Raw genomic sequence first — 114,529 nt, forward strand, 5'->3', positions numbered from 1 at the left:
ACCTCGGCCCCGGAAATCGAGGCCTGCTCCTTGTACAGGACCCCGATGGCGCCGGCGGTCAGCAGGAACTTCACCACGACGTCGTCGCGGTCCTGCTGGCTCGCCTTATCCATGCCCGGCGCGAAGTGCAGCGCGTAGTACAGCACCGCCGGGATGATGCCGGCTGCGCCGTTCGTCGGGGCGGTGACCACCCGGCCGCCGGAGGCGTTCTCCTCATTGACGGCCAGGGCGATCAGGTTCACCCACTCCTGCCAGTACTTCGGGTCCCGGTAGTCGGGATCATGGTCCCGGCTTTCCTTCAGGAGCCGCTCGTGCCAGTCCGGCGCACGACGGCGGACCTTCAGCCCGCCGGGCAGCAACCCCTCCCGCTTCAGGCTGGTTTCCACGCAGCCCTCCATCACCGAATAGATGTGCAGCAGGCCCTCACGGATCTCCTCGTCGGTCCGGCTGTCTTCCTCATTGATCCGCATGACATCACTGATGCCCAACGACGTGTTCTGGCAGTGCTTGAGCAGCTCGGCAGCGGTGCGGAACGGATACGGCAGCTCCTTCTTGGACTCCTCAAGCTCCTGCTGGGCCGCGTCCTCCTCGCCTTCGCGGACGATGAAGCCGCCGCCCACCGAGAAGAACGTCGCGCTATGCAGAACTTCGCCGCCGCCGTCCGACACGGTGAAGGTCATGCCGTTGGTGTGCCGCGGCAGGACGGTCAGCGGGCGCAGGACCATGTCCTTCACCCCGTAGGGCAGCGGAACACCGTTCCCATCGCCAGCACCGGCCAGCTGCAGCGTCCCGGTTTCGGCGATGGCCGCGAGCCGTTCCTCCACCTCGTCCGGCAGGATCAGCTCCGGGTGGAAGCCCTCCAGGCCGAGCAGGATCGCCGTCATCGTGCCGTGGCCATGCCCGGTCGCCGCCAGCGAACCGTACAGATCCACCCGCAACGACGCCACCCGGTCCAGAACGCCGGACGCCTGAAGTTCCTCGGCGAACACCGCGGCAGCCCGCATCGGGCCCACAGTATGCGAACTGGACGGCCCTATTCCGATGGAAAAGAGGTCAAAGACTCCAACAGCCATTGTCGGTTCCTAACTAGGTAAGTGGGGTCGGTTGGGAGGTTGCTGGTTGGGTGGTGCCTGACCGGATTCCTCCGCGTGCTCGGTCGGGCGGTGGCCCCTGTTGGGAGGCGGATGACCGAATTCCTCCGCGTGCTGCTCCTTCGTCGCTTTGACGCACGCTTCCGGAATTCACTCACCCGCCATTGGCCCGTCACCACAGTGCACATTCACAGGCGGACGGGTTTGGGGAGGAGGTGAGCAGAGGGCCCCTTTGGGGCCGGCATCCGGAAGCGTGCGTCTAAGGGAGCGTCACGTCCGCTCAGCGGGCGTCTTCGCGACCGAGCACGCGGAGGATGTCGGCCCCAACGGGCCAAAGGTGACCGTCAGCTAAATGCCGCCACGCCTGGGTAGAGCGGGTGGGCTTCGGCGAGGGCCTCGACCCGGGAGCGCAGTGCGGAAAGCTCCGCATCGGCGTCGGCAATCAAAGCCTCGGCGATGATGTCCGCAACTTCCGCGAAGGCGGCCTCACCGAATCCGCGGGTGGCCAGCGCCGGGGTGCCGATCCGCAGCCCCGAGGTGACCATCGGCGGGCGCGGGTCGAACGGTACGGCGTTGCGGTTGACGGTGATGTCGATTTCCGCGAGGCGGTCCTCGGCCTGCTGCCCGTTGAGCTCACAGTTGCGCAGGTCCACCAGGACCAGGTGCACGTCGGTGCCGCCGGAGATCACGTTAATGCCCTTGGCGGTGACGTCCGGCTGGACCAGGCGCTCGGCCAGGATCCGGGCGCCGGCCAGCACACGCTCCTGGCGTTCCTTGAACTCCGGGGAGGCGGCGATCTTGAATGCCACGGCCTTGCCCGCGATGACGTGCTCCAGCGGCCCGCCCTGCTGGCCCGGGAACACCGCAGAATTGATCTTCTTGGCGATGTCGGCGTCGTTGGACAGGATGATCCCGCCGCGCGGACCCGCGAGGGTCTTGTGCGTGGTGGACGTGGTGACGTGGGCGTGCGGCACCGGCGAGGGGTGCAGGCCCGCGGCGACGAGTCCGGCGAAGTGGGCCATGTCCACCATCAGGTAGGCACCCACGGAGTCGGCGATCCGGCGGAACTCGGCAAAGTCCAGCTGCCGGGCGTAGGCGGACCAGCCGGCAACGATCAGCTGCGGCTTGTGCTCCTGGGCCAGGCGCTCCACCTCGGCCATGTCGATCCGGTGGTCCTCTTCACGGACCTGGTACGGGATCACGTTGTACAGCCGGCCGGAGAAGTTGATCCGCATGCCGTGGGTCAGGTGACCGCCGTGCGCCAGGTTCAGGCCCATGATGGTGTCGCCCGGCTTGATCAGCGCGTGCATGACCGAGGCGTTGGCCTGCGCGCCGGAGTGCGGCTGCACGTTGGCGTATTCGGCACCGAACAGTGCCTTCACGCGGTCAATCGCGAGCTGCTCCACTACGTCAACGTGCTCGCAGCCGCCGTAGTAGCGCTTGCCCGGGTAGCCCTCGGCGTACTTGTTGGTCAGCACCGAGCCCTGGGCCTGCATCACGGCAACCGCGGTGTGGTTCTCCGACGCGATCATCTCCAGGCCGCTGCGCTGGCGGGTAAGTTCGTCGTCGATCTTCGCCGCGATCTCCGGATCCAGCACGGACAGGTCCGCGTCCAGGGATGGTGAAACGACCTGCTCAAACGCCGCCGTTGCGGCACCTGCCCCGCTCACAGTTCGCCGCCGTTGGCTGCCGCGTACTCTTCAGCAGACATCAGCGGGCCTTCTTCGGTCACGGCCACCTTGAACAGCCAGCCGGCACCGTACGGATCGCTGTTGATCAGCGCAGGATCAGAAACGACGTCGTCATTGATCTCCACAACCTCGCCGGTCACCGGCGCGTACAGGTCCGAAACGGACTTGGTGGACTCCACCTCGCCGCAGGTCTCCCCCGCCGTAACAGTCGAGCCGACCTCGGGCAGGTCCACGTACACAATGTCGCCCAGGGCATCGGCGGCCACGGCGGAGATACCAATCCCCACCGGCCCCGCCCCATCAGCAGCAACCCATTCGTGCTCTGCAGAGTACTTCAGTTCAGCAACTACCTTGCTCATTCCAATTCCTTACTTCTCATTTGTCTGCAAAATCTGTGTAGACGGTGCCATCAAGCTCAACCCCCAATGATCGAGCTTGCAGAGACCACCGCTTTCGACAAGCTCAACCAGCGGCAGGCAGCCAATCCCCCAGCACCCTTGGCTTTCGAAGGCGCTTCCTAAGATGCCTGGACAGGGAGGTGACCCGACCTTGAGGGGCCGGCTGGCCGCGGTTTTCGAAAGTGTGCGTCAAAGCGATGGAGGAGCAACACGCGTGAAAACCGGGGCCTGCCGGTCCCGGAGTCGGGAACCGCTGACAGTCCGGGGGCTACTTAGTGCGCTTGTAGAAAGGCAGTGCGACGACTTCGAACGGCTCCGCCTTGCCGCGGAGGTCGATGTCCAGGGCCGTGCCGGGCTCGGTGAACTCGACGTCGACGTAAGCCATCGCCACCGGGTAACCCAGCGTCGGGCTCGGCTGGCCGGAGGTCACTTCGCCTACCACCTTGCCGTCCTTGAGGACCGGGTAGTGGCCGCGGCCTGCCCGGCGTCCCAGGCCCTTGAGGCCCACCAGCTTGCGGCCGGTGGTGGAGCCGGTGCCGGCGGCCTTGAGCTCGCTCAGGGCCGCCTTGCCGATGAAGTCGGATTCCTTGGCGAGCGAGACAACCGGGCCCAGGCCTGCGGCGTAGGGGTTGCCTTCGAGGGAGAGCTCGTTGCCGTAGAGCGGCATGCCGGCTTCCAGGCGGAGCGAGTCGCGGCAGGCCAGGCCTGCGGGGATCAGCCCGTGCCCGGCACCGGTTTCCAGCAATGCCTCCCACAGGCCGGCCGCGTCCTCGTTCGGCACGTAGATCTCGAAGCCGTCCTCGCCGGTGTAGCCGGTGCGCGCCAGCAGCAGTTCCTGACCGTTAATTTCAACCTCGACCGCCGCGTAGTACTTGAGCTCTGACACCAGCGAGTGCTGCTCGGCCGGGACCAGCGTCAGCAGAATGGCCTCGGCGTTCGGCCCTTGGACGGCGATCAGGGAGGTGACGGCAGAAACGTTCTCCACCGTGACGTCGAAGCCTCCCTCTTTGCCGGAACGGGCCCGTTCGGCCAGTTCTGCGGCAACCACCACGGCGTTGCCGGCGTTCGGGACCACCAGGTACTTCTCCTCGCCCCGGCGGTAGGAGATCAGGTCATCGATGATGCCGCCGTCTTCCTGGCAGATCAGCGAGTACTTGGCCTTGCCGACGGCGACCGCCGAAAGCTTGCCGGCCAGGGCGTAGTCCAGGAACGCGGCGGCGTCCGGGCCGGTGACCCAGACTTCGCCCATGTGGGAGAGGTCGAACAGGCCGGCGGCGGTGCGCACGGCGTGGTGTTCGGCCAGCTCGGAGGAGTACTTCAGGGGCATCTGCCAGCCGCCGAAGTCGGTGAAGGATGCGCCGGCCTTCTTGTGCTCTTCGTAAAGGGCTGTGTAGTTCTCAGTCATCAGGAATCCTCAGTTTTCGAATTCGGAAAGCGGCGGGCAGGAGCAGACCAGGTTGCGGTCACCCGCGGCGCCGTCGATGCGGCCCACGGGCGGGAAGTACTTGTCCTGCCGGAGCGTGTGCACGGGGAACGCAGCCTGCTCGCGCGGGTACTTGCGGGCCCAGTCGGAGGAGACGACGGCGGCAGCCGTGTGCGGCGCGTTGCGCAGCGGGGAGTCCCCCAGGGTGAAGTCCCCGGCGGCGACCTGCTCGATCTCGGCGTGGATGGTGATCATCGCGTCGATGAAACGGTCGATCTCCGCAAGGTCCTCCGACTCCGTGGGCTCCACCATCAGCGTGCCGGCCACCGGGAACGCCAGCGTCGGTGCGTGGAAGCCGAAGTCGATGAGGCGCTTGGCCACGTCCTCGGCCGTGACCCCGGTTCTGGCCGTCAGCTCACGCAGGTCCAGGATGCACTCGTGCGCCACGAGTCCGCCTTCGCCGGTGTACAGGACCGGGAAGAACTCGTTCAGCCGGGAGGCAATGTAGTTCGCCGCCAGCAGCGCCGACTTCGTGGCCTCGGTCAGGCCGCTGCCGCCCATGAGCTTCACGTAGGCCCACGAAATGGGCAGGACGCCGGCGGAACCGTAGCGCGAAGCGGAGATCGCGACGCCGTGCCCGGCCTCGTGCGCGGCCTTGTTGGCATCGCCCGGCATGAACGGCGCCAGGTGTGCCTTCGCTGCGACCGGACCCACGCCCGGACCGCCGCCGCCGTGCGGGATGCAGAAGGTCTTGTGCAGGTTCAGGTGGGACACGTCGCCGCCGAACTTGCCCGGCTGGGCCAGTCCGACGAGGGCGTTCAGGTTGGCGCCGTCCACGTAGACCTGGCCGCCGGCGGCATGAATGGCGTCGCAGACTTCCCGGACGTCGGCGTCGTACACGCCGTGCGTGGACGGGTAGGTGATCATGATCGCGGAGAGTGCGTCCTTGTTCGCCTCGATCTTGGCGTCAAGGTCGGCGTGGTCGATCGTGCCGTCGGCGGCGGTGGCTACCACCACCACCTTCATGCCGGCCAGGACAGCCGATGCGGCGTTGGTGCCGTGCGCCGAGGCCGGGATCAGGCAGACGTTGCGCTGGGCGTCGCCGCGGGAGAGGTGGTAGCCGCGGATGGCCAGCAAACCGGCCAGTTCGCCCTGCGAGCCGGCGTTCGGCTGGATGGACACCTGGTCGTAGCCGGTGATTTCCGCAAGGTCAGCTTCCAGGCCCCCGATCAGTTCACGCCAGCCCTCGGTCTGGGACTCCGGCGCGAACGGGTGGATCGAGGCGAACTCCGGCCAGGAGATGGCCTCCATCTCGGCGGTGGCGTTCAGCTTCATGGTGCAGGAGCCCAGCGGGATCATGGTGCGGTCCAGGGCGAGGTCGCGGTCCGAGAGCTTGCGGATGTAGCGCAGCAGCTGGGTCTCGGAACGGTGCGTGTTGAACACCGGGTGCTGCAGGAATTCGGACGTACGCAGCACAGCCTCGGGCAGCTCGAAGCCCTTGGCGTCGATCACCGGACCGGCGCCAAAGGCGACGACCACCGCGGAGAGGACCTCCGCCGTCGTGGTTTCATCGACTGACACGCCAACCGTGTCCGCATCGATGAAGCGCAGGTTGATGCCGCGGGCTTCGGCAGCCGTGATGACCTTCCGGGCCTTGCCGGGCACGCGGACCGTAAGGGTGTCGAAGAAGGACTCGCTCACCAGTTCGCGGCCGGCGACCTTGAGCGTGGCGGCGAGGGCCCGTGCATTGTTGTGGACGGTCTCGGCGATGGCCTTCAGGCCCTCAGGTCCGTGATAGACCGCGTACATCGAGGAGACGATGGCCAGCAGGGCCTGCGCGGTGCAGATGTTGGACGTCGCCTTTTCGCGGCGGATGTGCTGCTCGCGGGTCTGGAGGGCCAGCCGGTAGGCAGGGACGCCGGCGTTGTCCTTGGAGACGCCGACGATCCGGCCCGGCAGCGTGCGTTCCATGCCGTCACGCACCGCCATGTAGGCGGCGTGCGGGCCGCCGAAAAACAGCGGCACGCCCAGGCGCTGCGTGGAGCCGACGGCGACGTCAGCGCCCTGCTCGCCCGGAGGAGTGATCAGGGTCAGTGCCAGAAGGTCCGCGGCCACGGTCACCAGCGCGCCCCGGTCTTTGGCCTCTGCGATCACAGCGGACTGGTCCCAGACCCGGCCGGAAACACCCGGCTGCTGGAGGACCACGCCGTTAATGTCGCCGCCGGGAAGTCCGTGGGACAGGTCGGCAACCTCCACCTCGAAGCCGAGTGCTTCGGCGCGGCCCAGCACGATGGCGATGGTCTGCGGGAGGCAGTCGGCGTCCATGACGGTCTTGCCGTCGCGGGCGGTCTTATTCTTGTTGGCCCGGCGCATCAGCAGCACGGCTTCGGCGACGGCGGTAGCTTCGTCGAGGAGGGAGGCGTTGGCGACCGGCAGAGCCGTCAGGTCCTGGACCATGGTCTGGAAGTTCAACAGCGCCTCGAGCCGGCCCTGGGAGATCTCCGGCTGGTAGGGCGTGTAAGCCGTGTACCAGGCGGGGGCTTCGAGGATGTTGCGGCGGATCACCGGAGGGGTCACGGTGTCGTAGTAGCCCTGGCCGATCATCTGCACGGCCGTCTTGTTCTTGGAAGCCAGCTTGCGCAGCTCGGCCAGCACCTCAACTTCGCTGAGGGCGCTGGCAAGGCTGAGCGGTGTCTCCTGGCGAATGGAAGCGGGAACTGCGTTATCAACGAGGCCGTCTACGGTGTCGTAGCCGACGGCCTTGAGCATGGTGTCGATGTCTGTTTGGCGCCGCGCACCGATGTGGCGGTCTGCGAACGTGGACGGGGACGAATGAACCGTCATTGAGGAACTCCATAATTCAGGTGGCACAAAGTGCCACGATGATTCGGGTTCCTCCCCGCTCTGTATTGGACCTGAGAGTTTCCGCGTTGCCTGCTCTTTAGCAGGCGCCACTTGCACCGTCGGTGAGCCCGGTTTCCCGGACTGCTTTCCAGAGTTGCCTTGCCGCGGCGGTACGTGGGCCTGAGAGATTCCTGGGGAGGATTTGCTCCTACGGCGCCTGCTGAACGTACCGGCAGGACTCTCCCGCCGCAGATCATAAGCTGTGCCACTGGTGGGTGACACGGCTCACAGACTATCTGCTGCCCGGGCCGGATGCAAAATTTGCGGCACTCGAGGGCGTTATCGTTCGGCAATAAAAACCACGACGGCGGCCTCCCTACCGCTCACTCCGGCTCGCCGACCTGCGCGCTTTCGAAAAGGCTATTGTCACGCGGGCAGGTACTTAGTAGTCTGCGGCCAACCGGACTTCCGGCCACATCAGGCGGCACCCTGAACGGCGCCGCCGTCAGGGGCTAGGCCCCGTACATTTTAGGCGCCCGGCCACCGCGCTGGCGCGGAACACGGGACGCCACGCTTCCATCCAAGGGAGAACCTGATGTTAGGCACCACAGGCCGCATCGCCGCCGTCGTTCTTGCCGCCGCCCTCGTGGCCACAGCCGCGCCCGCGCAAGCTGCCCCCTCCTCGCTCGTGAGCGCGGGTCCGGGAATCCTCGTCGCCGATGGCGCCGCGGTGGATGTTCCCGTCACCTTCGTCTGCGACACCGACCCCGCCCTGATCACTGCAATTCCCGTGGTCCAACTCACCCAAAGAGTCAGCGACGGGCGGATCGCAGGCGGCGGCGGAAACGATCAGCTCGCCTGCACCAAGAAGGCCCAAACAGTCAAGATTCGAGTGATTCCAAACCTGATGGCTTTCAACGAAGGCGCTGCCGCAGCTTCGGTGTTACTACAAACGTGCAGCGCGCAATTCCAGTGCACCCACGTCATTATCCACACCGAGATCATGCTCACCAGCCCAGCCCAAACCGGGCTGCCGCCCCAACGGTGATGCCCGGCTAGGACAGCGTTTGAAGCTGATCCGTTCGTCGACTGGAAGGAAAGGATGGGCGAGAAGGGCGTTTCCGATAGGTTTAGCCGTCGTCGTGCGCGAGGTTGCTGGAGAGTCCGCGGTGGGCGTCCGCCTGATCTTGGAGCACCCTGCCTCGCTCTCGAATACGCCTCCGTGCCAGGTCCAGCAGGTGTGCCCGTTCGGCCTCGTCCAGCTGAAGTGCAGAGGCCACGGCCTCGAGCACCGAGTCTGAAACGCGGGCGGATGCTGCCGCGTTCCAGCCGGGTGTAGTAGTCCGTGCTCACCCCGGCGAGCTGTGCCACTTCCTCACGGCGCAGACCCGGCACTCGGCGCAGCTCCCCGTAGCTGGGGATCCCGGCCTGCTCCGGACTGATCTTCGCCCGACGCGAGATCAGGAACTCACGCTACGCAGCCCGGACTTCTCCCGCACCAAACACGTGATGTACAACCGCGGCTGAGGCTGCTGGACGGACGCTGATGACCCGGACGACGGCGGTACGTCCCGCCGTCGTCCGCTGGCGTTTAATGCCGCTCCCCTGCAGTTCGACTTACTCGCCGAGGAACCGCAGCAAGAAGGGAACGGTGGCGTGCATCGTCCGGAAATCCCCGCCGCTGGCGGCCTGCTCGCCGAGGTAGTCGCCGTGGCCGCCGGGGACGATCAGCAGGCGGGCGCCCGGAATGGTGGCGGCCATCCGCGCGGCGTACTCGGCGGTGACAACGTCGCGGTCGCCGCTCACCACCAGCGCGGGTGCCGTGATGGTGCCCAGTTCTTCCTCCGACCATCCGGGGAAGTCCAGGATGCGCTTGCGGTCCAGTTCGAAGAGCCGCTCCAGGTGGCCGGGTTCCGGGTTGAGGAGGCGGTCGGCGTCCTTGTAGGTTTCCGGCATGTCATCCAGGGTGGCCCTTGCCATGCCGTCCCAGAATTCGTCCGGCACGGCATCGCGGCTGACAAAGGTGGAAGCCACGATCAGGCGCCTGACCGCGGCCGGCCGCCCGAGCGCAAGCGCGATGGCGGTGTGGCCGCCGGCGCTGAAACCCAGCACATCCACGGCTTCCACTCCGAGCCGGTCCAAGACAGCGAGGATGTCGCCGGCCGAGTTCTCGGCAGTGAGGGGCCTGCTGGTGGGCTGGGTGCGGCCGTGGCCCTCCTCCTCAACCGCAATCACCTGGCACTGTCCGGCCAGCAGCGGGATGAGTTCGCTGAAGTTGGTGCCGATGGTGGAGCCGCCGCCCGGGATCAGGAGCAGCGGCGGCTGGCCAGGCACCGCCCTTCCGTGGACCTCGTAGTACACGCGAAGGCCCTTGTTGTCGGCGTAGCCGTGGGTGAAAGTCACACGGCATCCTAACCCCGGGGGCTTCCGGCGAACAGGGGGCACAGACGCGTGGAAAGCGGACGACGGCGGGACATCCCGCCGTCGACCGTTTGCGTTGGGTGCCGCTCCCCCGCAAGGCCGGCCAGCCGCCGTCGGACAGTTCCGGATCAATCAAATTTGCTTGATGGTTTATCGGGATGGACCCATAATTCTCGTGTGAGCCGGACCGCAGTGAGAGCTAGATATGCCCAACGACCCCACTGACATGGTCAGCGTCCGGTACATGGTGAACGACGTCGATGCAGCGATCGACTTCTACACGAAGTACCTCGGGTTCACGCTCAGGATGAGCGCCGCACCGGCCTTCGCCGACGTCGCGCGCGGCCAGCTGCGGCTCCTGCTGAGCGGGCCAACCAGCTCGGCAGGCCGGCCCATGCCGGATGGCACAGTGCCGGCGCCGGGAGGATGGAACCGTATCCACCTGATCGTGAGCGATATCGCGGCGGAGGTGGACCGGCTCCGTGCCGCCGGCCTCACGTTCCGAAACGACATCGTCAAGGGCCCGGGCGGTCAGCAGATCCTGCTGGAAGATCCGTCGGGCAACGTGGTGGAGCTGTTCCAGCCGGCGGGTGGATAGGCACGCCCCTGTCGGGCAGGGACAGCATGGAGGCTGGCGTGGAGCACTCCGGTTCAGGGCGGCGCTTTGTGGTCGGAGCACTGGCTTGCACGGCGGCCGTCATCAGCGGTTGCAGCTCTTCGGAACCCCAAGTCGCTGACACCGGCTCCTCGGCCCGGACTGGCGAAACGGGAACCATCCCGCCCCAGGTTGGCGCCACGGGAACATGGGAGCTGCTTAACTCCGCTGAGGTCACTCCGGATTCCATCACCCTCCGGTTGGCGGTGATGCGACTGGGATGTGCGGGCGGGGTGACAGGGACCGTCCTAGATCCGCAAGTGCAGTTTGAGCAGGAGCGGATCGTGATCCGGACCGACGTCGAACGGCTGCCCCCGGGTGCGTATAACTGCCAAGGGAACAACAGCGTGCCGGTGGCGGTCGATTTGCACGGGGCAGTCGGTAAGCGCGAGCTCGTCGATGCAGCATGTCTGGAAGGGCGCGCCGTCACCACGGCCAGGTGTACGAACAATGGGGTGCGCTGGCGCCCGTGATCTGAGCCGCATCCGCCTGCTCTGCCCATTCCTGCTTCCGTTGCCACCACATCGCATCCTCCTGCATCACATTGCGGCGAAGCATCCGCGAGCCGGTGACAACGTCCGGACGAAGGAGGAGAATTCAGGGCAGAGGAGACCCCCATGCTGCTGAAGCTAAAGCTGCACGCGACGGCCATTGCCGCAACAGTGTTGACCCTTGCCGTAGGGCACCTCACGGGACGCCCAGCCGAGCCCCCGCAGATTCCGGCGCTGCATGCGGAACTCGCCGTGGCCGCGGCCCCAGACGGCCTGCAGGCCGCAGCCCTTCGGGGATGGGGCCGGGTGGTGGCAGGTGACGAGTTCTCCTACACCGGGGCGCCCAACCCCCGGAAATGGAAGGTCTACGACGGCCCCGGTCATGCGGGCCAAGGAATCCGGAGCCCGAAGGCGTGGAAAGTGGCCAATGGGGTGGCAACGGTTAGCGGGAACGCTTCCGGCACCACGGGCCAGATGTCGGCAAAATTCGCCCGGCAAAAATACGGCAAATGGGAAGTGCGGATGAGAACCAGCGTGCGGGACCCGAAATACCACCCCGTCGTGATCCTGTGGCCAAACAGAACCTCCCCGAACTGCGCCGAGGTCAACTTCGCGGAATCGCTCGGGGACACCACCCTGATCAAGTTCAACCTGCACTACGCCTGCCCCGGACGAGGCCCCTACCAGACCCAGGCGGCACGCAAAATCGACACCACCCAATGGCACAACTACGCCGTGAAGTGGAACGCGGCCGGGATCACCGGATACATCGATGGCGCCGTGTGGTTTACGGATACCAACCCGGCACACGTACCGAAGGTCGGGATGCACCAGACCCTCCAACTCGACTGGTTCCCCACCGCCGGTCAACCCACCAAACCAAGTTGGATGCAGGTCGCCTGGGTCCGCGTATACCGGTGACCGGGGCTCCGCCCGGTGGGCCAGCGGGAGGGCCGCGGGACCGAAAAGAGCCCCCGACTACGCACGCAATCTCAGCAGGCATATTCGGCGCCAAGCGTCCTAGATGTCCGCAAGTGTCAGTGCGCTGTCTCTTCGTCTTTGAGATGGTCGCAGCGCAATCGCCGTATCTCGCGCGGCAGGTCCGCCTGGTCGATTGAGCGGCCCGTGCCGTAAACGCGAAACCCTGCTGCCAGAAGGGCAATCGCGATGCCCCGGCCGACGCCTCGGCTCGCGCCGGTCACGAGCGCAACCTTTCCTGCCGGCGCTTCTTTGCGTTCACGATCGTTGGTCATGCTCAGCGGCCCCCGCTTGCCTACGATTCCGCGACCCATGATACGCCGGAGCCGTCGCCAGGGTCCGGCAGCGAACGCAAACTCACTTCGTTCAAATTGCGGCGTTTCCGCGGCGCGGTTGATGCAGCCTCCGCGGACATGCGTGGCCCATTGGGTCCCGGCCGTTTAACCACCAGTCCGTTGAGAAATGGGGCCCGCACGGTGGGAGCATTAATGCATGGACATCATCGCCTTCCTCGAAGCCCGGATCGCCGAAGACGAAGCCATCGCGCTGGCCGCATCACCGGCGCCCTGGGAATGGTTCGGTGAACCAGGGACCGACACCGCAGCCCTCTACGCCGCCAACGAACGAACCGTCCTCGACGCCCGCGCCGACCACGCACCGGGCTACCTCGAATGCAAGTCCGAAGACCGGGTGTACATCGCGCGGTTCAACCCTGGCCGCATTCTCGCTGAATGCGCCGCCAAACGGCAGATGCTGGCCAATGTCCCGCTCGTCACCGACATCAACAGCGAAGTGGGCGGCACCAGCGAATACGTCCTCATGTGTATGGCAGCGCCCTACAGAGACCACCGTGACTACCAAGAAGGCTGGGCCATCGAACTCTGAGACGGCTCCGGCAGCCCGTCATGACGTACCTATTAAGACCCGCCCTCCACGGCAACAACCAGTCTGTCCAAGGATTCGGGCTGGCCGGCGATTTCCACGATGCCCTTTTCTGTCACCAGCGACATGGCTTGGATTCCTAAGCCCCCGATGTATTTCCGTTCCTTGCCGGTGATCCAGCGGCGCCCGGGAAGCATGTCCAGGACCTTGATTTTCTCGGGACGCCCCGAAGGTTCCAACGTGTCGTAGACAGCTGGCTGGAAATCTATCCATCCCGCGCGAGGCGTAGCGATGCCCATGTTCCAGATTCCACTGAGGGAGCCCGGGAGCGCATCGGGGTAGCGCACGTAGGCGTGGATCTGGCCATTCTCCTGGAGGCGGGCCTGGGTCCGGCCCGATCGTGACCGTTCGGATGCCAGCATGATTCCGGACGCAACAGTCCAGAATGTTGCCCCGAAAAGTGAGTCCAAGATTGGGTCCCCCAGAACGAGATGCCCTGCCAACAGCACTACCCACTCGATCACCAGTGCAAGTGCCAGTGCCAACTTGTGATGACGACGGACCCATTGCCTCATGCCCGCAATAGTAATTGGGCTCGGCATGGCGCGCTGCGGACGTGGCCAAGAACATGCTCCTGCCCGCGTTCCTCACGCCCCTATCCAGAGCCGCGGTGCCATGCAAGCATGGGGCTCACCGCAAACGCACAGTGAGGGGCCTCCGTGAAATCCAACGAACTGCTGCTGGACTCCTTCGGCCGGATCCGTGAGATCGTGGCCGCCACTCTGGACGGGGCCGACGACGAGTCCCTGCTCCGCCGTCCGGCTGGCACCGGAAACTCAATTGCTTGGTTGATCTGGCACCTAAGCCGGGTTGAGGACGCGCAGGTGTCTTCCGCCGCCGGCCTGAAGCAGGTCTGGACCTCGCAGGAGTTCGTGAGCCGCTTCGGCCTGCCGCTGCCCGAGCGAGACACCGGCTACGGCCATTCGACCGGCCAGGTCGACGCGGTGCAGGCCCCGCCGGAGCTGCTGCTCGAATACTACGAAGCCGTCCACGGGCAGACCGTCGAGTTCGTGGAAACTCTCGACGACGCCGATTTGGACCGCATCGTCGACAAACGCTGGGATCCGCCTGTCACCCTCGGCGTGCGGCTGGTCAGCACGATCGCCGACTGCCTGCAACATGCGGGGCAGGCCGCGTACGCCAAGGGCCTGCGCACATAAGCACGGGCGCTACGGGCGGACCAGCACCTTCAGGGCTTCGCGGGAATCCATGGCGCGGTAGCCGTCGGGCACCTCGTCCAGGCTGATGGCGCGGTCGAAGACCTTGCCGGGGTTCACGGTGCCGTCCAGGACGCCGGGCAGCAGCGTCTCGATGTAGGCACGGACGGGAGCGGGGCCGCCGGTGAGGGTGATGTTCGGGCCGAACATGCTGCCGAAGCCGATCGGAGCGTCCTCGTACTGCGGCACACCGACGCGGCTGATGACGCCGCCGGGGCGGATCACGCCGAGTGCCTGGTCATAGGCCGGCCGGTGCCCGACGCACTCGAGCACCGTGTGGGTGCCGTCGCCGCCGCTGAGTTCTCGTACCTTTTCGATGCCGGCCTCGCCGCGCTCGGCGATGACGTCGGTGGCACCGTATTCGATGCCCAGATCGGTGCGGGCCTTGTGCCGGCCCATCAGAATGATCTGCTCGGCACCCAATTGCTTGGCCGACAGCACGGCCATCAAGCCCACAGCACCGTCACCGATGACCGTCACAGTGGTCCGCTCGTTGACGCCGGCCTTGACCGCCGCGTGGTAGCCGGTGCCGTACACGTCGGAGAGTGTCAGCAGCGACGGCAGCAGCTCCGAATACTCACGCAGCGGCGCCTTGACCAGGGTGCCGTCAGCGAAAGGAACGCGGACGGCTTCGGCTTGGGCGCCGCCGATCCCGTTGGCGGCCCAGAACCCGCCGTGCCGGCAGGACGTCTGCAGGCCCTCGCGGCAGAAGTCGCAGGTCCCGTCAGACCAGGCGAACGGGGCGATGACGAAGTCGCTCTTCTTCAGGGCCGACACTTCCTTGCCCGTCTCCTCGACGACACCGATGAACTCGTGCCCCATCGGGCTGCCCTGCCGGGAAGCAGGCATGCCATGATACGGGTGCAGATCGGACCCGCAGATGCACGAGTTGACGATCCGCACGAGCGCATCGGTCGGATACTGGATGTCCGGGTCGGGCACGTTCTCCACGCGCACGTCGCCGGCGCCATACATGATGGTTGCTCGCATTTTTCGTTTCGTTTCACTTCCCGGAATCGGAGCTTGGTACGGGTGTCGGAGATACTCACCCGGTGACCTCGTCGACCTCGCGGATCGGGGTTCACATCTATACCAGGAGACTGTCCCCGGATGGGAGGGGCTGTTGTTACAGGTACTCCCAGTGCCTCCCGCCCATCTTTGAAGGCTTCTAGGGCGGATCCCGAAGAACAGGAGACCATCATGAGCGACGTCATTGTTGTCATCGGAGCCGGCTCGATCGGTCAGGCAATCGCCCGGCGCGTCAGCGCGGGCAAGCAGGCTGTGTTGGCGGACCTGAACCAGGGCAACGCCGACGCCGCCGCCGAAGTGTTGGGCAACGCCGGATTCGAGGTCAGCACAATGACCGTCGACGTGTCCTCGCGCCCGTCCGTTCAGACCCTCGTCGAGGCGGCCACGGCATTGGGCGAGGTTACGGGTGTCATCCACGCCGCAGGCGTCTCGCCCAGCCAAGCGTCGCCGTCGACCATCCTGGCCGTGGACCTCTACGGAACCGCCGTGCTGCTCGAGGAATTCGGGAACATCATCGCCCGCGGCGGCGCCGGCGTCGTCATCGCCTCGCAGTCAGGGCACCGCCTCGGCGCTCTCACCCCCGAGGAAAATACCGCTCTCGCGACGACGCCGGCAGACGATCTGCTGGCGCTCCCGATGCTTCAGCCCGGCCAGGTCAAGGACTCCCTTCACGCCTACCAGCTCGCCAAGCGCGGCAACTCGCTCCGTGTGATGGCCGAGGCCGTGCGATGGGGCAAACGCGGCGCGCGGATCAACACGATCAGCCCCGGCATCATCTTCACCCCGCTCGCGAGGGATGAGTTCAGCGGCCCGCGCGGCGAGGGATACCGGCGCATGATCGAGCTGTCCCCGGCAGGACGGGGCGGCACTCCGGACGAGGTTGGCACCGTGGGCGCGCTCCTCATGGGCCAGGACGGCGCGTTCATCACCGGCAGCGACTTCCTCATGGACGGAGGCGTCACGGCGTCCTACTTCTACGGCGAGCTCGCCCCGCAGTGATCAAGTAGTCACGCGGGGCGGACAAACAGAACGGACGACGGCGGGACGTCCCGCCGTCGTCTGACCGGGGCCCGCACTGGGTACGATGCATCCATGACTGGTGACGCAAGCGGACCCATCGATGGCGCCCGATACGGGCACACGAATCTGATCGCGCGGGACTGGCGCCGCCTCGCCGACTGGTACGTGAGTCTCTTCGGATGCACGCCGGTTCCGCCGGAGCGCGACTACTCGGGGCCCGACCTCGAGCGGGGAACCGCCGTGCCGAACGCCGCCCTCCAGGGCGTCCATCTGCGGCTGCCCGGGCATGGCGATGACGGCCCGACGCTCGAGATTTACACGTTCGCCTCGACGGACGGAGCGTCGGAAGTGGGCATTGACCGGCCAGGCTTCCGCCACATAGCGTTCGCCGTCGCGGACGTCCACGCCGCTCGACGCCGCATCCTCGATGAGGGCGGGAGCTCGGTCGGCGAGGTGGTCACCCTCACGACCGCCGACGGGCGCCGGGTCACCTGGTGCTACGTCACCGACCCCGAGGGCAACGCCGTTGAGCTGCAGAGCTGGGCGCCACCGGCTTGAGCGGGGAAGTTCTCTCCTGCCGGACGGACACATCTGGTACGTCCGCCACTCTTGCTGGCACACTAAGCCGATGACCGAACCTCCACATCAGTCCAGGCGGCCCGGCATCCGCGCCGCGATGTTCGTTGACTTCGACAACGTCTACACGGGCCTGATGGCACTGGACCCTGCCGCGGCCAGGAGATTCGCCGAGGATCCCAAGCATTGGACGGAAGCGTTGGCTGATGGCGGAGCGGGTGGGGAATCCCGTCGCTTCCTGATCCGCAACTGCTATCTCAATCCGGTGATCTACTCCAAGTACAGGCCGTACTGGACCCGGGCGGGCTTCCGCGTGATCGACTGCCCCTCCCTCACGCAGCGGGGCAAGAGCAGCACCGACATCAATCTGGTGCTGGACGCGGTGGACGCCCTGTCCGGCGCGGCACACGTCGAGGAGTTCTTCATTGCGTCGGCGGACGCGGACTTCACGTCCTTGGTCCAGCGGTTCCGGGCAGCTGACCGCATGACAACCGTCATCGCTGCCGGCGCCGTGGCCTTCGCGTACCGGGAAATGGCCGACAGCGTGGTGGAGTCCCACGACTTCGTGGCCATCCTCAACGGGACTTCGGCCGGAGTCCCCCGCATGGTGGCCTCCGCCGCGCCCGGCGCCCCGCTCCGCACCGCACCAGGTGTCCCGGGGCCCGCGACGACGGCGGCCGACGAGGTCCGGGCTTTGGTGCAGGCCGCGCCGGGCCCGGTCACCGGGGCAGTTGCGGCGCACAGGGCCCTGACCGCAGACCCGTCGCTCAAGACCGATTGGGGCGGCTTCGGCAAGTTCGGGGCCTGGATCGCCCAGCTCGGCCAGGGCGTGCAGTACTCATCCACGCCGTCGCCTGGCTGGGTGTGGGACGCCAAGCGGTTTTCGCCGGACCTCTCCTCGCTGGCATCCGAGGACCGGCCGGCGATCGAGGAGCAGGTCACCCGGGTCACTGACGTGCCGGCGCTGTCTTCCGAACAGTTCCGGCAGGTTTTCCTGTCGCTGGAGTCGAAGCTACGCGAGCACTCGGGCAACCGCGGCGACCTGTCACGGTCCGTCCGGGACGACTGCGTTGCGGCCGGGCAGCCGGTGTCCCGCTCGGCGGTCAACTTCGTGATCCAGGGCGTGGCCTACGCAGGCGGGTCCCTCACGGACAACATGGCGGCCAGGGAGCTCGCTGCCGCGTGGACTCGAAATGTTGAGGAGCTGTGCCGGCTTGCCCTCATGGAGTTCGACGACGCGGAAAAGCTCGCGCTCCGGCGCTGGGCCGGCGGCGGGCTGCTGGAGAGCTAGCTGTGCCCGGTAACGGACGCAGCGGACGACGGCGGGACGTCCCGTGGAAAGGCCGAAGCCGGCCGCACGGTTGCTGACGCATTTAATTGGCATGAGGCCATGGCCGGTCCGTAGGCATAAGCTAAATCCAGAAGGTCCCAACAACGCCGGGGAGCTCATCATGGACAATGAAACCGCCAGTGTCATCGGCCATGATGTCACCACCATCACCTGCGTGTGCGGTAATACCGTCAGCCAAGACGGGTTGATTCAGTCCAACTCGGAAGGCATTCCGGTTTACAACGGAGGAGACACTTCTGTCCCCGCAGGGCTGGCTAAATGGCCTGAGGATGAGGACCTCCACACCCTGTGCCCATCCTGCGGCCGCGTCTACCGTGACGCCGTCATCGAAGAGACCGGGACGGCGCCCGTTGCCTTCCGGGTCGATGTCAGCGCCAGCCGAATGGCAGAGGCCATCCGAGTCCATTGGGAGCTCAACACCTAGGTCCGACGATGACCGGCTCCGGCATCCGATGACTGGGTCCCGCATCCGATAACCGGGTCCCGCGTCACAGCGTTGCGGCTTCCTCCTGCGCCAGCCTGATCATCCGAAGTTCGTCCTCCACCGCGCGGGACGGCCAATAGTCCCTCGACAGCTCACTTGCCCGGGTTAAATCTGCTGCCGGGAAGAGCTTGCCGAGCAGTCCGGCCGCCTGAAGCAGCGCGATCAGCGCCGTGGTCCTGGTATCGGGCGCCTTGACACCAAGCTTCGCGCGATCAGGCGTGCTGGCATCGGACGGCGGGGCAGCAAGCTCCGCGGGATCAGGCGTGCTGGCATCGGACGGCGGGGCAGCAAGCTCCGCGGGATCAGGCGTGCTGGCATCGGACGCCCCGGCATCAAGCGCCACGGCATCAAACGCTCCGACATCAGCCCACGTCGCATCCGACGCCCCGCCATCAGGCGCCTTGGCATCAGACGCCGCGGCGGACGCCCCGGCATCAGCCGTCCTCGCCTGAGATGCCCCGGACGGCACACTGCTGAGTGCGGCCTGGATCTTTTCCAGGAGTGCCGCCTCCGGAGCGTGGTCCTTCTCCGGGTACCGCACGGCCCGGAACCGCCCGAGGTGCCTTTCGCCGACATGTTCCACGATGCCCAGTGAGGCCATCCCCTCGTAGACACGCTGCACTTCGCCGCGGCCCTCCAGCATGGAGACCCACCGCCGGGGAGTATGGGGCCGGGATTTGCCCCGAATGAGCTCCAGCTCGTGCTGGAAGTCCGTCTGCGGGGCGTTGCCGGTGGTCCTGACGTGCTTCCCCTGCAGCCCGATTGCGCCGAGCAGGCCCAGCTCGGCCAATATCGCGCCTGCCACAGTGGTCCTGAGCGCGAACACCGGCACTTCAGGTTTGCCGGTGGTGTCGTTTGTGGCCAAAAGGAGGAATGCCTGGGGAAGGCTCAAATCCGCGACCTTGGGTATCTCAGCGTTCATACGAACATCGTGGCGCAGGTGCGCCAGCACCACAATGAGGATTTACAAGCGCAGATGTTGCCGTCGCCATTGCCCTGCCGCTGGTCAACAGCTACTGCAATTTTTCGGGCACAATGGGCGTCCGACGGCGGGACTTCCCGCCGTCGTCCGTCTCCGTTTGGTGCCGCTCCGGCGTCCACCGCCTAGCGTTTCACCGGCGCCGGGACCCAGACCTCTTCCGGCGTGGTGAAGCCGGGCAGGACCACGGCAAGCCGATCCTACGCCGCGGTGAACAGCGCCCACTCATGCCAGGGATCCACCGGTAATGGCGGCCCGGTCTCTCCCGGTCCAGCGGCACGTGCAAGGACGTCCGGCCAATCGGACGGTCCCCATTCCGGGCCTTCATCCGCGTGACCGGTGTGGTCCGGCAAGTGTGGTGGTTCCCAGTCCTGTTGTTCGCTGGGATAGGAGCGTCCCGCGGGCGAGATCCAACGGGGTGGCTGGTCCCGGGTGGCGTCAACCGGCCTCCACGCTGTGGTGTGTTTGAGCCGGTGGTGCTTCCGGCATGGCTGCCCCAGGTTGGTGACGCCGGTGCCGCCTCCCTCGGACCAAGCCAACAGATGGTCCGCTTCGTTGTCCAAGGAATGGTTGTTGCAGCCGGGAAAAGGGCACCGGCCATCCCGAAGGCGCAACCATTGACGCATCGTCTTCGGAACCCGGTAGCTGGTGCGTCCGATCTCCAGCGGCGCTCCGCTGCGGGGATCTGTCAGCACGCGCAGGAACGATCCCGCGCCATCCGCGACAAGTCGGCGGGCCATGCTCGGCGGAACGGGACCATACCCGTCCAGCGTGGCCGCTTCCGTCACTTCGCCCAGGAGCGACAACACCGGAACGGTCAGCAACACCTGTGCCTTGGGAGACGGGGTTCCTGCCGCCTCCCCCACCAGCAGCCAGCCGGTGGCCACGTCCACACGGAGCTGGGTCAGGGTCCGGGATTCGGCCGGCCCCTGCAGGGCACGCGCCGCTTCCGTGGCACGGGACCACACAGCCGCCGCCACATCCGCAGTCACGTAGGCCGAGAGCCAGGCCATGCCGTCCCGGTCGGGGACAAATTCCAGCCGGCGGTCCTTCACACCCTTGCGGTGGCGCGCTTCGATGCTTACAGGATGGTGCCGCTCACGCCAGCTGCGCGCTTTGGCACGGAGCCTGCCTGGCACCAACTCCCCCGCCGCGCAGCCACGCGCAGCAAAGGGGGCTTCGGGGTCCAGGAAATGAGCCTCCAAGGCAGCAGCCGCTGCGGGGTCAAGGCCGGCTGTTTCATCGCACATCACCCGCGCGTGCTGCCACGAAATGCTCCCGGACCGCAGCGCAGCGAGAGTCAGGGGCAACCGGGTGGTCAGGGCGGCTGACTCCGCCAACAACGCCGCTGCCGATCTTTCGCTCACCGTCAGGACACAGGCCACCTCCGATGTCACCGCCATTTCCTGGGCGGTGCGCTCCTGCGGGGAAACGGCCGGGGCCGCAATGGCTGCGGCAGCGTTGGCGTATCCGGCCGCGAAGTGCACTTTCAGCGCGGCTATTCCGGCTTCCACCCGGGCCACCGCAGCCATACCGTCCAGGCACCCGTCCGCTTGGTCCTGAAGCGGGTCAGAACCAACCGGGGCCAGGGTCCCGTCCGCGCGACCGGCACCTTCAGCCAACGCAGCAAGGGAGGCGTTTATGGCCTCCAATGTCTCCGCGACTGCTCTGCTTTCCATACCCACAGCATTGCAGCAGGCACTGACAATTTACGCCCGTCACCAGGGATTCAAAGTCAGCCTTCCAGAATCTGCCTGATCCCGAACTCTCCCACAGCGAACATCCGCGGATTATCGTCGGAGTTGCTCAGCATCGCAGTGGACAGGATGAGAGCCCAGCCCCGGGCCCTCATCCAGGTTTCCCTATCCACCGCGGAGCCAAAGGCGACCATGAAGCGGTGGCGGGCGCCGGCGTCGAACATCAGCCACGCCACCGCAAGATCAACAGCCGGGTCCCCCGCCCCGACGTCGCCGAAATCGATGACGCCCGCCAGCGAGCCGTCGTCCGCCAGCAGGATATTGGCCGGGTGAAGATCCCCGTGGAGCATCATGGCCGGGCCATCCCAGACTTTAGCGGCACAGGCCTGCGCCCACACTGCTTTCAGCGCTGCTGCCTGCGGGTAGCGTTCGCTGTCCCCGAGCCGTTCTAGCACCCCAGAGGCACGGTCCGTCAGGGGAACGCCGCGGAAAGGATTCACCGGGACGCCGGTTTTGGCGGGAACGTGGAGGGACAGGAGGAAATCGGCCAGGCCCTCAGCGGACGGCACTCGGTCTGCCGGGCGGACGTCGGCCGCAGCGGTTCCGGGGATCCACCGCACTATGCTCCACGGCCAGGGAAAGTCCGACGTCGGCCGGCCGGCATGGACGGGGACAGGAACCGGAACCGGCGAGCGGCGGGCTATGTCAGGAAGGTAGCGCTGCTCATGCAGTATGAGCGAAACGGCCTCCGCCCTGCGCGGCAGCCTGATGGCGAGGTCGTCGCCGATCCGGAAGGTCGAGTTGTCCCAGCCATTCGCGACCCGCGCTAGAGGACGATCACCGAGGTCAGGCCGCTGGTCCCGGACGAGGCACTGGACAATGGCGTCACTCACTTCCACCGTTGCCGGTGGCATTCCCGCCATTCAGAGGTCCGCCTTCCTTGTCCCCGCTATGCAATCCGGTCTCTTCTCCTTGTCCGAATATAGTTCAAGATCCCGGGAGCAGATGGGGGCGCGGAACGCGGTCAGCGTGGAGAACCGGACGACGGCGAGACTTCCCGCCGTCGTCCGCTTAAGGTCGTCGGCCTAAGTAAAGCTGGCTGCTCGAGGCGCTTCAACGATGGCCAGTTGGCCGGTTTCGGGGACACCAGGAAATTGCACCTGCGGGGCCTCAGCGGCGGGCGCCGGCGACTCCTGTGTGGAGCGCATGCGGAGAAGTGAGACCGCGGAAATGATGAACCAGGCGATGTTCGTGACCACTGACGGCCATGCTTCGTGGAATGCACCATTGATAATGAAGGCACAAGCACCCAGGAGATTCGCGGTCTGGAAGCCCTTGCCAGCCTTCAGCCACCCCATGGACACAGCGAGGTACGCACTGAGAATCGCAACCGCGCCTGCCCAGCCGGAAATTTCAAACAGCAGTTCCATGATGTCCTTTCAGGGGTGACGCCCGGATGCCATCCGCTGGGCGGAGTGAACAGATGTCGGGCTACAGTTACGTTTTTCAGAAGAGGCTATTGCCGAATGGATCAGGGCATTGCTGGACCAGCGCTTGCTCAGCCGTCCGTACGAGGGCTTCAATTCATTTGGGCCGCAAAGCTGAATTTCCGCTGCCGGTTTTGGCTTTCAAGAGCAATTATGAGGACGACATGACTGTAGATCAATTGCATTCTTCTGAAGATGTGGTTTAGAACTACTTAACATGGATATTGATCCGCGCCGTCTGCGAGTTCTCCTTGCCGTTGCCCGCACAGGCGGGGTGCTCGCTGCGGCTGACGAACTGGGGATTACGCCCTCAGCCGTGTCCCAGCAGCTCAACAAGTTAGAGGACGAGACGGGGCATGCGCTGGTGGTGCGCACACCCAAAGGCTCGGTATTGACACCCGCCGGCCTGGCCGTTGCAGAGGCCGGCGAAGAGATCGAACGCGCACTCAGCGTTGCCCGCGCCCGGATAGAGGGCGGGGCCAAGGTCGCAGGGGTGGTGCGGGTGGGCGGATTCACCAGCTTTGTCCGCACGGTGGTGATCCCGCGCCTGCCCGAGTGGCGCATCCGCTACCCGCATTTGCAGATCCGGATGGTTGAAGACGACTTTCCCGCCTTGTTACGTCTGCTCCGGCAGCGCTCGCTCGACGCCGTTGTGGTCGAGCTCGATTCGATGACTGCCGGCCAACGTTCACTTTCCGCCGGGATGATCGAGGAGCCCCTGCTGGACGAGCCCTGGAAACTGGTGGTTCCCGCGGGCGCCCTGCTCTCTACAGAGAACATCGACCTTGGGAATCTGCCGCTTCCCTGGCTCGGCGTCGAATCCTCGGCCGCCAACGCTTCGGTGCTCGGCCGGATCCGTCAGTCCACGGGCGCGCAAATGGAGACGGTGCATCAGTACCAGGAAACGCTGACCGCGCTGGCACTCGTCGCGGCAGGCGAAGGTGTCGCCATCGTACCCACTTTGGCATTGAGCGGCGTCAGCCATGACGGGGTGGACGTCCTGGACGTCCCTGGATTGGGCACGCGACGCATCGTCCTGCGACGGTTCGACCGGCGGCGGTCAGCCAGCATGCCCGTGGACACAGTCGCGCGCCTTCTACGTGAATCGGCGGCGGCGTTCGACACGCGGTCTGCATCCTGACGGGCCTCGTCCTGGTCTCCAATTTGTCCTGAGGTTCTCTAGACAAATAGGTAAGGTCCAGCTATTTTCGGCAACCTGATCCGGGCATAGGGTGATAGCACCATAGCTCCGCGAACAATTGAAGGAGACTCTCATGTTGCTTTGGATAGCCATCATCATCGCCGTTCTCTGGCTTCTCGGCTTGCTCGGCAACATCGGCGGGGGATTGATTCACCTGCTTTTGGTGATCGCCGTGGTCGTCCTGATCTTCCACTTCGTCCGCGGCAGGTCCTCCCGCGTATAAGACGGAACTTTTGTTCTGCCGCGCGGTGACCCGCTCGGCATCATGGCTCGTGCGGATCGAGAAGGCAATCTCGCCGAAAAGGCGCGTTCGGGCGTGAGCGAACGACGGCGGGAGGATCCCGCCGTCGTCCGCTTCTGTTTGGTGCCTACTGGCTGAAGGGGACCTTCTCCCAGCTCAGGACGTCTGCTTCCTTGGTGCTGTTGCCGGCAACCGTGAACCTGACGTAGTTGGTGGCGTTGGCCGATCCGTCCACGGTGATGCGCTGCAGGTCATCGGCGGCGGGCTGGCGGTAGATCTCCAGCCATGGTGATCCGTCTGCCAGCGGCTGGTTCTCGGCAAAAACGTGGCTGTCGCCGTTGATGAGATAGACCGGGCGGTCGAAGCGGTTGGTCTCTTCAACGATGGCCGCAACGATCTCCCGGAACCCGGAGACCGTTTCCGGGTTGGCAGTGGCCGCGGCGAGCAGGGACGGATCGAACATGTCGGCCTGCGTCATCAGCACCACGGCGCGGTCGTTGCGGCGATCGGCGTCAGTGAACGTGGCGCGGACCTGGTCCAGGACGGCATCCGTCCGGTGCTCAACTTCGGCCAGCTGTGCGGGTGTGGGTGTGGTTTCGCCCAGGCCGCTCCACGGCAGCAGCGAGTTGTTGCTGCCCTGGATGTTCACCACGGAGAAGGCCACGCGGTTCTGGTTGAAGCGGACATTTTCCGGAAGCCCGAGGTTCTCTTGGGTCTTGACCGGCATGGTGGCGCCCAGAGTCTTGCCGGGCTCGTCGAAGAAGACCTCACGCAGCTTGTCCAGCCGTTCCAGCGGGTTGTACGCGCCGTTGTTGGTGCGGTGGCAGTCCACCCACTCGTTGTCGCCCGGGGTGAAGACCAGCGGGAGCTCGAAGGTGTCGAACTGTGAGCGGATGTTGGCAAAGTACTCGTCCGAGCAGACCGAAGAGCCGTTCTTGATGTCGCCCACGTGGGTGACAAACTTCAGCGCGCTGTCGGCGTTGATGTCCTGGATGCGGGACGGGAACTTGGCGATTTCGGCGTCGCCATAGGGGATGTCGCCGATGACGCCAAAGGTGAACGCTTCATTGTAGGAGGCGCTGCCGGAGGTGTCGTTGGCCGCGTTGGCGGGCGGGGCCGTAAGGAGGCCGAGCGCCAGGACGGTTGCCGCCGTGGTTGTTTTCAGGGTCTTGGAAGGCATGGAGGTGTTCCTGTTTCTGCCGAGTAGGACTGAGGGTGCTGCCTGAAAAGACTTCCTGCTGAGGAAGAACGGGCACGCCCCCTTCGGTTTCGGCACGGTGAACGGGAGGCGTCGTTTGGACGGTACGGCCTGAAGGGACGTCGTCGCAGAGCCTTGCAGAGGGTCACCGATTAAGAGAATGGCTTCGTGTTGTTCGGGATGCGACCTCGGAAAGTGCATTCGTTAGGGGTTAGGCAATAGTCTGGCCAGATGGTGACCAATGCCGTGAAATCCGGCGAACAGATGGACAGGCAGTCGCGCATTCTCGAGGCCGCGCTGGATCTGCTGTCCCGCCACGGGATTTCGGGTGTGAGCATGCGGGCCGTGGCCCGCGAAGCCGGCGTGGCGCTCGGCCTGGTGAACTACTACTACGACGACAAGACGAGCCTGATACGGGCAGCCCTGCGCCGGGTCGACGAGCACGATCTCCTGCTGGTGGCGCCCGACCCGTCGTCAGACCCGGAAGAACAGCTGCGCCAGTCCCTGCGGCGAGTGGCAGCCGCCGACCTGCTGACCACCCGCTACCTTTCCCTGCGCCTGCACCTATGGGCCCTCGCCCAGGCGGACGAGGGCTATGCACAGATCAACGCCGAAGCCTTCGACCGCTATCTCGACGGCCTCGCTGCACTGGTTTCCAACGCCCAGCCCGGCCTTACCTGGGAGGCATGCAGGGGGCGGGCGGCTGACATTGTCGTCATCCAAAACGGCATGTGGCTGACGGCGCTTCTCGGCATTGATGAGGCCGCCATCCGGCGAAGCATCGCCCGCACCGAGCAAATCGCCTTCGCCCCGCCTCAAGACCACAACCTCTAGGGCTACAGGCCGCAGGAGTCCTAAACCACCGGCACCGGACAGGTAAGCACCCCTAAGTAGCATTGAACAACTGTTCAAGAAAAGTATTGAACACTCGTTCAATGTGCATTACTGTCCCTCATATGACTTACGCCACACCAGCCCATGACGTCATTCGAACCGCCGCAACCGAGACAGCATCCACCCTGTTCATCAACGGTGCCTGGGAGCCAGCCGCCTCCGGCGCTGTCCGCGAAATCCGCAACCCCGCCGACGGCGAGTTGGTGGCCACAGTGTCCGAGGCCGGCCGGGAGGACGCCGAACGCGCCATCGCCGCAGCCCGTGCAGCCTTCGACTCCGGCGCCTGGTCCTCCGTCCCGGCACCCGAGCGCGGCACCTTCCTGCTCAGGGTGGCCGCCGGACTGCGCGAACGCCGGGAAAAGTTCGCCCGCGCCGAGTCACTGGACACAGGCAAGCGCATGGTCGAAAGCCGCATCGACATGGACGACATTGCCGCCTGCTTCGAGTACTTCGGCAGGCTCGCCGGGCAGCAGGCGGGCCGCATCGTCGACGCCGGGAACCTCGCCGTCGTCAGCAAAATCGTCTACGAACCCGTGGGCGTCTGCGGCCTGATCACCCCATGGAACTACCCCTTGCTCCAGGCGGCATGGAAGATCGCTCCCGCACTGGCCGCCGGCTGCACCTTCGTCCTCAAGCCTTCCGAGCTGACCCCGTCCACAGCCATCCTGGCCATGCAGCTGCTGCAGGATCTCGGCCTGCCGGACGGCGTCGCCAACCTCGTGACCGGACCCGGCGCGGAGGCGGGCGCACCGCTCTCGGAACACCCCGCCGTCGACCTCGTCTCCTTCACGGGCGGGCTGGAGACCGGCAAACGCATCGCGGCGGCCGCCGCCGGCACCGTGAAGAAGGTGGCCCTGGAGCTTGGCGGGAAGAACCCCAACGTGGTGTTCGCGGACGCGGACTTTGACGCCGCCGTCGACAATGCCCTGAACGGCGCGTTCGTCCACTCCGGGCAGGTCTGCTCCGCCGGGGCGCGGCTGGTGGTGGAGGAATCGATCGCCGAACGCTTCGTGGACGAGCTGGTCCGCCGTGCCCGGGACATCCGGCTGGGCGGCCCCTTCGATGACGCGGCAGAAGCCGGGCCGCTGATTTCCGCGGCCCACCGCGACAAAGTCCACGCCTACGTCCAGCGCGGCATCCAGGAGGGTGCGCGGCTGCGGACCGGCGGCACGGCGCCGCAAGGAGAAAAGTACGACGGCGGTTTCTACTACCAGCCCACCGTCCTGGACCGCGTCCAGAGGGGAATGTCCGTGGTCATCGACGAGGCGTTCGGCCCGGTGGTGACGGTGGAAACGTTCCGCACCGAGGACGAAGCGGTAGCGACTGCCAACGACACCATCTACGGCCTGGCCGGCGCGGTCTGGACCCAGGATGCCGGCAAGGCGCAGCGCGTGGCATCCCGGCTGCGGCACGGCACGGTCTGGATCAACGACTACCACCCCTACCTCCCCCAGGCCGAGTGGGGCGGCTTCGGCCAGTCCGGCGTCGGCCGCGAGCTCGGCCCCACGGGCCTGGCCGAATACCAGGAAGCCAAGCACATCTACCAGAACACCAGCCCGCAGGTCACCGGCTGGTTTGCTGACCACGGCAAGGAGAACTAGATGCACGTCGACAACATCGAGAACCTCGGCGAGCGCGGGTTCGACTACGTCGTGATCGGCGGCGGATCCGCGGGCGCTGCAGTGGCCGCCCGGCTGAGCGAGGATCCGGACGTGTCCGTGGCGCTGGTGGAAGCCGGACCGGACGACCGGAACCTTCCGGAGATCCTTCAGCTGGACCGCTGGATGGAGCTGCTGGAATCCGGCTACGACTGGGACTACCCGGTGGAACCCCAGGAAAACGGCAACTCCTTCATGCGCCACGCCCGTGCCAAGGTGATGGGCGGCTGTTCCAGCCACAACTCCTGTATCGCGTTCTGGGCACCCCGCGAGGACCTGGACGAGTGGGAGTCCAAGTACGGTGCCGCCGGCTGGAACGCTGATACCGCCTGGCCGCTCTACCAGCGGCTGGAAACCAACGAGGACGCCGGGCCGGACGCGCCCCACCACGGGGACTCAGGACCCGTGCACCTGATGAATGTGCCTCCGGTGGATCCCGCCGGCGTCGCGCTCCTGGACGCGTGCGAACAGGCCGGGATCCCCCGCGCAAAGTTCAACACCGGGTCCACCGTGGTCAACGGCGCCAACTTCTTCCAGATCAACCGCCGGGCGGACGGCACCCGTTCCTCCAGCTCGGTCTCCTACATCCACCCGATCGTCGACCGCGACAACTTCACGCTGCTCACAGGCCTCCGCGCCCGCCAGCTGGTGTTCGACGCGGACAAGCGCTGCACCGGCGTGGACGTGGTGGACTCCGCGTTCGGCCGGACCCACCGGCTCTCCGCGCACCGCGAGGTCATCCTGTCCACCGGTGCCATCGACTCCCCCAAGCTACTCATGCTCTCCGGCATCGGCCCGGCAGCACACCTGGCTCAGCACGGCATCGAGGTGCTGGTGGACTCCCCCGGCGTGGGCGAAAACCTGCAGGACCATCCCGAAGGCGTGGTCCAGTTCGAGGCCAGGCAGCCCATGGTGCAAACGTCCACCCAGTGGTGGGAGATCGGCATCTTCACCCCCACCGAGGACGGCCTGGACCGCCCGGACCTGATGATGCACTACGGTTCCGTCCCGTTCGACATGAACACCCTGCGGCACGGCTACCCCACCACCGAGAACGGCTTCAGCCTCACCCCGAACGTCACGCACGCCCGCTCCCGCGGCACCGTCAGGCTGCGCAGCCGCGATTTCCGCGACAAGCCCATGGTGGATCCGCGCTATTTCACGGATCCCGAAGGCCACGACATGCGGGTCATGGTGGCCGGCATCCGCAAGGCCCGGGAAATCGCCGCCCAGCCCGCCATGGCCGAATGGACCGGCCGCGAGCTGTCGCCCGGTGTAGAGGCGCAGACGGACGAGGAGCTGCGGGAGTACATCCGCAAGACCCACAACACCGTGTACCACCCGGTAGGCACGGTCCGGATGGGGCCGGCCGACGACGGGATGTCACCGCTGGATCCCGAGCTGCGGGTCAAGGGCGTCACCGGCCTGCGCGTGGCGGATGCCTCCGTGATGCCTGAACACGTCACCGTCAACCCCAACATCACCGTCATGATGATCGGCGAGCGCTGCGCCGATCTCATCCGCGCCGGCCACACCGGCGGCGCTATAACGAAAGAGGTTGAGCTCAGCCCGTCCTTCGCCTGAGAGGCAAGTTCCGGAGGCTATTGATTTCACCCGCGTCCAATGGCGGCCGCGGGGTGCATCGTCGTACTTTTCTGACATAGGAGTTCACATTTTGGAACCCAGCAAGAGTATTGATTCAAGCGGCATGGACGAATTTGGCTACACCCAGACCCTGGACCGAAGCATCGGCAAGTTTGCCAGCTTCGCCGCAGGCGTCAGTTACATCTCCATCCTCACCGGTGTTTTTCAGCTGTTCTACTTCGGTTTTTCCATGGCCGGCCCGGCATACGCCTGGTCCTGGCCCATCGTCTTCGTCGGCCAGCTGATGGTGGCGCTCTGTTTCGCCGAGTTGGCCGGGCGCTACCCCGTGGCAGGATCTGTCTATAACTGGGCCAAACGGCTCTCGTCGGGAACTTCATCATGGCTGGCCGGCTGGCTGCTGATGCTCTCCTCCATCGTGGCGCTGGGCTCCGTGGCATTGGCCCTGCAGCTCACCCTGCCCCAGCTCTGGTCCGGCTTCCAGTTCGTCGGTGACGGCACCGGCCCGTACGACTTCGCCATGAACGGCGTGGTGCTGGCCACCATCATGATCACCATCTCCACCCTCATCAATGCCTTCGGTGTGAAGCTGATGACCAGGATCAACAGCATCGGCGTCTTCGTGGAGCTGACCGCTGCCGTGCTTCTGATCCTCGCACTGGGCTGGCATGTAGTGCGGGGGCCCGAAGTCTTCTTCGACACTGCCGGCTTCGGCGAAGGGCACGACCTTGGCTTCTTCGGCGTCTTCCTCATCGGCGCCATGGCGTCCGGCTACGTCATGTACGGCTTCGACACCGCCAGCTCGCTCGGGGAGGAAACAAAGGACCCCAAGCGCACCGCGCCCAAGGCCATCCTGCGCGCCGTCACGGCCTCGTTCGTGCTGGGCGGCCTGATCCTGCTGTTCGGCATCCTGGCCGCACCGGACCTGGCCGATCCCAAGGTGGCCGCTGCCGACGGAGGCCTCCAGTACATCGTTCTCTCCGTCCTGGGCGGACCTTTCGGCAAGGCCTTCCTGGCGTGCATCGTGGTGGCCGTGGTGGTCTGCACCCTGGCCGTCCACGCCGCCGCCATCCGGATGATGTTCGCCATGGCCCGGGACAACAACCTGCCGTTCAGCCGGCAACTCAGCAAAGTGGATCCGGTCCGCAGGACCCCGACTGTTGCGGCGATCGTGATCGGCATCCTGGCCATCATGCCTTTGCTCATCAACGTCATGCAGCCGGCGATTTTCACGATCATGTCCAGCATCAGCATCGTCCTGATCTACCTCTCCTACCTCCTGGTTACCGTTCCCCTGCTGCGCAACCGGTTCCTGAAGAAATGGCCACTCGCTGCAGACGGCACCGAGCCCGGATTCAGCCTTGGCAAATGGGGTCTGCCGGTGAACATTCTGGCGGTCCTCTGGGGCGGGGGCATGACGGTGAACCTGGTCTGGCCCCGCCCGGAGATCTACAACTCGGTGCCGCCGTTCGAGTGGTACCTGCAGTGGGGCGGCGTGATCTTCGTGGCCGCCGTGATCGTTGGCGGGACGATGCTCTACCGCCTGAAGATCCGCCACCAGACCGGAGTGCTGGCGGAGCACGCAGCGGCAGTCGCAGCACATCCGTCGTCGGGCGCCGCGCAGTACGAAGCCCCGGCGGATGCGCTGGCAGTCAAGGTGGCCGCGTCGGAAGCTTAGTAACGCCCCCGGAAGGGTCGACGACGGCGCCCGCCTGAGCGCCGTCGTCGGCCCTTTTGGGTTGGCGGCGGACAGCCTTCTACCTGGCCCACTCGGCGTCGCCGTAGGGGCGGCCGCGGAAGTGCGCGCGGAGGTACTCCCCCACAACGGCGGCCCCCAGATCCCCGACGTCGGGCGCCACCACCCGGCCGTTGACCCGGCGGGCCATCCGCTGGATGAACCGCTCCAAACCGGGGTGATCGCCGAGTCTGAAGAACGTGACCTGAGTGCCGGCACGCCCCAGCCGGTCCAGTTCGGCCACGGTAATCCGGATGGTTTCCGGGTCCGGCGGGTAGTCGAACCACGTCTCGCCGTCTGGCAGCAGGTGCGCGGTTGGTTCGCCGTCGGTCACCACCAGGAGGACGGGCTGCATCGAGGGGTGTTTGCGGAAGAAGCGGCCGGCCAGCAGTAACCCGTGATGCAGATTGGTTCCCTTGTCCCTGAAGGCCGGCAAGGCGGTGAGCTCGCCGATGTCCATGGTCTGCGCGTAGCGGCCAAACGTGATCAGCTGCAGCCGGTCGCCGCGGAAGCGCGTTGTAATGAGGTGGTGCAGGGCGAGCGCCGTGCGTTTCATGGGCACCCAGCGTCCCTGGGCGGCCATCGAGAAGGACACGTCCACGAGCAGGACCACGGCGGCCTGCGTGCGCGCCTCCGTTTCCGCTACCTCGATATCGTCCGGGGCGAGGCGCAGACCGGTGCCCGGGTCGCCGCCGTCGGCAATGGTCCGGCGGATCGCGTTGGTGATGGTTCGCGTGACGTCCCACGGCTCGGCGTCACCGAACTCCCACGGCCGGCTGGAGCCGGTCTGCTCCCCGGCCGCCCCGGCAACGCGCGTGTCCCTGCGCCCTTGCCGGCTGGAGAGTTGCTTAGCGGTGTCCCGCAGCAGCGCCCGCCCAAGCCGCCGCATGGCCTGCGGTGACAAGCTGAGATCCCCGTCCGCCCCGCGGCGGAGGTACCCGCCGTCGTGCATTGCCCGCTCTATCTCCGCAAGGGTGCGTGCAGTCACGGCGGCATCCTGTCCGAGCTGGCGTGCCAGCGCGTCGAGGTCCAGGTCGTCCAGGCTGGAGCCGTTGTAGGACTGGGAGAGCTGCTCGGACAGCTCATCCAGCTCGGCGAGGTCCTGCAGCACGCCGGTGCCGTCGCCCAGACCGAGCCCTTCCTCACCCTCGAAGCGTTCGGAGCCGGTCCAGTCCTCCCCGGGGCGCAGGGCACGCAAGTTGTCGTCGAGTTGGCCGAGCTGGGCCATGAGTTCGGGCGAGCCGAACGCCTGTGCGGACAGGCTCATCAGCTCCTCCCGCTGCTCCCGGGACATGGACTGCAGCATCCGCTGGGCTGCTGCAGCGCGCTGGGCGAGGGCGTCGATCAGCTCCTCGACCGACTGCGGATTTTCGGGGAAGAACTGGCCGTGCTTGGCCATAAAGTTCTGGAATTCCGCCTCGGTGTCCTCGCCGCGCCGGTGCTTGTCGAGGAGCCCGTTGAGGTCCTGCAGCATCTCATTGACGGCCGCGCGGTCCTCATCGGTGGCGTTCTCCAGCGCCTGCTTCATGCCGGCGAACCGCTGGTCCAGGACCTCCCGGCCCAGCAGGTCTTTGATCCGCTCATAGGCTTCACGGGCTGTCGATGACTGCCAGTCATAGGAGGCCAGTTCGTTGACCGCCGCCGGGGTGGACCGGGGCAGGTTCTGCAGCTGCATCTCCCGGAGGGCGCGGTCGGTGTTGTCCATCATGGCGTCGCGGGCCAGCTGTTTGCGCTCCTCCAGGACCGCAGTGTCCAGCAGTTTCCGGACTTCGTTGAGGGTGCCGTCCAGCTTGTGCCGGCCCAGGAGGTCCTTGCGCCGCTGCTGGACACGGCCGGCGAGGTCGTCGAGACCCTGCCGGCTGTGGCCGCCGCGCCGCAGGAACTCCTGCAGGGCGTGCCGGGGAGAGTAGCCGGCCATGACGTCCTCTGCCACGGCGTCGAGTGCCTCCGCCAGGTCCACCGGCGGGGCGAGCGGATCCGGCCCTCCCCTGTACCGGCTGTACCTGGACCGGTTGTGAACGCTCATGCCCCCTCCTGTCCTGCGCCGTGGAACTGCTTAGCCGTAGCTTTAGCCGTAAATCGTCGCCTCGTCATCGGACTCCTTAGTGATCCGCCGCGCGAGGTAGAGGCCTTCCAATGCCAGTTCGACGGCGGCGGCTCGCTGCCCGTCGCTCGTCGCACCCAGGCGCTCACTGATTTCGTCGTAGAGGCCGGAGCCGTTAAGGGACGGTAGGTTCTGCAGGAACTCCCGCGCGGTGACCAGTTCCCCCGTGGTCACCGTGGTGTGGCCGTCGAGTGCGGCTACCAGTGCCCCCATGTCGATGCCGTGGAAGTGCGCCCGCACGGCTTCCGCGGTGGCCATGCGCAGGAGATGGTCGAGGATCTCTTGTTCACGCCCTTCCTCACCGGACTCGAACTCAATCTTGCCGCCAAGGACTTCCACCGCGGCTTCCAGGTCGATGATCCGGGCCACGGCCTCGTCCTCGCCGCGCACACTGGCACGGCGCAGGGCTGCCGCGGCCACGGTTTCCGCACCGGCAATGGCGAACCGCGCGGAAACCCCAGAGGTCTGGTTGATCGCCGGGGACTGCCGCAGCGCCCGGGTGTACCGGGCCAGGATCTCGAGGATGAAGGGCGGGACGCCGGCCACCAGCTGCCCCTCCTGTTGGATGACGGCCACCTCGTCGTCGAGCTCTATCGGGTAGTGCGTGCGGATCTCGGCGCCGAAGCGGTCCCGCAGCGGCGTGATGATCCGGCCGCGGTTCGTGTAGTCCTCCGGGTTGGCGGACGCGACGACGAGGACGTCGAGCGGCAGCCGCAGCACGTAGCCGCGGATCTGGATGTCGCGTTCCTCCATCACGTTGAGCATCGAAACCTGGATGCGCTCGGCGAGGTCCGGCAGCTCGTTGATGGCGATGATTCCGCGGTTGGAGCGCGGGACCAGGCCGTAGTGGATGGTTTCCGGGTCGCCGAGCCGGCGGCCCTCGGCCACCCGCATCGGGTCGATGTCGCCGATCAGGTCGGCGACGGAGGTGTCCGGCGTCGCGAGCTTTTCCACGTACCGTTCGGAGCGGTGGCGCCATGCCACCCGCAGCCGGTCCCCCTCGGTGAGGACGTGGGCACGGGATTGCTCCGTGATGGGTTCGTACGGGTGTTCGTTGAGTTCCGAGTCCTCGATCACCGGCGACCACTCGTCCAGCAGACCGGCCAAGGTGCGCAGCAGCCGGGTCTTGCCCTGCCCCCGTTCGCCGAGCAGGACGACGTCGTGGCCGGCGAGCAGTGCCCGCTCGAGCTGGGGCAGGACGGTCCGGCTGAAGCCGTACATTCCGGGCCAGGGATCGCGGCCGGCGGCGAGCGCGGCGAGCAGGTTGTCGCGGATTTCGCGGCGCAGGTCCTTGTGCACGTGGCCGGAGGCACGCAGTTCACCAACAGTGAAGATATCGGGGCGATCACTCACTCCTCTACGGTAGACCTCCACAGGGCGGGGAATCGAGGGATTTCCGAGATTGCTGCCCACTGGCGGCTGTGCGCCTTACCGCTATCCGGCACCCCCTTCCCTCGCAAGCTCGGGCGGGGCCCCTGCCGCTACGCTTAGATCCTGATGACTGCAGCAGCGCCGCCGGAATCGCCGGCACCACCCTCCGGACCGCCGTCAGGTGCGCCGGGCACCCTGATCCTTTTGGTGCGCCATGGGAAAACGCCGACCACCGGCAAAGTGTTGCCGGGTCGGGCAACCGGGCTGCATCTGTCCGACGGCGGCCACGCCCAGGCCGAACGGGTCGCGGAGCGCCTCGCGGATCTGCCGGTCGACGCGATCTATTCCTCGCCGCTGGAGCGCGCCTGCGAGACGGCGGAGCCGACGGCGGCCCGAACAGGACGGGACGTGAAGCACGATGACGGCCTGCTCGAATGCGATTTCGGCGACTGGACCGGGGCTGCCCTGGCGGACGTTGCCGCCTTGCCGGAGTGGCAGACCGTCCAGCACAGCCCCTCGACCTTCCGTTTCCCGAATGGCGAGAGCTTCACGGAAATGCAGGCGCGGATTGTCGGAACGCTCGAGGCGCTGTGCAGAGCCCACGGCGGCGGCGTCGTGGTGTGTTTCACTCATGCCGATCCCATCAAGGCCGCCGTCGCCCACGCCCTGGGCCAGCCGCTGGACCTCTTCCAGCGGATCGTCATCAGCCCGGGCTCGGTGTCGGCCATCTCGTTTGTGCAAGGTCAGGCGCCGGCCGTGCTCATGGTGAATTCGACGTCGGAACCCCTGAGCGGGCTGAGGGCGTGACGTGGGCCAGACGGTGAATCGGGGCAGACGGTGTCCGGCCGGGAGCTGACGCTGCTCACCGAGGGCAGCGTCGAACTGATCGGGCGCATCCCGCGCAGCAGCAACGAGACGTTCCTGGTCCAGGTGTCCCACGCGGACAGCTCAGCGTACGCGGTCTACAAGCCCGAGGCCGGGGAAGCGCCGCTGTCCGATTTCGAACCCGGCCTCTACCGGCGGGAACGCGCAGCCTACCTGCTGAGCGAGTCGCTGGGGTGGGGTCTGGTGCCGCCGACGGTGATCCGCGAGGAGGCGCCGCTGGGGGTCGGTTCGCTGCAGTGGTTCATCGAGTGCGACTTCCAGGAGCATTACTTCACCTTGTTCACCGATGCACCGGAGACTCATCGAGAGCTGGCGCGCATCGCCCTGTTCGACTACGTCAGCAACAACACCGACCGTAAGAGCGGGCACGTGCTGCGCGGCGATGACGGCCGGGTGTGGGGCATCGACCACGGGCTGTGTTTCTCGGCCAGCTTCAAACTGCGCACAGTGATCTGGGATTTCGCCGGTGACCGCATCCCGGATGCCCTGCTCGAGGATATCGCCCCGCTCGCGGAGGCGGTGCCTCCCGACGTCGTTGATCTCCTCGACGTTGAAGAGGTCAACGCCCTGCGACGCCGGGTGAAACGCCTGCTGCACGATGGGGTGCTGCCAGTTGACCGCACCGGCATGCGCTACCCGTGGCCGCTCGTTTAGGTCTTGCTAACCGTCCAGGCGCACACCGCGGAGTAGCACGAGCGTCCCGCCCACCACTACTGCCGACGCCAGGAAAACTCCTTGTGCGCCAAGCCCGGCCGCCACCACGCCGATGGCGCTGGGCAACACCACCTGGCCTACCCTGTTGCCGGCCAGCCGCAGGGCCAGCGCCCTGCCTCGCTGCCCCGCCGGAGCCTGTGCTGAAAGCCAGGACATGGTGAGGGGCTGGCCGATGCCCAGCCCCAAACCCAGTACAGCCATGACCACAAACAGCAGCCATACCGGCATGGGAAGTGCGGCCGCGCAAAGTGCTGCTGTGGACAACGCAAGGCTGAACACCAACAACCGCATGCGCCCCAGCTTCCGGGACATCTGCCCTAGGCCGAGCCGGGAAACCATGGAGAATACCGCGCGGGTGGTGAGCATCAGGCCCACCGTTGCAGCCGTGAGCCCGCGCTCGGCGCCGAGCGCGGGGAGGTAGACCATCGTCAGGTCCACCACGGCCAGGACGGTGGCACTGGTGGCCAAAGCCCGTGCGACGCCGGGTGTCTTCAGCAGCGAAACAACACCGCCTTTGCCGCCATCACTGTCCCCAACAACTGCTTTCCTTTTGCTGCCACTGACTTTGGCCGAGACTCCGAAAGTGGTCACGAAAAGCACCAGGCTCATGCAGGCGGAGAGCAGGAAGATCGCCTGGGTGTCGGGGCGGACCGAGGCGCCTCCCACCAAGGAAATCGCCAACGGTCCCAGGGCCTGCCCCAGCGATGCCGCGAATGTCAGGTAGCCGAAGGCAGAGTCCATCCTGGATGAGGCAGCGTTATTGGCCACCACCGCCTGCTGCCCCACCACGCAGGCCAGTTGGCCGGCACCGAGGAGAGCGGTTCCGATGACTAGGGTCACGATCGACGATCCCCACAGAAACAGGAAGGCAGAGCATGCAAGAACGACGGCGGATCCGATCCCCATCAGCCGGCGCTCACCCAGCCGGTCGACAAGCCCGCCCGTGGGGACGGCGAGCAACAAAGGGAAGACGGCGTAGCTGGCGGCGAGGAGGCCCAGTGCGAAACCGGGAACGTCGAGCTCGAGCGCCCGGTAGGTTGCGGCCGGACGGACCAAGAAGGTCACGGCCTGGATCAGGGCGGAATGCGTGAGGAGGGCTGCGGCCGAGCGGCGTCCGAGTTCACCAATCATGTGATGACGAGGCTGGTGCCCGTGATGGCCCGCAGCGCCGCGTCCCGGGCTCCGATGACGTGGTCGAAGGCCAGCTTCGCGGCTTCTTCAGGGTTTCCGGCCGCCACCGCATCCACCAGGATCCGGTGCTGGGCCAGGGCCTGGTCCCGCCGTTCCTGCGTGCTGTTGGTGAAGTGCCGGTAGCGCTCCATCTGGCTGGAGATCTGGTCATGGAACCGCCCGGCCCACGAATTCCCCGCAATCTCGGCGATTTTTGTATGCAGTGACATGCCTAGTTTCATGGCATCATCGGCAAATTTCACCATCGCGGCGTTGCGCTCAAGAATGCCCTTGAGCGCTTCAATGTCGGCCGCAGTCGCCTTCAGGCACGCCTGCCGCGCCATGAGCGATTCCATCGCCGCGCGCACCTCGTACAGCTCGGAAATTACCGCCTCGTCCAGGACCGGTACCAGCACGCCCCCGGTGGGTTGCTGTTCCAGCAGGCTCTCCGAAATGAGCCGCCTGATGGCCTCCCGCAGCGGCGTGCGGCTTACCCGCAGCGCCTCAGCCATTGCCGGCTCGTAGACGCGCGCCCCTGGCTTTAGTTCAAGGCTAAGGATCTGCCGTTTCAGTTCCGTGTAGACAACGTGTGCCCCGGTGTTACGGGACGGTGAATCTGACATGTGGTGACCTCCACCCATCATCATACTTGTATACATCTATACAAGTATGATGGCCCCAACGGCAGGGACTTCACGTAGTGGAGACTTCGCGATGCGGAGACCTGGCGTCACACAACGCGACGGCATCCGGATCCGGAGAAGCAACGTCCTACCCTTGACTGGTGACTTTGACTAAGATCCGCACCGCCGCCGCGAGCTCCCTCGCCGCCGCAGGTCTCCTGTTTACCCTCGCTGCCTGTTCCACGCCGGCAGCCACCCAGCCGACTAGCTCTGCACCGGCGTCCCCGGCAACGGCTTCATCCAGCGCCGCCTCCGGGCCCTGCGCCGGTGTGAAGGTCATCGTCGATTCGGGCGCCCTGAAGCAGGCTGCCGCTGATACGTCCGTTTGCGTGCCTGTGGACGCGCCGACCCTCGCATCCAAGGTGCTCGACGAGGCAAAGGTGAAAACCGAGGGCACCGCCGAATATCCCAAGGAACTGGTGTGCCGTGTGAATGGTGTGCCGGCCGCAAACCTGGACATCGCCCACAAGGGCGGCACTTACCGGGAAGAATGCAAGAAGATGCCCGCTGCCTTCGCCTACTGGTCCCTCTGGGTTAAGCCGGCTTCCGGGGCCTGGGCATACGCGCAGGAAGGCCTCGCTACCCTGAAGGTCAGCCCGGGAGAGAGCCTCGAGCTGCTTTACACGGTCGACGGCGCACCGGCCGCACCCGCGGCATGACCTTTCGACCCGCGCCGCTACGCGCAGCGGCGGCTCTCGCCGTCGTCTTCATCGCGGCGCGGGTCATCTACCGCATCCTTTTCAACGGGGCGGGCATTGGTGGGCCGGTTCTGCTCAACATACCGGCGGTGCCGCTGCCTGCCCCGTACGCCCACGTAGTCCTCCTCGGTCCAGTCACGGCGCCTGGCCTGTGGGCGGCCGTCCTGTCCGCCCTGCCGATTGCCGGGATGATCCTCGGTCTCGGCCTGCTGAACGCCTGGGTGGACGTGGCCCGCGGCTTCGTGCACCTGGCCCGCGGCGGCCCCCTGCAGGGCTTGGCCCGGACGCTTGTGGTGGCCTGGGCCGCGCTCCCGGCGCTTTCCGACGCCGTGGCCTCCGTCCGCCTGGCTTTTCGGTTGCGCGGCGAACGCTTCGGACCCCGCGCCCTTGTTCCCGTGCTCGAGCGCACCCTTGAGCACGCGGGCCGTGTTGCCGCGGCCCTGGAGCTGCGCGGCTTCGGGAGCCGGGCAGCCCATCAACCCAACCGCGGTACCGAGGCACCGCTTCTCGTCCGGGACGCACACTTCCGCATCGGCGACTCGCCCGTACGCGTCGCGGAGTTCTCGCCGTCGAGCGGGTCAATTACCGTCATTACCGGAGCGACGGGGTCCGGCAAGTCCACCATCCTGCGAGGTATCGCGGGCCTCCTCTCACACGTTGACGGTGGAGAAATTTCCGGCACGGTGCAAGTCGCCGGAACCGACCGTGCCGCCACGCCGCCGCGCGATACCGCCCGCCTCGTCGGCGTCGTCCTGCAGAATCCCCGCGCCGCATTCGCCTCTACCCGGGTCCGGGACGAGATCGCCCTGGCACTGGAGCTCCGCGGCATGGCATCCGGGGCCGCCAAGGCCCGGGTGCTGGCGGTCGCAGAGCATATCGGAGTGTCGGCACTGCTGAACCGGGATGTCAGCACCCTCTCGGCGGGTGAGGCAACGCTCGTCGCCATCGCGGCTGCGGTGGTGGAGCATCCGGCCCTGCTCCTGGTTGATGAGCCACTGGCAGACCTTGACACCGCAGCACGGGGACACGTCATCGCCGTGCTTGACGCACTCGCGCGCGACGGTGTCTGCGTCATCGTGGCGGAACACCGGGCGCAGCCGCTCGTACCGGTTGCCGACTCATGGTGGACCATCGACGACGGCGCCCTGGTGCCGGGTCCCGCGCCGTCCGCTTCCCCGACGGTTGCGCACCCAACGCCGGCACCGCCAGCGGAGCATGCGCCCGTCCTGACAGCGACGAATCTCGCGGTGCACCGCAAAGGCACGCCGCTGGTGCGCGACGCATCCCTGACCCTGCACCGCGGTGAAGTGGTGGCCCTCGTGGGGCCGAACGGGGCCGGGAAGTCGTCCCTCCTGGTGGCGCTCGCGCTCGGTGAAGGCACGGTTGGTGGAGGCACGGGCGGTATAAGAACGGTCGACGGCGGCACGTTCGACGGCGGCCGCGTCGCCCTCGTGCCGGACGCCTCGGACGACCTCTTCACCAGGGATACCGTCGCTGCAGAGCTCCGCGCCGCGGAGCGTCGCCAGGCCCGCGCTGCGCGCCAGGCTGGCGCCGGGCGTCACACAAACCGGCTTCACCCAGACCGGCCGCGCCCGGGTAGTGACCAGGTTCCCCCGATGACTGCGGCGTCACGCTTGGCCCGTTTGCGGGGAGACGTCCGGATTCCCATCGGACATGAGCATCCCCGGGACCTCTCTGCGGGAGAGCGCAGGATCCTGGCCATCGCGCTGCAGACCATGGACGATCCCCAGGTCCTTCTGATCGACGAGCCCACCCGCGGGCTCGATCCCGATGCGCGCACGGCAGTCGCGGCGGCGCTGCGGGCCGCAGCGGACGGCGGCGCGGCGGTCCTGATCGCCACGCACGACCTCGACTTTGCCCACGGCCTCGGCGCCCGCATCCTCCCGATGCGTGACGGCGTCGCGCCCTCTTCCTCGCCGGCCGACGCGCCGGAACCGCCCCTCCCGTTTCCCCGGCCAGCGGGTGCCGGACCGAGGCCACGGGTCATCGAACAAACAGATTCCCAGAGCGCGGAAAGAAAGCGCCGCATCCGGATGCCGCGGGGCGTCGAGTTCGCAGTTCTTGCGGCCGCAAACCTCCTGGCCCTCGCAGCGTTCTGCTGGCCGCTGCTCGCCGCGGCCTTCCCGGAGGATGCCGCCGCGGCTCTGCCCTACGCAGCGCTGGCCATTGCGCCGCTCGCCGCCGTCGCCGTCGTCGTGTCCATGGACGGTTCGGTCCGCTCCGCGCACACGGTGGCGTTGCTCGGCGTCCTGGCCGCCGTAGGCTCGGCGATACGGGTGGCGAGCACCGGCGTCGGAGGCGTGGAGGCAGTCTTTATCCTGCTGATCCTGGCCGGCCGGGCCTTCGGTGCCCGGTTTGGCATGCTCCTCGGCGCCGCCACCATCGCGCTCTCAAGCGCCTTGTGGGGTGGAATCGGGCCGTGGACGCCGTTCCAGATCTTCGCCTGTGCGTGGGTGGGCGCGGGGGCCGGCCTGCTCCCCCGGCGTGTGCGGGGCAAAGCCGAGCTGTGGATGCTGTGCGGCTACGGCGTCCTGGCGTCTTACGTGTTCGGCCTGCTGACCAACCTGTGGTTCTGGCCCTTCGCGGTGGGCGCCGGCACCGGAATCTCCTACGTGCCCGGCGCGCCGCTTGGCACCAACCTCAGCAGCTTCCTGCTCTACTCGCTCGTGACCTCAACGGCGGGCTGGGACACCCTGCGTGGCATCACCACGATCGTCGGAATCGCTGTGGTGGGGCGGGCCATTCTCGCCGCACTCCGGCGGGTGAAGCCGGTCTCCAGCGTGGACAGGCAAGCTGCGCAGGCTCAATCCGCTCAGGCCAGGGACCGGCTTCAACTCACACCTTGAAGTACTTCGCCTCCGGGTGGTGGAACACGAACGCGTCGGTGGACTGTTCGGGGTGCAGCATCAGCTCATCGCTCAGGACCACGCCCATCCGCTCCGGATGCAGCAGTTCCACCACCTTGCGGCGGTCCTCCATGTCCGGGCACGCGGGGTATCCGAGCGAGAACCGCGCACCGCGGTAGTCGAGCTTGAACAGGCCTGCCTTGTCCTTGGGCTCTTCGGCTGCGAAACCCAGCTCCGAGCGGATGCGTGCATGCCAGAACTCCGCGAGCGCCTCGGTGAGCTGCATGACCAAACCGTTGAGCTCGTAGTAGTCGCGGTAGTGGTCGCCGGCGAAGAGCTTGGCAGTCACCTCATCGACATTGCCGCCGGCGGTTACCAGCTGCACGGGGAGCACGTCGATCTGCCCCGATTCGCGCGAGCGCACAAAGTCGGCGAGGCACAGGTGCCGGTCGCGGCGCTGGCGCGGGAAGTCGAAACGCAGCCGCTCGGTGCCGAGCGGACCGCCTGATCCCCCATCCGGGGCGAGCAGGCCCGCGGTGCCGAGGACGCCGTCGCGATCCTCCCCGTGGTGCAGCACCACCACCTGTTCCCCCTCGGAGACCACCGGGAAGTAGCCGTACGCGACGGACGCATCGAGCATTCCCTCGCCGAGGATGCGGTCCATCCAGTACCGCAGGCGCGGCCGGCCTTCGCGTTCCACGAGTTCCTCATAGGAGGCGCCGTCATCGCCGCGGCCGGGCTTGAGCCCCCACTGCCCCATGAAGGTGGCGCGTTCATCGAGGAAAGCCGCGAAGTCGTGGAGCGCCACGCCGCGCACGATGCGCGTGCCCCAGAACGGCGGCGAAGGCACGCGATTGTCGGACGCGACGTCGGAACGGCCGGGCATTGCCTCCGGCTCGGTCACCTTGAATTTCGGGCCTCCTTTATGAATCCGCTTCTTCAGCGCGGGCAGGCCCACCTCTGCGGGGTCGGCGCCGCGGGCCACCTGCACCAGCGGCTCCATGAGCGACAGGCCCTCGAAGGCGTCCTTCGCGTAGCGGACCTCGCCGCCGAACTGCCCCGCCAGGTCCTGCTCCACGTAGGCGCGAGTCAGGGCCGCGCCGCCGAGGATGATCGGCCACCGCTTCGCGTAGCCACGTGACTGCAGCTCGGCAAGGTTCTCCTTCATCACCACCGTGGACTTCACGAGCAGGCCGGACATGCCGATCACGTCGGCGTTGTGCTCCTCGGCTGCGGCGATGATGTCGGCGATCGGCTGCTTGATGCCGAGGTTGATCACCTTGTAGCCGTTGTTGGTGAGGATGATGTCCACCAGGTTCTTGCCGATGTCGTGCACATCGCCGCGCACGGTCGCGATCACCATGGTGCCCTTGCCCGAGGCATCCGACTTCTCCATGTGCGGTTCGAGCAGAGCGACCGCGGTCTTCATCACCTCGGCGGACTGCAGCACGAAGGGCAACTGCATCTCGCCGGCGCCGAAGCGTTCGCCCACAACCTTCATGCCCTCGAGGAGGTAGTCGTTGATGATGCCGAGCGGGGTCATGCCCTCGCTGCGAGCCAGGTCCAGGTCCTCTTCGAGGCCCTTTCCTTCGCCGTCGATAATGCGCCGCTCCAGGCGCGCGCCGGTGGGCAGCGCCGCAAGTTCCGCGGCGCGCTGGTCCTTCAGCGCTGCGGTGTCGACGCCGGCGAACATGTCCAGCATGGTGTTCAGGGGGTCGTAGGTAATGTTGCCGTCGGCGTCGTATTCGCGGCGGTCCCAGACGAGGTCCAAAGCCACCTTGCGCTGTTCTTCCGGCAATGAAGCGAGCGGCACGATCTTGGCGGCGTCGATGATGCCGCTGGTCAGGCCCGCCTGTACGGCCTCGTGCAGGAACACCGAGTTGAGGGCGATGCGCGCTGCGGGGTTCAGGCCAAAGGAGACGTTGGAGACGCCAAGGGTGGTCTGGATGCCGGGGTACTTCGTGGTGATCTGGCGGATGGCCTCAATGGTTTCGATGCCGTCCCGGCGGGTTTCTTCCTGGCCGGTGGCGATGGGGAAGGTCAGGCAGTCGACGATGATGTCCTCGACGCGCATCCCCCATTCGCCCACGAGGGCGTCGACGAGGCGGGAGGCGATGGCCACCTTGCCCTCGGTGGTGCGTGCCTGGCCGTGTTCGTCGATGGTCAGGGCGATCACGGCGGTGCCGTGTTCCTTCACGAGCGGCATGATGCGCGCGAAGCGGCTGTCCGGGCCGTCGCCGTCCTCGTAGTTGACGGAGTTGACCACCGGGCGTCCGCCGATGTGTTCGAGCCCGGCCTGCAGGACGGGCGGTTCGGTGGAGTCGATGACGAGCGGGAGTGTGGAGGCCGAGGCGAAACGCGAGACGACCTCCTTGATGTCGGCCACGCCGTCGCGCCCCACGTAGTCAATGCAGACATCGAGCAGGTGCGCGCCGCCGCGGACCTGCTCGCGGGCGATGTCGACACAATCGTCCCAGCGCTCTTCCAGCATCGCCTGGCGGAACGCCTTCGAACCGTTCGCATTGGTGCGCTCGCCAATGGCGAGGTACGCGGATTCCTGGTCGAAATTGACGTGATGGTAGAGGGAAGCGATGCCGGGTTCACGCTCGGTGGGAAGGCGTTCGCCGTCGGCGCCCCTCCCACCGCTGGTGACGGCGACGCTGGCGCGGAAGGGCGCAAGACGCTCGACGACGGCGGCCATGTGTTCCGGCGTCGTACCGCAACATCCGCCGACGAGACCCAGGCCGAATTCGCGCACGAACTGCTCGTGCGCGGTGGCGAGTTCGGTGGGTGAGAGCGGGTAGTGTGCGCCGTTGGGACCAAGGACGGGCAGGCCGGCGTTGGGCATGCAGGCGATGGCCACGGTGGACTGCTTGGAGAGGTGGCGCAGGTGCTCGCTCATCTCATCCGGCCCGGTGGCACAGTTCAGGCCGATGGCGTCGACGCCGAGCGGCTCGAGGGCGGTGAGCGCCGCGCCGATCTCGGAGCCCATCAGCATGGTTCCGGTGGTTTCGACGGTCACCTCGACGAAGATCGGGAGCCGGACTCCGCGGGCCACGATGGCCTGCTTGCAGCCGTTGACCGCCGCTTTGGTCTGCAGGAGGTCCTGGCTGGTTTCGATGAGGAAGGCGTCCGCTCCCCCGTCGATGAGGCCCTCGGCCTGCAGGGCGAAGGTCTGCTTGAGGTAGTCGTAGGTGGTGTGGCCGAGGCTGGGGAGCTTGGTGCCCGGCCCCATCGAGCCCAGGACCCACCGCATCCGCCCGTCTGTTTTTTCTGCCGCTTCGGCGCGGCCCCTGGCGATCTCCGCACCCTTCCGGGCGAGCTCTTCGATGCGGTCGTCGATGCCGTAGTCGGAGAGGTTGGACCAGTTCGCCCCGAAGGTGTTGGTTTCGACCGCATCGATGCCCACGGCGAAGTACGCGTCATGAATGTCCGCGAGGACATCCGGCCGCGTGGCGTTGAGGATCTCGTTGCAGCCTTCCAGCCCCAGGAAGTCGGCCTCGAGCGACAGCTCCCGCCCCTGCAGCATGGTGCCCATCGCCCCATCGGCAATGACGACCCGGTGGTTCACCGCATCCAGCAGCTCCTGTGAACGGAACGGGCGGGGGACGGACTCAATATCAAGCGCAAAACGAGGCATCTCAACAGATTACGGCCGGGGCCTGACACATTGCGCTGTGTGTCCGTGTACTACGACGGCGGGTGGTGGGTTACCTAGGAGGGTCGTCCGGCTTGCGAGCCCATGGCCCCGCCGCCCTTTTCGCGGCTATTATTACGACACCTCATCTACCTTTTAGATCTGGTGGGAAAAATGAGTATTTCTCGGATTGTCGCCGGAACTTTCCTCATGACTTTACTGCTCACCGGGTGCTCCGGCCCGCAGCCCCAAGCAACGCCCACAGTCTCCGTTGCACCCGCATCGGCGCCTCGCGCAGCAGCTGCCCCGGCCCCTGCCAGCACCGAGAACGGCCGCGGACAGCTGGTCACGAAGATCGGCGAAGCGGTCACACTGTATACCAACGGATATGACGCCCCTTCTACCCTGACCTTCGAGGTGACGTCCATCGAACCAGTCGAATGTGATGCACCCCATGCAACTCCGCCAAACGGCACTTTCATCGCGGTTTCACTTGAAATCGCTACTTCCCCAACGTTTTCAGGACCGCCGCAAGCGAAGGGCCAGCTAGGGAAGATCAGTTTCCGCCCGTACTACTGGAAGGGCTATGCCTCCGACGGCACCCCGATGGACACCGTGGAGTCCTCCGTCCAGAACGACTGCCTTGCCGACTCAGCGCCTTTGCCCGATTACTTCGGCAAAGATGAAGAGTGGAACGGCCAGGTCATCCTTGATGTGACCACACCGACCGGTGAAGTCGCCTTCGATCCGTACGGCGGCGGAGGCTGGGTCTGGGAGTACCCATCGGATTGAGGTGGGAGCCGGGGCTATGGCTGGGGTTCGTAGCCTATTAGCCAGTGGAGGCCGTGGCGGTCTATGACTTGCCCGTCGCTTGCGCCCCATGGTTTGGGGGCCAGCGGGTCCACTATTGTGCCGCCGTCGGAGAGTTTGTCGAACCACTCGTGAAGTACTGCGGGGTCCGCTGTACCCAGCAACGAGAGCATGATGCCTTCAAATCGGAGGCTTCTTTCACCCTCTGCCGCATCTGAGCCGGACAGGGCCACAACTCCATGGAGAACCCCGTGCGCAATGGCGTCGGCAGGGCCGTCGTTGCGGCCAAAGTCCTCGTACGAATGCAGGGACAGCTCGCCGCCAAAGACTTCGGCATAGAAGGTGAGAGCCTCACGTGCCGTCCCGGGAAAACTGACATATATCTGCGGCTCCGTCATGGGCCGATACTACAAGCCCGATCACTCAGCCCCCGCCTGACACGTCGCTAAGCCGCTGTTGCGTACCCCCGCTCGTCGGCGCGAGCAGCGTCAGATGTATGGTTCTCTCGCCCCGTAAGGGCCTGGACCGAAGCACCGATAAGGGATCTTATGTAAAGCTGAACAGTGATTATTACATCCGATGCACGATCACTCCTCCTGCGCCCATTGTCACCCTGTATCGCGTCACTTGAAGCAGGAAAACCCCGTGACCTGCGTAATCGCCGAGCGAATGGTCGGCCTGGGCTACTCTTAAAATCCACCATGCGGCCCTCAAAAGTCTTAAAATCCACCATGCGGCCCTCAAAAGCTGGAGTGCATCGAGCTGGAATGGCCCTTTGATCCGCGGCTTTGCGCACATTCTGCATTAATTGCATGATTCTTGCATCCAATGCAAGGCAGGGCGGCATGCAGGCGCTCTAGGAGGTTGCCTGATCTCAGCCACGAGTAAACTGCATCCGGGGCATGACGTGTGGCGCGACGTTCTCAAGGCGTACCTGGGGCGGCGGTCCAGCACCCGCACACAGATCTAGTTTCGACGTGAAGTGCCCTAAATGCGACTATTCCGCCCCCGTTCTCTTCTCGAGGGTGGGGGCGGAATTTCGCGTTAACCCAAAGCGTGGGAGGCGGGGGCACATCGCAGGGCCCCAGCGACGCGCAGACTTCAAGTCCTGTCCCGCACCTCGAAATCGCCGGTGACCGGCCCTACGCCGGGAACCGGTTGGCAGAAACCTGCAGCGACCGCCGCCTCCGGAGTCAGGTTAGAGAATACGAAGCTGAACGCGTCCGGCGGAGCGTCCTTGCCCTTTCCATTGTCGATAATCCGCACGACGAGAACCTGACCAATGGAAGCGGGTGTACCTTCAGTCACCATGCCGACCACGGTGCCAAGGTCACCTTCCGCATTGACGCAGAACGGATCGGCCTTATATGTCGCATCGGGACCGACGCTTTGTTCGACAGTAAACGTCAGCTTCCCCCTCGCATCAGTTCCGGCTCCGGGTGTAGGGTCTGTCGCGTTCACGTCGACAGTAACGTCTGTGAATTGATCCCCATTTTGGACGCGGTGGGTGCCCTTCCCCAGAACCTGATCGGGCGCAGCGGCATTGGCCGGTCCGCTGACGGTCGCGGTCGCAATCAGCGCGAGCATTGTGGGCAGCAGTAAGCGACGCATCGACATCGGTCTTCTCCTTGTGCTCAGGGCGCAGAAGCGCCTCCGGTTTCCTGTACACCCGAGACCATTGCGGCAGGCTAGCAGGGCTGGATTCGACAGTCTAGACATTGGAGAAAAATCTGGTGGCCCGCCATGGAGCGACTAGCTTTGGCTTCGGTTCATGACTACCGCGACTTCGACGTAGTTTCGCTGCCGCTACAGCAATGGAGGTCGAGCTGGCTACCTGGCCTCAAGGGCGATGGCACTTTGGTTCGACTGAATTGGTCTGGCGCCCGTGCCACCGGGTTCTACGTATCCCCTGACGCCGTCCTGGAAGCTCTTGCTTCTCTGGAGAGAGCTGAGGACTGAGATGAGATTGGTTCGAAAACGAATAATCACCATTACCAGCAGTCATTTTGATAGGACGAACCTCGTTCGTGTCCAGTTTATCTCTTTCCGTTCCGGCCGCTTAGTTCTGTGCGGCGTGCGCTCCTCCGCCACGGTGGCCCGGGGACTCGCAGAGCTCGCGACGGCGATCGCGGAGGAGCAGCTAGAGCAACTTCACGTGGAGCGCAATCGAACGAGCAATACTCAGTTGGACTCGCCCGTCCCTTGTGTCAAGCTTAAGACGCCTAATGCGGGAGCTAGCCATGGGAAACATCCATCAGAAGGCCGATGCCGGTTCGGAGACCGTTCGCACGTCGCGGTGTGGCAGGGCCGAGAGCGCGCCCGGACGAGAAGTCGCCACTGGGATTGTGCTGGCGTTGCAGCGTGCTGCAGGTAACCGAGCTGTCAGCGGGCTGATCGGTTCGGCACGTCTTCAGCGTCAGCCAAGTGGACCTGCAGCGAACATCCCGGCAGATCGTGGTGATCTGGAACGCGGGTTCTTCTCCGTCACCAAGAAAGTGACCTACGGCGTGCGAGTAGCGGGACCCCAACGGCCCGATGGCCTGTGGTTCGATCATCTCTTTGAGTCGCGAGCAGAAGCGGAGGCCTACGCGAAGTCAGTTGCTGCCAAGGGAGAATGGGCAATTCGCGATGTCGGGGCGCTTCCTCGCGCCTGGCCCGCCAAGACGCACAGAGGCGCACCCGTACCCGGAAACCCGGTCGTCAACGTCTATGTCTTCGAAGTGCCGGCCGGCACGTCAACCATCTCAGGCGCCGTACGTGCCCAGCCCGAAAGCAGCGCTGCCCCGGGACTGCCGAAGTCCTACCCGGGAGGTGGACCGCAGACGGTGATCGCCGGGGGAACCAAGTCAACAGTCGTCAGCGTATTCCGCATCGGCGGGGTTGTGACGCCTCCCAGTCACCAGCTTCCGCCCGCTGCAGTAACGAGTGGGGTTTCGGGGGCGGTTGTCAGCGCTGAATCGAGAAGCCTGCTACCAGCCACTCTCAGTAGCGTGTTCCGCGAAGCCGTCGCAAGCGGACTACTCAGGCGCATGGCGCGAAACCTCGTACAGGGCCTGATCATTGGCGCACTGATGGGGCTCATCACTGCGTGGGCACATCGCGGCATCCTCGATCAGCGCCTGGCCAAGTTGGAAGCCGTCATCCGCGACCGGCTGGCGGAGGAACTCCCGTCGGGGATGGAGAAGGCGCTGCGCCACCCGACTGAGACAATCTTCGTCTGCATAGTCATCCGAGTCTCCCACCCGAGCGGGATCTCCCTCGATCTTGGCAGCCGCGGCGAAGGTCCACCCGATGCCCGTCCCGAGCACGTGCGGGTGTTCTTCGACATCGAGCCGCACGACGGCGAACTCGCCCAGGGCAACAGCGGGGATTGGGTGCACTTCGAGACCTGGACGGAGTACGGCAAGTCTGTTCCGCTGGACGCTCTGCTTGAACAGGTGTCTCCGGAGTTGCGGCAAAGCTTCACCGTCGAGAAACAGCGGGCGCGAGAAGCGTTCTACTCCGAGCACCTTGGCCAGCGCCCGCTGTCGAGCGTCTCCTCCAAGCCGAGCGAGGACCCGGTCACGCCTAGTCGGTAGTAGAGCACCCATCTGCCGGTCCGCATCCTGGCCTCTGGATAAAACACGGCATATCCGATGAGGTTGGCCATGACTACCTCGAGTGCGTGACACAAGATGCCTAAGTCTCCCGAACGTACCACCGCCTCAACCGGCGGGACAGGTGGCTGTCGGACTGGTTCCTATCCAGCCACCACCTCTCGGAATCATCGCTGCCTGCGGCCGTTGTCCGCAGGCACGAATAGTTCGGAATCGAATATGCACGCTTACCAGTAGCGGCCGAGAAGGGGTCATCGCTGGGGCTTTCAGCTCTCCAGCCAGACCCTTTTCCAGCCTCGACAGCGGCGAAAATCCAAAGCCAGCCGATGTGTTGCTTGGATCACATTTGGTCTGTGGTTGTCCGGGGCGCCACAGCGTTGTGGCCCCCGACATAGAGCGGAGAAATTTTCGTGACGACAGACAAGCTTCGGCTGCTGGTCCGGGTGGACCTCGACTGCGCAACGGCCCAGGTTGCCGCGCAGGGCCATGTGACGTCCAAAAGCGTCCACGGCCTGTACGACGTCATGAAGCGCGCCAACTCGCTCACCGCGGGCATGACCCTGGAGCTTGATATGACCCGGGCCCGCATCGAGCCCGACGCGCTGGAAGAACTCCAGGCCTGCTCCAAGTCCCACCACCTACCGGCCCGCATCGATCCGTTCCAGTCCGACTACAGGCTCAGTATCCTTGCCCCGGACGACGCGACGCCCCTGACAGCAATGGCTACACAGGCAGCCTGAAACCGAAACCACGTCCCAAAGTGATGGCTCCCCCAAGCCTTCCGGGAACTACACAAGCCCGCTAGTGGAGGATGCGCCATGCTGACGGCATGCTGTCGGATGCAACGCCCTGACGAAGGCGCCTAGCCTTCGCACTCGATGCAGTACGAGTGGCCATTGCTCTCGCGGGCGAGTTGAGACCGGTGCCGGGCAGGGCTATACCGCCCTACTTATCCGACCCAGCGAGGTGAGCAAGTCATGAACATGCAAGATGTGGAACCCATCGATATCAAGGTCCGCGACGGGGCTTCCATGGACCGCTGCATCACTGCGGCGGTGGACCGGATGATCGAGAGCGCCAGGCGGCAACGGACGCACGGCATCTTGGTGACCCGGCTCGGAGACGGACACTTCGTCGTCGGCCTCAGCAATGCAGTCCCTTTTGGCTACACGTATCAACTCGATTCCCGACGCCAAACCGCTTGACTGACTGCAGACACTGTTCCGGCCCTTCCATCCGGTCGGTCCCAAAGATGCCCGGGAGACGCGCCTCACCGTGGACCTGCCAGCCGGGCGGTACGACTATAAGGCCGCGCTCAACGGCAACTGGGATGAAAATTACGGAGCAGACGGGGTACGCAATGGCTCAACCATCGTGCTGGACCACCCAGGCGGTTCCGTTACATTCCGATACGACAATGCCACGCACCTGCTCAGTGCGGTATCCGGAACCAGTAGCCGACGGCCCTAGCCACCGGTAGTCACGGTGAGCTAGGCCCGCTCCTTCAAAACGCACCGTGGGGCCACATCCAGCCGCCGGCCGAAGACGGCATGGGATGGGTTGGAAGCGGCCCCACGGTGTGCCACCTTTCCGGAGTAATACGCAGGGCCGTGAAATAACCAAATCACCAGCAACAACGCACAACAATAAGAAAAAGGATCATACCGTTGTCCACCATCGCCACTCCGGCAAACACCTCAAAATCCGAGCGCATGGCCGACCCCAACTGGTGGCGCCAGGCCTCGGTCTACCAGATCTACCCCCGCAGTTTCTCTGATTCCAACGGTGACGGCATCGGTGACATCAACGGCATCACCGCCAAGGTCCCGTATCTGAAGTCCCTGGGAATCGACGCGGTCTGGCTGAGCCCGTTCTACCCCTCAGCGCTCGCCGACGGCGGCTATGACGTGGACGACTACCGTAACGTTGATCCGCGGCTCGGTACGCTGGAGGACTTCGGCGCCATGGCTTCGGCCCTTCAGGACGCCGGCATCAAGCTGATTGTGGACATCGTGCCCAACCACTCCTCGAACCGCCATGAGTGGTTCCAGGAAGCCCTCGCATCGCCTAAGGGGTCCCCTGCCCGCGACCGCTACATCTTCCGCGACGGACTCGGCGAAAACGGTGAACTGCCGCCGTCGGACTGGGACTCCGTGTTCGGGGGCCCGGCGTGGGAGCGCATCACAGAACCGGACGGAAGCCCAGGGCAGTGGTACATGCACATCTTCGCGAAGGAACAGCCGGACTTTAACTGGGACCACCCCGAGGTCCGTGAAGACTTCCTGACGACCTTGCGCTTCTGGTCCGACCGGGGCGTGGACGGTTTCCGCATCGACGTCGCCCATGCCTTGACTAAGAATCTCGAGGAGTCCCTGCCCACCAAGGCAGACCTCGAAGCCCAGGGCGAGGCGCTTTACCTTGCCGGCTCGCATCCGTACTGGGACCGCGATGAAGTCCACGAGATCTACGCGGAGTGGCGCAAGCTCTTCAACGAATACAACCCGCCGCGCACTGCCGTTGCCGAAGCCTGGGTGCACGCGGACCGCCGCGCCCGCTACGCCAGCCCGGAGGGGCTGGGCCAGGCCTTCAATTTCGACCTGCTGCAGGCAGACTTTGACGGCGCCCAGTTCCGGAAAATCATCACCAAGAACCTCGCCGAGGCTGAGGCCTCCGGCGCTTCCTCCACGTGGGTGTTCTCCAACCATGACGTCGTCCGGCACGCCACCCGCTACGGCCTTCCCGTGTCCGGGCCTTCGGCAGAGGGGGAGATCATGTCCGGCGAGGCCGGCAAGCAGTGGCTGCTCGCAGGCGGCAAGCAGGAGGATGTCGACGTCGAACTGGGCCTGCGCCGCGCCCGCGCCGCCTCGCTGTTGATGTTCGCCCTTCCAGGCTCCGCGTACCTGTACCAGGGTGAGGAACTGGGCCTGCAGGAAGTCGGCAGCGAAATTCCCGACGCAGAGCGCCAGGATCCGGCCTTTTTCCGCAACAAAGGCGTGGAAATTGGCCGCGACGGCTGCCGTGTCCCGTTGCCTTGGACAGCCTCGGGCGACTCGTTCGGTTTCGGGTCGGGCGGCGCCCACCTGCCGCAGCCGGAATGGTTTGCCGGCTACTCAGTGGAGGCCCAGGAAGGGCAGGAGGACTCGACCCTGTCCCTGTACCGCCGGGCGCTGGCCCTGCGGTCACAGCTGCAGACCGCCGAAGCGCTGGAATGGCTGGAGACCGGCCGGACCGACGTGGTGGCCTTCCGGCGCCCCAACGGCTGGACCTCGGTGACGAACTTCGGCGCAGAAACCGTCGAGCTGCCCGCCGGTGAGGTTCTGGTCTCCAGTTCGCCACTCAAGGCAAATTCTCTGCCCGCAGCGACCACTGTCTGGCTCCAGGCGTAGCCGTACCGGGCACTGAAACCAGCCTCCCGGCGCCCAGGCGCCGGGAGGCACCTCCTTGCTATGCCGCCGAACCGAGCAGCACGAAGAAATACCTGAACAACGCCTCGGCCATGCCTCCATAACTATGCAAAGGAAACGTGATGACACGATCCTCAACCGCTATCACCGACGTGCCGTCCGGACTAGGTTTTCGGATAGGAATCGATGTCGGCGGGACGTGGATCAAGGGTGCAATCATCAGCATGAGTAGCGGCACCCCGGTCGGCGGCGTCCGTCAACTCCGGACACCTGCCTCCGGCACGGTCGATGCAGTCGCAGACACCCTGTCCCGGCTCATCGATGAGCTGGGATCCGAAAGCCTTGGGCATACCGACTCTGCTGTCGGGGTCGCTATCCCCTCGGTAGTTCAACACGGAGTGGCCTTGTCGGCAGCAAACATGGACGACAGCTGGATCGGACTGGATGTTCAGGCTTACTTGCGGGAACGTCTTGGTCGACCTGTTTGCGTGGTGAATGACGCGGACGCAGCTGGTATGGCGGAAACCCATTACGGCGTGGGGAAGGACAAACACGGCGTTGTCCTGGTTCTAACATTGGGAACGGGCATCGGATCAGCACTCATAGTTGATGGAAAGCTTGTACCCAATTTCGAGCTGGGCCATTTGGAGATCGACGGCTGCAAAGCAGAATCCCGGGCATCGGCCATCGCCCGCGAAAATGAAGGCCTTAGCTGGATGGAGTACGCCGATCGCCTGCAACAGTACCTGTCACATGTGGAGTTCCTCTTCTCACCTGACCTGATCATCCTCGGTGGGGGAATTTCGGCATGCAGCAACGAATATCTGCCACACCTGTCACTACGTGCCCCGGTTATCCCGGCCAGCTTGGAAAACTCTGCGGGCGTTGTGGGTGCTGCCTTACAAGCAACGACCAGCTAGCCGAATCATTTCAGCAGACCCAGTCGCCGAAGGACGCCAAGGAACTCCACCCCAACGCCTCCAGCACCCCGGCTGCTGCCAGCGTGTTCTCTGACCTTCCCGTCAGCCTGAGCTACACCCAAACCTGACGTCGGAGCGGCCTGACGTGGGAGGACTCGGCCTGTGGGGTGGAGCTCTGGGTTGTTCTCCGACGTCCGACCAGTTACATCAGGTGACATGGGCCGCCCATTGCCCGAAATGGACTTCATAAGATGCGCAACTCCATGGGCTTTCCGTGTTTTCGAACTTCCGGCGACTGTCAGGGTGGATTCTGAGAACATCATGGAGCCACTGTCAGGGAAGCGGAATTTCGCTCTATTCTGATACCAGCGCGTGAGAGCGGCGCGTGCCCTCTCCGAGAAATGCAAATTAGGACGATCGCCGGAACCGAGTAAGCCACCACTATCGGGGTGGCCACCCGAGGCCGGCTTCGAGCGGTCATGCCGCAAAGGATCTTTGTCGGTTGAGGGATGCCTTGGGTCGACTCACAACCACCTCATCGTCACGGAGGCCTTTCTTCATAAGGGCAGTTGCGCTGTTATGCGCAGTTCTTCGGCTGTCGCAGTGCCGAATCCGAAGAACTCGAGGTAAGCGGGGATCATCTCGAACAGCATGTCGCTGCCCACCTGAACTGTGCATCCCTTCTGCTTGGCGGCCTGCAGGAATGGGGTCATTCCGGCCTTCAGCACGACGTCCCCGACATAGGAGCCGGGCGTGATCCGGTCGATGTCGACAGGCATGGGGTCACCGTCCCTCATGCCGAGCGGGGTGGCGTTGACGATCAGGTCGTAGCCCTCGGGATCTTTGGACCCCATGGCGATCTGCACGTCAGGGTAGTGCGCGCTGATGCGCTGGGCGAGCGCGTCGGAGGCACCTGTATCGGGGTCGAACAAGCCGATGCCGGCAAGTCCGAGGCCGGCCAGTGAGGCGGCGATCGGCGAGCCCACGCCGCCGTTGCCGACGACCAGGGCCCGCTTGCCGTGAGGGTCGAATCCTTTGCGCAGGGCGCCGCGGACGAAGCCTGCTCCGTCGAACTGCTCGGCCAACAGTGATCCGTCATCTCGCCTGAGGACGGCATTGGTGGCACCGGCGATCTGGGCAGTTGGGCTGACCTCGTCGACGAGGTTCATGGTGACCACCTTGTGCGGCATGGTGACAAGCGCACCTCGGATGTTGGTTAGCGTGAAGACGGAGCGGAAGAAGTCGGGGTAGTCCTCCGGTTTGATCCCCATGGGGACGACGACTGCATCGATCGCGTGCGTTTCAAACCATGGGTTGCAGATCAGAGACGACTTGAACGTGTGCGTGGGATATCCCAGGTGCGCGATGAGCGTCGTCGTTCCGCTGATCATCGGGTTCGCCCGTTTGCGCGGTGCACCCAGCTCCGTCACTGGAACATCTGTCCAGGAGCAGAGTTGGTCGCCGTGCTCAGCCCAGTACTCGTCCCACTGTGCGAGCTTGGCAGGGTCGCGCTCGAGGCCTCGCTTGCGCAGCCTGTCCTGCAAGATATCGGGAGCCACGCGGACCTGGACGACTTCGATGACAAGAAGCCGGCCAGTTCCTGGCCCTCCTTTGGGCCATGGTCGGTACCTATGACGAGGGCCCCTTCGGCTGTGAGTGCGCTGACGACTGCATCGCCGATTCCGCCGCTTGATCCGGTCACCAGAACGACTTGGTCTGCTCGTTTCATCTTTCTAGGTCCTTACTTGAGGTGTTTCCCAAAGGGTGTGCCATGGCTCCGGGCGCGGCTGCTTCAGTGGGCGTCGCTCCGTGCCCGACCTTCTGCCGCACTGTTGAAGCCTGTTGTCTGCAATCCCCTGGCTCAGGGTGGCGCACGTGCCGGTGCTGACTAGCTGTTGTTCGCGCTGGTGGCGTGGCTTGCCCATTGCCGGCCTTCTTGTTCTTCTGTGGGCAGTCCGGAGGCGGCGAGGATCCGGTCGAGCAGCCGCTGTGTATGGACGGCGTCGCGGCCGGAGGTCAGTGGCTGGGCCCTGTCGGCGACCCGGTCCAGGAAATGGTGGACTGCTGCTGAGAAGCCGAGCGTATCGGTCGCTGTGGCCCAGCCGTAGGCCTCGGCGCTGAGCTCCCGTGAGGTGGTGACTCCCTGGACAGTGGTCGAGACCGTTTCCGGTGCCCTGACTTCCACGGTCTTGCCGGCGCCGTAGGCGTCGAGCTTTTCACTCCAGGCACCTGCTGTCCGGGCTGCCATGAGCACTCCGGTGTTGCCTGTGCTGAAGCGGATCATGGCTGCTACGCCGTCTTCCTCCCAGGGGTCATCACCGGCTGCGTGTGCGGCCACGTCCACGGGCTCGCCGCCGCAGTACCAGCGGAGCAGGTCGACCATGTGAATGGCGTTCTCGAACGTTGCGCGGTATTCCGATCCCGGGCGGTTCTTTTGCGCGACGCAGAAGGTAGCGCCTTTCGCGCCAAACAGCTCACGGCCGGCGGTGTAGACGGGGGCATAGCGGCGGTTGAAGTCGACCATCAGGATGCGGCCGCGCTCATCGGCCAAGTCCGCGAGGCGTTCTGCCTCCTCAGTGGCCGGGGCCAGGGGCTTTTCGCAGAAGACGTCGACGTCGCGGTTCAGGCACAGTTGGACCGCGTGGGCGTGTTCGGACCGGGGTGTGAGGACGAAGACGGCATCCAGATCCTGTGAGTCCAGCATCTCCTCGACGGACTTGTATGCGGTGCCGAAGCCCCAGCGCCTCACCAGGTTGCCCGGGTCCTCACGGCGGGACACCAGGGCGGCCAGCTCAACGTCATCGCGTTGGACGAGTGTGGGCAATTGGGCAATGGTGGCGATGTTTCCGGCGCCGATGACGCCGACGCGGAGGCGGTTGGTGTTCATCGGGCGTTCCTTACGTGAGCGGGATCAGAGAGCATGGCGCGCAGGACATCGACTGATTCCCTGAACCCGTCCTCGGGATTGGGAAGGTCTTGCCGGTGCCAGCGGTATTCAAGTTCGATGCTGAGCACGTCGTCGTAGCCGTGCTGCACCAGCCCGGAGAGAATTTGGGGCCAGGGAACGACGCCGCTTCCTACAACGCGGGACCGTACGGCCCGCTCGGAAGCGTTGACGCGCGCTGTTTCCGTTGCGCGGAAGGCGGCGTTGGGATCGGTGAAGACAAGGTCTTTCACGTGCACGTGGCCGATCAGGTCACCTTGGACGGCGAGGGCCTGTTCGAACTTTTCGTCGTGGGTGAATGTCAGGTTCGCCTGATCGTAGAGAACGCGGATGGCCGGGTGGGCGATTTCGCGGACCAGGGCTGCGGTTTCGGCTGCGGACTGGGTCATTGTGCCGAAGTGGTTCTCAACGCACAGCCGTACGCCTGCTTGTTCAGCTTCGGGTGCAAGGGTTTGCAGCGCATCCACGAGTTTTGCCCATCGGCGTGCGTGGTCGGAGTCTCCGGCATGCCAGGATCCGGCGTAGACGCGGACCCGGTCGGCCCCGACCATGTGCGCGGTTTCAATGGCGCCGCGGAATTCATCGACCGCGCCGCGCCACTCTGCGTCATCGAGTGCGTTGATGGCTGTGGTGTAGGGCGTAAGGCCTACGATCGGGATGCCTTCGCTGTCGGAAGCCTTCAACGCCTCCATCGCGGCGTGCCGGTCTCCCAGAGGCAGCCCTGAGAGGTAGTCGTCCTGGTAGATAACTTCCGCGGCGTCGAGGCCGGCGGCTTTGAAGAGCGCTAGTGCCTGGGGAACCGTGTGGTCCGGGGTTCCGAGTGTGTGACCTGCAAGCCTCATGGTTGATTGTCCTTACTGAAAGTGTCGTGTGTGGCTGTCCAGTCCGCTGGACCGACGAGCCTGGGTGGAGATGCGACGCGGGACCTGTCGACGATTTCCATCAGCAGCCCCCAGGGGGTTGTGAAGTATGTCCAGCGGTTGCCCGCCACGCGCGGACTGTCGCCTGAGACTTCTTTGCGCTCACCGAGCACCCGTACCCCAGGCGTTTCAAGGAGCACGGCGATCGCTTCATCGACGTCGTCCACGACGAAGCACAGGTGGTGTCCGCCGGCATCGCAATGCCGTGGCGGGGTTTCGCGCCGCTCAGCGCTGCTCCACTCGAAGAGTTCAATATTGAGGTTCGGGGGCAGGCGCAGCATGGCGAGCGTGAGTTTCGCATCTGCCGGGACGTCGAAGTTTGTGGGCATGAATTCTTCGTCGGGACCCCGCTCTGAGCGGTACAGTTCCTCGGCCCCGAGCACGTCGACGAAGAACCGGATGCCTTCCTCGAGGTTGGGGACGGTCAGGCCGACGTGGTCGGTGTGCTGGAGCCCCGGCAGCCGCCGCAGTGTTTCTGCCGGGGCGCCGTTAATCTGCGCGGTCATGTGCGTGGTCCTGAGGTGGAGCTGCGGACCAGAAGTTCAGGTTCGAGGACGATGTGGTCCACGGAGCCGTCGATGTTCTGCTTCTCGGCCAGTTCGATGGCGATGTGTCCCATGTCGGCGATGGGTTGCCGGATGGTCGTGAGGGGAGGATTGAACCGGGCCCCCAAAGCCAGACCGTCGAAACCGATGACCGACACGTCCTCCGGTACGCGCACGCCGCTTCGGCCGAGGGCCGAGATGACGGCAAATGCCACCATGTCATTTGCCGCGATGATGGCGGTCGGCGGATTCTCCATCTCGAGGAAATGTTCGGCCCCTCGCGTGCCGGCATCCAGATCTGACCCGCTGTCCAGCACCACAGGTGCGCTGCCGCTCTCAGCGGACAGCTCCAGATACGCGTCCATCCGGTCCTGGGCGGTGTGCGTTCCGGCGATGCCGGAAACGTAGCCGATCGACGTGTGCCCCAGAGAATGCAGGTGGTCCAGCGCCAGCATGATTCCGCGGCGGCTGTCGACGGTGACAGTTGGGACCGCATCGTCGCCTTCCACCCGGTCGATCACCACCACCTTGTGGCCAAAAGCGAAGCGTTTCAGCGCCTCGGTATCGACCTTCGTGGAAGGCGCGACGATCCCAAAGGGGGCATACATGGCCTGCATGGCGGTGAAGTACCCGTCGGTCTTGGCAGGGTCACCATTGGTGACGCACAGCAGCAGCTGGTAGCCGCGCTCGTCCGCCGCCTGCGTCATCGTCTTGGCAAGTTCTGCAAAGAAGGGGTTGGTGATGTCAGGGACGATCAGCGGGATGAAGGTGCTGGTCTTTCTGCGAAGCGCCTGGGCGAGTGGACTCATCGTGTAGCCCAGCCCCTCGGCGACCCGGAGGATGTGCTCGCGGGTTTCACTTTTCACCGCTTCCGGGCGGGAGAATGCCCGGGAGACCGTGGACCGGTGGACACCGGCGGCCTTTGCAACGACGTCGATACTCAGATCAGGCATGTTCTCTTCCTCCGTGCTGGTCGTCATAGGCCTGCCAAATGGGGCGCATGACGTCTTCGAGCTGGGCCAGTGTAGGCAAGCCCTGGAATCCATCTTCCAGCGTCTGGGCGACGCGCCGCACGAACGGATCGTAGAGAGGGTCGCTGTCCACGTCGATCCTGGCGCTCTCCGTGGTCCCATCGGCTGCGGTGAAAGTAGCAGAACCATCCGAGTTAACCGAGGCGTATCCTGCCTCACCAACAGACGTGTAGCTGCAGTAACGCTTCAACGGCGAACCCGGGAATGCGTAGCCAACCTCCACGATGGCTTCCCGTCCCTCCGGCGTAGTGAGGATGAGACAGGCGTGGTCCTCCACATCTCCCCCGTGCAACGTTGACGAAAGCCGGGACTGCACACGAACCGAGGTCTCGTCACAGCCCTGCAGGAACAGGTCCACGAAGTGTGGACCCAGGTTCGCCAGGCACCCTCCGCCCGCCTTGGCCGGGTCCAGCATCCACGCATTGCCGTTATCGAGATAGCGAGAGGGCGGTCCGGCAATAAAAGAGATTCGCTGATACGTTGGCCTGCCAGCCTTGGCGAGCCACCGATCGGCGGGACCGCCCCGCTGGATCAGCGGGACGGTAGCGGCCACACCGGCTGCATCGGCGGCTTTGCGCACCGCAGTAAGTTCGGCAAGGGACGTTCCCAGCGGCTTTTCCACCACAAACGGAATCCCACGCTCGATCAGGGCATGACACTTCTCGGCCATCCCGCTATGGGGGCCAAAAACGTAGGCCAGCCCAATATCGGGAAGGTCAACCAGCTTCCGCCAGTCAGCTTCCACCGGAGCCCCCCAGCCATCGGCAAGCCCCCGGACGAGGGACACGTCCTCGTCGCTGACACCGACGACCTGATGCACTTCGGCAATCGCTTGGACGTACAGCGGAACATGCCAATGGGAAGCACCAAGAATGATCGTGCGTGGTCCACTCATCTGCCAGCCCCTTTGCTAAGTATGAGATCGATTGCTGAGATCGGTTGCAATAACAGTATGGATGGTGGGAGAGTTTGTCAACGACACTTCAACAGTGGCCCAGGTAACAAGGAGCATCGTCCCGCCTGGGCCCCGAGAAAGGCCAGCCATGTACAAGAAACTTCGCACCCTGCAGACCATCGACGCATCAGGCGCCGTCCTCATCGTCCGCCTCGAGAACGCTGAGGTCGCAGAACGTGTTGCCGAAGCTGCCATCGCCGGAGGCTTCCGCGCCCTTGAAATCACGCTCTCGATCCCTGGAGCCGTCGATGTGATCCGTCGGCTTTCGGCCAGGCATAGCTCGAATGGAGTAGCGATCGGAGCCGGAACGGTGCTGGACGAGCACTCGGCCTACGAGTGCATCCGCGCCGGGGCTGAGTTCCTGGTCAGTCCCCAGCTGAACCCGGCAATGATCCGGACAGCAAACCGGTACCAGATACCCACCATCAGCGGGGCCTACACACCCACTGAGCTTGTTAACTCCGCCGAGGCGGGCGCTGACATCCTCAAGCTCTTCCCCACCGAGGCCGGCGGCATCCCCTATGCCAAGTCCGTGCTCGCCCCGCTTGCCCATCTGCCGATCATGCCGGCAGGCGGGGTAACCGTAGAAAACGTAGGCGAATGGTTCGCGGCGGGCGTAGCAGGTGTCGGCGTCGGCAGCTACGTGACCAAAGCATGGCAGCCGGACGGCGACTTTACCCGCGTCACCAAAGCCGCCGAGGAGTTCCTGTCAGCAGTGGCAGAGGCCCGCCGATGACAGTCCCCAGCGTCTTTATTGTTATTGGTCCGGCCGGCTCAGGGAAAACGACGGTTGCGCAGAAAACAGCAAAAGAAAACAACGCGGCATACCTGGACAAGGACCGGGTATGCGGACGCTTCGTCGAGTTCGCGCTGAAGGCGACCGGACACGACCCCACCGACCGGGAGTCCAACGACTACTATCGCGACAACCTGCTCCCCCTCGAGTACGAGACACTCATGGACGTGGCCGGGGCCAACCTGCGCCTGGGCAGGTCCGTCGTGCTCGATGCCCCTTTCGGAGCCTACTTCGACGAACCGGATTTCCTGACGCGTGCGGCAGAAAAGTTCAACTGGCCACCGTCTGTGACCACGGTAGTGCGGGTGAGGGTCCCCCAGGACCTTCTGCGGGACCGGATTGCCCGCCGCGGCCTGGAACGGGACCAGTGGAAACTTTCCCATTGGGAGGAATACTGGTCCGTCTACGGGAACTTGGAATGCGCGTGGTCCGGAGCCCGGTTCGTGGACTACAACAACGAGGCACCCCTTCCGGCGGAGGGGTGATGATTGAACCAGCAGACCAGCTCATTTCGGCCAGTTCCACGCCGGCCGCTCTTACAGCTCTCAGCATGAACGGGCCACACCACTCCTAGATCCGGCCGAGGCCGCGCGTCTGCCTCCCGAGGACAAAGCGTGTGCCCTCCCCCAGAGACGGCAAAGCCAGAAGGTGCGACGTGGCTCACAAAAAACGTTGACAAGCCTTGTTTGTCGCCCGTAGTGTTTGTTGCAACCGATCTCTGCAACCGATCTCAGCAATCGATCTTATTGGCTCCGGTGAAAAGCCGGAGGACTGATTGCCTCCGGTTCAATCCCTAACCCCTCCTCAGCAAACGTGAAAAATGGAGAGTTCAATGAAGACCTCAAAAAATGCGCTCGACAGCTCGGGCCCTTCTGAATTTCCGGAAGTGCCGGAGCCGCCCCGGCGCTCCGTCAACATGGTGGCAGGCACGATCGGCCACTTTGTGGAGTGGTACGACTGGTACATCTACGGGCTCCTGGCAGCGGTGTTCGCGGGACAGATATTCCCAAGCGAGAACCCGTTCGCGTCCCTTGTCGCAGCGCTACTCACCTACGCGGTCGGTTTCGTTGTACGCCCGCTCAGCGGAATCATCATTTCGCCGCTGGCCGACCGCTACGGCCGCCGGCTCATCCTGACGCTGTCCATCTCCGGGATGGCGCTCGGCTCTCTGATCATCGGCCTCACCCCTTCATTCGCGACGATCGGCTACGCAGCACCTGTTCTCTTTCTGGTTGCACGCATCCTCCAGGGAATCTCGGCCGGCACCGAGCAGCAGAGCGCCATCGCGTTCATGGTCGAACACGCTCCCGCGAACCGGAGAGGCCTGTTCGGCTCGTTCTCCAACATGGCAAGCGGCCTCGCGACCCTCGCCGCGACCGGTTCGGCCGCGATCGTGACATCATCCTTTGCTCCCGCCGAACTCGCAGCCTGGGGGTGGCGCATCCCCTTCGTTGTGGGCGGCGTCCTCGGCGTCGCCGGTCTCATCCTGCGGGCCCGCTCGGATGAGACCCCTGAGTTTGAGGCAGCTGCCCTCGTCGATCAAAAGTCCGCCTGGGCGCGCCTGAAGGACCTGCTCCGCGAACACCCGAAGGCCCTGCTCCAGGCAGCGGCACTCTCTGCCCCGGCCGTGGCCTACTACACCTGGGCCACGTTCCTCCCCACCTACGCCAAGCTGACCACCGGCCGGGACCTGTCCTCCACCCTGGCCGGGAGTGTTATCGGGCTGGCCTTGCTCGTGGTCATCGTGCCGGTCTGTGGATACCTTTCGGACCGCCTCGGCCGACGCAAGATCTTCCCCATCATCGGCGCCATCGGCATGATCGTGCTCTTCTACCCCTTGCTCCTGCTGCTGAACCAGCCAGGCTTCTGGGTATACGTTCTGGTTTCGGCATCCGGGTGGGTAGTTCTCGGTATTTGGCAGGCCGTTTACCCGACAATCCAGGCCGAGCTGTTCCCGGCCTCAGTCCGGGTAGCAGGCATCGGTTTCGCGCACCAGATCGTCATCGCCGTCTTCGGTGGCACCGCACCACTTATCGCCGCTGCATTCGTCGGCGCCGGACAGCCCATGTTCGTTGCGTACTACATGATCGCCATTGTCACCCTCTCCCTCATCGTCTACTTCACGCTCCCCGAGACCGGCAGCAAGGGCCCGCGTGCCACCGTCGCACCGGCAGACCCCGAAGTGCTGGAAGGAGAGCACCTGCTCTTCGATGCTCCACGCGGCGGGATCCAGACGAAGAATTCCAAGCCGTAGACCTCCATCTCCTCCGCAACACTGCACATGGGGAAAGCCCTCGACCCGCTCCGGTCGAGGGCTTTCCCCTTCCCGGCCGTGGCCGACTCCAAGATGAAGCACACCCCAACCTCGCACAAGGGCATAGGCTCGGGCCCCAGAAATAGGAACGTAAAGTGGTCCACTGCGAGGCTTAAGGTCCGTCGCCGCCCACAGTCAGGGACGATTCTCATGGGTTATCCACCGCTACTGCTGCTCTGGGAGCTAATCCAGGGGCTCCCAATCCAGCTGTGGATAACCCGAATTGCCCCCAACTCTGTGGACGGAACAGGGTCACCCAGCGCAGCTTGTCCGAGCCTCGCCGGGTTGACGGAAACGCTTTTGAGGGCGAGGTGAGCCCGAGGAAGCACGCCTCGTGACCGAATTCGCTGGGATAGCAGTCCGCGCCGCCTTCGACGGATGGGCCGAACTTACCGACGCCGGTCACCAGGCGACGTTCGGCGAAACCTACCAGCGGGTCCGCGGACAACTCGGTACCACCGCTGGAATCAGTCGAATACGCGGTTAGCTGTAAAGGCTCATCGCTGGACGCAGATACTGCTTCCGACTCCGATCCGGGTAGCTCACCCTGTTAGCCTTCCACTAGTGTGAAGGTTGGTGCAGATCTGGTCACGATCGAAGGAGCGGGCATGCGTATAGGCGAATTGGAACAAAGGTCCGGAGTGCCGGCTCGGATGCTCCGTTACTACGAGGAGCAGGGCCTGGTGACACCGCGCCGCCTCGACAACGGTTACCGGGAGTATGACGAATACCTTGTTGACCGCGTGGCGAAAATCCGCGGGCTCATCGACTCGGGTATCCCGACCAGGATCATCGGCAACATCCTGCCGTGCCTGAACCAGCCGCAGACCGTCGTCGTCGACGACGCTGACCCGGAACTCCTGGAAATTCTGCGGCAGGAGCGGGACCGGATGACGCACAAGATCGACGTCCTTTCGCAGAACCGGGACGCCATCACCCGCTACGTCCAGGCCCTGGAGGCCGCCGCCGGCAGCAAGAGCAGCATCGTCACCGAACGCCAGCCGGCGTAGCAGCAGGGGCACGATTTGACCTTCTCACTAGTGAGAAGGTTGCACGATGGGTAGATGACTTCCTCCTCCTCTCCAAAAATGATCCTCGGCCTGCAGCTCGGTAACGGGTACGGCGCCCACGGGTCGGCCTGGCGTGCCGCGGGCGTGGACCCGGCCAATTACACCGATTTCGACGCGCAGGTGCGCTACGCCCAGGCCGCCGAACGGGGCAAGTTCGCGTTCCTGTTCCTGCCGGACTTCCTGGCCTACAAGGCAGATGGCGTGCAGGAGGCGCCGATGCTCACCCTGGAACCGATGCTGACCCTGGCGGCCATAGCCCGCGCGACCGAGCGCATCGGTCTGGTAGCGACCGGCTCGACGACCTTCAACGAGCCCTACAACCTCGCTCGCCAGTTCAAGGCCCTGGATGTGATGAGTCATGGCCGGGCCGGGTGGAACGCTGTGACGACCAGCGACCCTGCGTCCGCCGCGAACTTCGGGCAGGAGATCGCGCCCCGGCCGCAGCGTTACCAGCGGGCGCACGAGACCATCCAGATCACCCAGGCTCTCTGGGGTAGCTGGCAGCAGGATGCCTGGATCAGGGACACGACGAACGCTCGGTTCATCGATCCGGAGAAGATCGAGGCCATCAACCTGCAGGGCACATATGTCGCGTCTCGCGGTCCGCTGCCCATACCGCCATCGGAGCAGGGCCAACCTGTGGTCTTCTCGGCCGGCGGAGGCGCGAACGGCCTCGAGATCGCCGGTCGGTACGCCAGCGCCGTCATCGGCGCCGTGTTCACCATTGAGGACGCGCGCGCCCAGCGCGAAGCCGTCCGGGATGCAGCGCGTAAGGCCGGACGCAACCCTGACGAGGTGAAATTCATCGCCGGAGTGATGCCGGCCATCGCCGCCACCAAGCGGGCGGCACTGGACCGCCGTGTAGCCCTCGGAGACCAAGCCGCCCCCGCCCTCGTTCCCTATCTCGGCTCCATGCTGGGACTGACTCTCGATGCGAGCCAGATCGACGAGCCACTCAGGCCCGCTCAGCTGGCAGCAGCCCGACCCAGCCCTTTCGATCCCCGCTCCCCACGGACTCTGGAAGTCGCCCGCGAAGGATGGACCCTCCGCGATATCCTCGCCCACGGGGTCATCGACTACCACCCCACCCCGGTAGGCCCGGCGTCGGTCACCGCGGACCACATGCAGGAATGGTTCGAGGCAGGCGCCTGTGACGGCTTCTGGGTGTCCATCGACGTCTACGAGGACGGTATTGACACCTTTGTCGATACCGTCGTCCCCCTGCTCCAGGAGCGCGGTCTCTTCCACGACGACTACGAAGGCACCACCCTCCGTGATCACCTCGACGCCCCCGCCCAGTACGGCCTGGACGCTCGACTCGCGGATAACGCCGAATGACGACAACCACCGACAACCCCAGCCACATTATTGATCAGGGTCTCTTCCGTGGCACGGTGGGCCGTTACGCGTCAGGCATCACGATCATCACCGGTCACGATGACCAGGGGCCGATCGGGTTCACCTGCCAGTCGTTCTACAGTGTCTCCGTCGACCCGCCGGTCGTGTCCTTCAGCGTCATGAAAACCTCCACCACCTACCCGAGGATCCGCGACGCCGGAACCTTCACGGTCAACATCCTCTCGCGCGACCAGGAAGCAGTATCCAACCAGTTCGCTCGACGAGGCACGGACAAATGGGCCGACATCCGGTGGAGCCCCACAACACGGGGCAACCCGGTCCTGGTTGAAAGCCTGGCCTGGCTCGACTGCACGATCTGGGCTGAGCACGACGCCGGCGACCATCTCATCGTGCTCGGACGCGTTATCGAACTAGGAACATCCCCTGAAGAACACCCTGATCCCCTGGTGTACTTCCAAGGCCAATACCGGGCCCTCCACGAGCTCGACCCTGCCTGATGCGTGTGTAGGTCGTTGTATCGGTGGGCCGCTTTACCTTCCTCCTCGTCCGGTACGTGACACCCCCGATTTGACCTTCACACTAATGGCAAGGTTGATGATGGAAGGACAGATATCGCACTTGGGAGACACATGAAGATCGGAATCATCGGCGCGGGCTCGATCGGCTCGACCATTGCCCGGCGGCTCAGCCGTCACGGACATGACGTATCGATCGCGAACTCACGCGGCCCGGAGACGATTGCTGCCGCAGCCTTGAGCACCGGCGCGCGAGCCGTCACGGCGTCCGAAGCGGCCACTGGCGTCGATGTCCTCATCGTCTCGGTCCCGATGAACCGCAACGAGGACATCGCCGCCCACGTGCGGCGCGCACCCCAGGCCGCGGTCGTCATCGACACGTCCAACTACTATCCGGCCCGCGACGGCATCGTCCCCGCCTTTATTGAGGGGCAGCCCGAGAGCATCTGGTTGTCCGAGCTGTTCGGCCGCCCCGTCACGAAAGCCTGGAACGCCATCACATCCCAGTCGTTCGACGCGAAGGCCGCCGGGGCCGGGGCTGCAGGCCGGGTAGCCATTCCGGTGGCATCCGACCAGGACGACCACCGGAACATTGCGATGTCCCTGGTTGAGCAGACCGGCTTCGACGCTGTCGATGCCGGTGTCCTCGCCGAGTCCTGGCGGCAGCAGCCCGGCGCCCCCGTCTACTGCACAGATCGTAGACGCGAAGAGATGCCAGCCTTCCTGGCAGCCGCTGAGAAAGAGCGAGTGCCCCAGCGCCGGGATCTGGCCATGGACGCCATCGGCGGGTACATCGCCGCCGGCGGCAGGCCCGATGGCAAGTTCCTCGTCGCCATCAACCGTGCCTGCTACAGCTGACGCTACGTCCCCACAACTCCCCCACGCACCAACGCGCACCTACTGATGCGCGCTCACACGTAAGCCAGGATGAATACCGAATGACTTCTCACGAAGCAACAGCAACCCAAGAGACCGGCGATAACGGATCACGGTCCGACAGTGCAGGCCCGACGCAGAAACCATCATGGGCGGGAGTGGCCTCGCTGAGCGTGGGTGTATTCGCCCTCGTGATGGCCGAATTCCTGCCGGCGAGTCTTCTTCCCCGGGTTGCCGCGGATCTGGGGGTGACAGAGGGTGTGGCCGGTCAGTCCGTCGCCATCACCGCCATCGTCGCAGCCGTTTCCGGCATCACTATCCCTGTCGTGCTCTCGCGTATGGACCGCCGGCACCTGATGATCATCCTTTCGGCGCTTGCCGTCGTATCGGATGTGCTTGTGGCGATCGCGCCGACCTACCCGATCCTTCTGGCCGCCCGCGTCCTGCTCGGCATCGCGATCGGCGGGTTTTGGGCGCTTGCGATTTCCATCACAGCGCGCCTGGTTCCGGCATCAAGACTCGGTCTGGGTCTGACGATCGTGAACGTGGGCGTGACCCTGGCTACCGTCGCCGCCGTCCCGTTCGGCACGCTGCTTGGTGAGATATGGGGTTGGCGTGCAGTGTTCGCTCTGGCCGCGGGCGTCGGCATCATCGCCATGGTCATCCAATTCATCGCCCTGCCTTCGATGGTGACCGGCCCCTCCAGCGGATTCCGGCCTCTCATTCAGACACTGCGCTCCCGCATGGTGCTGCTCTGCCTGTTCACCATGGCCCTTATGGGTGCCGGTCACTTCGCCGGCTTCACCTACATCCGTCCTGCAGCGACCGAGGTCGGCGGACTCGATCCCGAGCAGCTCGCTGTCCTGCTCCTGGTGTACGGCCTCGGAATTGTGGGCGGCAACCTGATCGCCGGACCTCTCGCCGACCGCACCCTGCGCACTGCGACTCTGGTCTTCCCGCTCGTCCTCGGCCTGGCGATGATCGCCTTCGTGTACATGGGCAGCAGCACAGTGCTGCTCTTCATTGCAGCCGCGCTGTGGGGAGCCGGTTTCGGTGCCCTGCCGACGGTCATCTCGACCTGGCTAGCACGAGCCGAACCGAGCCGCCTTGAAAGCATCGGCGGACTGCAGACAGGTGTGTTCCAGGTCGCGGTCGCCCTCGGCGCGTTCATTGGCGGGCTTCTCGTCGACGGTGCCGGCGTACAGACAGCCCTGGTCCTCGGCGGCCTCGCCTCCGTGCTCGGCGGCCTGATCCTGGTGGCAGTCAAACCCCGGACGCTTGCCTAAAACAAGAGGGCTGACCGACCGAACTTGTCTCCGCTGGTGGCGCCCGCCGCACGCCAGGCACCGGAGATTTCCCGCCAAGACGACGGACTCGAGCGCCGACGCCGACACAAATCGGAACGTTAGGGCTTAGCCGATTTGACCTTCACATTAGTGTGAAGGTGAAGACTGAAATACCGACAAGCTCTCCGATCGCGCGGTGCTTTGTCCAAGCGGTAATCCTGTGGATTCCGACCCGAACCGATGAATCTTACGAGCACCTTGGAGTCAACAGCTTATGAGTAGTGACACGCGCCCCGCCCCTGCAACAGGGCCCGCCGGCATCATCGCGGATCCCCAAGGAGCGGTTACCGGCCCGATCGTTACCAGCCCGGCACCAACGAAACGATTGTCTTCGGGAGAGGTTCTGGCGATCTCCGTCCTGGTCTTCTCGGCGTTCGTGGCGTTCCTGTCCGAGATGGTGGTCGGGGTGGCGTTGCCGCAAATTATGGACGACCTGAACATCACGGCTACGACCGGGCAGTGGCTCACCACCGGCTACGCCCTCACCCTCGCGGTGATCATCCCGACCACCGGGTACATCATGCAGCGGTTCCAGCTTCGGACGATCTTCATTGTCAGCGTCGGTCTGTTCACCCTCGGCACCCTAATCGCGGCCGTGGCGCCTGGCTTCGCGCTACTGCTCACCGGCCGAATCGTGCAGGCCCTCGGTACGGCGGTGTTGGTCCCGCTGCTGATGACGACGTCGATGGGTCTTGTTGCGCCGTCTCGTCGTGGACAGATGATGGCGTTAGTTACTGCGGTGTCTGCCGTCGCACCCGCCCTCGGTCCCGCCTTCTCCGGCCTGGTGATGTCGCAGCTGACCTGGCGGTGGCTGTTCATCATCATCTTGCCGCTGTCGGTCCTCGGCCTCCTCATCGGGGCAATCAAGATGCCGAACCTCACTACGCCGCGGCGCATCGGATTCGACACGCTGTCGCTGGTGCTCTCCGCGATCGGATTCGGCGCGTTGGTGTACGGACTGGCGAGTGCCGGCGAATCCAGCGGCGGTCACTTCTCAGCAGCCTTCTGGATCGCCGTCCCGCTGGGCGTGGCGGGAATCGCAGCATTCGTATTGCGTCAGCTCGGACTGCAGCGCCGTGACGCGGCCGTTCTGGACATGCGGATCTTCATGCATGCCGGGTTCGCGCGACCCGTTATCGTCTTTACGTTCCTGGTGATGGGCGCCTTCAGTCTCGCCACCCTGCTCCCTCTCATCCTGCAGGAATCCCTCGGACTCGGTTCGTTGGAGACCGGGCTGCTCATGGTGCCCGGCGGCGCGACGATCGGGATCGTGTCCCTCCTCGTCGGCCGCTACTACGATCGCATCGGAGCCCGGGGGCTTGCTATCCCGGGAGCCATCGTTGTCAGTGCCGGCTGGTGGTTCATGACGACCTTTACCGAGAACACCTCGATGTGGGTAGTCCTGGCCACCTACATGTTCGTCTGCGCCGGACAAGCGTTCGCCTGGGTCGCTCTCTTCACCATGTCGCTGGGATCGCTTCCAAGTGCTCTCGCTCCGCACGGCAGCGCCGCACTCAACACCATCCAGCAGCTCGGCGGCGCGGCCGGTTTGGCAGTACTCATCGCGGTTCTCAGCTCAAACGCCGACGGCACCGACGCTACCTCCATCGCAGATGGAGCACGCGCTGCATTCACTGTCGGCACTGTTATCGCAGTCGTCGCCCTCGTGACCGCAGCATTCCTTCCGCGACACACGCGCAACGCGGACGAAGACTGAATGGCCAACAGAACTCAACTTGCCGGCAATGGGTCGCTTCTGGCAGTGCCGAGATCAACTCGCAGTGGACGCGTAGTAGGAAACCGGCAACCCCGCCACCATCATCAGAACACCCCATCTGGTCATACGTTGACCTACGACTTCATAAAGGACTAGCACATGGGCCAGGAGCTTGTTCAGGTTGGCTACACCCCAACTTGACTTCACAGGCAGGTAGGGAAACGCGTCAGAATAGAGTCCGATCCTGACTTTTCTGGCAGCCGTTCGAGGAACTCTTAGATCGCAACCTGACAGTACCGACATATTCCCTCGCACAGAGCAAACGACGTAGCGTCCTTCATCGGCCTTCCAAACCACGGACAAGTACGGGCCCAAAGTTTTCTGTTATCAGAGCACGAAGGCCGGAACGCAGGAATCGTTGTAGGGCTCGAACCAGTCCTTGAGATCCATAGGTGCGAAACCGGGCTGCATGTTGAGTTGGACGTCACCTTCGAATCCGTCCATCGCGTTCTGGTCGAGCATTTCGTTGTCCCCGCCTTCGAGAGCATGCTTTCTTCAAGCCTGCCGCGCCAGCCGTCCGCAAGGTCAAGATCGTAAAGGTCCTGAATGACTTCCACCTGGTCCAGCAGGCAGCGAACCGCTAACTCCTGGCTCGTGCGTTCTTGGGTTTGCTGATAGCCGGAGTGTGATCGATATCCGAGATCACCCGACTCAGATGCGTGATTCCTGGGCGACCGCCCGGGAGAGGAACCCCGGTTCGATTTCAATCCCCCACCCGGGACCGGCGGGCGCTGGGACCCGCCCGTCCACGACCTGCGGTACCGGCCCGAAGATGTCGGTGGCCCAGGGTGCGTGCTCGATGCTCCACTCCTGCGGGTGTATGCAGGCGGGCATCGCGAGGGCCACGTGCAAGGTGAAGATTTGGAGGAGCGACGCATTGGCGCAATGAGGAGTGCATGGGATGCCTGCAGCCTCCGCTAGAACGGCTACCTTGCGCGTTCGAGACACGCCTCCCAGATAGCCGACGTCGGGTTGGATGATGTCGACAGAGCGTCCGGAGATCATGCGGTTGAACTGCGCAAGACTCGTATCTTGCTCGCCGCCGGAGACCGCGATGTCGAGGGCGTCGGTAACTCGGGCAGTGAGCTCGATTTGGGGGAATGGGCAGGGTTCCTCAAAGTGGAAGTAGTCATGTTCCTCCAGCATCCGGCCGACGCGGATGGCCTCCGAAACGGTGTATCCGCCGTTCGCATCGGCGCTCAGAAGGAAGTCATTGCCGACCGCCTCGCGCATGAGCGGGATGATGCGCCGGGTACGTCCTGGTTCGGCGTCGCCGTCGCGTCCCATCGGCTCGCCGACACGCACCTTCGCCGCCCGAAAGCCATGGGACTCGGCTAGGGCGACGATGCGCTCCGCCTCAGCCTCGGGTGAGATGTCCCGGCGCATACTCGAGGCGTAGACCGGCACGGATGTGCGGGCGGCGCCGCCGAGCAGTCGCCATACAGGCTGTCCTGCACGGCGTGCCATCATGTCCCACAGCGCGGTTTCGATCCCGCCCATCGCCCGGAGCAGGAGGCTGCTCGGGAACTTGTAGGTCTTGCGAAGGAACTCGTCCACCAGCGCCTCTGCGTCCCATGCGTTCCGTCCCAGGAAAAAGGGTGCGACGATCTCGTGGAGGACGGCAACTGTTGAGGCTACCTCGTACGGAGCGGTTTGTCCGATGCCGAGATCCCCGTCAGCGCCGGTAACGCGCACCACGGCGATCTGGCTGTTCCGGAATGTTTCGATACGTTCGATGATCATCGGGGCTCACTGTTCGAATTCGTTTTGACGCCTTTACAGACGTTCGACCTGTAGCAGCGGTCCGGAGCGGTTCACCCTCGACCTTCACTTCACTCTGCATGGCATCCGGGAACGGCAGCCCAGATACCGGCGTGTGCGCAGGCGCAAGGCCAGACAAGCGCAGTTGGATCAGGCAGCCACACGCCGCAACTGCTCTAGCACGAGTTCGGTGATGCGCGTGGGAGCCATCGCCTGCAGCTGGTGGGCGGCCCCCTCGACAATCTCGATGTCTGCCTGCGGGATACCGGTAGCAATCTCTGCGGCGTCGTCGATGGTCGCCCCCGGGTCCTCTGTGCCAACAACAATGAGGGTCGGGCACCGCACCTTCATGAGTCCTGGGCGGATGTCGATGCCGGCCAAAGCGGTGCACAGCGCGGCGTAGGCGGCGTCGTCGGTCTGGGACAGGAGACCGACGTATCGTTCGATAATTGCAGGGTTCGCATCGCGGAATGCGGCGGTGAACCACCGCGGCATGAGCTCCCCGACAATCGCAGCCGTTCCCGATTTTTTGACGAGCTCTCCCCTGCCGGTCCAGAGCGCGCGATCCATTGTTGGCGCCGAGCCCATGACGGCGATGGAACGGATCCTGGTCGCCCTCAGCGCGGCTAGCCGCAGCGCAAGCATGCCACCAATCGACACTCCTGCCAGATGCGCACGTTCGATCTGTAACGTGTCAAGCACGCCGGAAATCTGCAAAGCCAACGCGTCCAGCTCGCGTGGAGCGTTGATGGTCGACGACCATCCGTGTCCCGGATAATCGATGCAGACCACGCTGGTCGCTGCGGTGAGGCCAGGGAGTAAGGGCGCCCATATCTCCACGGACGTGCCTAAGGAGTTGAGTAGCACGAGCGGTTCAGACCCGCCTTCCGATCCCGGGAAGTACGAGTAGTGGAGTTGGCCGGCGGTACGCACGGCGGGCACACCGTCGTCGAGGTGGATCATTCACAGCTCCTGTCCGGGACGCGTGAAGGCTTCTGGCTGAAGGCTTTCAGGCCCTCGCGAAGCTTCCGCATCCTCTCATTTGGTTCTTGCGTCATGAAATTCGTGGATTCTCAGAGCGACGATCCGGCAGCGCGGGCCGGACGGCGCGATGTTCGTCATACCCGGCGCTTCTCCCGAGGGTGACGTCATACTCCACTTCAGCCTGGAGGGCATGCAGGTCAACCAATGTTCCCCCGAGACGGCTCAGCCGCTGGGGGCGGTAGCGGGAGTGGATGGAGTCTGCGTAGTCATGCCAATGCCTGGCAGCGCGCGTCAGGTGACCGACCGCCAGGGCTCGTATCGCCGTGTCGCCGGGAGGATCAACGGTCAGGGCATGAACTGCGACCGCGCCGAGGATCTTTTCGGAGTAGTACCGCCCTAAATGCGCTAGCGATAGCAGGTCACCGAGCACGGATTCGAGTTCGCTGCCCGCCTCAGCTCTCAAAGAGGGGATCGACGACGCGACGCGATCGGCAGTCTCGCGCAAGCTCCGAGCGACCTCGTCAGGGAGGATCCCGTCCCGCATGCCGGCATGGGCATCCGGGATGCTCACCATTCCCGACGTCGGCATCGGCTGACATCGGACGAAGTCGTGAACGGTGTGGAACCCTGTGCGTTGGCGCGGGTGGCTCAGGCATGCCTCCGGATACCAGTCCAAGTCGTACTTGTTGCCGCCGAAATGAAAACGGTTCACCACCGGGATGATCGTCGTGGCCTCTCGCCATACTCGGTATAGGGTGGCCGCGTCTCCACCGGGGTAGCGGCTGGCGAGCCGTCCGATGAAATATGGCTCGTCGAGTGTCGGGTCGTATGCCAGGCGTCCGAACGCTGCGAACTGGTACCACTGGCGGTCGAAGACCAGCTGTCGCTGCGCGGTGGTCTCCTCGAGATCGTAGGTGAGAAACTCGCGACCAAGGATGTAACCATCCGGCCCGAGGTAAAAGCCATTCATGCGGTCCCTGTCGGGGATGCGGGCGAGGTACTCCCGCACGAACTCAGGATCGCCGGGCCGGAGCAGGTAGAAGTCATCATCGCGCACGGTCAACCAAAAGTGCGCTCCGTCTGGCAGCGCGTCAAGAAAGCCGTCCTGGTCGATGTAATGCGGCCGGGACAACGCATGCAGATGTGCGGAGGAGTATTTGTAGCTGAACTCGGGCGTGACATCGACGTCGCCGAAGATGTCGACGATCTCGGTCATCTCCGCCCAGTGAGTTCGGTGGATGAGACGAATCTGCCGGTCCGGCTGGGCGCTCTGCACATCAGCGATCGCTGCACCATACGTTTCACGCAACCACAGCTGATTCACCCGTCCATCAGCGTGCCGGTCCATGTGCTCGCCGGCGGTAACCCCGATTCCCGCGAGCAGCGGATAGGTTGTGAGGAGGGCGCGGACGCTCGCCCGGAAGTAGCGCTTCGTCACCTCAGAATCGAGGGTGTCGTCGATGCCGTATCCAGAACCCTCGGTGCCAAAGCTGTACACATTCCACGTGAAGATCATCACCTCAATGCACCGGTCGTGCGCAAGCTGCATTACGGCGTTCCAGAAGGCGATTTTGTCATCGATCGTCATCCGTTTCACGGTCTCGGCCGATGCCGCGACGCGTTCATTGAACATCCCGATCCCGGTGGTATGTGCGAGCGGCAGAACGGTACCGCGCTGCACGTCGGCGAGTGCAACATTCTCGAACCCCGGCACCCTGACCATCGAAGGGAAAGGATGCAGATTCCACAGCGAAATCAGGTTGTATCGTTCGCCCGCCATCCGGTCGAATAATTCGCGCCAGAAGTCAAGCTCCCAGACGATAGCGACATTGGCCTGCGCCGCATCACCATCGTCGGCGTAGCCCGGCGTGCGCGCATCGAGCGGGACATTGAACTTGATACCGCGATGGCGGATGTCGGGACTCGCCGACTCCGAGCTGACGCAGTGAACGCCGAGGTCTCGCGAAATTTCAGCGACGTGGAGGAGCCCGTACAGTAGTCCGGCGCGTCCGCCCCCAACGACTCGGATGTCAAGGCTATCCGCCGTTCCCGATCGTGCGATCTCGTAGCCCTGCTCGTCGAGCGACGGGTCCAAGGTCGCTCTGATCCGGACAGCGGCGTCACCCGCATCGACGAGCTCGTCGCCTGCGTCGCGCAGTGCGTCCCCGATCGCCGCTCTGGCCACTGAGATAATGGGGTCATCGACCTCGGCGAGCAGCGCGACCCGCAGGTTCACGTCGTTCGCCGGGCCGATACCAACGGCGCGACCTTGATCAGAATGCCTCTGATCGGTACCGAGCGGACAACGCGTCACGAGACAGATGCGATCAGTTCGACTACCTCGTGGACTTCGAGGCGGTCGACGGTGAGCTCGGTCCACTCGCCGTCACGACAAACTGCGAGGTCGGCGCCCGCGACGTGCGCGCGCGCTTCCTCAATCACCGAGTCCCCCGTCCGGATACGCAGGCGCACGGGTCCGTATGGCGTGATGCGTGCCTGACGGCCAGGGATCTTCGAGTCATACAAGAGGCTGTTGACGTGAAGGACGAATCCGGCCGCGGTGCGGTAAAGATTAGTGGCCACCGGGGCGTCACCGCTCACCTGCACGGTCGGCTCGCCGTCGAGAAGCCAACGCACCACGTTGCCGATAATGGCGGCGTGGTCAGGTTGTTCCTCACGATGCGAGCACCGGTCGAGGTCCGCGGGGAGGAACGCAACACGGCCACCACCTGCGGACCGGCCCGTGATGAGAGCAGGGACGCTGGTCTTCGGGTTGCGCATCCAGGCTATCTCAGGGGGGAAGATGGGAAACGCGGGCACCCAGGTAAGCAACACGTCCCGGTCGGGATCCGCAATGACCTCGCGCAACGCGCCCCCGAATGAGATCGTTCGCGTCGCCTCCAGCCCAGTGAACGCCGGATGATCGCTGAGTTCGTCCTCATCGAGTCGCAGGTAGCTGTGGCGTTCCCACTGCTCGATCGAGGCCGGCGGCTTCTCCAGTCCTCCCTGGCTCCGCCGTGTTGCGTGCGCTCCGAAGAGATCGGCGAGGGCGAAGTCCTCCCGTTCTTCTCCGTCACCGTCTCGAAGGCTGGTGTCTCCGGTTGCGAACACCGCACCACCCGCAGCAGCGAAGTCGCGTACCGCGTCAGCCTGGGCATCGGTGAGTACGGCGATATCGGGCAGAACGAGGACCCGGACCTGAGCCTCGGCGATCCGATCAACGTGTACCGGTGTGAAGAGCAAGTTTTGCGTGGTCAGCGCCCTGGTGATTCCGGCATAGGGAGCGGCAACCCGGTTCGCGGGGTCGTCGCGACCATAGAAATCGAGATTCTGCTGCGACCAGACCACCCCGACTTCGGCAACGAGCTGCCGATTGGAGAGGAGATCGGCGTGCTCGCGGTGCCAGTCAAACCACGGGACAGGGGTGTCATATTGACGCCGGTCGTCGTGCACTGACCCGATGTGATGCCACCAGGGTTGCGTGCCCCCAGCCCAGCCATGGGTGAGCCACAGCGCGACCTCGGCGGCAGGCATGCTGGAAAGACGGAACGCGGGATATCCCATGTCGTACATCGCGGTGCACTCCAGCACGTTCTGCCCGGCGGGGAGCACGCTATGCATGCGCTTTGCCACCTCGGCATTCTGCTCGAACCCTTCGTCGCCGTGCCTGCGCTGGTGATCGAGAAGCATGACCGGCGTACGCTCGGCAATGGCGGCAACGTCCTGGAAGACCGCGGCGCTGTGGGCCAGTTGTCCGTGGAGCAGACCGAGCCAGCGACAGTTCACGCCGCCAGCACTCTGGGTCACGCGGTTGTTGTTCTCCCAGAGCTCGGTTCGCCTGGCATAACTCCACCTGATCCACGAGCGGTACCTGGCGTCGTCCCAGTCGACGTTGCGCGGCAAGTCGCCGTGCCATGCGGCGAAGCTCTTGGCACATGCATTGCAGTGGCAGATACGGGTCCGGTCCATTCCTGCCCACCCGTTGTCGGCGAAGCCGTCCGGGGCATATCGCTCGACTACCTCGGTCATCACAGAGGGTATGAATTCGTCATAGTAGGACGTGCTGATACAGGTGGCATGCTTGTCGCCACGCATCATCGGTTGTCCATCTGGGTCGGCACAGAACCAGTCCGGCCGCTCGGCATACACCTCCGGGTCCCCACGGTTCGAGTCCATCCGGGCGAGTACCGCTAGACCATCTGTCCTGGCCGCCTCAACGATCTCGCCGAAAAGGTCACGTGCTTCGATGCCCGGCGCCCACACGTGGTGCGGGACCTTTGATGGGTAATAGGCGGCTATCCCGCCACAGTTGACGACGATGCCATGCAGGTGCGTGCGCCGCCACTGCGCGCGCCAGAAGTCGAGGTCGAAACGACCTGGGTCTGCCTCGACCAAGTTCGTCTGTCCCCACCGTACGGCACTGTCATACCACGGGCGATTCCGCTCGGCGCTACTCATCATTTGAATCCTGTCGTTGCAATGCCACCCACGATGAACCGTTGGGCTAAGAAGAAGAACAGTGCGATCGGCACAAGCGACACCACCGACATCGCCAGCATCGGTCCGAGTCCCGCGCCGGATTCCGTGCTGACTAGTGCGTTGAGGCCGAGCGGCAGGGTGTAGAGCGATGGATTGTTCAGGTAGATGAGCGGGCTGAAGAAATCGTTCCAATTCCATATGAAAGTGAAGATGGTGGTCGTCACGAGAGCCGGGCGCATGAGCGGAAGAATGACCAGGAAGAAGGTGCGGAACGTTCCTGCCCCATCGATCGAGGCAGCCTCGTCGAGTTCCCGCGGCACGCCACGCAGGAACTGCACCATGAGGAACACGAAGAAGGAGTCAGTCGCCAGCAACTTCGGCAAGATCAGGGGCCAGTAGGTATCGACGAGCCCGACAGACGCGAACTCGACATACTGGGGCACCGCGATCACGTGGTACGGCAGCATGATGCCTGCGAGCATGAAAGCGAACATGACGTTCTTGCCCCTGAACTCCAACCGGGCGAAGGCGTATGCCGCAATCGAGCAGGACATGAGGTTCCCGATGATGCAGCCAATGGCGACGATGAACGAGTTCACGATGTACGAGGGAACGCCATTGCCGACCCCCGACTGCCATCCATTGGTGTAATTATCAAGGGTGAAGCCAGTGGGGATAAGAGAGAAAGAGGTCAAAATCTCCGATTCTGGGGTGATCGAACTCTTCAACAGCCAGAGAATCGGATACAGCATGAGCAGCGCGCCGAGCAGCAACATGACGTGCTTGATGTTCTGGCGCAATCGCCGCCGCGGTTGCACCCGCCGCTTCAACGTCGGCGTCGGCCGGTCATTCTTCGGAAGCTCATAAGTGGACAGGACGGCAGTTTCAGTCATTATAGAAGACCCAATGCTTGGAGAAGAGGAAGTTCAATCCGGTGAAGATGCCGATGATGACGAGCAGAATCCATCCCATGGCAGAGGCGTAGCCCATGTTGAACTCAGTGAATCCCTCGAGGTAGAGATACAGCGTGTAGAACATCGTCGAGTCGACCGGCCCTCCCGTTCCCCTGCTGACCACGAACGCCGGCGTGAATGCCTGAAACGCCGCGATGAGCTGAAGAATGAGGTTGAAGAAGATGATCGGTGTCAGTAGTGGCACAGTCACATTTGTGAATTGCCGCCACCGGCCAGCACCATCGAGTTGCGCCTGCTCGTAGAGTTCAGCTGGGATTTGCCGCAAGCCCGCCATGAAAATGATCATCGGAGCTCCGAAGGTCCACAGGTTGAGCACAACCAGCGTCCACAGCGAGGTGTCCGGATTGTTGATCCAGTTGGGCAGATTTTCGAATCCCAGGCCACTGAGCAGCGTGTTGAATCCACCCTTGTAGCCGAACACGATGTACCACAGCAGACCGATTGCAACACTCCCACCGAGCAGAGAGGGGAGGTAGTAGGCAGAACGGTAGGCGTCGATCCCACGTACTCCCTTGTCCAAAAAGATTGCCAGCGCCAATGCGCCGATGAGCTGCAGAGGTACTGACACGAACACGTAGGTGCCAGTGACGGCAAGCGATTTGTAGAAACGCGGGTCCGCCGTGAACATAGTGACGTAGTTCTCGCCACCAACCCACGTTGCCGGTTCCAGCAGGTTGTAGTCGGTGAACGACAAGAACAGAGAGGCAACCAGCGGGCCTGCGGTGATAACCACGGAACCGATGATCCAAGGCAGCAGGAAGACGTATGCCGAGCGCTGCGATTTTCCGCGAACCTTCGGACGTCGTGGGGTGCGCGTTTGGGAAGGAGATATTCCGGTCGCCATGAATCAGGCTCGATCCAGGTCCGACTGCAACTTGTCGATTCCGTTCTGAACTGCCGTGGCAATGGGAACCCCACCGTTAAAGATGTCGTCGGCTGCGCGCTCGACGAGTGACTGCCACCCTGAACCGCCCAAGGGCGGCTCGGGACGAGCACGTGCGGGGCGTTCGTCGATCCTGGCCTGCATGTCAAGTACCTTGGTGGCCGCCGGGTCATTACGCTTGCGGATGGCACTGACGATGTCCGGGTTCGAAGGCACGCCAGACGCGATACCGAGGACCTCCGCCGAGGACGGGTCATTGAGCATGTAGTTGATGAACGACCCTGCGAGCTCCGGGTCTGTGGCGTTCGCTGCGATGCACAACCGAACGTAATACTTGAAGTGGTAGTCATCGCCACTTCCGGCCACCTCGGGCGATTTCGCAAGGACCAGCTCGTGGCCGCCATCGTAGCCCTTCGAGAACGCCTGGCTATCGAGGAACTGGTTGAGCTGGACCAGATAGAGCCCACTCTGGTGGCCCGTTTGCGTCCACTGGTTCTTCCCTCCAGTCACCGCAGCCGGGATCACTCCGCCGGCATCGGTCCACCTCTGCCACCAGTCGAACCAGGTCCCGAGCGCGGCCTGGTCGAAGCCGATCTTGCCATCGGCGGTGAACGCTTCGGCCCCCTGCTGCCGGATCCACAAGTGGGCATGCTGGTAGAAGGCCGCCATATTGGCGATGCCCCACTTACCCTTACCCGCAGCCTTTGCGTAATCGACCGCAAGCTGGCCGAGATCCTCCCAGTCCCAGGCCTCGTCGTCGGGCAAATCAGTGATTCCGACTGCCGAAAACGCCGTTCGGTCAATCATCGTCGCAGGGCTGTACTCTGAATACACCGGCGCGAACTGCTTACCGTCGAGAAGCCGCCACGAGTCCACCGCCTTGGTGTCGAACGCGCTGAAATCGATCGTGCCCTTGGGCAACTTGTCCAGATCGTACAGCGAACCGCTGTCCGCGTAGCTTGTCACGGTGTTCGCGGGCATCCAGAAAACGTCGGGTAGATTCCGACCAGCCGCCTGCACCGAAAGCCGATCGGTGAAACCGCTGAACTCGGCTGGCTCCAATTGCACCTTGACGCCGTCGCGGGTGTTTTCGAATGCCGAGGCATACCCGCCGATCAATCGCTGACGCTCTGAACTCCCCCACCACGCGAAGCGAACGGTTCCGGTGGCACCTGATTTTGGGGGGGCAACCGCGCAGGAGGCCAACCCGCCCGCCGCTACAAGACCGCCGGTGAATGCGAAGAACGACCTCCGTGACACGTTGTGTGAGGCCAATCGTTGGATGGCAGATGCAGATGGTTCCCGGCCCATAACAGCTCCTTTGCTTTAGTTTTGAGCGTGAACTAAATCACGATGGTAAATTCTTATCGCGATACGGAAAATTTGGCAAGCATGCAGCCGAAATTTGTTCTAGGAAAATAGCTGCTAAGGAACGCGGCGCTGGTCCCATATAGGCCGCTTCGAGACGATGGGCGGCAGTTGAAGGCACAGCACTTCCCTCTAAGGACTCCGCAAGGGGTACGGAGTTCGACGCCTCATGGCGACAGATTGTGGTCGCCCCGGCGTAGCAGCCTGAGGGCTCAACGTCGTGCGTGCCCTGCGACTAGCCCCGGGCGGCGCCGGCCCTGGAGAAACGCGGCCTCCACTATGTGTTGGACGTGCCGGTTAACCAGCTAACCAGCGCGTCATCGCCAAAATCTGACCCATTGGCACCGGTTACCGCGCTGATGAGCTCGTCGCTTCACGCTCCGGTCGTTCCCGGCGGACCCGCTCGGCATGGCAGTGCGCCAAAGGTGAGTGCCGTTACGGCTGGCACGCACCCGGATAAACGGCGCCAACGCCCGTCTGCCGGACCTCGGTCCGGGACGCTAAGAGAACGCCTACGCCAACCGGCATCCGCCACAAGTTGCTCCAAGCCATGACGGTTCTGGACGTGTTCACGTCGTAACTGGCTCTTGGTGGTTCATGGGGAAATGGTTTCCCGGATGAGTGTCATGCCGCCGTCCGGACGGCATTCCCATGAGAATAACCGATTTGCAATTGCCGGCCGTGCGTTTGATGTGCATGATCCCCGTGCTATGTGCCACTACCTTGACCGTTGTAGCGCCGGTGGCGATGAGGACTTCGATCTTTTTCCACCATCTGCAGACAGTGCGGTAGAGCTTGTTCGTCTCTGGCCGTGCGGCGGCCTCAATAAGGACTCTGAGGTGGTCTTTCGCTGCGGCTGCGTCGGCGAAGACCCTGTCCGGAGAGCAGTACCCTCAGCTGTTCGTTGACCTTCCACACAGCTTCCAGAAGGCCGGTGGGGTCGCCGGCGGCGAAGACGTCGGCCAGGCGGTGGGCGGCGTTCCCGGTCAGGGTGTCGCCGGCGCGCCTGAGCAGCATCCGGTGCGCCCACGCCTTGTCGACGCCGCGTCCGCGGCGGCTCTTGAACGCTCTTCGTCCGCCGCCTAGTGATAGGCTAAACCTCCGCCACCGGAGCAGCGAACTGCGCCTCATACAGCCGCGCATATGCCCCGCCCGTCTCCAGCAAGGACGTATGCGTCCCCTGCTCCACGATCTGGCCGGCTTCCATCACCAGGATGAGGTCGGCGTCGCGGATGGTGGACAGGCGGTGCGCGATCACGAAGCTCGTCCGGTCTGACCGCAAAGCACTCATCGCCTTCTGCACCAGCACCTCGGTCCTCGTATCCACTGAAGAAGTCGCCTCGTCCAGGATCAAAACGGATGGCCGGGCCAGGAACGCCCGCGCAATCGTCAGCAGCTGCTTCTCCCCCGCCGACACATTCCCACCCTCGTCCTCCAAAACCGTGTCGTACCCCTCCGGCAGCGAGTGAACGAACCGGTCCACGTACGTCGCCTGCGCCGCCTCCAGGATCTCGTTCTCAGTAGCATCAGGCCGGCCGTACGCGATGTTGTCCCGGATGGTCCCGCCGAACAGCCACGTATCCTGCAGCACCATCCCCATCCGCGAGCGCAGCTCCCGCCGGGACACGGAGGTGACGTCCACGCCGTCGAGCGTTATCCGCCCACCCGCATGTGGTCCCGCGCTGCTGCCTTTCCCGGAACGAATCCTGACAATCGATGCGGTTCTGGAGTTGACCGCGGAGCTCAGGTGAGCGGACGACGGCGGGATGTCCCGCCGTCGCCCGTTCTGTGGTTAGGAAGCCACAAGCGTGCCGTCCACGACAGCTTCGAGCTCCTGCAAGCGCGGGAGGGCACGTGTCGTCAGCAGGTGCTCGCGGGTTTCCGCGGAGACAGCCAGGCTGTCCTTCCAGAGCGAGCGGCCAGCCATGGCACCGCCGGCGCCGTTGGCCACCGCAATCTCGACCTGCTTGATGAACGTCTCGTGGTCAACGCCCGCGGACAGGACAGCCCACGGCACGCCGGCAGACGCCTCGGTGACCGCAGCACTGGCCTCGGCAGACCCCGGGTACTGCAGCTTGAGCACCTTCGCGCCGCACTCGACGGAGAGCCGTGCAGAGTCGGCAACCAGGCCAGGGAACGCACTGGCGTAGGCCTCCTCGCTTTCGCCTTCGAGGCGGTAGACCAGGATCTCAACGATGAGGAGGAGACCCTCGTCGGTGCATGCCTTGACGAGTTCGCGGATCTCGTCAGCGACGCGCGAACCGGCGTCCTGACGATCGGGGCGCATGTACCAGAGCATCTTGGCGACGTCACCGCCCAGTTCGCGTACCCTGCGAGGCGACATCCCCGGGACGAACTTTGTATAGCGCAGGCCGTCGGCCGTCTCAAATCCGGAAGCGTCTAGGCCTACAACCAAGGCGGTGTCGCGGGAGAGGACACCTTCGTCCGCCACGCGGGGCAGGGCAACTTCGGGATCGAGCAGGATCGCCGGCGCGGCGTTTCCCAGGTAGCGGACCAGATCCACCTTCGCGTCGGAGAGCTGCTGCGGGGTGATGGACTTCGGCCCGTCGGGTGCGTCGTTCATGACGGCCTTCATGCCGTTGCGCTGGTCGGCGGCGACAATGAGCATCTTGCCGCCAGGGGTCGAGATCGCTGCCATGCCGCGGCGTTCGAGCGTCGTGAGTGTATTCACTTGGTTCTCCTAATTGGGTGGTTTTGGTCTCTGTGGGTCTGGAATCGGGCACGACAAATCGCGCCCTGTACGGGGTGCCGCCCTAGAGGGCGTTGACCTCGGCGGAAGGTTGGAGTGGAAACCGCTTAGCGGCGGCTCAGCGCAGGGCCTCCCGCGCCGCGAAGTCCGCCAGGAAGTGATCGATCTGCTCATGCGGCGCCAGCAAGCCGTCAATGCGGATATGCGCAACGCCGGGTGGCTGGGTGACGTCTGGCGAGAGGAAACGCTCCGGTTCCTTGATCTTGTCGAGGTCGCGCGCGGCCCCGCGGAGCTGCATCCGCCTGACTACCTCGCCCGTCGGGGTATCCATCCAGGCGAGGTGAACCCGCGAGCCGGGAATGGCGAGCCGCTCGACGAGCCGTGCCCATGCGGCCGGGAACGTGCGCTCGGACGTGAACGGGGCTACAACAACCACACTGTTGCCCAGTGCGAGGTTCTCCCGGGTCGTATCGAAGAGGCAGGTGTAGCGGATATCGTTCACGCTCGCCCGCGCTGCGGGTTGTGCGGCCGGGACGTCGACGAGGAACTCGCCGCCCATGTGTTCAAACAACGGGTTGGTGACGGTGTCCAGGTCAAGGATGGTCCAGTGGAGCTGGCGGGCCAGGTCCTGGGCAAAGGTGGTTTTGCCGCTCGCGGGAACTCCGCAGACGATGATCGCCTCGGATGCGCGTTGTTCGGTCATGTTCATGTCATCCATTTCAAAGTGAGGTCAGTTCGCGGCGCCCGTGCGCCGGGAAGACGGTCAGCGGCTGGTATAGCCGCCGTCGATCGGGAGTGATGCGCCGGTGATCATGGCGGCGGCGTCGCTGAGTAGGAAGACGATGGGGCCGGCGACGTCCTCGACAGTGGCCCACCGTCCGAGCGGCATCTGCTCCAGAAAGGGCCCGCCGATTTCCGGCCGTCCCCAGTAGAAGTTGGACATGTCCGTCATGACCACCGTGGGGTTGACGCTGTTGACTCGGATGTTGTGCCCGCCAAGTTCCAGGGCGGACACCCGGGTGATGTTGTCCAGGGCCGCTTTGGAGGATCCGTAGGAGATGTGGCCGTGCAGCGCCACCATGCTGGCTTGGCTGGAAACGTTGACGATTGCGCCGCCGTTGCCTTGGCTGATCATGGCGGGAACCGCATATTTGATAACCAGGAGGGCGCCGCGAGCGTTGATACTGATGACCTCGTCGAAGACGTCGATGTCGGTGTCCTGCGGGGTCGCGATTTCGCCGCCGAAGCCGCCGCAGTTCACCACCCCCCAGAGTGCAAGGCCCTCGAGGGCGTCCCGGATGCTGTCCTCGGAGGTCAGGTCGAAGGCCAAGGGCTGCGCGCCGGTCTCGTCGCAGAGCGCTGCCAGCGACTCGAGCGTGCGCGCGCTGGCGATCACTTTTGCCCCGGCGGCAGCGAGCTGCCTGACGGTGGCGGCCCCGATGCCGCCGCTCGCGCCGGTGACTAGGATGGTGCGGCCGCTGAAGCCAGCCGCTGCTGGGTTTTCGACGGCGGCAGTGCTGATGGTGGGTGAATCGGTCATGAGGTGCTCCTGGTGGGTATCGAAGGTTCGGTGAGGTCCTGGACGGCAGTGCGCGCCCCGGACCGTTGCAGGGCTTCCCTGGCCTGCCGGTATGCGGCGGCGAAGCGGGTGTTCCGGCCCAGTTCGCCGAAGACAGCGGTCAGGTTGAGGAAGGCACCAGGTTCCGCGTGGTCCGCCCGGAGGGCGGCGCGCAGGTCACCAAGCCGTCTGTCGGTGAGGTCGATGGGTTCGCCGTTTTCGTCAGTACCTTCGAGAAAGCGCGCCCAGGCTGCGATCACCAGGGCCGCCCGGTCGATGGGGCCTCCGAGGCGGAGCTGTTCACGGACGACAGGGAGCACGAATTTAGGGATCCGTTCGGAGGCGTCGACCATCTGGCGGGCGAGGGTGTCCCTGACGGCGGGGTTAGAGAAGCGGTGAATGAGTTCGTTCCGGTAGGCGTGCAGGTCGATGCCGGGCACCGGCCGCAGCGTGGGTGTCGCCTCCCGTTCCATGTAGCCGGCGATGAAATCGGCGAACAGCGGATCCGTGCAGACCTCATGGACATACCGGTGGCCCGCGAGGTAGCCGAGATAGCTCATCACCTGGTGGCTGGCGTTTAGGAGCCGGAGCTTCATGAGTTCATAAGGCTCCACGTCGTCCACCAGCTGCACACCGGCGTCTTCCAGGGGCGGGCGGCCGGTGGGGAACTTGTCCTCAAGGACCCATTGTTCAAAAGGCTCGGCAATCACCGGCCACGCGTCCGAGAAGCCGTAGGCCGCGTCCACCGCAGCCCGGTCGGCGTCGGTGGTGACGGGGGTGATGCGGTCCACCATGGAGTTCGGAAAGGCTACGGTTTCGCTGATCCAGCCGGCCAGCTCCGGATCCTTGAGCCGGGCGAAGGACACGAGCGCCTTGCGGGCGACGTCGCCGTTCCCCTGGATGTTGTCGCATGACATGACGGTGAACGGGGCCGCGCCCTGCTCACGCCGCTGCGCCAGGGCTGCGGTGATCAGGCCGAAGGCGGAGCCGGGAACGGTGTTCGGCTCCAGGTCATGGAGGATGTCCGGCGTGCGGGGATCGAATTCCCCGGTGCTGTCGTTGATGCTGTAGCCACCCTCGGTGATGGACAGGGAGACTATGCGGGTTGCCGGATCTGCAAGTTTGCGGATGACCGCTGCCGGGTCGTGGGGCGCGAAGAGGTATTCGGTGATGGAACCGATGATTCTGGCGTCTTCGGCACCTTCGACGCCCTTCAACACCAGGGTATAAAGGCCATCCTGGCTGGTGAGGACACCGTGCATGCTGGCGTCCGAGGGCAGGACACCGACACCGCAGATTCCCCAGTCCTGCGAGCCCCCGAGGTTCAGCAGGCGGTCGATGAACATGGCTTCGTGCGAGCGGTGGAACCCGCCGACGCCGAAGTGGACAATGCCTGTCCGGACGGCGTGCCGGTCATACGAGGGGATGGGGAGCCGGCCTTCCAATTCCGGGAGGGCCGCTTCATTCAGGGACGTCATGTCATTCTTCTCTTCGGTTGGGAGAGGCAGGAGCGGTGCCGTTGCCCGCTGGAGAGTGCGGGCAACGGCGCCGGAAACCGTCTAGCAGGAGGACTTGTAGACATACTGGGCGCCGTCACCACTGATGTTTTCCGCGGTGATCTGCTTGAACCCGGTCTGGATCTCCTTCTGGGTGGACTCGCCGTTGATGGCCTTGATGGCCTGGTCCACACCCTGCGTGCCGATGGAGGCAGGTTCCTGGGCGATCAGGGCCTGGACGACGCCGTCCTTGAGCTGCTTGACCTGCGCGGGCCCGGCGTCGAAGCCGACGATCTTGACCTGGTCCTGCTTGCCTGCCTGGCGGATGCCCGTTGCCGTGCCTTCTGCCGCGAAGGTGTTGGCTGCGAATACGCCCACAATGTCCGGGTCCTTGGCCAAGGCAGCAGAGACGAGCTTGGCAGCTTCGGCCGGGTCGTTGTGGCTGTACTGCACGCCCAGGTACTCGAAGGACGAGTCGGCTTTGGCCCCGTCTTCAAATCCGGCGACGCGGGCATCCGCCGTCGAGACGCCGGGGTCGGTGGAAATTACCAGGACTTTGCCCCCGCTGGGGCTGAGGTTCTTGATGGCTTTGAAGGCCTCCAAGCCGCCGCCTTTGTTGTCCGAGGCGATCGCCGACGCGGCGAATGAGGGGTCCTCCACCGTGGTGTCAACGAGGACCACCTTGATGCCGGCTGCTGCGGCCGCCTTCAAGGGCGCCTGCATCGCGGCCACATCGGTGGGTGCGATGAGGATGGCGTCAGGCTGGGATGCGACGACAGAATCCACGATGGGCTTTTGCAGCGTCGGGTCGAACTTGGCCGGTCCCTGCGTGTTGACCGTGGCGCCGGCCGCCTTGGCGGCGGCGTCGATGCCGCACTGCATGCTGACGTAGAACTCGTCTCCCGCGACGCCTTGGATGAACGTGAGCTTGGGCTGTGTTGCGCCTCCGCTCCCTGCCGAGGCGGTGCCGCCGGCGCAGGCGGTGAGGGACGTTGCCGCGAGGACACCTGCGGCGAGCAGGGTGACTTTAGGGGTTAACTTCATTGTCGGGCTCCTGTGTGTGTGAAGGGGTAGTTGGGAGAATCAGCGGGATCGTCGGCCGAAAAGTTTCCTCTTGCCGTCGGCCTTGGCGGCATGCCCCCGGGCAGCCGCGGCCCGGCGTCGTTGGTCGACGTAGACGGCGACGACGAGGACGGCGCCGACGGCCACCTGCTGCCAGAACGGCTGGATGCCGACAATGACGAAGCCGTTTTGCAGCACTGCGGGGATGAAGAGTCCGACGACGGTTCCGAAGATGGTGCCGACGCCGCCGAAGAGTGAGGTTCCGCCGATCACGACGGCGGCGATGACGTTCAGGTTCGTCGCCGACTGGCCCGCGATGGCGGTGGTGCCGTACTGGGACAGGGACAGAATGCCTGCCACCCCGGCTAGGCCGCCGGAGAGGACGTAGATGGAGATCAACTGGCGGTCGACCTTCACGCCGACCCGCCTGGCGGATTCCTCGTTGGAGCCGACGGCGAAGGTGTAGAGGCCGAAACGGGTCCGGTGGAGCACGGTGCCGAAGATCAGGATGAGGACTATGGCGAGCAGGGAAATCGTCGGCAGGGTGGTTCCCGGGACGTTGCCGTAGCCGATGGTGTCCTGGAGCACTGCCGGGACTTCCCGGATGTCCACGCCGCCGGTGATGACCTGCGCCAGCCCCAAGGCGCCGCCGAGTGTTCCAAGGGTGACGATCAGGGGCGGCACCTTGGCCTTCGCGATGAGGACCCCGTTGAGGAGCCCCCAGCCGAGCCCGCATCCGACGGCGACGAGAATCCCCACAACTGCTGTCCCCCACCCGGAACCGCCCATGGCCTGCATGACCTTGGCCGCCACTACCCCCGAGAAAACAAGGTTGGATCCGACGGACAGGTCGATGCCCGAGGTGACGATGACAAAGGTCATGCCGATGCCCAGGACCCCGAGGATGGAGACGTTCTGGATGATCTGACGGACGTTGCCCCACGTCGGGAACACTTCCGGTGCCAGGGCGGAGAAGGCCAGGAAGATGACCAGCAGAACCAGCAGGATCTGGAACGACTGAACCTGGAGCACCTGCTTGAGCGTGTGTGCGCGTGAGATTTCGGATGCAGTGCCGGCGGTGCGGGGTACGGCTTCGGTTGTGGTCATGAGTGTGCTCCATCAAGTGCGCCGGTCATTGCGCCGACTAGTTCTTCCACAGATGTTTTCTTGGCCTCGTAAGTGGCCACGCGGCGTCCGAGCCGGAGGACTTGGACGCGGTCGGCCACGTCGATGACGTGCGGCATCGAGTGGCTGATGAACACGACCCCCACGCCCTTGTCACGTACCCGGCGGATGGTCTCGAGCACGTTCCTGGTCTGCACCACGCCAAGTGCGGCTGTCGGTTCGTCCAGGAAGATGACGCCCTTGGCCCAGGCAACGGCCCGGGCAATCGCGATCGCCTGCTTCTGGCCGCCCGACATGCTGCCGACGGGGTCGGAGAGGCTCCGGACCGTGGCGCCAAGTTCGTCGAAGGCTTCCCGTGACTTGGCGCGCATGGTCTTGTTGTCCATGAACCCGAGGCGACCTTGAAAGCCGGGCTTGGCGATTTCGCGGCCCAGGAACATGTTTTGGGCCGCATTGAGGTGAGGCGCCAGGGCAAGGTCCTGGTAAACAGTTTCGATGCCCAGGCGGCTGGCCTCGCTCGGGGAACCAAGTTCCACCTCACCGCCGGCGAACAGGATCTTGCCGGAGTCCAATGCCAGGTTTCCCGACAGCGCCTTCACGAGCGTCGATTTTCCGGCGCCGTTATCGCCGATGAGCGCAACCACCTCGCCGGCGTTGACGTCGAAGTCGACGCCGTCCAGGGCGCGTACGTTGCCGAAGCTGCGGGTCAGGCCGCGGGCTTCCAGAACCGGGATTGTTGTCATGGCGTAACACCTGTCAGCTGGTACGGGACGATTGCAGAGGCTCCGGCCGGACAGCCAGAGACACTTCGTTGTGTTGTCACTTTGTCTTCCTCTTCGTTCAGGCCTGGGCCAAGGCTTGGGTGGGGGCTTGCCTCAGGTCGATGATCAAATCGGCCCGCTCCCGGGTGGAGACAACAACATCGGCGTTGCGCTGGTCGCTGCCCAGCGCCCATGCCTCTGCTTCGTCGGGCATCTTGCCGAAAGCTTCGTGCCGCCTCAGCAGCCGGAGCTGCCGTTCGCCGTCATTGATGTCCAGGAACCAGACCTCGTCGATCTGTTCCCTGCATCCCCGCCAGCCTTCGGCGTCGAGCAGGAGGTAATTTCCCTCGGTGATGACCAGGGGGACGTCGCGGGCCACTGGGACCGCGCTGCCGATGGATTCCTCCAGGCTGCGGTCGAAGACCGGGGCATAGATTACCGGTTCGTTGTTTGTCTTGAGCCGGCGCAGCAGGTTTTCATATCCCCTCGGATCAAAGGTGTCTGGAGCGCCTTTGCGGTCCCGGGAGCCGAGGGCCACAAGGACCGAATTGGCCAGATGGAAGGCGTCCATGCCCACCCGGGCAGCCTGGCCGCCCAGGGAATCGGCGATCGCCTGCGCCACAGTGGACTTTCCGGCGCCGGGCGAACCAGCTATTCCGAGGATGCGTCGGCTTCCAGCGGCAGCAAGGACACCGGCCCGCGCCACCAGCTCATCCAGTGAGCAAGTCAGCCGTTCAGCTCCCCGGGCGGGTGCCGGGGCCTGCTCTTCAGCGGTGTTCATCATTGTCTCCTCCGTTGGTCATGCCACGGTGAAGAAGCTCTGCTGCTACACCTTTGAAGCGCTGCCTGAAACGAACCGGTAGGCCCTGATTGCGAGGCTCGAACTTCTGATTCGAGAACTCGCTGTGACCTGCCTGACACAAAACCTAGAGGCCCCATGTCATCGATGTCAAGGAAATTTCAAAAACTTATGTCATCGATGACATGACTTGCTTGAAGTTGCTTTGATCATGGGGCAGGATTGTGTGGGCGGGCGGTTGTCACCGATGACATGATCAGCGCTGGTGGCGTCCCCGCTTTTGAACAGCGCCGCTCTAGGGTGTGCCCAGCGAACGATAAAGGAGCCGAACCGTGACGACCATGCAGGATGTTGCCACGCGTGCCGGGGTGAGCGCCAAGACGGTGTCCCGGGTCTTCAATGATGACCCGCACGTCACGGAAGACACGCGGGAGCGCGTCCAGGCGGCCATGCGCGAGCTCAAGTATGTCCCGAACATGCTCGCTCGCACGTTCCGCGAGGGCAGGTCAGCCGTCATCGGCATCGCCGTGCCCGACGTCGCGGATCCCTTTTTCGCCGCCGTCACGAAGGGGATCGAACTGGCGGCGCGTGAACACGACATGGCTATCGTCGTCACCAGCCTCGGAGACAACCCGGCCCTGGAGAAGAGCATCATTGAAACGACGGTCCGTCGCCAGATCGACGGCCTCATCATCGCCCCGATCGCCGCTGACCAGTCCTACCTGGCGCGTTGGCAGGACAGCTTCCCCATCGTGTTTATTGACCGGATCCCCACCAAGCTTCACGCGGACTACTTCGTTGAAGACGACTTCGGCGGGGCTTTTGAAGCGACGCAGCATCTCATCGCCCACGGGCACCGCCGCATCGCCATCGTTGGAGACTCAACTGAGGTCCCCACAACGAAGCTTCGCCTCGAGGGTTACCGCGCCGCCCTCGAGGCCGCCGGCCTGGAGAACGACGATGACCTGATAGCACTCGGTTCGCGCGACGGCGATGCTGCCGCCCATGTCTGCAGGACCCTGCTGGCGCTGCCCGACGCACCCACCGCCATTTTCTCCTCCAACGCCCGGTTCTCCACGGGCGTTTTCCCTGCCCTGCAGGCCTTGAACAGAACCGACATTGCCCTGATTAGCTTTGGCGACTTCCCCATGGCGGACGTCCTCCAGCCCTCAGTGTCAGTCATCGATCAGAACCCTCGCCACGTCGGACGAGTTGCTGCTGAACGCATCTTGGCCCGGATTGCAGCACCCACCAAGAGGTTCAGGCGGAAGAACGTCATCCCGGTCAAGCTGATCGAACGCCAATCGTGCCAGTCGTCTGTGCCCCATCTGCCGCTCGCAGCCAGCCAATGACGCCCGCATGTAGGTTTTGAGCCTGCGTCGGATACCGCTCTCCTACAGCGCCGACCAGCCGCCGTCGCACGCGAGGACGGCGCCGTTGACTTTGGTGCCGTCGTCGCGGAGCAGGAACGTGGTGGAGGCGGCGAGCTGCGCCGTGGTGGCGGGGGTGGGGACGATAGCCTGCATCAGCGGGCCGAGGCGTTCGGCCGCGAGCTGGGATCCCCAGTTGGCCACGATGCTGGTGATGGTGGGGCCGGGCGCGACGGCGAGGAAGCGCAGGCCCCTGGGGCCGTACATCACGGCCGAGTTCTTGGTCACGCCGACGACGGCGTGCTTGGACGCGGCGTAGGCGGCGCCGGCGGCGGATCCCGCGCAGGCCGGCCTCGGAGGCGACGTTGCCCACGGCGCGGGTCAGACCCAAGAGGGCGGTGACATTGATCCGGAAGACCGGTCCCAGACGTCGTCGTCCGCCTCGTGGATGGGGCGAAGTTGTCCATGATGCCGGCTAAGACGCGGCTATGAGACGGCCAAAAGGGCACCTGGTGCGTCTCTCGGGGACGCACCAGGTGCCCTCTTGCCGTACTTCCGCCAGTGCCACCGCGGTTCGGGCGGCTAACGACTAGCGGCTGAACACGACCTCGTAGGTCCGGGTCTGGCTTCCGTCCTCGCTCCGGATTGTCACCGCGGCCATACCCGTCGGCTGGTCCGCCTGCTGCACCGTGACGGTGGCGTAGGGGTCCGCCGCGATGGCCGTGACCTCCAGGCGTGACCCTTGGGCCTCTGCCCGGTACGAGGTCACGTTCGGGTCGAAGCCTGCCACCGGCTGGCCGTTGACGGAGATCCCGGCGGCCGTGGCGTCAGAGGACTTGCCCGGAGCCAGCGCCAGCACCTGCACCTCGCTAACCGTCATGTGGGTGTTCGGCCGGGCGGTGAGCACCACGCGGACGTCACTTGTGTCCACATTGGCAACCGGGACCGTGACCACCGGGGCGGGGCTGCCGCCGGGGACCTGGATCAGAGCGCCAGCGTTCCGCCAAATGCCGTCGGCTGCCCTAGTCTGCGCCTGGAGGCTTTGGGCGTAGCTGTCGGTGGATCCGTCGCGGTAGAAGTGGACCTTCACTCCGGTCACTGTTTTCTGGTTCGCAAGCGCCACGGACAGGGTGTCGGTGGTGTTCTTGGTGCCCGACTTCCAGTTGGACCAGGCCTTGTCCGTCAGGTTGCCGTTGCCCAGCCCCGCCGTGCCGTAGCCCGGCTCGGTGAACGTGGCGCTGAACGTGGTGCCGGAGTCATCGGCCACGTTGTCGGCTGTTCCCGCTGTGACCTGGACGCGCACGGTGGCGGGCAGCGTCCGCCCGTCGGCGGCGTCGGCGGTGCCCGCCACCGTGGCAACGCCAGTTGCGGTGAACGGTCCGGCGGCATCCCAGACAACCGGCCGCTCCACTTTGCTGCCGCCGGCAGTCACCGCTGTTACGGTGGCGGGCAGCGCGGGCGTTCCGCCGGCGTAGGTTTTGGCCCGGGCCGGAAGCGTCGAGACGAGCTTGTCCACCGTGACTTTGGCCGTCACCGGATGCGCAGCACCCAGGACGTCGGTCGCCGTTCCGCGCACGTCAACGGTTCCGGGTGTGCTCCACCGGTTCTCCGGCGGCATCGTCCAGGTCACCGGAAGTTCGCCCCGGGCGCCGTCGCGGTAGACGGGGACCACTGTGGCGGGTAGCTGCGGAGCGGTCCCGGGAACGGTGAAAGCCGTGACGTTCTGGAATCCCTGAACAGTTTCATCGATGACCCGCCAGCGCTGGTTCTCGCCGGAGTTGGCAGTCCACAGGGTCACTGGAGATCCGTCCGCAGTGGCGTGCCCGCCCACCTCGAGGAGCCTGCCGGTTGCCGCGTTGACGAACGTGTAGGTGCCGTCGCCGGTGGTGGACATGGTCCACTGGGAGGCGTCACCCGGCGATGGTTCCGCCGGGGCCAGCTGGGGTGTTCCGTCGACGACGGCGAGCTGCCGCCCGCCGTCGGGCGTTTCAATCGCGTAGCGGGCACGGTTGCTGTTCTCGCCGCTGAGGCGGCGGATGGTCCACTGCTGGTCGGCGCCGGCCCCGGAACGGATGACGGCGGTGCTGCCGGTTCCCTGCGTGAGGGACTTGCCGCTTTCGACGCCCTGCAGGCGGTAGACGTGATCCGCCTGAATCAGCGCGGCGTCCTTGGCCACGCCGTGCACACCATTGACGAGGAAAGTAGTGACGGATTCGGCCGCTACCGTGAGGACCGCGGTGCGGTCCTTTCCGACGGCGACCGGCTCGCCCTGCACCAGCGCTCCGGAGGCGTCACTGGTCACTGGCGTCACGGTGGCGTTCCCCTGGATCGCACCGAACCCGGAGAGGTCAAGTGCAACTTGGCGCTGCTGCTTGCTATCGTTCACGTGCACCACAGTGGCTCCGGAGTCGGAGACGGCGGCCGCGCTGTTCATGTCGTCCACCTTGACCAGGCGGTCCCCTGGCTTGATGTAGTGCGTGAAGTTCCGCGCGGTGTTGTATTTGGTGTTCGTGTAGATCGGGCAGCTTTCGAGGTTGTCCCCGGCGGCGCAGTCGAAGGGCAGCTGGATCTCGCCCCAGTTGGAGCCAATGGCGCTTTCACCGCCGGGCTTCATATTGTTGTAGTCCTCAACGGGCTGCCAGAACACCCAGGCCTCGGGCTCGAGCTCGCGGAGGTCGTTGACCATGTGCTGGGCCAGGCCAAGGCCCGGCTGCATGCTGGTGAAGTTCTGCCCGTCCATCCACGAGCCGCCGGTTTCGCTCATCCACAGGGGCTTGTCCTCGCCCTTGGCGATGTCCCGGACGGCTGTCCGCTGGCCGGTCCCGTAGGTGTGGACGTTGAGCTGCTCAACGTTTGCCTTGGCGTCGGCGGAATAGCTGTTCCAGTTGTTGGCGAAGGTGGAGGGGTTGGTCTCGTCCATGGCGCTGATGACGGCGCCGGTGTCCGCACTGGCCAGCGCTTTGGCCAGGGACTGGATCACCTTCTGCTGCAGTTCGGGGCCCATGTGGGCGCCTTCCTGCCGACCGCCGACGGGCTGGCCAGCCGTATTCAGGCTGGTTCCCCAGTACGGGGTGTTCGGTTCGTTCATGGGGTCGATGGTGTCGATCTTGATGCCGTGGGCTTTTTCAAGCTGCTTGACGGCGCCCACCAGGTAAGAGGAGAAGTCGTCAACGCTCTCGGTCCGCAGTTGGTCCTGTGAGGAGTTGAAGCCGCCCGAAACGTATCCGCTGACCGTCTGGAACCACGGCGGGGAGTTGCTGAAGGCTTCCCAGTGCGTGATGTCGTTCTTGATCCGGTCCACCCACCAGCGCTGCGTCTGGTCGGCGTCGAGGTTCCAGTGGTCCGGATTTTCCGGATCCCACCAGTCCCTGTCCTGCCGGGTGGTGCCCTCGGGGGCCTTCCACCAACCTTCAACGGCGCCACCGGCCCGGAGGTAGTCCTTCACGTCCGGCGCGTTTCCGCCGCCGATGTTGTACCGCGCGATGTTGAGGTTCAGCCCCTCGTCACCGAAGACCATGTCAGCAAGCTTGTTGCGGACTTCATCCGGATAATCGCCGGTGGCGTTGGCGAACCAGACCAGGCTGGTGCCCCACCCTTCGAAGGCGTCACCCTGGTAGGAGGGGTCCGGCCGCACGGTCACGGCGCCGGCCGGCACAGGTTCGTCGGCTGCCGGGGCGGCGGGTGCGGGTCCGGCCACGAGCCCCGCGGAGAAGACCGCCGCGGTGATGCCGGCGGCGGTCGCGGCCCAAGGCCATCTGGATCTGTTCGTCATTGAATTCCCTTCGGTGCGGTGATGCTGCTGCTGATCTCTGGGGACTGCTGCTTTACTTGGGGCTTTTGAGAACGGCCACGCCGCGGGCGGCGAGCTTGGCTTGCCCGGTGCCCGTGAGCACGGCCCCGGGGACCGCCGAGATGTCGACGGCGTGGTCCGTTCGGTTGATCAGGAAAAGGAAGCGTCCGTCCTCCCCTGCGCGAACGGCGAGTTCGACGGCGCCACACAGTTCCGCGGGCAGTTCAGACCCGACGCCGGCCAGATCGGCGAATTCCCGCAGGACCGGGACCAGGCCGGCGGGTCCGAGCCGTGTCGCCACGTAGCCGGCGGATCCGCCGCCCACGCTGCGCCGGGTTACAGCCGGTTCGCCGGCGTGGTCACCGGAGGTAAACCGGCGCAGGACCTTCGTGTCGCCGGAGGTGGTGGCCACCGGGTCCGCCCACAGCGTGCCGGTTGACCCGTCGTCGAGCGTGGCTTCTTCTCCCGGGGCCAGCGGCCCGAACTCTTCCACCCGGATCCCCAGCAGATCGCTGAGGGCGCCGGGATATCCGCCGAGCCACACGTGGTCGTTCTGGTCCACGATGCCCGAGAAGTAGGTGGTCACCAGGTGGCCGCCCGCTTCGACGAAGGCGGTCAGGCGCGAGCGCAGCTCCGCCGGCACCACGTGCAGGACCGGTGCGATGACAAGCTGGTAGCCCTCAAGGGAGGCTGCCGCCGGGAGGACATCGGCGCGGATGCCGGTGGCCAAAAACGCCGAGTACCAGTCAAGTGCCTCCTGCCGATAGCGGAGCCGGTCGGTGGGATGGGAGTCCAGCTCGCTGGCCCACCAGGAATCCCAGTCGAAGAGGATCGCGGCCCGTGCCGGCTCGCGCCGGCTGCCGGTGATCGGCGAGAGTTCACCCAGCGTGCGGCCGAGCGCGGTGACGTCGCGGAAGAGTCTGCTGTTGCTGCCGGCGTGCGAAACCATCGCGGAGTGGTATTTCTCTGCCCCCGCACGCGACTGCCGCCACTGGAAGAAGCAGACCGCGTCTGCGCCGTGGGCCACGTGGGTGAGCGAGTCCCGGGCAAGCGCCCCGGGCTTCTTGGGCGTATTCACCGGCTGCCAGTTGACGGCGCTGGTGGAGTGCTCCATCAGGAACCAGGGTTTGCCGCCGGCGATGTTGCCGGTCAGGTTCGCGGAGAAGGACAGTTCGTCATGGCCCTGCGGTCCCGGGACCACGTAGTGATCGTTGGAGACGAAGTCGACGTCGGCGGCCCAGGCGGCATAATCCATCCCCTTCGTCTCCCCCATCACCATGAAATTGGTGGTGACGGGGATATCCGGGGTGATGCCGTTGAGGATGTCGCGTTCGGCGCGGAGGTAATCCCGCAGCGAGTCCGAGGAGAAGCGCTTGAAGTCCAGCTGCTGCGTGGGGTTCGGGTAGGACGCGGCCTTGCGCGGCGGGAGGATGTGGTTCCAGTCCGCGTAGCGCTGGGACCAGAAGTCGGTCGCCCAAGCGGTGTTCAGATCCTCAATTGTGCCGTAGCGGTCTTGGAGCCAGCGGCGGAAGGCGGCCGCGGCGTCGTCGGAATAGTCATAGATGTTGTGGCAGCCGAGCTCATTGGAAACGTGCCAGGCGCAGATGGCGGGGTGGTCCTTGTAGCGTTCGGCTATGGCTCGCACGAGCGTCAGCGCGTGCTCGCGGAATACCGGCGACGTGGGCCGCCAGTGCTGCCGGCCGCCCGGCCAGAGGGTTTCGCCGTTCTGGGTGACCGGAAGGATTTCCGGGTGTTCGGCCGCGAGCCACGGCGGCGGGGAGGCGGTGGCGGTGGCGAGGTCCACGGCAATACCGTTGGCGTGGAGCAGACCGATGATGTCGTCGAGCCAGGCAAAGTCCCAGGTTTCCCGCGAGGGCTGGATGCGTGCCCACGAGAAGATGGCCAGGGAGACGATGTTGACCCCGGCCTCCCGCATGAGCCGCACATCCTCTGTCCAGACCTCGCGGGGCCATTGCTCGGGGTTGTAGTCGGCACCGAAGGCCAGCCTCTTGGTGTCCGGGGACGGCCAGCGCAGCCAGCGGTGTTGGGTGGCGTGGGTCATGGAGTTCCTCTTTTTGGGCGGGTTTGGGTGGCCGCGGACGCGCCGGGCTGGCTGGCGCGTCCGCGGAGATGGGTGGGTTGCCTACGGGGTCCTATTCCTTGACCGTGAACCCCTGCTCGGTGCCGTACTTCACCGAGGCTTTTTGCCATGCCGTCAGGCCGTCCTTGAGCTTGGTGCCGGAGACGTAGGCCTGGCCGGCGGTGTCGTTGAAGATGCTGTTGGCGTAGACCTGGAACGGCAGGTAGGACCAGCCGGCGGGAACATTCTTCGCTGATTCGGCGAAGATCTGGTTGGCCTTTTGGCCGCCGAAGTACTTGAACTCGGTGTTCTGGAATTTCTCGGACGCGAGGTCCTTTGACGTCGCCGGGAAGGCGCCGCCGTCGATCCTGGCTTGGACGCCTTCCTCAACGTTGGAGTACTTCAGGAAGCCGTAGGCAAGCGCTGCCTGGCTGCTGGCCGCAGGAATGGCCAGCGAGCTGCCCCCGTTTTCGGCGCTGCTGTTGGCGCCGCCCTTCTCCCACTGAGGCAGGGGTGCGACCCGCCATTTGCCGGCCCCGTCGGCAACGCCGGAGACCAGGTTCCCGGGCATCCAGGCGCCGGTGGAAAGGGTGGCGATGGTGCCGTTGCCGAGGCCCTTGTACCACTCGTCGCTCCAGGAGCTGATGGGGGCCAGGAGGTCCTCGTCAATGAGCTTTTGCCAGGTCTCGGCGAACTTGGCAGACCCATCGTCGGAGAAGTTCACGCCGACGTTGGTGCCGTCCACCTGGTAGGGCTTGCCGCCGGCCTGCCAGATCAGGCTGGTGGTGAACCCGGCGTCGCCGGTGTCGTTCGCGATGTATGCCTTGGGATCAGCCTTCTTCAGCGCACGTCCGGCCTCGAGGAACTCATCCCAGGTGGTGGGCACTGCGATGCCGTGCTTGTCGAAGAGTTGCTTGTTGTAGAACAGGGCCATGGGGCCGGAGTCCATGGGAAGGCCGTAAACGCCGCCCTGCGCCTGCACCGAGGACCACGGACCGGCCGTGAAAGTACCGTCGAGGTCTGCAGCTCCGAACTGGCCGAGGTCCGCCAGTGCCTTGCCGAGCGCAAACTGCGGAAGTGCGTAGTACTCGATCTGCGCCACATCGGGCACGCCGGAGCCAGCGGATATTGCGTTCTGCAGGGCGGTGTACTGGTCGTTGCCGGTGCCTGCGTTGACCAGGTTGACGTCCACGTTGGGGTACTTGGCCTCGAAGCCCTCGGCGACCTTCTTCAGCGACTGGTCCCAGGCCCACACCGTCAGCTTGCCGCCTTTTTGGAGGGCGGCTTCGACGGCGTCGCTGTTGACCGTTTGCTGCGGCGCCGCGTTGCCGCCACCTCCGCAAGCGGTGAGCCCCAGGGCGAGTGCGGCGGCGACGGCAGAAGTCTGCAACAGGCCGCGGCGGGTCAGGGTCTTGATCATGTCTTCCTTCTAACTGCGTTGTTGGTGAGGGTGGGACGGGCGTTATTCTTTGACGCTTCCGGCGGAAAGGCCGGACTGCCAGTAGCGCTGGAGCAGCAGGAACGCTGCGATCAGCGGAAGGATTGTGAGCAGGGAACCTGTGATGACCAGGTTGAAGATGGCTTCCCCGCCGGCGGTGCCGGCCTGCGCGTTCCAGGCGTTCAGGCCCAGGGTGAGGGGGTACCAGTCCGGGTTCTTCAGCATGATCAGCGGCAGGAAGTAGTTGTTCCAGGTGGCCACCATGGTGAAGAGCAGCACGGTGACAATGCCCGGGGTCAGCAGCGGAAGGCAGACCTGGAAGAAGGTGCGTGCCTCGCTGGCGCCGTCGATCCGGGCGGACTCCATGATCTCGGTGGGGATGGCCTCGGTGGCGAAGGTCCACATGAGGTACAGGCCGAAGGGCGAGATGAGCGAGGGGATGATCACGGCCCAGGGGGTGTTGGTGAGGCCCATCTGGCTGAACATAAGGAACGTGGGGACCGCGAGTGCCGTGCCCGGAATGGCCACCGCTCCGATGACGACGGCGAACACGGCCTTCCGGCCAGGGAAATCGAACTTGGCCAGTGCGTAGCCACCGAGGACGGCGAGGAAAGTGGCACCGCCGGCGCCGAGCACGACGTATAGGACTGTGTTGGCGAACCAGCGAAGGAAGATCCCGCCGTCGTAAGTTGCTGTCCGGGCGATGTTGTCCCAGAGGGCAAAATCGCCGTCGAACCACAGGCCGAAGGAGTTGAGCAGGCCGTCCTGCGTTTTGGTGGCGTTGACCAGCAGCCAGAACAGCGGGGCCAGGCTGTAGAGCAGGACAATGCCCATCAGGAGAGTCAGTACCAGGCTGCGGCGTGAGCGCCGGGTCCCGGTTGTGCGTGGAGACCGCAGGCGAGGGGTGCGTAATTTCAGCGGGGACGACGTTCCCACGCCGGCGCTGCCGGGGCGGGCGGCTGTCTGAACGCTCATGGTCAGAGCTCCTTTCGCATGCCGCGGACCTGGACGGCGTAGGCAATGGCCATGGTGATCAGCCCCATGATGATCGCCACCGTGGCGGAGTAGTTGTACTGCTGCCCGGAGAAGGACAGGGAGAAGGCGTACAGGTTGGGCGTGAAATAGGTCGAGATGGTGTTGGGTGAGAGGCTCTTGAGGATGCTGGGCTCATTGAAGAGCTGGAAGCTGCCGATCACGGAGAAGATGGAGGCGACCACGATGGCGCCGCGGATGGCCGGCAGCTTGATCGCGGCGATGACCCTCAGCTGGCCGGCGCCGTCGATCTCGGCGGCCTCATAGAGGGACTTGGGGATGACGGTCAGCGCGGAGTAGAAGATCAGCATGTTGTAGCCGATGAACTCCCACGTGACGATGTTTCCGATTGAGGCCAGCACCAGTTCGGAGGAGAGCGGGCTGGGCAGGTTCAGGCCGAAGGCCTGGTTGATGTTTCCCACCAGTCCGAATCGGGTGCCGTACATGAAGCCCCACATGAGTGTGGCGACGACGGCAGGCACGGCATAGGGCAGGAAGATCGAGATGCGGAAGAACGACTTCCCGTAGAGCCTGCCGCTGTCCAAGGCGAGGGCAACAACGAGGGCGATCGTCAGCATGACGGGCACCTGGACTGCCAGGAACAGCGAAACCCGTCCCAGCGCGGACCAGAACTGCGAATCCCCCAACGCCCGGGCGTAGTTGTCCAGGCCCACGAACGCCGTACCGCCAATGAGTTGGTTGCGGAAGACGCTCAGGTAGATGGAATACGCAATCGGGGCCAGGAAGACCAAGGCGAAAACGGCCATGAAGGGGCCGATGAACCACCAGCCGGCCCACGAACGGCGGCTGGCGCGGCGGCTCGTGCGGGCCGCCGGAGCAGCCGCTCCTGCTGGCGCTGCGACTTGCGGGGACGTCATTGTCATGGAAGGTCCTCTTCAGGGATGCGTCACTGGTGGTGACCGAACGTGTTCTGTTTACGTAAACATCTGTGTGAGCTTTTGTGTATGTTTGCGCAAACATGATTGGTATGATGGTGACATGGAGCACGAATCCGGTCAACCCCCGGTCCGCAATATCTCCCCTGTGAAGGAGACGGCCGGCGCCGCGCTACGGCGCAAGCAGCAGGTGTCCATGGCCGACGTCGCCAAGCTCGCCGGAGTCTCGTCGCAGACCGTTTCCCGCGTGTCCAACGGGAGCCCTGACGTCATCGAAAGCACGCGGCGCCAGGTCATTGCGGCCATGAACGAACTCGGATACCGGCCGAACAGTGCGGCCCGGGCGCTCAAGCGAGGCAGCTTCCGGACCATCGGGGTGATCACGTTCTCGCTGTCCTCCCTGGGTAACATGCGCACGCTTGAGGCCATCGCACTGCATGCAGCCCGGCAGGACTTCGCCATCACGCTGATCCCGGTCACCGCACCAACGCAGGCCGGGATCCAAGGTGCGTTTTCCCGGATGGGTGAACTCGCCGTTGACGCGGTGATCGCCATCATGGAGGTCCACCTCCTGGATGCGGCGACCGTGACGCTGCCTCCTGGAGTGAAGGTGGTCGTCGTCGATTCCGACGCCGGCGAGGAGTACAGCGTGGTGGACACAGACCAGGCCGACGGCGCCCGCAAGGCCGTCAGACACCTCCTGGACCTCGGCCACGAGACCGTCTGGCACGTCGCCGGCCCCGAAGAATCCTTCGCCAGCGAACGCCGTGCCGCCGCCTGGCGCACTACCCTTGCCGACGCCGGAAGGGCCGTCCCGCCGGTGCTCCGCGGCGACTGGTCGGCGGACTCCGGCTACGAGGCCGGACTCCGGCTCGCTGACGAACCCGGCTGCACGGCCGTGTTCGCCGCGAACGACCACATGGCCCTCGGCCTGCTCCGGGCCTTCCGCGAAAAGGGGAAAGCAGTCCCCGAAGACATCAGCCTGGTCGGCTTCGACGACGTCCCCGAAGCCTCCTCCTACGCTCCCCCGCTGACCACGGTCCACCAGAACTTCGCCGACGTCGGCAACCAGTGCGTCGACAATGTCCTCCAACAGATCCGCACTAACACCACCAAACCCGGCATCACTCTCGTCCCCACCCAACTGGTGGTACGCCACAGCACTGCCCCGCCAAAGCACTGAACATCTCGCAACGCCGGACATGCGCCCCCGTCACACGTGCGCGTCGCGAGACGTAGATACGAGACGCGCCGAGCCGTGGAATCACCGCCGGCGGCTGCAGGCCTTGAGACGTCTCGCACACGCTCCACGGGCGGGGACGATGCCCCCGTCAAACCTCCGCCACCGGAGCCGCGAACTGCGCCGCATACAGCGCGGAGTACGCCCCGCCCGCCGCCAACAACTCAGCATGCGTCCCCTGCTCCACGATCTGACCGGCCTCCATCACCAGGATGAGGTCCGCGTCGCGGATGGTGGACAGGCGGTGCGCGATCACGAAGCTCGTCCGGTCGGACCGCAAAGCACTCATCGCCTTCTGCACCAGCACCTCGGTCCTCGTATCCACTGAAGAAGTCGCCTCATCCAAGATCAAAACAGAAGGCCGGGCCAGGAACGCCCGGGCGATCGTCAGCAGCTGCTTCTCGCCGGCCGAAACGTTGGAACCCTCGTCCTCCAAAATGGTGTCGTAACCCTCCGGCAATGAGTGCACGAACCGGTCCACGTACGTCGCCTGCGCCGCCTCCAGGATCTCCGCTTCGGAAGCATCGGGCCGGCCGTACGCGATGTTGTCCCGGATCGTCCCGCCGAACAGCCACGTATCCTGCAGCACCATGCCCATCCGCGAGCGCAGCTCCCGCCGGGAGACAGCGGTGACGTCCACGCCGTCGAGCGTTATCTGTCCCGCATCCAGCTCGTAGAACCGCATCATCAGGTTCACCAGCGTGGTCTTCCCGGCCCCGGTAGGCCCCACAATCGCCACCGTCTGCCCCGGCTCGGCCACCAAGGAAAGCGAAGAGATCAGCGGCTTGTCCGGCGAATAGGAGAACGAGACGTTCTCGAACACCAGCCGCCCCCGCCCGCCGTCCGGCGAGGAACCGGGCAAAGGATCCGGCGACTGCTCGTCCTCGTCCAACAACGAGAACACCCGCTCCGCCGATGCCACCCCGGACTGCAGCAGGTTCGCCATGGACCCCAGCTGGGCCAGCGGCTGGGTGAACTGCCGCGAGTACTGGATGAACGCCTGCACATCGCCCAGCTGCATCGCTCCGGAGGCCACCTGCAACCCGCCCACCACCGCGATCCCCACGTACACCAGGTTCCCGATGAACGTCAGCGCCGGCATGATCAGGCCGGAAATGAACTGCGCCCCGAAGCTCGCCGCGTACAGCTCCGCGTTCTTCTCCCGGAACCGCTCCTCCACCTCGCGCTGCCGGCCGAACACCTTCACCAGCGCATGCCCCGTGTACGTCTCCTCGATCTGCCCGTTCAGCTCCCCCGTGTGCTTCCACTGCGCCACGAACAGCTTCTGCGACCTCTTCGCGATCAGCGCCGTGGTCACCAGCGTCAGCGGCACGGTCACCAGCGCAATCAGCGCCAGCACCGGCGAGAGCAGGAACATCATCACCAGCACGCCCACCACCGTGAGCAGCGACGTCACCGCCTGGGAGATCGACTGCTGCAGGCTCTGCGAGATGTTGTCCACATCGTTCGTCACCCGGCTGAGCAGCTCGCCGCGCTGGATCGAATCGAAGTACCGCAGCGGCAGCCGGTGAATCTTCGCCTCGATCTGCTCGCGCAGCCGGTACACCGTCCGCTGCACCACGCCGTTGAGCACGTACGCCTGGATCCAGCCGAACGCCGACGCCAGCACGTACAGCGCCAGCGCCCACAGCAGCACGGAGGACAGCGCCGCGAAGTCGATCCCGGTCCCCGGCGTCAGCTTCATGGCCCCGAGCATGTCCGCCTGCGAATTCTCGCCGGCCGCCCGCAACCCCGCGATCACCTCGTCCTTGCTCACCCCGGCCGGCAGGTCCTTGGACACCACGCCGGCGAAGATCAGGTTGGTGCCCTCCCCCAGCAGCCGCGGCCCGATCACCGAGAACGCCACGCTCGCCACGGCCAGCGCCAGGACCAGCACCAGCCACAGCCGCTCGGGATGCAGCGTCCCCAGCAGCCGCCTGGCCGACGGCCCGAAGTTCATCGCCTTCTCCGCCGGGACGTTCATCCCCGCGAACGGCCCGCCCCTGCCCGGCCCCATCGGCGGGCGCGGCGGGCCTGCTTGCCGTTCAGCGCTCCCCGCTGCGGCACCCGCAGGACGTCCGACGGCGGACGGCCCGCTTCCGTGGGTCTGCCCGGTGCGGTCTGAGGTGCTCATGCAGCCTCCTCGGCCGCCAGCTGCGAGGACACGATCTCCCGGTACGTCTCGGAGGTCTCCAGCAGCTCGCCGTGCGTTCCGCGCCCGACGATCCTGCCGTCGTCGAGCACCAGGATCTGGTCCGCGTCCAGAATGCTGGACACCCGCTGGGCGATGATCACCAGGGTAGCGCCGGAGGTGTCGTGCTTGAGGGCCTGGCGGAGCCGGGCGTCCGTGGCGGTGTCCAGCGAGGAGAAGGAGTCGTCGAAGATGTACAGCTCCGGCCGCTTCACCAGCGCGCGGGCGATGGCCAGCCGCTGCCGCTGCCCGCCGGACACGTTGGTGCCGCCCTGCGAGATGGGCGCATCCAGGCCTCCCTCCATCTCCCGGACAAAGTCCTGCGCCTGGGCCGTGGCCAGCGCGCCCCAGAGCTCGTCCTCCGTGGCGTCCGGCTTGCCGTACAGCAGGTTGCTGCGCACCGTGCCGGAGAACAGGTACGGCCGCTGCGGGACCAGGCCGATGTGTCCCCACAGCAGGTCCGGGTGCAGCTCGCGCACGTCCACCCCGCCCATGAGCACCGCGCCGCCGGTGGCATCGAAGAGCCGCGGCATCAGGTTTACCAGGGTGGTCTTCCCCGAGCCCGTGCTGCCGATGATCGCCGTCGTCTGCCCCGCGCGGGCAGTGAAGGTGATGTTGCTGAGGACCGGTTGCTGGGCGCCGGGGTATGCGAAGCGGACGCCGCGCATTTCCAGCTCGCCGCGGCGGGCGCCGTCGGAAGCGCCAAAGCGCTCCGGGTGCGGCGGCGGGCGGACTGACGATTCCGTCTCCAGCACTTCGCCGATCCGGTCCGCGGAGACGGCGGCGCGCGGGATCATCACGGCCATGAAGGTGGCCATCATGACGGACATCAGGATCTGCAGCAGGTAGCTGAGGAACGCGATGAGCGTGCCCACCTGCATGGAGCCGTCTTCGATCCGGACCGCGCCGAACCAGATCACCGCCACGCTGGAGACGTTGAGCACCAGCATCACCACCGGGAACGCGAGCGCCATCAGCCGGCCGGCGCGCAGCGCGGTGTCCGTGACGTCGTCGTTGGCCCGGGCGAACCGTGCGGTCTCCAGGTCCTCGCGCACGAACGCCCGCACCACGCGGATGCCGGCCAGCTGCTCGCGGAGCACCCGGTTGACGGTGTCGATCCGGACCTGCATGCTGCGGAACAGCGGCACCATCCGGCTGATGATGATGCCGACGCCGATCAGCAGCACCGGCACGCTGACGGCGATCAGCCAGGACAACTGGGCGTCTTGCCGGACGGCCATGATCACGCCGCCGACGCTGAGCATGGGCGCGGCCACCATCAGCGTGGCGGACATCAGCACCAGCTGCTGGACCTGCTGGACGTCGTTGGTGGAACGCGTGATGAGGCTCGGGGCGCCGAAACGGGTCACTTCCTGCTCGGAGAACTCCCCCACCCGGGTGAAGATGGCCCCGCGCAGGTCCCGCCCCATGCCCATGGCTGCCTTCGCGCCGAAGTACACGGCGGTGACGGCGCAGGCGATCTGCAGCAGGGTGATGAACAGCATGAGGCTGCCCACCCGCAGGATGTAGCCGGTGTCCCCCTTGGCCACGCCTTCGTCGATGATGTCCGCGTTCAGCGTGGGCAGGTACAGCGAGGCGATGGACTGCGCCAGCTGGAAAACGACGACGGCGATCAGCAGCCGCCGCTGCGGCCGCAAGTATTCCACGAGCAGCTTCCAGAGCATCCGGACTCCCCATGACGCGAAGAGATTCGGAGATCAGTCTACGACTGGATTCCGGAGGAATCCCGGAGACGGTTTGCCGGTTCCCGGAGAGCGTATTCTCCCGGGACGCAAGACGACGACGGCGGATGCCCGCCGTCGTCGTCCGCCTCACCCAATGACCGACTAGCCTGTTGGCCGCAGCGAGGTGATCATCCGTTTGATGTCCTGGTATTCGGGGGTGTCCGCGTACATCTTGGCTTTCTCCAGATACGGCAGGGAGGCGTCTCCGGGCGTCTCGTTATTCGCGGGGCTATAGAACGCGCCGAACATGGCAGCGTTGGGAGGCCATGTGAAGAAATGGAAGATGGGGCACGCCGAGTTCCCCGTTGGCGCCGGAACGGACGTGATGCCATAGGCCGCCGCGGGAGTGTTCGCCGGCCCCGGGCCGGTGGCGTCGCCGCGGGTCTCGAAAACGAACCGTGGCGTCACCCCGTTCTGCGTCAGCGCCGCCAGCTCCTGCGACTCCAGGACCGAGTAGGGATACCGCTCCGTGCAGGTGGAACCCGTCGCCATGTTGGTCCGGAGCGTAGCCAGGGGCTTGCCTGCCTGGTTGGTGATCTCGGCGAAGGCACCGCCGCCTTCGGCCAGTTCGCCCGCCGGGTCCTTGACGCTCCAGGCGGAGGGAAGGTCGAAGGCCAACTGGCCGTCCGCCGTCGTGTATGTCTTCCACGCGGCCGACGGCGCGGAAGTGCCGGTCGCGTCCGGCGTCCCGGCCGCCGTCTCCGTTGCGGTTGCAGTTGCCGTTGCCGTTACCGTTTCAGTTGCAGGCGCGGAGATGGCGGAATCGCTCGGGCTCGCAGGCGTCGGCGCCGGCGGCCCGGCCTGCGGACCGCACCCGGTGAGTAGCAAAACGAAAAGACATGCTGTGGAAATGACGAAGCTGGACGAGGCTGACCTTCGCATCTCACCCTCCTTGGGGGCTGGGGTTGAATTCTTCAATTGTGATGCCGCCGGCTGCGTCGGGACCTCCTGCCCGGTTGATTGCCGCTGAACTGTTGCTGGCTGTAACGATCCGGCCCTACGCTCTGGTCCCGCCGACGCGCAAAGGAGGCCTCGGGCCAGGCGCCGGCGCTGACCCTGGTCCGGTTCAGTATCAGCTCGCCGCTGTGGGGTGCTGCTCCTGCCTGGGCCGACCCCGGCCTGTAGGCTGTGAATCACCGCCGGTACACCGCGGTAAATCGCATGTTGAAGATTGGGGACTTCATTGGGGGAACAGCGTTTGGATTCCGGCGTGCCCGGGGACATACCGGCAGCCATCCGAATATCGACGGCGTGCTGGCTCACCAGCGCCGTGGTGTTCGGCATCGTGCCGGTCATCCTGGACGTGGCAGGAGTCAACTTCGGCCAGTCCATGCCCGACTGGGCGGTCCCCTTCATAGTGGCGTTCGCGGTCCCGCTGACAGCCCTGCAGGTGTGGGCCGCAGTCCAGCTGCTGCAAGGAGCACAGTGGGCGCGCCTCCTGCTGACGGCCGCGGCTGTTGTGTCCGTGCTGGCAGCGCCGCTGGACCCGTCGGCGCTCATCCTGGCCGGGCTCGTGCTGACGCTGGCCGGAGCCGTGCTGATGTGGCTGCCGGTGAGCAACCGGTTCTTCCTGCTGGTCCGCTACGGCGCGCAGGCCGAGGCTTTGGACGGGCAGGCCGCGCGGTGCCCGGCGGCGGGGCCTTGAACAGGACGCTCCCCAGACGGGACTAGGCAATGGCTGCCGCGAATGTAGCCGGTTCAAGCCACGTACCTACCGAAGGGCGTTACTGCGAAGCCCGTCCGACGGCGGTCTGCACCTTAATGCCCTGTCGGTAGCGGGCAGTGAGGTGCACACTGTGAATCACCCTGAATCACGAGGAGGCACCCGTTGAACGACCAGACGGGCCAAACTGACCAGACCAAACCCGAGCCGCCGCTGGCCGGCGACGAGACTGCTACCCTCCTGGGATTTTTGGAGCGACAGAGGGCGACCTTCGCTTGGAAGACCGCTGCGCTCGACTCGGCAGGCCTACGGGCGAGGCTCGCCCCCTCGTCGATGACACTGGGGGGCCTGCTCAAACACTTGGCCCGTTTCGAGGACGACATGTCCACGGAATGGCTGCATGGCCGCCGGCAACTCCCCCCGTGGAGCGCCGTGAACTGGGACGCCGACCCGGACTGGGACTGGAACTCGGCCAGCGAGGACTCCCCCGAACAACTCTATGAAAGGTGGCGCGACGCAGTGGCACGCTCCCGCGCCCTATTCGCCGAGGCGCTGACGGACGGCGGTCCGGGCCGCCAGGGCACAGTTGCCTCCAGCCCCAACATCGAGCTTCCCAGTCTGCGCTACATCCTGCTCAACATGATCGAGGAATACGCTCGCCACAACGGCCATGCCGACCTCCTCCGCGAGTCGGTGGACGGTCTCGTGGGACAGGACCCGCCGGGTTGACGACGGTTCTGACCGGTAAGGGCGGGCATATCGTCGGAGATTGGCCACCGGGAACGCCGGCAGGCTGCCGGAGTCCGTCACCAGCCGCCGCGCGTCGGCGTATGTCCCTTTCGGGCGTCGTCGGGCATGGCCATTTCGGCCCGCAGGCCCAGGAGCCGGATCGGACGGCCGGCTTCGATTGCGGCTGCGAGGTCCATGGCCCGCGCGAGGATTTCGTTCCGGTCGAATGTCTCGGGGATCTTCCGGGCGTGAGTCTTGGTGAAGAACGGCGCGTACCGAACCTTGAGGGTCAGCCCAACCACGGGCCGTCCTTCGGCCACAACATCCTCAAGGACACGCGCTGTCAGATCCCGAACGGCGTCGTCCACCTGGGCAGGCTCGGTCAGGTCCCGCTGGAAGGTGGTCTCCCGGCTATGCCCGCGGGCAACCCACGGGGTGTCGTCCACAACGCTGGCGCCGTCCCCGCGTCCGAGCTCCGCGTACCAAGGACCCATCCTGGGGCCGAACTCCGGGACCAGGTCTTGGGGGTCGGACGCGGCGAGCTCGGCGACTGTGTTGATGCCAAGTTTGGCCAGCCGGCCCGACACTTTGGTTCCGACGCCCCACAGGTCCTTGGTGGGCCGACTGCCCATGACGTCGAGCCAGTTCCCGGCAGTGAGGCGGAAGACGCCGGCGGGCTTGCCGAAACCGGTGGCCACCTTGGCCCGGACAAGGGTGTCGCCGATGCCCACGCTGCAATGCAGCTGCGTTCGCTCCAGGACAGCGGCCTGCACCTGCCGGGCGTAGGCTTCCGGATCCTCTGTCTCAGCGCCCACAAAGGCTTCATCCCACCCCAGCACCTGCACGGTGGCGCCGGGCTGCGCGCGCAGGGTGGCCATCACCGCATCAGACGCCGCGAGGTACGCCTCGTGATCGACGGGCAGGATCACAGCGTCGGGCACTTTCCGGGCCGCAATGCGCAAGGGCATTCCGGAACCCACGCCGAACGCCCGGGCCTCGTAGGACGCGGTCGACACCACAGCTCGTTCCGTGGGGTCGCCCCGACCCCCGACAATGATCGGCTTGCCGGCAAGCTCCGGCCGCCGGAGCACCTCGACCGCCGCGATGAACTGGTCGAGATCGACGTGCAGCACCCACCGGATTCCACTCACGCCACCAGTCTGCCCTAAACATCCCCGGCAAGCATCGGCTCTCCACCGAGCTTGGCCGCTGAGCCTGCGGCCTCCTTCCCAGAACGAGGGTCCGCAGGGCGGGGGGAACCCATGATGCACTTTCTCGCATCGGCTAAACCCCCAGATGCCGGACGTAGTCTTCAAACTTGAGCGGCGTAACCTGCTGCTTTTTGGCTGGACACTTTACTGATCGGCTATTAAAGTCTCTGAGTATCGAATTCGGCTAGGGCGCACACGACGCCGGGGAAGGAGGCGCGCATCAACGCTGACCCATATCACCAACGTGCAAATCCATCTCTGAAAGCCCCTCGCTTTGAGGGGCTTTCCTGTGTTTGATGCCTAGGAGTGCGTGTTGGCTGGGCGGAACTCACCGTAGAGCGTGCCTGGAAGTTCCAGCTGAGCTGAGCGGTGGTGCCGACGTATACGGGGGTATCGGTTGGGACTGCCCCGGATTTCGTTGACTCTCGGGGCTTAGCGTTGCTAGCCGGTATTGATTGTGGCGTTCTCGGCGCACGCGCCGACCATCCCCATCGATCCTGTGAGCCCGTGCCCTTCAAACGTCCGCACGAAGGCATGGGAGCGGAATTGAGTACCGCGGTCACTATGAATCACGGTTCCGTTAGGATCCCGACGCGCTATCGCCTTGTGTAGGGCCGGGACGGCCAAGGACGCTTTTATCCAGGACTCGATGGTGTAGCCGACGATCCGGTTTGCTAACCCGGCTGCGCTGAAGGGACCCGCGCCCTGATTGCGTCCCTGTGCAGGAGCTCAGAGCCGTCGGTTTCACTAACGATCGTCGCGTGTTTGGAACTCCTCATCGAGCTCAAAGTGCCGGAACTCCGTCTCCGGGTTCGGCTCGCCCTCAGCAATGACCTCATAGTCGAGCTGGCGCTGGACCTGGCTGTCCAGGACCTGCAGCTGCTGGTCTCCGACGTCGGCCAGGTCCTCGGGAAAATGTTCCTCCGGGGTGAGATGCAGTTTCTCGGTCATTGTGCCCTTCGAACCTTCATGCCGGAGTTTTGATTCCGGCTTTCAATGGCCCGATTCTACAGGTTCCTGCGCGGAACGGCTCGCGGTGGTAGGTGAAGCATGCCCGCGACCATCGCCGTTCGTGTGTCCTGCTACCGATCATCGCGCCGCACACCGTTCACAAAGGACTCATCAGCATTTCGCGGCCGCCAGGGAGCGGATGGGCGGTATTAGATAGAGTTTCGGCCCGCAGCCTTGAACGGAAGAGAGAACCCCTGTGACTGACACAATCCTCATGCGTCAAGCGGGCATCCTTCGCCGACGCCGAGACCACTGTGGCCCAAACCGGCATGTTGGTGGGCGGCGTCACCGCTGCCGGCATCGAAGGGCTCCCGATCTATGTGGACCGGGCCGTACTGGACGCGCCCCGGGTGGTCATGGGCGGCGGGAACCGGTCCAGCAAGATCGTCCTGGCCCCGGCCGAACTTCTCAAGCTGCCCGGCGTCGAGGTGGTGGACGGGCTCGCCACTCCGCGGGAGCCTGCCGAACAGCCGGAGCCTGCCGGACAGCTGGACTGACAGCGGGTTCGTCGGCGACTGGCGATTCACCGGGCAGGCCACTTTTCCGATTTGGCTCTGGTGCGGTGTCCGGCCGCCTGCCTACCGTGGGTGGAGACTTTGCCAGAAGAACCGCTGAACCCGAGGGAAAGAGCAGCATGGCCGCCGTCGTCAACGAATACCCCTTCTCGCAAGTAGACGTTTTTGCTCCCGGACCGAGGCCCGGCAACCCCGTCGCTGTGGTCCATGACGCCGATAACCTGTCCACGGAACAGATGCAAAGCTTCGCCAACTGGACCAACCTGTCGGAGACCACCTTCCTGCTCCGGCCGACGCATCCGGACGCGGACTACAGGCTGCGGATCTTCACGCCGCGCGCCGAGCTTCCGTTCGCCGGGCACCCCACCCTCGGCTCGGCCCACGCCTGGCTGGAAAACGGCGGCCAACCGCAGGGCGAAGGCGAACTGGTCCAGGAATGCGGGGCCGGCCTGGTGAACATCAAGCGGGCAGAAGACGGGCTGTCCTTCGCGGCGCCGCCCCTGCGCAGATCGGGCCCGGTGGACCCCGCGGTGCTCGACCAGGCCGTCGCAAGCCTCGGCATCAGCCATGAGCAGGTCCTGGGCAGTAACTGGGTGGACAACGGCCCGGGATGGCTGGGAATCCGGCTCGCAACGGCCCAGCAGGTTGTTGACCTCAAGCCCGATTTCGCCGCCATGGGCGATCTCCTGGTCGGCGTCATCGGCGCCTTCGAGCCCGGCGGTCCGGCGGACTTCGAGGTCCGCGCCTTTGCCCCCGGCCTTGACGTGCCCGAGGACCCGGTCACGGGCAGCCTCAACGCCGGTCTGGCGCTGTGGCTGCGCGGCGAGGGCGTGGTGGCCGGGGACTACACCGTCCGGCAGGGAACGGTCCTCGGCCGGGGCGGACTGGTCACGATCACCAGCGAAGCCGAAACCATATGGGTGGGCGGCGCCAGCCGCACTGTGGTCCGGGGCATCGTGCGGCTGTAGTCACCGCCAGGAAGTGCAGCTTGGCACTTCCTGGAGGTGCACCTTGGGAACCCCGGCTCGCCGCCGGTTGTATTTGAGAATCGTTCTCATTAGAGTGGGACCATGCACCTCACCGTCATCAGCTCCCTCGATGCCCTCTGCCGCCAGCAGGCCTGCCAGGCCTTGGCCGCCGCCTACCCGAAGGCAGTCGTCGTCCTTCATGACCTGCTGGAGAACGGACGTGTCGTCCGCCGCGTCTTCGGCCAGTCCGGGCCCCTCGAGCGTGAAGAGAACCTCCTGGAACACGGCTGCCTCAGCTGCACGGTGCGCCTGGACGTGGTCCCCACCGTCGAGCGGCTACTGGCACTCGGCGAGGCCCACATCATCATCGGGCTGCCGCCGGCGGTTCCGTCGTCAACGGCCATCGATACCCTGAAGCGGGGACTCGCGCACGAGTTCAGTGTGGACGCGGCCGTCCTCGCGTGCGCGCCGGACGCCGTGGAAGACCACATCTGGGACCATCACACCCTGTTCGAATCCGGATTCACTCCCGTCCCTGACGACGAGCGGACACCAGGGGAATTCCTCATCGGAGAACTATCGTTCAGCGACACCGTCCTTTGGGCAGATCCCGAACTTGTTCCGGTGGACCCCGAGGAGCGCGCCCGCGGCCTGCAGCTGATCCGAGAGCTGGCGCCGCACGCGGACATCACCCCGGATGCGAGCAGCATCCGACGGGGCGGGCATGATTACGCAGAGGCGGCCGCCAGGACGGTCCCCGGCGCCGTGCGGATCCCCGCCGGACCGCCAGCCTCACCGTTCGCCACAGTCATCCAGCGGGTTCAACGCCCCCTTCACCCCGAGAGGTTCCGCCACGCACTGGCCAAGCTGGCGCAGGGATGCTGCTGGCTGCGCGGCCGGTTGTGGATAGCGGCGGCCCCCGGCTGCCGGATCGCCGTCCAGGGCATCGGGCCGCGCATCTGGCTGGAGAACACGGGCCCATGGCTGGCCGATCAGGGCGCCACCCCCGCGGACCGGGCAAGGCACTGGGACGCACGGCTGGACTGGCACCCGGAGTTCGGCGACCGCGGGACGGTCCTCGCGGCCACCGGCGACGACATCGACCCGGAGGAGATTGCCCGGCTGCTGGACGGCTGCGAACTGACCGATGCGGAAATGGCGGCAGGCTTTGCGGGAATGAGCGATCCGTTCGGCCTCGCCGGACCTACTGAAACCGGCCCCGACACCAACCAAACCCAGCCCCACGAAGCCCACCCCAATGACCCCAAACAAAGGAGCAACAAATGAAAGTACGGAACTCACTGCGGGCACTGAAGAAAATGCCGGGCGCTCAGGTGGTCCGCCGCCGGGGCAGGACCTTCGTCATCAACAAGAAGAACCCGCGAATGAAGGCACGGCAGGGCTGAGGCCGGCCGGCACCGTTTTCCGGTGAGTGGCGCCGCGACGCTGCTGCACGACGCCCGCAATTAGTGTCGCGCAGCAGCCTCAGCAAACTGCATTATTTGCCAAAGATCGGCTCAGGATGGGCGCAATGCAGCGGCACCCCAGTGAACTACGCCTCACTCCGGGACGATCTGGCGGCGCGCGTCGTTGGAACAGGTGGCGGAAGGAGGCCACTTGATCATTGTTCTGACCGGAATTGACGGCTCAGGAAAAACGACGGCGGCCCACGACCTGGTTGCCGCCGCCCGCGCGGAGGGTACGAAGGCGCTGCTTCTGAGCAACTACGCGGGCCGGCGCCGGATGTCGCTGCTGGGCGCCAGGTTCGGCGTTCGGTTCCCTAGCCAGCTGGCCGATGCCGCGGAAACTGTCATCCGCGTGGCGAACGTGCTGGTGTCCCATGCCCGGGCCCGGCAGTTTCCCGGTCTGGTGATCATGGACCGCCACCTGCATTGCCAGCTGGCGTTGCGCCGCACCAGGGGCTTGCCCCGCGGGCGGCTCCTCCCCCGCCTCATCGGCGCGCTGCCCCGACCGGACCTGATGGTCTACCTGGACGTCAGCCCGGAGCGGGCGCACGAGAGAATCGTGGCGCGCGGCACCGATGAGGAATCCCTGGATGACCTGCGGGCACTTCGCGATG

101 protein-coding genes, 3 pseudogenes and 1 riboswitch (1 of these 105 cut by a window edge) are annotated in these 114,529 nt (G+C 65.0%); of the genes and pseudogenes, 45 read left to right on the forward strand and 59 right to left on the reverse strand.

The features are described from left to right. The 5 genes from CXQ90_RS05055 to gcvP form a co-directional block, all read right to left on the reverse strand. Window positions 1-1,073 (reverse strand): L-serine ammonia-lyase (locus tag CXQ90_RS05055; protein ID WP_104137471.1); only part of this gene is annotated, 1,073 nt, incomplete at its 3' end. A gap of 362 nt (window positions 1,074-1,435) precedes the next feature. After that, window positions 1,436-2,761 (reverse strand): serine hydroxymethyltransferase, encoded by a 1,326-nt coding sequence (gene glyA, locus CXQ90_RS05060; protein ID WP_104137472.1) that lies wholly within the window; start codon window positions 2,759-2,761, stop codon window positions 1,436-1,438. Then, a complete protein-coding gene (gene gcvH / locus CXQ90_RS05065) occupies window positions 2,758-3,141 on the reverse strand; it encodes a glycine cleavage system protein GcvH (protein ID WP_104137474.1) in 384 nt (127 codons plus the stop codon). Before gcvH ends, glyA begins: the two co-directional genes overlap by 4 nt. Window positions 3,142-3,448: 307 nt before the next feature. After that, a complete protein-coding gene (gene gcvT / locus CXQ90_RS05070) occupies window positions 3,449-4,585 on the reverse strand; it encodes a glycine cleavage system aminomethyltransferase GcvT (protein ID WP_104137475.1) in 1,137 nt (378 codons plus the stop codon). 9 nt (window positions 4,586-4,594) lie between these two features. Continuing rightward, entirely contained in the window at window positions 4,595-7,447 is a 2,853-nt protein-coding gene (gcvP, locus tag CXQ90_RS05075) for an aminomethyl-transferring glycine dehydrogenase (RefSeq protein ID WP_104137477.1), read from the reverse strand. Window positions 7,448-7,605: 158 nt separating this feature from the next. Beyond that, window positions 7,606-7,703, reverse strand: a riboswitch (glycine riboswitch). A gap of 339 nt (window positions 7,704-8,042) precedes the next feature. Between gcvP and CXQ90_RS05080 the strand changes: the two genes are divergently transcribed. Beyond that, a complete protein-coding gene (locus tag CXQ90_RS05080; protein WP_104137478.1) occupies window positions 8,043-8,495 on the forward strand; it encodes a hypothetical protein in 453 nt (150 codons plus the stop codon). Window positions 8,496-8,667: 172 nt separating this feature from the next. Here CXQ90_RS05080 and CXQ90_RS05085 read toward each other — a convergent pair. Further along, window positions 8,668-8,911 (reverse strand): annotated as a pseudogene (locus tag CXQ90_RS05085) (helix-turn-helix domain-containing protein); the annotation flags it as partial. A gap of 153 nt (window positions 8,912-9,064) precedes the next feature. Then, complete coding sequence (locus CXQ90_RS05090) at window positions 9,065-9,850, reverse strand: alpha/beta fold hydrolase (RefSeq protein ID WP_104137479.1); 786 nt, start codon at window positions 9,848-9,850, stop codon at window positions 9,065-9,067. A gap of 223 nt (window positions 9,851-10,073) precedes the next feature. Here CXQ90_RS05090 and CXQ90_RS05095 point away from each other — a divergent pair, with 223 nt between their 5' ends. Together CXQ90_RS05095 and CXQ90_RS05105 are read left to right on the forward strand one after the other, a co-directional pair. Then, window positions 10,074-10,466 carry a VOC family protein gene (locus tag CXQ90_RS05095; RefSeq protein WP_104137480.1) on the forward strand — a complete coding sequence of 131 codons (393 nt, stop codon included), beginning with the start codon at window positions 10,074-10,076 and terminating at the stop codon, window positions 10,464-10,466. Between the two features lie 674 nt (window positions 10,467-11,140). Next, window positions 11,141-11,935, forward strand: a complete 795-nt coding sequence (locus tag CXQ90_RS05105; RefSeq protein WP_104137483.1) for a glycoside hydrolase family 16 protein — start codon at window positions 11,141-11,143, stop codon at window positions 11,933-11,935. Window positions 11,936-12,051: 116 nt separating this feature from the next. Here the strand turns inward: CXQ90_RS05105 and CXQ90_RS05110 are convergent, their stop codons facing one another. Continuing rightward, complete coding sequence (locus tag CXQ90_RS05110; protein WP_146068845.1) at window positions 12,052-12,267, reverse strand: SDR family NAD(P)-dependent oxidoreductase; 216 nt, start codon at window positions 12,265-12,267, stop codon at window positions 12,052-12,054. Between the two features lie 217 nt (window positions 12,268-12,484). Between CXQ90_RS05110 and CXQ90_RS05115 the strand changes: the two genes are divergently transcribed. Further along, the gene (locus CXQ90_RS05115) at window positions 12,485-12,877 is read left to right on the forward strand and encodes a DUF6221 family protein (RefSeq protein ID WP_104137484.1); all 393 of its coding nucleotides are present in this window, start codon (window positions 12,485-12,487) and stop codon (window positions 12,875-12,877) included. A 32-nt stretch (window positions 12,878-12,909) separates the two neighbouring features. Here CXQ90_RS05115 and CXQ90_RS05120 read toward each other — a convergent pair whose 3' ends face one another. Continuing rightward, complete coding sequence (locus tag CXQ90_RS05120) at window positions 12,910-13,449, reverse strand: hypothetical protein (RefSeq protein ID WP_146068846.1); 540 nt, start codon at window positions 13,447-13,449, stop codon at window positions 12,910-12,912. 144 nt (window positions 13,450-13,593) lie between these two features. Here CXQ90_RS05120 and CXQ90_RS05125 point away from each other — a divergent pair, with 144 nt between their 5' ends. Continuing rightward, window positions 13,594-14,094 (forward strand): DinB family protein, encoded by a 501-nt coding sequence (locus CXQ90_RS05125; RefSeq protein WP_104137487.1) that lies wholly within the window; start codon window positions 13,594-13,596, stop codon window positions 14,092-14,094. A gap of 9 nt (window positions 14,095-14,103) precedes the next feature. Here the strand turns inward: CXQ90_RS05125 and CXQ90_RS05130 are convergent, their stop codons facing one another. Next, the gene (locus CXQ90_RS05130; protein ID WP_104137489.1) at window positions 14,104-15,141 is read right to left on the reverse strand and encodes a zinc-dependent alcohol dehydrogenase family protein; all 1,038 of its coding nucleotides are present in this window, start codon (window positions 15,139-15,141) and stop codon (window positions 14,104-14,106) included. Window positions 15,142-15,351: 210 nt separating this feature from the next. On the opposite strand from CXQ90_RS05130, the gene CXQ90_RS05135 reads away from it, so the two are divergent. The 4 genes from CXQ90_RS05135 (at window position 15,352) to CXQ90_RS05150 (ending at window position 18,551) form a co-directional block, all read left to right on the forward strand. Beyond that, window positions 15,352-16,179, forward strand: coding sequence for an SDR family oxidoreductase (locus CXQ90_RS05135; RefSeq protein WP_104137490.1), 828 nt, complete (start codon window positions 15,352-15,354; stop codon window positions 16,177-16,179). A 93-nt stretch (window positions 16,180-16,272) separates the two neighbouring features. Then, window positions 16,273-16,758 (forward strand): VOC family protein, encoded by a 486-nt coding sequence (locus CXQ90_RS05140; RefSeq protein ID WP_104137491.1) that lies wholly within the window; start codon window positions 16,273-16,275, stop codon window positions 16,756-16,758. A gap of 70 nt (window positions 16,759-16,828) precedes the next feature. After that, window positions 16,829-18,067, forward strand: a complete 1,239-nt coding sequence (locus CXQ90_RS05145) for an NYN domain-containing protein (RefSeq protein WP_104137492.1) — start codon at window positions 16,829-16,831, stop codon at window positions 18,065-18,067. A 160-nt stretch (window positions 18,068-18,227) separates the two neighbouring features. Further along, entirely contained in the window at window positions 18,228-18,551 is a 324-nt protein-coding gene (locus CXQ90_RS05150) for a hypothetical protein (protein ID WP_104137494.1), read from the forward strand. A 64-nt stretch (window positions 18,552-18,615) separates the two neighbouring features. Here CXQ90_RS05150 and CXQ90_RS05155 read toward each other — a convergent pair whose 3' ends face one another. The 4 genes from CXQ90_RS05155 to CXQ90_RS05170 all read right to left on the reverse strand — a co-directional run bounded on the left by CXQ90_RS05155 (window position 18,616) and on the right by CXQ90_RS05170 (window position 22,717). Continuing rightward, window positions 18,616-19,533 carry a GPP34 family phosphoprotein gene (locus tag CXQ90_RS05155; protein ID WP_104137495.1) on the reverse strand — a complete coding sequence of 306 codons (918 nt, stop codon included), beginning with the start codon at window positions 19,531-19,533 and terminating at the stop codon, window positions 18,616-18,618. A 257-nt stretch (window positions 19,534-19,790) separates the two neighbouring features. Next, window positions 19,791-21,269 carry an HNH endonuclease signature motif containing protein gene (locus CXQ90_RS05160; RefSeq protein ID WP_104137497.1) on the reverse strand — a complete coding sequence of 493 codons (1,479 nt, stop codon included), beginning with the start codon at window positions 21,267-21,269 and terminating at the stop codon, window positions 19,791-19,793. 56 nt (window positions 21,270-21,325) lie between these two features. After that, the gene (locus tag CXQ90_RS05165; protein WP_104137499.1) at window positions 21,326-22,210 is read right to left on the reverse strand and encodes an aminoglycoside phosphotransferase family protein; all 885 of its coding nucleotides are present in this window, start codon (window positions 22,208-22,210) and stop codon (window positions 21,326-21,328) included. Between the two features lie 162 nt (window positions 22,211-22,372). Further along, on the reverse strand, window positions 22,373-22,717 hold the full coding sequence (locus tag CXQ90_RS05170; protein WP_104137500.1) for a YgjV family protein: 345 nt from the start codon (window positions 22,715-22,717) through the stop codon (window positions 22,373-22,375). Window positions 22,718-22,991: 274 nt separating this feature from the next. Between CXQ90_RS05170 and CXQ90_RS05175 the strand changes: the two genes are divergently transcribed. Further along, window positions 22,992-23,915 carry a LysR family transcriptional regulator gene (locus CXQ90_RS05175; RefSeq protein ID WP_104137502.1) on the forward strand — a complete coding sequence of 308 codons (924 nt, stop codon included), beginning with the start codon at window positions 22,992-22,994 and terminating at the stop codon, window positions 23,913-23,915. Between the two features lie 133 nt (window positions 23,916-24,048). Next, complete coding sequence (locus CXQ90_RS05180) at window positions 24,049-24,198, forward strand: lmo0937 family membrane protein (RefSeq protein WP_104137503.1); 150 nt, start codon at window positions 24,049-24,051, stop codon at window positions 24,196-24,198. A 145-nt stretch (window positions 24,199-24,343) separates the two neighbouring features. Here CXQ90_RS05180 and CXQ90_RS05185 read toward each other — a convergent pair whose 3' ends face one another. Continuing rightward, window positions 24,344-25,396 carry a hypothetical protein gene (locus CXQ90_RS05185; protein ID WP_104137505.1) on the reverse strand — a complete coding sequence of 351 codons (1,053 nt, stop codon included), beginning with the start codon at window positions 25,394-25,396 and terminating at the stop codon, window positions 24,344-24,346. Window positions 25,397-25,645: 249 nt separating this feature from the next. On the opposite strand from CXQ90_RS05185, the gene CXQ90_RS05190 reads away from it, so the two are divergent. The 4 genes from CXQ90_RS05190 (at window position 25,646) to CXQ90_RS05205 (ending at window position 31,246) form a co-directional block, all read left to right on the forward strand. After that, the gene (locus tag CXQ90_RS05190) at window positions 25,646-26,248 is read left to right on the forward strand and encodes a TetR/AcrR family transcriptional regulator (protein ID WP_104137506.1); all 603 of its coding nucleotides are present in this window, start codon (window positions 25,646-25,648) and stop codon (window positions 26,246-26,248) included. A 122-nt stretch (window positions 26,249-26,370) separates the two neighbouring features. Next, window positions 26,371-27,909 (forward strand): aldehyde dehydrogenase family protein, encoded by a 1,539-nt coding sequence (locus CXQ90_RS05195; protein WP_104137508.1) that lies wholly within the window; start codon window positions 26,371-26,373, stop codon window positions 27,907-27,909. Beyond that, window positions 27,910-29,550 (forward strand): GMC family oxidoreductase, encoded by a 1,641-nt coding sequence (locus CXQ90_RS05200; RefSeq protein ID WP_104137510.1) that lies wholly within the window; start codon window positions 27,910-27,912, stop codon window positions 29,548-29,550. Between the two features lie 124 nt (window positions 29,551-29,674). Then, window positions 29,675-31,246, forward strand: a complete 1,572-nt coding sequence (locus CXQ90_RS05205) for an APC family permease (protein WP_258064368.1) — start codon at window positions 29,675-29,677, stop codon at window positions 31,244-31,246. Between the two features lie 79 nt (window positions 31,247-31,325). Here CXQ90_RS05205 and CXQ90_RS05210 read toward each other — a convergent pair whose 3' ends face one another. Together CXQ90_RS05210 and CXQ90_RS05215 are read right to left on the reverse strand one after the other, a co-directional pair. Beyond that, a complete protein-coding gene (locus CXQ90_RS05210; RefSeq protein WP_104137513.1) occupies window positions 31,326-33,329 on the reverse strand; it encodes a VWA domain-containing protein in 2,004 nt (667 codons plus the stop codon). A 42-nt stretch (window positions 33,330-33,371) separates the two neighbouring features. Further along, window positions 33,372-34,760, reverse strand: coding sequence for a sigma 54-interacting transcriptional regulator (locus CXQ90_RS05215; protein ID WP_104137514.1), 1,389 nt, complete (start codon window positions 34,758-34,760; stop codon window positions 33,372-33,374). Between the two features lie 144 nt (window positions 34,761-34,904). Between CXQ90_RS05215 and CXQ90_RS05220 the strand changes: the two genes are divergently transcribed. Together CXQ90_RS05220 and CXQ90_RS05225 are read left to right on the forward strand one after the other, a co-directional pair. Beyond that, on the forward strand, window positions 34,905-35,585 hold the full coding sequence (locus CXQ90_RS05220; RefSeq protein ID WP_104137516.1) for a histidine phosphatase family protein: 681 nt from the start codon (window positions 34,905-34,907) through the stop codon (window positions 35,583-35,585). 30 nt (window positions 35,586-35,615) lie between these two features. After that, a complete protein-coding gene (locus CXQ90_RS05225; protein ID WP_104137517.1) occupies window positions 35,616-36,317 on the forward strand; it encodes an SCO1664 family protein in 702 nt (233 codons plus the stop codon). A gap of 6 nt (window positions 36,318-36,323) precedes the next feature. Here CXQ90_RS05225 and CXQ90_RS05230 read toward each other — a convergent pair whose 3' ends face one another. After that, window positions 36,324-37,508 (reverse strand): MFS transporter, encoded by a 1,185-nt coding sequence (locus CXQ90_RS05230; protein WP_104137519.1) that lies wholly within the window; start codon window positions 37,506-37,508, stop codon window positions 36,324-36,326. Continuing rightward, window positions 37,505-38,170, reverse strand: a complete 666-nt coding sequence (locus CXQ90_RS05235; protein WP_104137520.1) for a GntR family transcriptional regulator — start codon at window positions 38,168-38,170, stop codon at window positions 37,505-37,507. Before CXQ90_RS05235 ends, CXQ90_RS05230 begins: the two co-directional genes overlap by 4 nt. 161 nt (window positions 38,171-38,331) lie before the next feature. Here CXQ90_RS05235 and CXQ90_RS05240 point away from each other — a divergent pair, with 161 nt between their 5' ends. Together CXQ90_RS05240 and CXQ90_RS05245 are read left to right on the forward strand one after the other, a co-directional pair. Continuing rightward, complete coding sequence (locus CXQ90_RS05240) at window positions 38,332-38,889, forward strand: hypothetical protein (RefSeq protein ID WP_104137522.1); 558 nt, start codon at window positions 38,332-38,334, stop codon at window positions 38,887-38,889. Continuing rightward, on the forward strand, window positions 38,886-41,795 hold the full coding sequence (locus CXQ90_RS05245; RefSeq protein ID WP_104137523.1) for an ATP-binding cassette domain-containing protein: 2,910 nt from the start codon (window positions 38,886-38,888) through the stop codon (window positions 41,793-41,795). The genes CXQ90_RS05240 and CXQ90_RS05245 overlap by 4 nt, the downstream gene beginning before the upstream one ends. Here CXQ90_RS05245 and metH read toward each other — a convergent pair. Then, entirely contained in the window at window positions 41,785-45,435 is a 3,651-nt protein-coding gene (gene metH / locus CXQ90_RS05250; RefSeq protein WP_104137525.1) for a methionine synthase, read from the reverse strand. The genes CXQ90_RS05245 and metH overlap by 11 nt on opposite strands. Window positions 45,436-45,606: 171 nt before the next feature. Between metH and CXQ90_RS05255 the strand changes: the two genes are divergently transcribed. Continuing rightward, window positions 45,607-46,224, forward strand: a complete 618-nt coding sequence (locus tag CXQ90_RS05255) for a hypothetical protein (RefSeq protein ID WP_219816634.1) — start codon at window positions 45,607-45,609, stop codon at window positions 46,222-46,224. A 14-nt stretch (window positions 46,225-46,238) separates the two neighbouring features. Here the strand turns inward: CXQ90_RS05255 and CXQ90_RS05260 are convergent, their stop codons facing one another. Both CXQ90_RS05260 and CXQ90_RS05265 read right to left on the reverse strand, forming a co-directional pair. Then, entirely contained in the window at window positions 46,239-46,640 is a 402-nt protein-coding gene (locus CXQ90_RS05260) for a VOC family protein (protein WP_104137528.1), read from the reverse strand. A 703-nt stretch (window positions 46,641-47,343) separates the two neighbouring features. After that, window positions 47,344-47,859 carry a hypothetical protein gene (locus tag CXQ90_RS05265; protein WP_104137529.1) on the reverse strand — a complete coding sequence of 172 codons (516 nt, stop codon included), beginning with the start codon at window positions 47,857-47,859 and terminating at the stop codon, window positions 47,344-47,346. Between the two features lie 126 nt (window positions 47,860-47,985). Between CXQ90_RS05265 and CXQ90_RS23190 the strand changes: the two genes are divergently transcribed. The 6 genes from CXQ90_RS23190 to ppgK all read left to right on the forward strand — a co-directional run bounded on the left by CXQ90_RS23190 (window position 47,986) and on the right by ppgK (window position 54,162). Then, entirely contained in the window at window positions 47,986-48,201 is a 216-nt protein-coding gene (locus CXQ90_RS23190; RefSeq protein WP_104137531.1) for a DUF2750 domain-containing protein, read from the forward strand. Between the two features lie 281 nt (window positions 48,202-48,482). Then, window positions 48,483-49,820 carry a hypothetical protein gene (locus tag CXQ90_RS22610; RefSeq protein ID WP_219816635.1) on the forward strand — a complete coding sequence of 446 codons (1,338 nt, stop codon included), beginning with the start codon at window positions 48,483-48,485 and terminating at the stop codon, window positions 49,818-49,820. Between the two features lie 428 nt (window positions 49,821-50,248). Next, window positions 50,249-50,578 (forward strand): hypothetical protein, encoded by a 330-nt coding sequence (locus CXQ90_RS05280; protein WP_104137534.1) that lies wholly within the window; start codon window positions 50,249-50,251, stop codon window positions 50,576-50,578. Between the two features lie 237 nt (window positions 50,579-50,815). Then, window positions 50,816-51,043: a hypothetical protein gene (locus tag CXQ90_RS05285; RefSeq protein WP_104137535.1), complete on the forward strand. Its 228-nt coding sequence runs from the start codon at window positions 50,816-50,818 to the stop codon at window positions 51,041-51,043. Window positions 51,044-51,505: 462 nt separating this feature from the next. After that, window positions 51,506-53,224 carry a glycoside hydrolase family 13 protein gene (locus CXQ90_RS05295; RefSeq protein WP_104137537.1) on the forward strand — a complete coding sequence of 573 codons (1,719 nt, stop codon included), beginning with the start codon at window positions 51,506-51,508 and terminating at the stop codon, window positions 53,222-53,224. A 140-nt stretch (window positions 53,225-53,364) separates the two neighbouring features. Beyond that, the gene (gene ppgK, locus CXQ90_RS05300; RefSeq protein ID WP_104137539.1) at window positions 53,365-54,162 is read left to right on the forward strand and encodes a polyphosphate--glucose phosphotransferase; all 798 of its coding nucleotides are present in this window, start codon (window positions 53,365-53,367) and stop codon (window positions 54,160-54,162) included. Between the two features lie 557 nt (window positions 54,163-54,719). Here ppgK and CXQ90_RS05305 read toward each other — a convergent pair. The 7 genes and pseudogenes from CXQ90_RS05305 to CXQ90_RS05335 all read right to left on the reverse strand — a co-directional run bounded on the left by CXQ90_RS05305 (window position 54,720) and on the right by CXQ90_RS05335 (window position 60,497). Then, entirely contained in the window at window positions 54,720-55,721 is a 1,002-nt protein-coding gene (locus CXQ90_RS05305; RefSeq protein ID WP_258064369.1) for a shikimate dehydrogenase, read from the reverse strand. A gap of 20 nt (window positions 55,722-55,741) precedes the next feature. Beyond that, window positions 55,742-55,891: pseudogene (locus CXQ90_RS05310) on the reverse strand (SDR family NAD(P)-dependent oxidoreductase); the annotation flags it as partial. Between the two features lie 159 nt (window positions 55,892-56,050). Further along, window positions 56,051-57,049 carry a Gfo/Idh/MocA family protein gene (locus CXQ90_RS05315; RefSeq protein ID WP_104137540.1) on the reverse strand — a complete coding sequence of 333 codons (999 nt, stop codon included), beginning with the start codon at window positions 57,047-57,049 and terminating at the stop codon, window positions 56,051-56,053. After that, on the reverse strand, window positions 57,046-57,948 hold the full coding sequence (locus CXQ90_RS05320) for a sugar phosphate isomerase/epimerase (protein ID WP_104137542.1): 903 nt from the start codon (window positions 57,946-57,948) through the stop codon (window positions 57,046-57,048). Before CXQ90_RS05320 ends, CXQ90_RS05315 begins: the two co-directional genes overlap by 4 nt. Next, window positions 57,945-58,532: a VOC family protein gene (locus CXQ90_RS05325; protein WP_181038430.1), complete on the reverse strand. Its 588-nt coding sequence runs from the start codon at window positions 58,530-58,532 to the stop codon at window positions 57,945-57,947. The genes CXQ90_RS05320 and CXQ90_RS05325 overlap by 4 nt, the downstream gene beginning before the upstream one ends. After that, window positions 58,529-59,524: a LacI family DNA-binding transcriptional regulator gene (locus CXQ90_RS05330; RefSeq protein ID WP_104137543.1), complete on the reverse strand. Its 996-nt coding sequence runs from the start codon at window positions 59,522-59,524 to the stop codon at window positions 58,529-58,531. The genes CXQ90_RS05325 and CXQ90_RS05330 overlap by 4 nt, the downstream gene beginning before the upstream one ends. After that, window positions 59,517-60,497, reverse strand: a complete 981-nt coding sequence (locus tag CXQ90_RS05335; protein WP_104137545.1) for a Gfo/Idh/MocA family protein — start codon at window positions 60,495-60,497, stop codon at window positions 59,517-59,519. Before CXQ90_RS05335 ends, CXQ90_RS05330 begins: the two co-directional genes overlap by 8 nt. A gap of 148 nt (window positions 60,498-60,645) precedes the next feature. Here CXQ90_RS05335 and CXQ90_RS05340 point away from each other — a divergent pair, with 148 nt between their 5' ends. The 10 genes from CXQ90_RS05340 to CXQ90_RS05380 all read left to right on the forward strand — a co-directional run bounded on the left by CXQ90_RS05340 (window position 60,646) and on the right by CXQ90_RS05380 (window position 70,550). Then, entirely contained in the window at window positions 60,646-61,293 is a 648-nt protein-coding gene (locus CXQ90_RS05340) for a bifunctional 4-hydroxy-2-oxoglutarate aldolase/2-dehydro-3-deoxy-phosphogluconate aldolase (RefSeq protein ID WP_104137546.1), read from the forward strand. Further along, window positions 61,290-61,838: an AAA family ATPase gene (locus CXQ90_RS05345; RefSeq protein WP_104137548.1), complete on the forward strand. Its 549-nt coding sequence runs from the start codon at window positions 61,290-61,292 to the stop codon at window positions 61,836-61,838. The genes CXQ90_RS05340 and CXQ90_RS05345 overlap by 4 nt, the downstream gene beginning before the upstream one ends. Before the next feature lie 347 nt (window positions 61,839-62,185). Then, entirely contained in the window at window positions 62,186-63,607 is a 1,422-nt protein-coding gene (locus CXQ90_RS05350; protein WP_104137549.1) for an MFS transporter, read from the forward strand. Window positions 63,608-64,001: 394 nt separating this feature from the next. Further along, window positions 64,002-64,154, forward strand: coding sequence for a hypothetical protein (locus CXQ90_RS22270; protein WP_181038431.1), 153 nt, complete (start codon window positions 64,002-64,004; stop codon window positions 64,152-64,154). 121 nt (window positions 64,155-64,275) lie between these two features. Further along, window positions 64,276-64,677 carry a MerR family transcriptional regulator gene (locus tag CXQ90_RS05355; protein ID WP_104137551.1) on the forward strand — a complete coding sequence of 134 codons (402 nt, stop codon included), beginning with the start codon at window positions 64,276-64,278 and terminating at the stop codon, window positions 64,675-64,677. Window positions 64,678-64,731: 54 nt separating this feature from the next. After that, window positions 64,732-66,075: an NtaA/DmoA family FMN-dependent monooxygenase gene (locus CXQ90_RS05360; RefSeq protein WP_104137553.1), complete on the forward strand. Its 1,344-nt coding sequence runs from the start codon at window positions 64,732-64,734 to the stop codon at window positions 66,073-66,075. Then, a complete protein-coding gene (locus CXQ90_RS05365; protein WP_104137554.1) occupies window positions 66,072-66,593 on the forward strand; it encodes a flavin reductase family protein in 522 nt (173 codons plus the stop codon). The genes CXQ90_RS05360 and CXQ90_RS05365 overlap by 4 nt, the downstream gene beginning before the upstream one ends. 132 nt (window positions 66,594-66,725) lie before the next feature. Continuing rightward, complete coding sequence (locus CXQ90_RS05370) at window positions 66,726-67,469, forward strand: NADPH-dependent F420 reductase (protein WP_104137556.1); 744 nt, start codon at window positions 66,726-66,728, stop codon at window positions 67,467-67,469. A gap of 80 nt (window positions 67,470-67,549) precedes the next feature. After that, window positions 67,550-68,773, forward strand: coding sequence for an MFS transporter (locus CXQ90_RS05375; RefSeq protein WP_104137557.1), 1,224 nt, complete (start codon window positions 67,550-67,552; stop codon window positions 68,771-68,773). A gap of 274 nt (window positions 68,774-69,047) precedes the next feature. Beyond that, entirely contained in the window at window positions 69,048-70,550 is a 1,503-nt protein-coding gene (locus CXQ90_RS05380; protein WP_104137559.1) for a DHA2 family efflux MFS transporter permease subunit, read from the forward strand. Between the two features lie 387 nt (window positions 70,551-70,937). Here CXQ90_RS05380 and CXQ90_RS22815 read toward each other — a convergent pair whose 3' ends face one another. The 18 genes and pseudogenes from CXQ90_RS22815 to CXQ90_RS05465 form a co-directional block, all read right to left on the reverse strand. Then, window positions 70,938-71,072 (reverse strand): hypothetical protein, encoded by a 135-nt coding sequence (locus tag CXQ90_RS22815; RefSeq protein WP_258064370.1) that lies wholly within the window; start codon window positions 71,070-71,072, stop codon window positions 70,938-70,940. Between the two features lie 189 nt (window positions 71,073-71,261). Further along, entirely contained in the window at window positions 71,262-72,353 is a 1,092-nt protein-coding gene (locus CXQ90_RS05385) for a mandelate racemase/muconate lactonizing enzyme family protein (protein WP_104137560.1), read from the reverse strand. Window positions 72,354-72,521: 168 nt separating this feature from the next. After that, complete coding sequence (locus CXQ90_RS05390) at window positions 72,522-73,334, reverse strand: alpha/beta fold hydrolase (protein WP_104137561.1); 813 nt, start codon at window positions 73,332-73,334, stop codon at window positions 72,522-72,524. A gap of 91 nt (window positions 73,335-73,425) precedes the next feature. Next, a complete protein-coding gene (locus CXQ90_RS05395) occupies window positions 73,426-75,591 on the reverse strand; it encodes a hypothetical protein (RefSeq protein ID WP_104137563.1) in 2,166 nt (721 codons plus the stop codon). A 74-nt stretch (window positions 75,592-75,665) separates the two neighbouring features. Further along, entirely contained in the window at window positions 75,666-77,750 is a 2,085-nt protein-coding gene (locus tag CXQ90_RS05400; protein ID WP_181038432.1) for an alpha-amylase family protein, read from the reverse strand. Window positions 77,751-77,812: 62 nt separating this feature from the next. After that, on the reverse strand, window positions 77,813-78,727 hold the full coding sequence (locus CXQ90_RS05405; protein ID WP_104137566.1) for a carbohydrate ABC transporter permease: 915 nt from the start codon (window positions 78,725-78,727) through the stop codon (window positions 77,813-77,815). Further along, complete coding sequence (locus CXQ90_RS05410; RefSeq protein ID WP_104137567.1) at window positions 78,720-79,652, reverse strand: carbohydrate ABC transporter permease; 933 nt, start codon at window positions 79,650-79,652, stop codon at window positions 78,720-78,722. The genes CXQ90_RS05405 and CXQ90_RS05410 overlap by 8 nt, the downstream gene beginning before the upstream one ends. 3 nt (window positions 79,653-79,655) lie before the next feature. Beyond that, window positions 79,656-80,810, reverse strand: a complete 1,155-nt coding sequence (locus tag CXQ90_RS05415; RefSeq protein WP_181038433.1) for an ABC transporter substrate-binding protein — start codon at window positions 80,808-80,810, stop codon at window positions 79,656-79,658. A gap of 1,071 nt (window positions 80,811-81,881) precedes the next feature. Continuing rightward, complete coding sequence (locus tag CXQ90_RS05420; RefSeq protein ID WP_104137570.1) at window positions 81,882-82,076, reverse strand: hypothetical protein; 195 nt, start codon at window positions 82,074-82,076, stop codon at window positions 81,882-81,884. Between the two features lie 76 nt (window positions 82,077-82,152). Then, window positions 82,153-82,722 (reverse strand): annotated as a pseudogene (locus tag CXQ90_RS05425) (ABC transporter ATP-binding protein); the annotation flags it as partial. Window positions 82,723-82,851: 129 nt separating this feature from the next. After that, entirely contained in the window at window positions 82,852-83,751 is a 900-nt protein-coding gene (locus CXQ90_RS05430; RefSeq protein WP_219816637.1) for a hypothetical protein, read from the reverse strand. A 136-nt stretch (window positions 83,752-83,887) separates the two neighbouring features. Continuing rightward, window positions 83,888-84,472, reverse strand: a complete 585-nt coding sequence (locus tag CXQ90_RS05435) for an ATP-binding protein (RefSeq protein WP_181038434.1) — start codon at window positions 84,470-84,472, stop codon at window positions 83,888-83,890. A gap of 60 nt (window positions 84,473-84,532) precedes the next feature. After that, complete coding sequence (locus CXQ90_RS05440) at window positions 84,533-85,309, reverse strand: SDR family oxidoreductase (protein WP_104137573.1); 777 nt, start codon at window positions 85,307-85,309, stop codon at window positions 84,533-84,535. Continuing rightward, window positions 85,306-86,805: a mannitol dehydrogenase family protein gene (locus CXQ90_RS05445; RefSeq protein WP_104137574.1), complete on the reverse strand. Its 1,500-nt coding sequence runs from the start codon at window positions 86,803-86,805 to the stop codon at window positions 85,306-85,308. The genes CXQ90_RS05440 and CXQ90_RS05445 overlap by 4 nt, the downstream gene beginning before the upstream one ends. An 81-nt stretch (window positions 86,806-86,886) precedes the next feature. Further along, window positions 86,887-87,867 (reverse strand): ABC transporter substrate-binding protein, encoded by a 981-nt coding sequence (locus CXQ90_RS05450; RefSeq protein WP_104137575.1) that lies wholly within the window; start codon window positions 87,865-87,867, stop codon window positions 86,887-86,889. A gap of 39 nt (window positions 87,868-87,906) precedes the next feature. Further along, on the reverse strand, window positions 87,907-88,992 hold the full coding sequence (locus CXQ90_RS05455; RefSeq protein ID WP_104137576.1) for an ABC transporter permease: 1,086 nt from the start codon (window positions 88,990-88,992) through the stop codon (window positions 87,907-87,909). Beyond that, window positions 88,989-89,753 (reverse strand): ATP-binding cassette domain-containing protein, encoded by a 765-nt coding sequence (locus CXQ90_RS05460; protein ID WP_104137578.1) that lies wholly within the window; start codon window positions 89,751-89,753, stop codon window positions 88,989-88,991. Before CXQ90_RS05460 ends, CXQ90_RS05455 begins: the two co-directional genes overlap by 4 nt. A gap of 97 nt (window positions 89,754-89,850) precedes the next feature. Next, on the reverse strand, window positions 89,851-90,555 hold the full coding sequence (locus CXQ90_RS05465) for a nucleoside/nucleotide kinase family protein (RefSeq protein ID WP_104137579.1): 705 nt from the start codon (window positions 90,553-90,555) through the stop codon (window positions 89,851-89,853). Window positions 90,556-90,911: 356 nt separating this feature from the next. On the opposite strand from CXQ90_RS05465, the gene CXQ90_RS05470 reads away from it, so the two are divergent. Then, the gene (locus CXQ90_RS05470; protein WP_258064389.1) at window positions 90,912-91,922 is read left to right on the forward strand and encodes a LacI family DNA-binding transcriptional regulator; all 1,011 of its coding nucleotides are present in this window, start codon (window positions 90,912-90,914) and stop codon (window positions 91,920-91,922) included. 42 nt (window positions 91,923-91,964) lie between these two features. Here CXQ90_RS05470 and CXQ90_RS22820 read toward each other — a convergent pair whose 3' ends face one another. The 6 genes from CXQ90_RS22820 to CXQ90_RS05500 all read right to left on the reverse strand — a co-directional run bounded on the left by CXQ90_RS22820 (window position 91,965) and on the right by CXQ90_RS05500 (window position 101,158). Then, window positions 91,965-92,228: an SDR family oxidoreductase gene (locus CXQ90_RS22820; protein WP_258064371.1), complete on the reverse strand. Its 264-nt coding sequence runs from the start codon at window positions 92,226-92,228 to the stop codon at window positions 91,965-91,967. A gap of 301 nt (window positions 92,229-92,529) precedes the next feature. Continuing rightward, complete coding sequence (locus CXQ90_RS05480; RefSeq protein ID WP_181038435.1) at window positions 92,530-95,712, reverse strand: Ig-like domain-containing protein; 3,183 nt, start codon at window positions 95,710-95,712, stop codon at window positions 92,530-92,532. Window positions 95,713-95,764: 52 nt separating this feature from the next. Beyond that, window positions 95,765-97,792: a beta-galactosidase gene (locus tag CXQ90_RS05485; protein WP_104137582.1), complete on the reverse strand. Its 2,028-nt coding sequence runs from the start codon at window positions 97,790-97,792 to the stop codon at window positions 95,765-95,767. 91 nt (window positions 97,793-97,883) lie between these two features. Next, a complete protein-coding gene (locus tag CXQ90_RS05490) occupies window positions 97,884-99,230 on the reverse strand; it encodes a sugar ABC transporter substrate-binding protein (RefSeq protein ID WP_104137584.1) in 1,347 nt (448 codons plus the stop codon). A 42-nt stretch (window positions 99,231-99,272) separates the two neighbouring features. Beyond that, entirely contained in the window at window positions 99,273-100,223 is a 951-nt protein-coding gene (locus CXQ90_RS05495; protein ID WP_219816638.1) for a carbohydrate ABC transporter permease, read from the reverse strand. A gap of 2 nt (window positions 100,224-100,225) precedes the next feature. Continuing rightward, a complete protein-coding gene (locus CXQ90_RS05500) occupies window positions 100,226-101,158 on the reverse strand; it encodes a carbohydrate ABC transporter permease (RefSeq protein WP_104137944.1) in 933 nt (310 codons plus the stop codon). 121 nt (window positions 101,159-101,279) lie between these two features. Here CXQ90_RS05500 and CXQ90_RS05505 point away from each other — a divergent pair, with 121 nt between their 5' ends. Further along, a complete protein-coding gene (locus CXQ90_RS05505) occupies window positions 101,280-102,359 on the forward strand; it encodes a LacI family DNA-binding transcriptional regulator (RefSeq protein ID WP_308470543.1) in 1,080 nt (359 codons plus the stop codon). A 148-nt stretch (window positions 102,360-102,507) separates the two neighbouring features. Here the strand turns inward: CXQ90_RS05505 and CXQ90_RS05510 are convergent, their stop codons facing one another. The 3 genes from CXQ90_RS05510 to CXQ90_RS05520 all read right to left on the reverse strand — a co-directional run bounded on the left by CXQ90_RS05510 (window position 102,508) and on the right by CXQ90_RS05520 (window position 107,234). Beyond that, on the reverse strand, window positions 102,508-104,433 hold the full coding sequence (locus tag CXQ90_RS05510) for an ABC transporter ATP-binding protein (RefSeq protein WP_104137948.1): 1,926 nt from the start codon (window positions 104,431-104,433) through the stop codon (window positions 102,508-102,510). A 113-nt stretch (window positions 104,434-104,546) separates the two neighbouring features. Then, on the reverse strand, window positions 104,547-106,292 hold the full coding sequence (locus CXQ90_RS05515; protein ID WP_104137587.1) for an ABC transporter ATP-binding protein: 1,746 nt from the start codon (window positions 106,290-106,292) through the stop codon (window positions 104,547-104,549). A gap of 162 nt (window positions 106,293-106,454) precedes the next feature. Then, entirely contained in the window at window positions 106,455-107,234 is a 780-nt protein-coding gene (locus CXQ90_RS05520) for a hypothetical protein (RefSeq protein ID WP_104137589.1), read from the reverse strand. A 328-nt stretch (window positions 107,235-107,562) separates the two neighbouring features. On the opposite strand from CXQ90_RS05520, the gene CXQ90_RS05525 reads away from it, so the two are divergent. Further along, window positions 107,563-107,997, forward strand: coding sequence for a hypothetical protein (locus CXQ90_RS05525; RefSeq protein WP_181038436.1), 435 nt, complete (start codon window positions 107,563-107,565; stop codon window positions 107,995-107,997). A gap of 183 nt (window positions 107,998-108,180) precedes the next feature. Next, window positions 108,181-108,744 (forward strand): DinB family protein, encoded by a 564-nt coding sequence (locus CXQ90_RS05530; protein WP_104137590.1) that lies wholly within the window; start codon window positions 108,181-108,183, stop codon window positions 108,742-108,744. A 77-nt stretch (window positions 108,745-108,821) separates the two neighbouring features. Here the strand turns inward: CXQ90_RS05530 and CXQ90_RS05535 are convergent, their stop codons facing one another. The 3 genes from CXQ90_RS05535 to CXQ90_RS05545 form a co-directional block, all read right to left on the reverse strand. Next, window positions 108,822-109,877 carry a DNA polymerase IV gene (locus tag CXQ90_RS05535; RefSeq protein WP_104137591.1) on the reverse strand — a complete coding sequence of 352 codons (1,056 nt, stop codon included), beginning with the start codon at window positions 109,875-109,877 and terminating at the stop codon, window positions 108,822-108,824. Between the two features lie 519 nt (window positions 109,878-110,396). Further along, entirely contained in the window at window positions 110,397-110,621 is a 225-nt protein-coding gene (locus tag CXQ90_RS23195) for a DDE-type integrase/transposase/recombinase (RefSeq protein WP_104137593.1), read from the reverse strand. 81 nt (window positions 110,622-110,702) lie between these two features. Then, a complete protein-coding gene (locus tag CXQ90_RS05545) occupies window positions 110,703-110,906 on the reverse strand; it encodes a hypothetical protein (protein ID WP_104137594.1) in 204 nt (67 codons plus the stop codon). Window positions 110,907-111,166: 260 nt separating this feature from the next. Between CXQ90_RS05545 and CXQ90_RS05550 the strand changes: the two genes are divergently transcribed. The 5 genes from CXQ90_RS05550 to CXQ90_RS05570 form a co-directional block, all read left to right on the forward strand. Continuing rightward, complete coding sequence (locus CXQ90_RS05550; RefSeq protein ID WP_104137596.1) at window positions 111,167-111,463, forward strand: YbaK/EbsC family protein; 297 nt, start codon at window positions 111,167-111,169, stop codon at window positions 111,461-111,463. Window positions 111,464-111,600: 137 nt separating this feature from the next. After that, the gene (locus CXQ90_RS05555) at window positions 111,601-112,449 is read left to right on the forward strand and encodes a PhzF family phenazine biosynthesis protein (RefSeq protein ID WP_104137597.1); all 849 of its coding nucleotides are present in this window, start codon (window positions 111,601-111,603) and stop codon (window positions 112,447-112,449) included. 102 nt (window positions 112,450-112,551) lie between these two features. Next, window positions 112,552-113,736 carry a GTP-binding protein gene (locus CXQ90_RS05560; protein ID WP_104137599.1) on the forward strand — a complete coding sequence of 395 codons (1,185 nt, stop codon included), beginning with the start codon at window positions 112,552-112,554 and terminating at the stop codon, window positions 113,734-113,736. Further along, window positions 113,733-113,855, forward strand: coding sequence for a type B 50S ribosomal protein L36 (ykgO, locus tag CXQ90_RS05565; RefSeq protein ID WP_056624948.1), 123 nt, complete (start codon window positions 113,733-113,735; stop codon window positions 113,853-113,855). Before CXQ90_RS05560 ends, ykgO begins: the two co-directional genes overlap by 4 nt. Before the next feature lie 211 nt (window positions 113,856-114,066). Continuing rightward, window positions 114,067-114,529 carry the 5' portion of an AAA family ATPase gene (locus tag CXQ90_RS05570; RefSeq protein ID WP_104137600.1) on the forward strand. It continues 119 nt past the right edge of the window, so only the first 463 of its 582 coding nucleotides appear in the window; it begins with the start codon at window positions 114,067-114,069; the stop codon falls past the right edge of the window.

Source organism: Arthrobacter sp. ZGTC131 (genome assembly GCF_002929275.1).
In the GTDB taxonomy this organism is placed as follows: domain Bacteria; phylum Actinomycetota; class Actinomycetes; order Actinomycetales; family Micrococcaceae; genus Arthrobacter.

Excerpts from the sequence above, each read along its gene's own strand:
- CXQ90_RS05265 (WP_104137529.1), bottom strand. The coding sequence starts at position 47,859 with ATGTCGATGCGTCGCTTACTGCTGCCCACAATGCTCGCGCTGATTGCG.
- CXQ90_RS05385 (WP_104137560.1), bottom strand. The coding sequence starts at position 72,353 with ATGATCATCGAACGTATCGAAACATTCCGGAACAGCCAGATCGCCGTG.
- CXQ90_RS05115 (WP_104137484.1), top strand. The coding sequence starts at position 12,485 with ATGGACATCATCGCCTTCCTCGAAGCCCGGATCGCCGAAGACGAAGCC.
- CXQ90_RS05135 (WP_104137490.1), top strand. The coding sequence starts at position 15,352 with ATGAGCGACGTCATTGTTGTCATCGGAGCCGGCTCGATCGGTCAGGCA.
- CXQ90_RS05375 (WP_104137557.1), top strand. The coding sequence starts at position 67,550 with ATGACTTCTCACGAAGCAACAGCAACCCAAGAGACCGGCGATAACGGA.
- CXQ90_RS05520 (WP_104137589.1), bottom strand. The coding sequence starts at position 107,234 with ATGCGAAGGTCAGCCTCGTCCAGCTTCGTCATTTCCACAGCATGTCTT.
- CXQ90_RS05195 (WP_104137508.1), top strand. The coding sequence starts at position 26,371 with ATGACTTACGCCACACCAGCCCATGACGTCATTCGAACCGCCGCAACC.
- CXQ90_RS05325 (WP_181038430.1), bottom strand. The coding sequence starts at position 58,532 with ATGACCGCGCAGATTAACGGCGCCCCGGCAGAAACACTGCGGCGGCTG.
- CXQ90_RS05120 (WP_146068846.1), bottom strand. The coding sequence starts at position 13,449 with ATGAGGCAATGGGTCCGTCGTCATCACAAGTTGGCACTGGCACTTGCA.
- CXQ90_RS05180 (WP_104137503.1), top strand. The coding sequence starts at position 24,049 with ATGTTGCTTTGGATAGCCATCATCATCGCCGTTCTCTGGCTTCTCGGC.
- CXQ90_RS05345 (WP_104137548.1), top strand. The coding sequence starts at position 61,290 with ATGACAGTCCCCAGCGTCTTTATTGTTATTGGTCCGGCCGGCTCAGGG.
- CXQ90_RS05255 (WP_219816634.1), top strand. The coding sequence starts at position 45,607 with ATGAGTATTTCTCGGATTGTCGCCGGAACTTTCCTCATGACTTTACTG.
- CXQ90_RS22610 (WP_219816635.1), top strand. The coding sequence starts at position 48,483 with ATGGGAAACATCCATCAGAAGGCCGATGCCGGTTCGGAGACCGTTCGC.
- CXQ90_RS05485 (WP_104137582.1), bottom strand. The coding sequence starts at position 97,792 with ATGACCCACGCCACCCAACACCGCTGGCTGCGCTGGCCGTCCCCGGAC.
- CXQ90_RS05320 (WP_104137542.1), bottom strand. The coding sequence starts at position 57,948 with ATGAGGCTTGCAGGTCACACACTCGGAACCCCGGACCACACGGTTCCC.
- gcvP (WP_104137477.1), bottom strand. The coding sequence starts at position 7,447 with ATGACGGTTCATTCGTCCCCGTCCACGTTCGCAGACCGCCACATCGGT.
- CXQ90_RS05110 (WP_146068845.1), bottom strand. The coding sequence starts at position 12,267 with ATGACCAACGATCGTGAACGCAAAGAAGCGCCGGCAGGAAAGGTTGCG.
- CXQ90_RS05145 (WP_104137492.1), top strand. The coding sequence starts at position 16,829 with ATGACCGAACCTCCACATCAGTCCAGGCGGCCCGGCATCCGCGCCGCG.
- CXQ90_RS05330 (WP_104137543.1), bottom strand. The coding sequence starts at position 59,524 with ATGCCTGATCTGAGTATCGACGTCGTTGCAAAGGCCGCCGGTGTCCAC.
- metH (WP_104137525.1), bottom strand. The coding sequence starts at position 45,435 with ATGCCTCGTTTTGCGCTTGATATTGAGTCCGTCCCCCGCCCGTTCCGT.
- CXQ90_RS05335 (WP_104137545.1), bottom strand. The coding sequence starts at position 60,497 with ATGAGTGGACCACGCACGATCATTCTTGGTGCTTCCCATTGGCATGTT.
- CXQ90_RS05560 (WP_104137599.1), top strand. The coding sequence starts at position 112,552 with ATGCACCTCACCGTCATCAGCTCCCTCGATGCCCTCTGCCGCCAGCAG.
- CXQ90_RS05465 (WP_104137579.1), bottom strand. The coding sequence starts at position 90,555 with ATGATGAACACCGCTGAAGAGCAGGCCCCGGCACCCGCCCGGGGAGCT.
- CXQ90_RS05105 (WP_104137483.1), top strand. The coding sequence starts at position 11,141 with ATGCTGCTGAAGCTAAAGCTGCACGCGACGGCCATTGCCGCAACAGTG.
- CXQ90_RS05435 (WP_181038434.1), bottom strand. The coding sequence starts at position 84,472 with ATGACCGAACAACGCGCATCCGAGGCGATCATCGTCTGCGGAGTTCCC.
- gcvH (WP_104137474.1), bottom strand. The coding sequence starts at position 3,141 with ATGAGCAAGGTAGTTGCTGAACTGAAGTACTCTGCAGAGCACGAATGG.
- CXQ90_RS05510 (WP_104137948.1), bottom strand. The coding sequence starts at position 104,433 with ATGGGGCCGGGCAGGGGCGGGCCGTTCGCGGGGATGAACGTCCCGGCG.
- CXQ90_RS05420 (WP_104137570.1), bottom strand. The coding sequence starts at position 82,076 with ATGCTGCTCAGGCGCGCCGGCGACACCCTGACCGGGAACGCCGCCCAC.
- CXQ90_RS05455 (WP_104137576.1), bottom strand. The coding sequence starts at position 88,992 with ATGACCACAACCGAAGCCGTACCCCGCACCGCCGGCACTGCATCCGAA.
- CXQ90_RS05130 (WP_104137489.1), bottom strand. The coding sequence starts at position 15,141 with ATGCGAGCAACCATCATGTATGGCGCCGGCGACGTGCGCGTGGAGAAC.
- CXQ90_RS05080 (WP_104137478.1), top strand. The coding sequence starts at position 8,043 with ATGTTAGGCACCACAGGCCGCATCGCCGCCGTCGTTCTTGCCGCCGCC.
- CXQ90_RS05220 (WP_104137516.1), top strand. The coding sequence starts at position 34,905 with ATGACTGCAGCAGCGCCGCCGGAATCGCCGGCACCACCCTCCGGACCG.
- CXQ90_RS05405 (WP_104137566.1), bottom strand. The coding sequence starts at position 78,727 with ATGACTGAAACTGCCGTCCTGTCCACTTATGAGCTTCCGAAGAATGAC.
- CXQ90_RS05390 (WP_104137561.1), bottom strand. The coding sequence starts at position 73,334 with ATGATCCACCTCGACGACGGTGTGCCCGCCGTGCGTACCGCCGGCCAA.
- CXQ90_RS05355 (WP_104137551.1), top strand. The coding sequence starts at position 64,276 with ATGCGTATAGGCGAATTGGAACAAAGGTCCGGAGTGCCGGCTCGGATG.
- CXQ90_RS05175 (WP_104137502.1), top strand. The coding sequence starts at position 22,992 with ATGGATATTGATCCGCGCCGTCTGCGAGTTCTCCTTGCCGTTGCCCGC.
- CXQ90_RS05445 (WP_104137574.1), bottom strand. The coding sequence starts at position 86,805 with ATGACGTCCCTGAATGAAGCGGCCCTCCCGGAATTGGAAGGCCGGCTC.
- CXQ90_RS05150 (WP_104137494.1), top strand. The coding sequence starts at position 18,228 with ATGGACAATGAAACCGCCAGTGTCATCGGCCATGATGTCACCACCATC.
- CXQ90_RS05340 (WP_104137546.1), top strand. The coding sequence starts at position 60,646 with ATGTACAAGAAACTTCGCACCCTGCAGACCATCGACGCATCAGGCGCC.
- ykgO (WP_056624948.1), top strand. The coding sequence starts at position 113,733 with ATGAAAGTACGGAACTCACTGCGGGCACTGAAGAAAATGCCGGGCGCT.
- CXQ90_RS05490 (WP_104137584.1), bottom strand. The coding sequence starts at position 99,230 with ATGATCAAGACCCTGACCCGCCGCGGCCTGTTGCAGACTTCTGCCGTC.
- CXQ90_RS05460 (WP_104137578.1), bottom strand. The coding sequence starts at position 89,753 with ATGACAACAATCCCGGTTCTGGAAGCCCGCGGCCTGACCCGCAGCTTC.
- CXQ90_RS23190 (WP_104137531.1), top strand. The coding sequence starts at position 47,986 with ATGGAGCGACTAGCTTTGGCTTCGGTTCATGACTACCGCGACTTCGAC.
- CXQ90_RS05205 (WP_258064368.1), top strand. The coding sequence starts at position 29,675 with ATGGACGAATTTGGCTACACCCAGACCCTGGACCGAAGCATCGGCAAG.
- CXQ90_RS05200 (WP_104137510.1), top strand. The coding sequence starts at position 27,910 with ATGCACGTCGACAACATCGAGAACCTCGGCGAGCGCGGGTTCGACTAC.
- CXQ90_RS05440 (WP_104137573.1), bottom strand. The coding sequence starts at position 85,309 with ATGACCGATTCACCCACCATCAGCACTGCCGCCGTCGAAAACCCAGCA.
- CXQ90_RS05165 (WP_104137499.1), bottom strand. The coding sequence starts at position 22,210 with ATGGCGGGAATGCCACCGGCAACGGTGGAAGTGAGTGACGCCATTGTC.
- CXQ90_RS05260 (WP_104137528.1), bottom strand. The coding sequence starts at position 46,640 with ATGACGGAGCCGCAGATATATGTCAGTTTTCCCGGGACGGCACGTGAG.
- CXQ90_RS05515 (WP_104137587.1), bottom strand. The coding sequence starts at position 106,292 with ATGCTCTGGAAGCTGCTCGTGGAATACTTGCGGCCGCAGCGGCGGCTG.
- CXQ90_RS05235 (WP_104137520.1), bottom strand. The coding sequence starts at position 38,170 with ATGTCAGATTCACCGTCCCGTAACACCGGGGCACACGTTGTCTACACG.
- CXQ90_RS05230 (WP_104137519.1), bottom strand. The coding sequence starts at position 37,508 with ATGATTGGTGAACTCGGACGCCGCTCGGCCGCAGCCCTCCTCACGCAT.
- CXQ90_RS05480 (WP_181038435.1), bottom strand. The coding sequence starts at position 95,712 with ATGACGAACAGATCCAGATGGCCTTGGGCCGCGACCGCCGCCGGCATC.
- CXQ90_RS05505 (WP_308470543.1), top strand. The coding sequence starts at position 101,280 with ATGGAGCACGAATCCGGTCAACCCCCGGTCCGCAATATCTCCCCTGTG.
- gcvT (WP_104137475.1), bottom strand. The coding sequence starts at position 4,585 with ATGACTGAGAACTACACAGCCCTTTACGAAGAGCACAAGAAGGCCGGC.
- CXQ90_RS05410 (WP_104137567.1), bottom strand. The coding sequence starts at position 79,652 with ATGGCGACCGGAATATCTCCTTCCCAAACGCGCACCCCACGACGTCCG.
- CXQ90_RS05545 (WP_104137594.1), bottom strand. The coding sequence starts at position 110,906 with ATGACCGAGAAACTGCATCTCACCCCGGAGGAACATTTTCCCGAGGAC.
- CXQ90_RS05370 (WP_104137556.1), top strand. The coding sequence starts at position 66,726 with ATGAAGATCGGAATCATCGGCGCGGGCTCGATCGGCTCGACCATTGCC.
- CXQ90_RS22815 (WP_258064370.1), bottom strand. The coding sequence starts at position 71,072 with ATGCTCGACCAGAACGCGATGGACGGATTCGAAGGTGACGTCCAACTC.
- CXQ90_RS05210 (WP_104137513.1), bottom strand. The coding sequence starts at position 33,329 with ATGAGCGTTCACAACCGGTCCAGGTACAGCCGGTACAGGGGAGGGCCG.
- ppgK (WP_104137539.1), top strand. The coding sequence starts at position 53,365 with ATGACACGATCCTCAACCGCTATCACCGACGTGCCGTCCGGACTAGGT.
- CXQ90_RS05360 (WP_104137553.1), top strand. The coding sequence starts at position 64,732 with ATGACTTCCTCCTCCTCTCCAAAAATGATCCTCGGCCTGCAGCTCGGT.
- CXQ90_RS05190 (WP_104137506.1), top strand. The coding sequence starts at position 25,646 with ATGGTGACCAATGCCGTGAAATCCGGCGAACAGATGGACAGGCAGTCG.
- CXQ90_RS05350 (WP_104137549.1), top strand. The coding sequence starts at position 62,186 with ATGAAGACCTCAAAAAATGCGCTCGACAGCTCGGGCCCTTCTGAATTT.
- CXQ90_RS05185 (WP_104137505.1), bottom strand. The coding sequence starts at position 25,396 with ATGCCTTCCAAGACCCTGAAAACAACCACGGCGGCAACCGTCCTGGCG.
- CXQ90_RS05170 (WP_104137500.1), bottom strand. The coding sequence starts at position 22,717 with ATGGAACTGCTGTTTGAAATTTCCGGCTGGGCAGGCGCGGTTGCGATT.
- CXQ90_RS05315 (WP_104137540.1), bottom strand. The coding sequence starts at position 57,049 with ATGAACACCAACCGCCTCCGCGTCGGCGTCATCGGCGCCGGAAACATC.
- CXQ90_RS05245 (WP_104137523.1), top strand. The coding sequence starts at position 38,886 with ATGACCTTTCGACCCGCGCCGCTACGCGCAGCGGCGGCTCTCGCCGTC.
- CXQ90_RS05450 (WP_104137575.1), bottom strand. The coding sequence starts at position 87,867 with ATGAAGTTAACCCCTAAAGTCACCCTGCTCGCCGCAGGTGTCCTCGCG.
- CXQ90_RS05500 (WP_104137944.1), bottom strand. The coding sequence starts at position 101,158 with ATGACGTCCCCGCAAGTCGCAGCGCCAGCAGGAGCGGCTGCTCCGGCG.
- CXQ90_RS05160 (WP_104137497.1), bottom strand. The coding sequence starts at position 21,269 with ATGGAAAGCAGAGCAGTCGCGGAGACATTGGAGGCCATAAACGCCTCC.
- CXQ90_RS05285 (WP_104137535.1), top strand. The coding sequence starts at position 50,816 with ATGAACATGCAAGATGTGGAACCCATCGATATCAAGGTCCGCGACGGG.
- CXQ90_RS05470 (WP_258064389.1), top strand. The coding sequence starts at position 90,912 with ATGCAGGATGTTGCCACGCGTGCCGGGGTGAGCGCCAAGACGGTGTCC.
- CXQ90_RS05140 (WP_104137491.1), top strand. The coding sequence starts at position 16,273 with ATGACTGGTGACGCAAGCGGACCCATCGATGGCGCCCGATACGGGCAC.
- CXQ90_RS05365 (WP_104137554.1), top strand. The coding sequence starts at position 66,072 with ATGACGACAACCACCGACAACCCCAGCCACATTATTGATCAGGGTCTC.
- CXQ90_RS05155 (WP_104137495.1), bottom strand. The coding sequence starts at position 19,533 with ATGAACGCTGAGATACCCAAGGTCGCGGATTTGAGCCTTCCCCAGGCA.
- CXQ90_RS05555 (WP_104137597.1), top strand. The coding sequence starts at position 111,601 with ATGGCCGCCGTCGTCAACGAATACCCCTTCTCGCAAGTAGACGTTTTT.
- CXQ90_RS05095 (WP_104137480.1), top strand. The coding sequence starts at position 10,074 with ATGCCCAACGACCCCACTGACATGGTCAGCGTCCGGTACATGGTGAAC.
- CXQ90_RS05495 (WP_219816638.1), bottom strand. The coding sequence starts at position 100,223 with ATGAGCGTTCAGACAGCCGCCCGCCCCGGCAGCGCCGGCGTGGGAACG.
- CXQ90_RS05380 (WP_104137559.1), top strand. The coding sequence starts at position 69,048 with ATGAGTAGTGACACGCGCCCCGCCCCTGCAACAGGGCCCGCCGGCATC.